Source organism: Pimelobacter simplex, from assembly GCF_900114845.1.
Taxonomy (GTDB): Bacteria; Actinomycetota; Actinomycetes; order Propionibacteriales; family Nocardioidaceae; genus Nocardioides; species Nocardioides simplex.
The window spans coordinates 394,495-507,936 of the sequence record NZ_FOUK01000001.1 but is presented as its reverse complement, the minus strand read 5'-3'; the positions used below and the strand labels follow the sequence as shown (position 1 = coordinate 507,936).

The following is a 113,442-nucleotide window of genomic DNA, read 5'->3' as shown; positions in this document are numbered from 1 at the left end:
GGCGAGCGTCGAGACCGACGGCTCGGTCCCGATCCTCGACGCCGCCGAGTCGGCCGGCGTCCTCATGCCGAGCGGGTGCCGGATGGGCATCTGCATGGGATGCGTGCTGCCCATGAAGTCCGGTGCCGTGCGCGACCTGCGCAACGGCGACCTCACCGTCGCGGTCCCGGGCGAGACCCACCCCGACGGCGTCAAGATCCAGACCTGCATCAGCGCCGCTGCCGGCGACTGCACCTTCGACCACTGAGCCCCAGGAGTTCACGATGACGACGATCACCAACAAGGCCCAGAACCCCACCGCCCACCTCTCCCCCGAGGACGTCGAGGCGCTCGGCGCCGAGCTCGACGCCATCCGCCAGAGCGTGCTCGAGGCGCGCGGCGAGAAGGACGCGGCCTACATCCGCCGGATGGTCGACCTCCAGCGCAAGCTCGAGCTCGGCTCGCGCGCCGTCCTCCTGGTCAGCGCCTTCCCGCCGGCCTGGGTGCTCGGCACCGCCGGCCTCTCGGTCGCCAAGATCCTCGAGAACATGGAGATCGGCCACAACGTCATGCACGGCCAGTGGGACTGGATGCGTGACCCGAAGATCCACTCGTCGACCTGGGAGTGGGACAACGCCTCGACCGCCGAGGGCTGGAAGCACTCGCACAACGAGGTGCACCACACCTACACGAACATCGTGGGCAAGGACAACGACCTCGGCTACGGCATCATGCGCGTCGACGAGGAGCAGCGCTGGTACCCGATGTACCTCGCCCAGCCGCTGTGGAACTTCATCAACGCCTGCTTCTTCGAGTACGGCATCGCCGCCTACGACCTCGAGCTCGGCAAGAACCTCGCCAAGCCCAAGGACAAGCGCCCCGAGTCGTTCAAGAAGGCCGCCAAGGCCACGCTGCGCAAGATCCGCAAGCAGGCCACCAAGGACTACGTCATCAACCCGGCGCTCGCCGCGCCGACCGGCTCCTTCCTGCCCGCGCTCGCCGCGAACTTCACCGCCAACGTGATCCGCAACCTGTGGTCGCACTCGGTCATCATGTGCGGCCACTTCCCCGAGGGCGTCGAGACCTTCGAGCTGAAGTCGATCCCCGAGAAGGAGACGCGCGGCGAGTGGTACCTGCGCCAGATGCTCGGCTCCGCCAACATCTCCGGCTCCAAGCTGATGCACATCATGACCGGCAACCTCTCGCACCAGATCGAGCACCACCTCTTCCCCGACCTGCCCAGCAGCCGGTACGCCGAGGTGGCCCCGCAGGTGCGCGCGATCTTCGAGAAGTACGGCCTCAACTACCACTCCGCCCCGCTCCCCCAGCAGGTCGGCAGCGCCTGGCACCGCGTGGTCCGGCTGTCCTTCCCCAACGGCTGGCTGGCCACCACCAACGCCAAGAACCTGCCCACGCAGCTCAAGATGCTCTACGCGCTCGCGACGGCCGACCGTCGTACGCGGCGGGTGATCCAGCTGCGGCTGGAGCGCGAGGCGCGCAAGATCGAGGCGGCCAAGGCCGCCTGAGTCACCCCCGGCGCCGCGGGAACACCTCCAGCGCCCGCCGGTACAACGCCACCGCCGCCAGCTGGGAGTCCACGCCCAGCTTGCGGCGCAGCGACTTCACCTGGCTGCGCACGGTGCCCTCGGCGACCCCCGAGGCGAGCGCGATGCGCTGCACCGAGACGCCGTCGTAGAGCTCGCCGAGGATCTCGTACTCGCGGTGGGTGAGCTGCTCCATGCGGCGCACGAGGGAGCGCTGCTCCTCGGCGACGTCGGCCCACTCGCGCAGGGCGCGCTCGCGGACGCGCGGAGGGGTCGGGGAGATCCCGGCGAGCATCTGGCGGATGGCGACGGCGAGGCCGGCGGTCGAGGTCGAGGTGGGGAGGACGCCGGTCGCGCCGGCGGCGAGGACGGTGCCCCAGCGGGGGCCCGGGGCGCTGTCGGTGAGGACGAGCCAGCGGATGGGCTCGCGGCCGAGGATGATCTCGACGTCGTGGAGGAGGTCGGGGGTCTCGAGGTCGCAGAGGATGACGCCGACCGACGCGCGGCTGCCGTGGAGGGTCTGGCGGAAGCTGCGCATGGCGCCGCGGCGCGGCCACTCGATGGGGACCGGGACGAGGCCGCGGGCGCGGAGGGCGGCGGCGATCGCCTGGCCGACCAGTCGCCGCTCCGCGACCAGGGCGACCCGGCGTGGCGGGTCGGCAGCCATGGCTCAGCCGCCCTGTCCCGCCGCCGCGCCCTGCCCCACGAACAGTGCGCCGGCCCAGTCGACGCCGTCGACCCCGGGTCCCCCGACGACGACGGCGCGGCCCACCGGGACCGCCGCCGCGGCCGTCTGCTGCCAGCCGATCCGGTGCAGCACCCCGTCGGGCGTGGCCCACGAGAGCGTCGTCCGGGTCGCGAACATGCCGCGGACGGAGGCGGGGTCGAAGCCCGGCACCCGTCCCGACGCGACCCGCCGCTCCGTCCCGACGATGCCGCTCTCCGGGTTGAAGTAGCGGTAGTAGAGCAGGGACGAGCCGGAGCGGGTGAAGTAGAGGCGGCCGCGGTCGTAGAACATCCCGGTCATCACGGCGAGGTCGTCGTGCCAGGACGCCAGCGGCACGATCGCGTCGGCGGTCGCCACCTCCGACGCCGGCCCGTACGTCGTCCCGTCGAACGAGCGCCGGGTGAAGGTGCCGTCGCGGCTGCCGGTGTAGAGCTGGCTGCCGAGCATGAAGGCGCCGCCGACGCTCGCCCAGTCCGGGCCGCCCGCGGGCGCGGTGGCGCCGCGGTAGAGCGGGCCGGGGCGCACCGGTGTCGCCAGGCTCGGGTACGACGTGCCGCCGGTGCCGAAGCGAGCGATCCGGTCCCGCTCCTGGCCACCGATCCGCTCGGTGTCCGAGGCGACCCACAGGCCCGCTGTGGTGACGAGGAAGTCGAAGACACCGACGCCCTTGGTGCGGCCGGGGTCCCACGAGAACGGCAGCCCGTTGCTGGGGCTGAGCGCGGCGAGTCCGTCGCGGCGGACGGCGCCCGGACCCGCGCTGTTGCTGCCGAAGGAGTTGTTGAACCAGCGCTGGTGCCCCCCGACGTACACGGCGGACGGCGTCGCCTCGAGCGCGGTGATCGTGTCACCGCCGGTGCGCGCCACCCACGACGGGACGGCGTTCGCGGCGGGCCGGTTCTCGAAGCGGGCGACGGTGTCGCAGGGACCCGAGGCGCCGGAGGGTCCGCCGCTCGCGGCCACCACGAAGTAGGAGCCGTCGGGCGCGAAGTCCACGTCGCGGATGTAGCTGTAGTAGTGCCAGCTGCAGTTGGGCGCGTAGAAGCGGGTGCGCAGCGGGGCCGGGCGGGCCTTGCGGCGGCCGAGGTCGACGACGAAGAGCTGCGGGTTGCGCACGTGCTGGAGGGAGCGGAAGTTCCCGATCGCGACGAGCCTGCGCTGGTTGGGGCTGATCTCGATCTTCACGACGGTGGTGGTCCCGAGGCCGGCCCGCTGCCGGCCGCGCACGGCGAGCCGGAAGTACTTGCGCGCCACGCCCGTGCGGGCCTTGAGCGTCGCGAGCGCCCGCTGGTTGCGGCCGCCGATGGAGGTGAACGAGCCGGCCACCCAGAGCCGGCCACCCTGGAGCCGCAGGTCACGCACCGAGTCGTCGATCCGGCCGGCGTTGAACCGCCGGACCACCCGCCCGTTCCCGACCACGAGCTGGGCCAGCCGGCGGCGGTGCTGGCCGCCGATGCTGGTGAAGTCCCCGCCGACGTAGACGGTCCCCGCCGGCCCGGCCCGGACGACGAGCACGGCGCGGTTGGGGTCCGGGTGGAAGGTCGCGCTGATCCGGCCGGTGACGGCGTCGAACGCGAGGAGCCCGTGCCGTCGCAGCGTCGTGGTCCCCCCGGCGTCGCGGGCCCGGGTGAACGTGCCCCCGACCACGACCGTGCGCCCCACCTGGACGACGGAGAGCACCTGGCCGTCCAGGATGGACGGCGTGCCCGCGGCCGGCACCGCGGTGACGAGGCGTCCGCCGGGCTCGATCCCGGCGTCGGCGGCGGGTACTGCCGTCAGCACCACACTCAGTGCGGAGCACCAGACGGCGACGAGGCGGATCAGCGTGGACACCCTGGCACGCTCCCTCCTGCTCCCGGCACCGACGCCGGATGCAGGCGACAGTAGGCCGGTGCTCCGGACCCCGGTCGCCGCGCGGCGATAGTCACCCAAAATTGGTGAGTCCCCAGAACCCCCGTGGCACCGACGCTTTCCTGCATGACGTCCTCCGCGGGACCGGCGGACCGTTCGGGCCGGATCGCGTGCCGATGCTTCGTCGTCGGCATCGCCGGCCTGCCCCTGTGGTGGGTGCTGGGCGTCGCCTCACTGGTCCCGCTCGCGATGGTGCTGCCGCTCGGGTGGGACCTGTGGCGGCGCCGGCGGGTCGTCGTACCGCCGGGCTTCGGGTGGTGGCTGCTCTTCCTCGGCTGGGTGCTGCTCGGCCTCGGCACGCTCGGGGCGACCGCGCCCGGTGCCGTGGCGGACGGCGGCGCCGGCCGGCTGATGGTCTTCGGCTACCGCTTCGGCTGGTACTTCGCGTGCACCGTCGTGCTGGTCTGGCTCGGCAACACCCCGGCCCGCCTGATCGCCGACCGCACCGTGCATCGCGTGGTCGCCTGGATCTTCGTGGTGGCGGTGGCGGGCGGCGTCGTCGGTCTCGTCGCCCCGGACCTCGAGGTGCGCACGCTGGCCGAGCAGCTGCTGCCCGGCGGGCTGCGCGGCAACGGCTTCGTCAACACGCTCGTCTCGGCGCAGGCCTCGGAGCTGCAGCAGGTGCTCGGCGGGCTGCCCCAGCCTCGGCCCAAGGCGCCCTTCCCCTTCACCAACACGTGGGGCAGTGCGATCTCGCTGAGCCTGGTGTTCCTGGTCGCGCTGCTGGTCGCCAGCCGCAGCAGGTGGCGGATGCTGGCGGCCCCGCTGCTCGCGGTGGCCGCCGTCCCGATCGTGCTCAGCCTCAACCGCGGGCTGTGGCTGGCCGTCGGCGCGAGCTGTGTGGGCCTCCTCGTCCTCCTCGCCGTACGACGCCACCACCTGGCGCTCGTCGCGCTGGTCGCCACCGTGGTGGTCGGCGGGGTCGCGGCGACGAGCACGCCGCTCGGCGCCACCGTCGGCGAGCGCCTGGACCACCCCCACAGCAACGACCGGCGCTCCCAGCTCCTCGTCGCGACCGTCGACTCGATGACGTCGGGATCGCCCGTCGTCGGGTTCGGCGGGACCCGCAACGTGCAGGGCTCGTTCGCCTCGATCGCCGGCGGCGCGACGCCGAAGTGCCCCGCATGCGGCGTGCCGCCGCTCGGGACCCAGGGCCAGCTCTGGCTGGTGCTCTTCTCGCAGGGTTGGGTGGGGACCCTGTTCTTCCTGGCGTTCTTCGTCGTCGCGCTGCGCCGGACCTGGCGATGTCGGACGGTCAACGAGGCGGTCGCGACGTTCGCGGTCGGCATCTTCCTGCTGCAGCTGTCGGTCTACGACACCCTCGGCCTGCCGATGATGCTGATGATGATCGCGGTCGCGCTGGCCTGGCGCGAGCAGCGCACGGGGCAGCCCCTGCGGGTGCCGAGCCGGCGCTCGCTGGTGCTCGTGGCGTGCCTCGCGCTGCTCGGGGGCGGCGTCGCGGCGGCGGCGCCGTCGGGGGGCGACCCGCGCTGGCGGAGCACCGTCACGGTGGCGCTCACACCGTCCCCGACCTACCTCGACGTAGGGGACGCCGCTCGCGAGGCCGACAACGGAGGTGTCGAGGTACGTCCGCCCGCCGCGGCCACCGTCGACACCGAGGCGGCGCTGCTGCGCTCCGAACGACCGCTGGTGCTGGCCGCGCACCGGGTGGGGATCGCTCCGTCGGCACTGCGCCGCGCGATCAGCGTGGCCGCGCCGCCGCTCTCGACCGTGCTCAACGTGACGCTCACGACGCCGCGGTCCGACGACCCGGTGGCGGCCGCACGCGCCGTCGCCGACGAGTACCTCGCCGAGCGGACCCGCTTCCTGGAGGGACGTCGCACCGACCTCGTGGCGCGGCTGCGCGAGGAGCTCGCCGCGACCGACCCGACCGACCCTGCCTGGGCGGCCTCGCGCACGTACCTGCGGGCCGCCGTCGACAACCTCACCACGCACCGCCCCGCGGCGGGCGCCGTCATCCGGGTCGGGCCGGCGACGCCGGTCGGCACCGGGCACGGCGTCCGCATCACCAGCGGCCTCGCCGTCGGCATCCTGGTCGGGCTGGCGTGGCTCCGGGTCCGGAGGCGGCAGTGGGAATGAGGCCGCGCGACATCTGGACCCGGCTGGTGATCGACCCGGTGACCGATCCCCTGGCCCGCGGCCTCGCGCGGCACCGCGCGGTGACGCCCAACCGGGTCACCGCGGTGGCCGGCGTCCTCGGGACCGCGGCCGCCGCCTGCCTCGCGACCGGACGGCTGCGGACCGGCGGCGCGCTCTTCCTGCTGCGCTTCCTCGCCGACTGCCTCGACGGCAAGATCGCCCGCCTGCAGGGCACGAGCTCAGCGCGCGGCGCGCTCTTCGACGTCGCCACGGACGTGCTCTGCGTCAGCGCGGCGTACGCCGCGCTCGCCGGCTGGGCGGTGGCCCACGACCGCGCCTCGCCCGCACTCGCGGTGGCGATGCTCGGCGCGCTCGCCTGCTACGGCTGGAGCCTGGCCCAGCGCAAGCACCTCGCCGACGCCGCCGGCCTGGGCGACGGCGGCTCCCGGCTCATCGACCGCACCGACCTCCCGCTGCTCGACCCGTGGCTGCGGCTGTGCCGGCGCCTCGACATGAGCCCGGTGCCGTGGGCGGTCGAGTGCGAGACCCTCGTGCTCGGGCTGCTGCCGCTCACCGGCGGACCGCGGTTCGTCGTGCTCGGGCTCGGTCTCGGGCTCGCGTTCTACGTCGTCGCCACTCTCGTCAACCTCCGCCGGATGTGGCGGATCACCGCCCTCCCGCCCCCGAAGGAGCCGCTCGTGCTGCCCGACGTCGACGTCGTCATCGCCACCCACGACCGGCCCGTGCTCGTGCGCGAGGCGATCGCCGCCGTGCGCGAGCAGGAGTACGCCGGCCGGGTCCGCACCGTCCTCGTGTTCGACCGCTCCGAGCCGGACCTCACGCTCGCCAGCGACGACCCGCTGCGCCCGGTGGACGTCGTCACGAACGTCCGCAGCCCGGGACTGGCCGGGGCCCGCAACACCGGCATCCTGGCCGGAATCGCCCCCCTGGTGGCGTTCTGCGACGACGACGACCTGTGGCTGCCCGGCAAGCTCGACCGCCAGGTCCGGGCACTGCAGAGCGGCGGCCCGCCGGCCTGCGTGACCGGCATCGAGATCGCCTACGACGGCACGACCACGCCGCGCGTCCCGGCGCCTGCCGACCTCGAGCTGCGCCACCTCGTGCGGCACCGGGTGATGGAGGCGCACCCCTCGACGGTCGTCGTGCGGCGCGACGCGCTGCTCACCCGGATCGGCCTGGTCGACGAGGAGATCCCCGGCAGCTACGGCGAGGACTTCGACTGGATGATCCGCGCCGCCGGCGCCGGGGGCTTCCACCTCGTCGCCGCCCCGCTGGTGCGCGTGCGCTGGGGTGGCTCGCAGTTCTCGCGGCAGTGGGCGACGATCGTCGACGCGATCGACTACGGCCTGGCCAAGCACGCCGTCTTCCACGACGACCGCCGCGCGCTGGCCCGCCTGCAGGGCCGCAAGGCGTTCGCGCTGGCCGCCCTGGGGCGCCGCGACGCGCTGCGCTGGGCCGGTCGCACCGCCCGCACCTGGCCGCGCGAGCCCCGTGCCTACCTCGCGGCCGCGGTCGCCCTCCACCTCGTCAGTGCCGATCGGCTCCTCGACCTTGCTCACCGCCGCGGCCACGGCATCTAGCGGGTTCGCACTCTCTCCCCCATTTGGGGGGCGAGATTGCCCCCACGTCCCGTTCCTTTGGAAGGGTCCCCTCCCGACCCAGGAACAGGGAGGTGACGTCGTGGAGTACGTCCGCACACGCAAGATTCGAAGGATCTCACTGATCGCGGCCCTCGCTGCGGTCGTGATCGGCGGTCTGGCGATGGTGCCGTCCGCCATGTCGAGCAAGACGTCGGGGCACTACCCCGCAGGGACCTTCGAGAGCCACCGCGACGGGTTCGCCGGTGTCGGCGCCAGCCGCGTCAAGCTCTCGGGGAAGGGTGCCGGACGGCACCAGTCGCGGGCCCTCGTGGTCCGCACCGTCCACCGCGGCCCGGCCGTGGCCCGCAGCAGCGTGCGCTTTGGGGGGGCGCACGCCGCCGGCACGCCGTACGTCGTCCGGGCCTGGGTGCGCGCCACGTCGCGGCGCCCCGTGGCCCTCCAGGTCCACGAGATCACCCGGACCGCCGGGAAGGTGCAGACCCGCGCCTCGCGGATCGTCGCCCAGCCCGGGACGTGGACCCCGATCAAGGTCCGGATCACCGCCAAGAAGCAGGCGTCGACGCTGACGCTGCGCTTCCGCGCACCCGCACTGCCGGTCGGCGAGCGGATCCTGGTGGACGACCTGCGGGTCGCCCCGGCCCCCTCGGCCAACCTCACCGAGTCGACGAGCAACGAGGCCGTCGCCGGCACGCTGACCAACGGCTGCGGCCGCACCGCGCGGGGCATCCCGACGTGTGCCGGCAGCACGTACGTCGGCGCGGCGCACGGCTCGAACACCGACCCGGCCACGCTGGAGAAGCAGGTCGGCGGCCAGCTGGGCGTGCGGCGCACCTACTACACGTCGAGCGGTGTCGCGAAGGCCGTGTCGACCGCGCAGGCCGACCTGGCTGCCGGACGGCTGCCGTGGATCAGCTTCAAGCTGCCGTACTCGTGGTCCGACATGGTCGCCGGCCGCGGTGACGCCTGGGCCAAGGACATCGCCCGCCGTCTGGCCGCGCTCAACGGCCCGGTGTGGGTGGCCTTCCACCACGAGCCCGAGGGCGACGGCGACATCCAGCTGTGGCGCAAGATGCAGGAGCGGCTCGCTCCGATCATCCGCAACAACGCGTCCAACGTGGCGTTCACGGTCGTGATGACCGGCTGGAACGAGTTCTTCGGGGACCCGAAGTACCGCCTGTCGGAGATCTGGCCGCGGGGCGTCAAGGTCGACGTCGCCGGCTTCGACATCTACCAGCAGTACGGCGTGGTGAAGAACGGCAAGACCACCACCAAGTGGACGAGCTTCCAGGACTACTACCAGCGGATCTCCACCTGGGCGCGCTCGGCCGGCGTCGCGTGGGGCCTGGCCGAGACCGGTGTCACCGACACCGCCGTGGCCGCCCGGCCGTCCGAGATCTCGGACACGGTCAACCTGATGGAGCAGTACGGCGGCATCGCCTACAGCTACTTCGACAGCGCGCTCAACAGCGTCGCTCCGTGGGTGCTGGGGACCGATGCGAAGCGCAAGGCGTTCGCCAAGGCCCTGGCGGACTCCCCGACGCTGCGCTGAGCCCGACGCCTCACCCGCAGAGGCGCTCCAGCGCGATCAGCGTCTGGAGCGCCCGCGGGGCGAGGTGCTCACCACCCGGTGCGTCGAGCAGCCGCAGGTACCGGGTGAGGATCGCCACCAGGTAGAGCAGGCTGTGCACGTGCGGCTCGCCACCGAGGCTGCGGTCCCGGTACGCCGCGAGCGCGAGCGCCCGGACCACCGCGTCGGGCGACGAGGGCGTGCCGAGGTTGAGCGCACTGACCATGTAGTGCAGGGCATCGAGGCCGGTGGGGACGCCGGTCTCGAAGCGCTCCCAGTCCCACAGCAGCACCTGCGAACCGGTGACCGCCATGTTCCACGGCGTCCAGTCGCCGTGCCAGGCACCGAAGGCGATCAGCCGGCGTCCGGTCACGGTCGCCACCTTCTCCATCGCCCGGCCCAGCCGGCCCCGCATCACGGGGTCCGCGAGCTCGCCGGCCACCTGCCACTGCCGGCGCCACCAGTCGGACGTCGCGAGCTCGCCGTCGGTCAGCCCGAACCGCGAGGCCAGCTCGGCCATCGCGTCGTCGGGCGGCGTCCAGGAGCGCCGGTGCCGGGCCCACGGCGACGGCGCGAGCGGGCCGGTCAGCAGCACCGGCCGGCCCTCCCACGACGTCCGGGCGACCAGCTCCGGCGGGATGATGTGCCGGTACTGGTGGGCAGTCACGGCGGCGAGCGCCCGGCCCTCCGCGGCCACGTCGGCGCAGGTGTTCTCGGTCCAGCCGACCTTGGCGAACGCCCGGCACGTGCCCGTGGCGTCGAACACCTGCAGCACCGGCTTCCGGTTGACCCGCGCGGTGCCGATGCTGAGGCTGAACGTCACCGGCGTGCCGAGCACCGCCGAGAGGTGGTCGGCGAGCCCCTCCTCCCCGCCGCGCACCTCGACCCGGTGCCGCAGCAGCGCCGGGACGGCGCGCACGGCGGCCCCCGCCGCCACGCGGCTGGTCGAGTCCCACCAGCTCGAGCCGGCGCTGACCCGGCGGAGCGAGGCCGCCGCGGCGGACGGCGGTTCGACGGGCACCAGCACTGTCGGGGTCGGTCCGCGGTGCACCACCGCGAAGCGGGCCCGGACCGGGCGACCGTCCGCGGGGGCGCCGGCGTCGACGGTCTCGGCCCCCGGCCAGAGGGCGGCGGCGACGGAGAGCAGGTCCTCGGACATCACGGCACCCACGTCACGCCGTCCGCACGCAGGCGAAGAGGTGGCGCCCGTAGTTGTCCTCGTACGGCGGCACCGCGTCCCGGTCCGGGCCGAGGTCGAGCACCTCGTCGAAGGTGGTGTTCTCGAGCAGGAACTCCCGGATGTAGGCGGCATCCCAGCCCCGCAGCGACTTGCGGAACCAGCGCTCGTGCTCCTGGCCGGTGTCGAGGAAGAGCACCTTGCGGGTCGCCCGGTCGAGCATCCGGACGAGCTCGACGGCGTCGCAGCTGCCACGGCCGAGCACGAAGTGGTGGAGCAGGCTGAAGCACGACACCACGTCCCAGCTCTCGTGGGAGCCGCCGAGCAGGGCGACGGCGTCGCCGGTCCGGATCCGGGCCGGGTCGAGGCCGTAGACGATCCGGCCGAGCGTCGCGCCGAGCGGGTCGCGCTCGATCCCCTCGGCCTCGAGCCCGAGGTCGGTCAGGTGCCGGACGAACCAGCCGTAGCAGCTGGCGACGTCGAGGTAGGTGCCGGCGAGCTGGTCCCGCCCGCGCAGGAAGGACTCCATCGCCTCCAGCCGGTCGACGCAGCAGCGCACGGTGGGCCACCGTGCGGCGAGCTCGGGTGACACGACGGGCTGGTAGAGCTCGCGGCCGCCGTCGAGCCACGACATCGCGCGGAGCAGGTCCTGCAGCGGCGTGGTGATCGCGCCGCGCCGCACCCGGACGGGCAGGGACGGCAGCCCTGCGGCAGCGGCGAGCGCGATCCGGTGGTGGCCGTCGAGGACCTGGAAGCAGTCCGAGTCCGCCACCGGTACGACGAGCACCGGCTGCCCGGGCGGCGAGTGCAGCGCGTCGGACGGCAGCGCCACCTGCTCACCCGCCGCGCGGGCCAGGAACGAGCGTGCCTGGGCGACGATCCCGGCGTCGTCGGTGGCCGCGAAGAAGCGGCCGGTCCGTCGTACGCACACCCGCGCCATCCGCCCGTACGACGACACGAGGATCTCCGCGTCGCCGATCACCCCCGAGCCGTCGCGCCCGGCCAGGTCGAGCAGGGCCGCGTGCGGACCGTCGACCACGCGCCGCGAGGGCCACAGCGGGTCGCCGAGCGCGGTGGCGAACGCGGCGGCCGTCATGCCGTTCTGGCCGCCGAGCAGCAGCAGGTCCAGGGGCACGTCGCGCAGCCCGGGATGCCAGCGGGTGAGCCGCGCCAGCCGGTGCCGCGCGGGTGCGGAGAGCAGGTCGGTCATGACAGGGATTCCTCTCGCCAGTGAGGCACCCGGCCCAGGTACGGGACCAGGGCGGCGTCGGGTGCGTCGAAGTGGTGGCGGAGCTCGGCCGCCAGGTCGGGGGGCAGCGGAGTTCCGGGGCGCTCGTTCCAGCGCCCGACCTCGGCCGGGCGGTGCACCGGCAGGCCGAGCCGGCGCTGCAGGTCGACGTACACCTCGACCGGGTCGGCGAACAGCGCGTCGGCATCGACGACGTGCACGCGGGCCCGGCCCAGGGCCGTGACGTAGCGGGCGATCTGGGCGGCGTAGTCGCCGCGTGCCAGGTAGGCGTGGTGCCGGTGCGCGAAGCTGGTCGCCTCCGGGTCCGCGGCGAGCATGTCGGCCTGCCCGGCGGTCCGCACCGCCTCGCGCGCGACGGCGTCCGCGAAGGGCAGCGTGTCGAAGCCGCGCGCCGTCTCGTGCCGGTGCGCGGAGTACGCGCGGGCGACCGGGTCGCGCACCATCACGACCACCTGGCAATCGGGCAGGTCGCGGGCGATCCGCTCGGCGGCGAGCGGGTGGAAGAGGTAGTAGCCGCTGCACTCGAACGTGATCCGGTCGCGCGCGCTCCGGCGGAGGGGGAAGTGCGCGCGGTACCAGCGCCGGCCGTGCCGGTAGCCGTCGTCGAAGTAGCCGGTGCCCTTGTCGACCGTGGGCCGGCACAGGGCCGGGTGCTCGCTGAGGAGGCGGAAGACCGTGGTGGTGCCGGCCCGCTGCGCGCCGACGACGAGGATGTCCGGCTCCTGGCGCAGGTCGGCGGTCAGCCAGCCCCAGGCGAGCAGACCCGCGCGCGCCGTGCGGCGCAGGGGCAGCGGGAGCCGGCGCCGCAGCCGGCTCGCGGCCGCGCGGATCATGCCGCCACCGCGAGACGCCGCCGGGACCGGAAGCCCGTCACGAAGACGTCGACGGCGAGCCGGCGGCGCAGCCGCCACACGACGGCGCCGTACCCCAGGCCGGCGACGGCGACCGCGGCCAGCCAGGTGGCCGGGGTCAGCCCGGTGAGGACACCGAGCAGCGCGACCGGGAGGCCGACGCACGCGACGGGGAGTGCGGCGGCGAGCGCCAGGTCGGCGACCGGCGGCCGCAGCCCGATGTCGGCACGCAGCTGCACGACCGCCAGCACGCAGCGCACCACGACCGCGACCACCCAGGCGATCGCCGCGCCGGCGATGCCGATCCGGGGCACGAGCAGCAGGCACAGGCCGACGTCGAGGGCGAGCGCAGCGAGCGTGTTGGCCAGGCTCAGCCCGCTGCGCCCGGTCATCAGCAGCAGCGTGTCCACCGGGCCGGACGCCACTGCCACGAGCATGCCGCCGGCCATCACGACCGCGACGACGACCGCCTCGCCGCGGGTGTATGACGAGCCGAACCACCCCAGGTAGGCGGCGGGTGCGGCGGCGACGGCGAGGTAGACCGGCCACGCGAGCAGCACGCTCCAGCACGTGCTGACGCCGAACACGCGGTCGACCAGGCCGGGGGCGTCGTCGTCCTCGGACGCGAGGATCATCGTGAAGCGCGGCTGCACCACCGACGAGACGGCCTGGTTGGCGAGCTGGCCGAAGACGACGAACCGGGTCGCGACCGTGTAGACCGCCGCGTCCGTGGGCGAGAGGAGCCAGGCCACGAGCACGATGTCGAGGCGCTGCACGCCGACCTGCGCGATGCGGGCGACGGCACGCGGGCCGGTGAACCGCCAGTACTCGCGGGGGCCGACGACCGCTGCACCGCGCTGCCCCTTGCCGACGAGGACGCGCAGCGAGCGGAGCGCGAGCAGCGCGCTGACGACGTACGCCGCGGCCCAGGCGGTGGCCAGGCCGGCGCCGGGCAGTCCGGCGACGAGCGCCACCGCGACGAAGAGGATCTGCACGGCAGGCCGCACGATCCGGTCGACGACGACGGTCGCGCGGAACAGCGCGTGCGCCCGGACGGCCGCCAGGCAGAGATCGGTGGCCGCGGCGAGCGGCAGCGCCCACACGAGCGCGCGGGTGTCGGGCCACCAGGTGCCGAGCGCCAGCGCGAGGGCGAAGGCGGTCAGCAGCACCGGCAGTGCCGCGGTCCGCACCAGCGCGCGGACGGCGTCCGGCCGGTCGTCGCGCAGCACGAACCGGGCCAGCCCGGTGTCGGTGCCCAGGCCGGCCGCCGCGAGCGCGACGAGGAAGACCGCGGTGGCCGCGAAGAACCGGCCCGCCGTGTCCGGCGCGACGCTGCGGGTGACGACGAGCACCAGCCCGAAGCCGGCGATCGTGCTGAGCACCGCACCGGCCAGGGTCGCCGCACTCCCCCGCGCGACCGCGCGCAGGTGCCGGCGCTCCCCGTCGAGCTCCTTCACGCGTCCACCCCCAGCAGGCCCACAACCTGCGTGCCGGTGCGGGATGCCGCGGCGACGACCTCGTCGATGTCGGAGCGCCGGCAGCGGCCGGTCCGGACCTCGACGAGGACGGCCGTGGAGGCTCCGAGCAGGGCCCGGCCGACGGCCGTGCCGAAGCCGGGCGCGCGGACCAGCACGAGGTCGGCGTGCTTGGCGAGCTCGGCCAGGCTGCGGGCCATCTCCGCCGAGGCCGCGAGGTCGCCGAAGCTCGCCGGGTCCGGCGCCGGAACGCCGTCCTTGACCAGCGGCCGCAACCGGCTGCGGAAGTGCCCGTCCTCCACGAGGACGTCGTCCACGACGGCCTCCTGCAGCACCAGGCTCGCCATCGCGGCGAGGTCGTCGGGGCGGGTCAGGTCGACGCCCACGACCTCGTAGCGGGCTCGGGCGAACGACTCGACCAGGGCCGCGAACGTCAGCGCCTTGTCGCGCACCGGCGGTGCGACGGTCACGACCGGAGGCCGGTCCGAGCCGGCAGCGAGCACCACGGATCGCGCGTGGGCGATCACGTCGCTGTCGGCCCGGACCGGGGCCCGGAGGACGCCGAGCGGCGTGGGCCCCGCATCTGCGAGGTCCTCCAGCCGCCGTACGACGTCGGGCGCGGTGCGCCCGGACCGGACCACCACCACGGACAGGGTCAGCAGCAGCGCCAGGCTTCCCCCCAGAAGGCCTGCGCGCAGCGGATCGGCCCACGGTCCGGGTGCCGTCACCTGTCCCGGGGTGACCACCTGGCCGGGGTCGAGGCCGACGGCCTGGACCGCGGCCAGCTGGGCGCGCAGCGAGCTGATCTGGACGATCAGCTCCTGGGCCTGCTGGTCGAGCGGCCCGCGCCGCGGGTCGCCGGACCCCAGCAGGTCGAGCTTCTTCACCGTCGCGTTGCGCTCGTTCTCGCGCAGCTTCACGAGCGCCTCGAGCCGCGACGTGCGGTCCGTGATCGCCGCGACGGTGCGGGACTTCCGGTAGTCGAGGTAGACCTTGGCGAAGGCCGAGGCCCGGGCCAGGGCGGTCGCGTCGTCGGGTCCGCGTGCGGTGATGTCGAGCAGCTGCGTGTTGGGCGGCACCTCGACCTGGATCGCGGCGAGCAGGTCGGCCGGCGTGCCCGACTCCTTCAACGTCGCGAGGACGGCGCGGGCGACCGCGTCCGACTGGAGCACCTGGGCCTCGGTCTCGAGGTTGACCAGGTCGTCGCCGCGCCCGCCCGGGCTGTACGCATTGCCCTCCGAGGGGGCGAGCATGATCACCGCGGTCGCGGTGTGCTGCTGGTCGCGGTGCCGCGCCCAGGTCGCGCCGGCCCCCGCGCCGAGCACGACAGCGAGGACCGCGGCGACCGCGGCGCCCATGATGAAACGCGGTGTGACCCTCCGGAGCTGGCCCATGACACCTCCCCAACCCGACGACCGGCTCGTCGGATCGCCTCATCATGAGCGCGTCTCAGGGCTCCGGGAGGGCCTGTGCCGGGATACCCCCAATTTGTGGGAGGGCTGGGGTGACCGGTCCCGGAAACCCAGCAGGGATGGGGGATTCCTGCCCAATATCGGTCATGCCGCCACCGGGAGCGGTTGACACGATCGCAGAGCCCTCGGGACCGGGGGCCGTGCGAGTGCGGGGACGGGTGATGCACATGTGTTCAGCCAGGATCAGTCGGCATCAACCGGTCCCCGGCCGACTGCGGCGTCATGTCGCGTGGCTGCTCGTCCCCATCACGGCAGTCATGATGCTCGTCCCCGCACTCGCGCCACTACCGTTCCTCACACCCGCCGCGCAGGCCGCGCCGGGCACGATCGGGTTCGTCGCCTCGGCCAGCACGAACGGCAACCGCACCGCGCACACGGTGCGGGTGCCGGCCGCCGCCCAGGCCGGCGACGTCCTCGTCCTCGCCCTCACCACCAACTCGACGACCAGCACGATCGCCGACCTGGCCGGCTGGCAGCTCCTCGCCACTCGCGACGGCAACGGGATCCGCAGCCGGCTGTGGAGCAGGACGGCGACCGCCGCCGACCCCAACGCCAACGTGACGGTCACGACGAGCGCGGCCGCCAAGTCGGTCGTCACGGTGAGCGCCTACCGCAGCACCGGACTCACCCCCACGGTGACCGCGGTCGCCGGCGGGACCGACACGTCCGGCATGAGCCACGTCGCACCGGCCGTGCCGGTCGCCGCGGCCGGCTCGTGGCTGATGGGCTACTGGTCGGAGAAGTCCTCGACCGACACGGTGTGGACGCTGCCCGCCGGCACGACGTCGCGCGGCACGGACGCCGCGACCGGCACCGGGAAGGTCAGCGCCTCCTGGGGTGACTCGGGCGCTCCGGTCGCGACCGGCACCGCCGCCGCCCGGACCGCGACCACGAGCACGACGGCGTCCCGGTCGGCGACGTTCTCCGTCGTGATCAGCCCCGGCGACCTCTCGGACGGCCCGCCCACCGCGGCGTTCACCGCGGGCTGCAACGGGCTCGTCTGCTCGTTCGACGCCTCCGGCTCGAGCGACCCCGACGGGGACACGCTCACCTACGCCTGGACGTTCGGCGACGGCGGCACCGCCACCGGACGCACGCCGAGCCACACCTATGCCTCCGCCGGACCGCGCACGGTGACCCTCACGGTCAGCGACGGCAGCCACCAGGACAGCACGAGCAAGCAGGTCAGCCCGGACGTCGCCGTCACCGCCGGCGAGATCACCTACGTCGCCGCGGCCAGCACCGCCGGCAACCGGCAGGGCCACTCGGTGACGGTCCCGGCGTCCGTCGAGCCGGGCGACCGGCTGGTGCTCTTCCTCGTCACCAACACGACGACGAGCACGATCACGGACACGATCGACGGCTGGACGCTGCTGCAGTCGCGCGACGGCAACGGGATCCGCGGCCGGGCCTGGACCCGGGCCGCGACCGCCGCCGACGCCGGGCGCACGGTGACCGTCACCGGCAGCGCCCTGGCCAAGTCGGTGATGACCGTCGCGGCCTACCGCAGCACCGGTCCGGCCGTGGTCGGGGCGTCCGCGCTGGGGGGTGCGGACGCCTCGGCCACCAGCCACACCACGCCCGCCGTCTCCGCGGCGAACGCCGGCTCGTGGCTGGTCAACGTGTGGAGCGAGAAGTCCTCCACGGACACGGTGTGGACGCTGCCCGCCGGGGAGCCGACCCGCACCCAGGCGGCGGCGACCGGCACCGGCAAGGTGAGCGGCATCGTCGGCGACTCGAACGGCGCCGTCCCGGTGGGCCCGGTCGCCGGGCGCACCGCCACCACCAGCACGTCGGTCTCGCGCTCGATGCTCCTGTCGGTCGTGCTCGACCCGGGCGTCGACGCGACCGGCACGAACGAGCCCCCGGTGGCCGAGTTCACCTCCGGCTGCGCGGGCCTGACCTGCGAGATGGACGCCGCCCACTCCTTCGACCCGGACAAGGACGCGCTGACCTACTCCTGGCAGTTCGGCGACGGCCAGACCGGGACCGGCATCAACCCGTCGCACACGTACGCGACGCCGGGCACCCGCACCGTGACGCTCACCGTGAACGACGGCCACGGTCACACCGCCCAGACCACGAGCAGCGCCACCGCGGTGCTGCCCGCCCCGCCGCCGGGACACACCGCGATCGTCCCCGACACCCCGCGCACGAACCAGCCCACCATCACCGATGGTGAGATCTGGGACATCGAGGTCGTCGGCAACCGGGTCTACGTGGCCGGCACCTTCACCTCGATCCGCCAGCCCAACAACGGCGCGATCGTCAACCAGGCCGGCCTGGCGGCATACAACTGGAGCACGGGGCAGGTCGACACCGGCTTCCGACCGACGTTCACCAACGGCGGCGTCGACGCCGTCGAGGCCTCGCCCGACGGCACGAAGCTCTACATCTCGGGCAACTTCGGGACGGTCAACGGCCAGTCCAAGAAGGCGATCGCCCGGCTCGATCCCACGACCGGTGCGCCGGTCGCCGGGTTCACCGCCAACGCGAACGGCAAGGTCAACGAGCTCGCGGTCACCAACTCCACCGTGTACGCCGGCGGGCGCTTCACCACCATCAACAACGTGCCGCGCGGCGCGCTCGCGGCGGTCGACGGCGTCACCGGCGCGGTCCGCAGCGACTTCGTCAACAACATCACCGGCGGCATCGGCACCAACGGCGAGCTCGCCGTGCAGCGGCTGAAGCTGTCCCACGACGAGGGTCGGCTGCTGGTCGTGCACACCGGCCGCCAGGTCAACGGCCAGAACCGGTACGGCGTCGCGATCATCAACACGCGCACCAACAAGCTGACCCCGTGGCGGACCACGCTGTGGGAGGACAACCTGCAGTTCGTCGGCGGCATCCAGCGGGCGTACGGCGGCGACATCTCCCCCGACGACTCGTACTTCGTCGTCACCAGCGGCTCCGGCGGCGACCGCCCGCCGATCAACGACACGGTCATCCGGTTCAACCTCAACGACGACGCCGACGCCAAGCCGGTGTGGATCACGCGGCAGTTCGACTCGACGTACTCGGTCGCCATCACGGAGGCGGGCATCTACGTCGGCGGCCACTTCCAGTGGTCCGAGTCGGCGACGGCGCCGGTGCCGTGGCCCGGGCTCGACGACGTCGGGTACGGCACCGGGCAGGGCCTGTCCGGCTACTCGCTGGGCGACGCCGTCGTGAAGCGCTTCCACCTCGCGGCCCTGGACCCGGCCGACGGGCACGCACTCGAGTGGTTCGTCACGTCCAACTCCTACGAGGGCGACAAGCACATCGAGGCGACCCCGCGCGGCCTGTTCGTGGGCGGTGACGGCAACACCAAGGGCGGCTACAACGTCGGCCGGATCGGGTTCTTCGACTTCGGCAACGTGCCCGCGCAGAACGGCACCCAGACCGTGATCACCGACCCGATCGAGGGCCGGATCAAGCCGGTCGACGAGCAGTTCGAGATCACCGGGACCGCGACGGCCGCGTCGGGCGTCCAGCGGGTCGAGGTCGAGATCATGGACCGCAACTCCAACCGCTACCTCAACGACGACCTCACCACGTGGGGCAGCACGACGAGCAACACGATCAACGCCACGCTCGACCCGGGCACCGGCAGCACCCGCACCTGGCGGCTGCCGCTCACGATGACGGCCAACCGCGAGCTTCTCGTCCGGGCGCGCGCGGTCGCGGGCAACGGCACCGCCGACAACACCAAGGCGACCAAGAAGTTCGAGACGTTCGGCACCGACGACCGGCCGCCGACGACCAGCATCACCGGGCCGCCGAGCCCGCTGCGCCAGCTGACGTTCACGATCACCGGCTCCGCGGCCGACGACATCGGCGTCAACGGCGTCAGCTTCACGCTGCGCGACAGCCGGGACCGCTACCTGCAGGACGACGGCACGGTGTCGGGCACGTACCACACGTTCCGGGTCACGCCTGACGTCGTCGGCGCGACCAGCACGACCTGGTCGTACGAGGTGACGGTCCCCTATGAGGACGAGTGGTGGGCGCAGGCCCGGTCGTCCGACACCGCCGGCCAGTCCTCGCTCGACACCGCCGACCGGCGCTGGATCGTGAGCGAGAACGGCCAGCCGCCGACGGTCTCGATCACCCAGCCGGCCGTCATGGTGCCGCCCACGGCCGCGCAGCCGGTGACGGTCACGCCGGGCAGCCCGATCACGTTCACCGGCTCGGCGAACGACGACCAGGCGCTCAACGAGGTGACCATCACCCTCCGCAACAACTCGACCGGTGAGCGGCTCGCGTCCGACGGGTCGTGGGGCACCAACGTGATCGCCGGCTCGTACCGGATCTCGCCGGTCAACCTCAACCAGGCCAGCTACAACTGGTCGTACACGACGCCGTTCAACCTCAGCCCCGGCACCTACACCTTCACGGTCAGTGCCGACGACCAGATCGGCCTCAGCACGTCGTCGGCCAACCAGGGCCGGCTGACGCTCAACGCCGCCATCCCCGGCGACGCTCCGCCGAACGCCACCATCACGCCGACCGGGACGATCACCGGCCAGCAGGTGCTGCTGCTCAACCTGGCCGGCGGGGCGACCGACGACAAGGGGGTCGCGCGCGTCGGGGTCGCCATCCGTGACGCCGACACCAGCCGGTACCTGCAGCCCAACGGCACCATGTCGGCGTCCTTCGCCACCCTCGACGCCACCCTCGCCAACCCGGGGGCGACGAGCACGGGATGGACGCTCAACGTGGCGCTGCCGACGCAGGGCGACTGGAACGTGACGGCCTACGCCTGGGACAGCGCCGGGCAGCAGGACCCGTCGACGGCCGGCGCCACCTCGCGCTACCCGATCTACCCGGGCGACCAGCCGCCGGTGATGAACGAGGCGCTGCTCAGCCCGACCGAGGGCACCGAGTTCCCCGACGGCAAGATCTTCGTCAGCGGACGTGCCGAGGACGACCAGGCGATGCAGGAGGTCGACGTCGCGATCGTCAACGCGGCCGGCCAGTACATGAGCTCGTCGGGCGCGTTCACCAGCACCACCGCGAGCTGGCGCACGGCCTTCCTCAACAGCCCCGGCACCCCCGGGTCGAACTTCTCCTACACGACACCGGTGATCCCGGCCGGCGCGTACACCGTGCGCGTCCGGGCGATCGACCAGCACAACTTCGTCAGCGTGATCTACGAGCGCCACGCGACCGTCCTCCACCCGCCGAACAACCCGCCCGTGGCGAGCTTCACCGTCTCCTGCACCAACAACGTGTGCGCCTTCGACGCCCGCGGCTCGACCGACGAGAACGCCACGACGCTGACCTACTCGTGGGCGTTCGGCAACGGCAGCGGCACCGGACCGGTCCCGACGCGGACCTACACCGCGGCCGGCACCTACACGGTCGTGCTCACCGCGAAGGACGAGTGGGGGGACACCGGCACGGCGACGCAGACCGTCACCATCACGACGCCGCCGGGCAACCGGGCGCCGGTCGCGGTCCTCAACCCGCCGGCCTGCGCGAACCTCGCGTGCAACTTCTCGGCGGTCGGCTCGTCCGATCCCGACACCGGCGACACCCTCGCCTACCGCTGGCAGTGGGGTGACGGATCGGCCGACTCGACGACGACCTCGCCGGCGCACACGTTCCCGGCTGCCGGGACCTACACGGTCACGCTGATCGTCACCGACGGGTGGGGCGCGGCGACCACCACGACCCGCGCGGTGACCGTGCCCTGAGGTGGAGCCGGACATCCAATTGTGGTGAAGACCCTCGACAAATCGGGACGAAAACCCAAATATTAGGGACGTTCCGGCGTTCCGGGTGCAGGGCCGCGAGGGCCGCGCATAATCGCTGTCATGACGAGTCCGATTCCGGGCCGTCAGTCCCGTCACCCGCGCAGGGTGGATTCTCGGGCGGTCACTCGACGGCGATTCTTTACCCAGTTCGGGGCAGGCGCGCCCCTACGAAGTGAGCACGTGCCCCCGGGCCAACGACTGTCCCGGCTGACCCGTCCGTCCCCCATCGGGTGGACGGCCCTGCTGGCCGCGCTCATGCTGCACCCGTACGCCGTGCTCCTCATGCAGAGCCCCGCGCTCGACCCCATGGCGGCGGCCGGCGAGGTCTGCATGGTGCTGGCCAACCTGGTGCTGCTCGGCAGCGCGCAGGTGCTGGCCTTCGACACCCGGGTCGAACCGAACCTGATGCGCTCCCGGCTCGCCGCGGCCGCCGCGGTGGTCGCGGTCCAGGACCTGCCGCTCATCGTGTGGGCCCTCGCCGACCCGACCCAGACCGGGCACACCTATCTTCTCTCGGTCGGCCAGCTCGTCACCCTGGTCGCCGTCCTCGGGCTCGTCGCGCACGGCGCCCGGGGCACCCGGCTGCCCCGGATGAACCCGATGGCGACCGGCCTGCTGCTCGGCCTTCTCGTGCTGTGCGTGCGCCTGGCGCTGATCGCGACCGGCCTCTCGCCGTACCTCGACCTGCACCGCCCCGTCGACGTCGTCATGATCGCCGCGACCGGTGGCCTGATCGTCCTCATGTGCGTGCAGCTCGTGCGCTCCCCGCTCCCGCACTGGGCGGCGCTGCGGGTCGGCACCGGCGTCGTGCTGCTGTTCGTGGCCCGGCTGTGGGCGAGCATCGAGCACGCGTCGTCGCCGCCGCCGATCGCGGTGGTCGCCGTCGTCGTGTGCAACGCCCTGATCCTCACCACCGTGATCAGCCTGCTGCTCGCGACCCTGACCAGCACCCGGGACCGCGAGTCGGCGCTCGCGCACCGAGCCGCCGTCGCCGAGGCGACGGTGCAGCACGACCGCGAGGTCGTGCACGAGGTCCGGGCCGCGACCGCGGGCATCGTCGCCGGCGTCCACCTCCTCGCCGGCGACCAGGTCCCGCCCGGGCCGCGCCGGGAGGCGCTGCAGCGGATGGTCGACGTCGAGGCCGAGCGACTGCGCCGGCGGGTCGCCGACGAGCCGGAGGAGAAGGTCGCCGACCTGTCCGTCGACGACCTGGTGGAGCCGCTCGTCATCGCCCAGGAGGCACTGGGCCACCGCGTCACCTGGCAGCCCACCGGGCTCCACGTCGTCGGCCGGCACGACGGGATCACCGAGGTCCTCAACGTGCTCCTCACCAACGCCCACCGGCATGCCCACGGCACCGCCACCGCGGTGTACTCGCGGGTCGTCGGCCGCGAGGTCGAGATCCGGGTGTCCGACCACGGCCCCGGCGTCGACCCCGCCCTGCGCTACCACCTCTTCCAGTGGGGCGCCCGCGGCACCTTCTCGACAGGCCAGGGCATCGGCCTGCAGCGCGCCCACCGACTGATGCTCGAGCTCGGTGGCTCCCTCCGGCTCGACTCTGGTCGACCCGAACGCGGGGCCACCTTCGTGGTCACGCTTCCCCACGCCGACGCCGCCGCTCCCGCGCGTCCGCTACGCCTCAGCTCCTCGGGCGAGCGAACGACAGGAATGGCTGGATGAACGGATCACCACACCGCCCGATGCGGATCACGATCATCGACGACCACGCGCTGTTCGCGGAGTCGGTCGCCTTCTCCCTCGAGGCCGAGGGCTACCTCGTACGGCGGATCGACCTCGCGGACCGCCACGCCACGCTCGCGACGGTCCTCGCCGCCGCCGCCCGCAACGCACCGCGCATGGTGCTGCTCGACCTCAGCCTCGGTCGCCTCGGCGACGGGCTGCGGCTCATCGCGCCGCTGAGTGCGACCGGGGCCGCCGTCATCGTCATCACCGGCAGCGTCGACCGCTCGCGGTGGGGCGAGGCCGTGCGCCACGGCGCCAAGGCGGTGCTCCTCAAGACGTGCCCGCTGAGCGAGGTCATGGCGACCGTGCGCCGGGTACGGGACGGGCTTCCCCTGATGACACCGGACGAACGGGCCGCGCTCATCGAGGTCGCGCTGCACGACCGCGACGAGCTGCGCGACCTCCGCGGCCGGCTCGAACGGCTGACCCGCCGTGAGTCCGAGGTGCTCGGCGCGCTCATGACCGGGGCCCAGGTGCGGGAGATCGCGCGGACCAGCGTGGTCTCCGAGGCGACCGTCCGCTCGCAGGTGAAGTCGATCCTCGCCAAGCTCGAGATGAGCTCGCAGATCGCCGCCGTGGGCGCGGCCTTCAAGGTCGGCTGGCACCCTCCGGAGCACTGAGCCCGGCGCGGAACGCCTGTCCCTATGCCACATTTGGGGCATGTCGCGATGGTCGCGCCTCCCTAGGGTCACTGCATGCGCCTGTTGCTGGTCTCCTCGTCCGGTGGGCACCTCGCCCAGCTGATGTGCCTGCGCAGCTGGTGGGAGAAGCACGACCGGCACTGGGTCACCTTCAACACCGAGGACGCGATCGCCAAGCTGGAGGGCGAGGACGTCACCTGGGCGCACCACCCGACGACGCGCAACCTGCCGAACCTGCTGCGCAACACCGTGCAGGCGCGCGCGGTGCTCCGGGCCTACGGACCGGACCTCGTCGTCACGACGGGCGCCGCGGTCGCCGTGCCGTACTTCTGGCTGGAGCACGCGCACCGCCAGCACGCGCGCACCGTCTACCTCGAGGTCTACGACCGGATCGAGACGCGCACGCTGACCGGCCGGCTGTGCCGCCCGGTCACCGACCTCTTCCTCGTGCAGTGGCCCGAGCAGCAGCACCTCTACCGCTCCTCCGTCCTGGTCGGTGAGCTGTGGTGAGCCCGCCGCTGGTCGCCGTCCTCGTCGGCACCGACCACCACCGCTTCGACCGTCTGGTCGCGTGGGCGGCGGATCTCCAGTACCGGGGCGTCTTCCGGCTCCACGTCCAGCACGGCGCGACGCCGCTCCCACCCGCCGTCCCGGGGTCGGCGATGCTCGGTCCGGGCGCGCTCGCCGACCTCCTCGACCGCGCCGACGCGGTCGTCACCCATGCCGGCCCCGGCACGATCATGGACGCCCGGGAGCACGGTCACACGCCGATCGTCGTCCCCCGCGACCCGGCGCTCGGCGAGCACGTCGACGACCACCAGCTGCGGTTCGCGCGGTTCCTCGCGCGCAGCGGCACCGTCGTGACGGCGTACGACGCGGCGGAGCTGCGCGCCCGCCTCGACCTCGCCGTCCTCCTCGGTCACCCGCTCCCCGTGCACCGCGCCCCCTCCCCCACGCTCGCCCGCTTCGAGGCGCTGGTCGAGGACCTCGTGCACCGATGACCGTCGTCGAGGCCCGCCTGCAGGCACGGACGACGACCGGGACCCGGACCGCCGTCCGGCGGATCGTCCGGCACCGCACCGGACGGCTGCTCCTCGCCGGGGACGCGGTCGCCGCGGTCCTCGTCGTCAGCCTCGGCACCGTCGTCGGCGGCGTGCACCGCGGGCCCGACGCCCTCCTCTTCGTTCCCCTCTGGCTGGCCGCCGTCGGCATGACCGGCGACTACCGCCTGCCCGGCTCGGTCGCGCTGCGGAGCCATCGCCTGCTGCTCGCCGCCCTCGTGCTCCCGACCGCGGCGCTGCTCACCGCCGAGGCGATCGACTACCGCCTCTCCGCTCTCACCGTCAGCGCCGTCTGCGCCGGCACCGCCGCCCTCGGCATGGCGGGACGACGGCTGCTGCCCGCCGGGCCGTCGTACCGGGTGGTCGTGGTGGGCGGCTCCGCCGCACTGCCGGACCTGGTGGACCGCCTGGTCCGCACCCACCCGCACCGGTTCGCCGTCGTCGGCGCCTGCGTCGCCGCCGGCCCACCCCCCGGCCTCGGCGACCTGCCCCTCGGCCAGGGGCTCTCGTCCTGCTCGGAGCTGGTCCTCACCGGCGACGCCAACGCCGTCCTCATCGCCCCGCATCCCGCGATCGACCCGGCCGCCGTCCGCCGCCTGCGGTGGCGGCTCGAGGACGCCGGCCTCGCCGTCTTCGTCTGGGCGGGCCTCGACATCTCGCCCGCCGGCCGCACCCGCCTCGACCTCGACGAGGACCTGCCCCTCCTCCACGTCGACGCCCCGCGCCGGCTGGGGCCCAGCCACGCGGTCAAGCGGGTCCTCGACCGGGTCCTCGCCCTGCTCGCCGTCCTCGTGCTCGCGCCGCTGCTGCTGGCCCTGGTGCTCGCCGTCCGGCTGGACTCGCCGGGGCCCGCGTTCTACCGGCAGACCCGCGTCGGCAAGGACGACGCCCGCTTCACCATGTGGAAGCTGCGCACCATGCACGCCGACGCGGACACCGTGGCCGCCCTCGCGGCCCTCGCCGTCGCCGACCAGGGCAGCGGCCCCCTCTTCAAGATCCAGCGCGACCCCCGCGTCACCCGCGTGGGCCGCTGGCTGCGCCGCACCTCCCTCGACGAGCTGCCCCAGCTCTTCAACGTGATCTTCGGCCAGATGTCGCTCGTCGGGCCCCGCCCTGCCCTCCCCTCCGAGGTCGAGCGCTACCACCCCGACGTCCGCCACCGGCTCGTCGTCCATCCGGGGATGACCGGTCTGTGGCAGGTCTCCGGCCGCTCGGACCTGTCGTGGGAGGACTCCGTCCGCCTCGACCAGGAGTACGTCGACGACTGGTCGCTCCTGCTCGACGCGCGGATCGTCGTACGAACGGTCGGGGCGGTGCTCCGCGGCCGCGGGGCCTACTAGGAGTCGTTGTTACTTGCGAGTAGTATCGCCTTCATGAGCCACGTGACCTGCACGACCTCCGACGGCATCGCCCACGTCCGCCTGGACCGCCCGGAGAAGCTCAACGCCCTCACCCTCGACATCCTCGACGACCTCGTCGCCACCGCCCACGACCTCCGCAGGGACAAGTCCCTGCGCGCCGTCGTCATCAGCGGCGAGGGCGACGCCTTCTGCGCCGGCCTCGACTTCGCCTCCGTCCTCCGCAACCCCGCCGGCGTCGCCAAGGCCTTCGTCCCCCGCCCCTGGCGCGGCACCAACACCTTCCAGGAGGCCCCCTGGGCCTTCCGCCGCATCCCGGTCCCCGTCATCGCCGCCGTCCACGGCCACTGCCTCGGCGGCGGCCTCCAGATCGCCCTCGCCGCCGACTTCCGGATCGCCACCCCCGACTCCCGCTGGTCCGTCCTCGAGGGCAAGTGGGGCCTCATCCCCGACATGTCCGGCATCCAGTCCCTCAAGGAGCTCGTCGGCATCGACCAGGCCAAGCTCCTCACCATGACCGCCGAGATCTTCGACGGCTCCCGCGCTGCCGACCTCGGCCTCGTCACGTCGCTCTCCCTCGACCCCGTCGCCTCGGCTCTCACGTTGGCCGACGAGCTGTCGGCGAAGTCGCCCGACGCGCTCGCTGCTGCCAAGCGGCTCTTCGACTCGACCTGGAACGCGTCTGCTCGTCGTACGTTCGCGCGGGAGCGGGTCGAGCAGGCGTTCCTGCTCGCGGCGCGCAACACGAAGGCGGCCCGGGAGGCGGCGTTCGGGAAGGCTTCCGCGTCGTACGGGCCTCGGGGGCGGTAGGGGGCCCCGACGGCGGAGATCCGTCGCTGACCGGGTCGCCTGCGAGGAGCGGGGTACCGCGGGCAGATGCAGCCGCTCAGCATCGGCCTCGTCGCCGACCCGGCCAAGCCCACGCAGATCGTGCGCGGGTTCGAGGAGCACCACTCGAAGGGTGACGACGACCGTCACGCCTGGAACGTCGAGGTGCTCAGCGAACCGTTCACCGTCGCCTGCGAGAGCACGGACACCGTGCTGTCCCGGCTGACGGACCGGGGCCGGGAGCACGATTGGGACCTGGTGGTCGGGCTCACCGAGCTCCCCCTTCGCGACGACGACGGCCGGTACCTGCTGATCGAGACCGACCAGCAGCAGAGGACGGCAGTGATGTCCCTGCCCGCGCTGGGCGGCCTGCGCCTGCACCGGCGCGGCCGGCACGCACTGGACGAGCTCCTCCGCAGCATGGCCGACCCGGCGGCGGACGACGACCACCGGGTGCCGCTCCCACGGCGCAGCGGGCGCTGGCGGCTGCTGCTCGGCATGGTGCTGGCCAACCGGCCGTGGCTGCTCGTGCCCGGGCTCAAGTCGGCACTCGTCGCCGCCCTCACGACGGGCGCCATCGCCACCATCAACTCCACCGTCTGGCTGTTGGCCGGCTCGCTCGACTGGTGGCGCCTGATCCTCGCGACGATCGTCTCGCTCGCACTCGTCGTCGGCTGGCTCGTCGTCGACGGCGAGCTCTGGGACCGTCCAGAGGACGACTCGGCGCGGGCCCGGGAGCGATCGCGTCTGTACAACACGTCGACGCTGATCACGCTGACCGCGGGCGCGTCCATCTGCTATCTCGCGCTCTACGTCCTGAACCTGGCGTGGGCGATGTTCGTGCTCGACCCCGCCGTGATGGGCGGCTACCTCCAGCAGTCACTGGGCTACCAGGACCTCTTCGTGCTGGCCTGGTTCGTCGCGTCCGCGGCCACCGTCGGCGGGGCGCTGGGCAGCGGCCTGGAGTCCGACGAGGCGATCCGGGCGGCGGCGTACTCGAAGCGCGAGGAGAAGCGCCGCGAGCGGCTGGCCGAGGATCGCTAGACGCCACCGCCCGTTCGTGCGGCTCCTCTACGCCGGGACCTTGTCGGCGAGGAGGTCGATCTTCTCGATCTGCGGCTCCGAGAAGAGCACACCGGTGTTGGGTCCGAGCGCTTGACCGACGCCACCGGCCAGGTGCGCGTCGCGCGCTTCGTCGTCAGGAAAGACGTCGTACACGCCGAAGGTCGAGGGGCCGAACCGGAGGGCGAACCAGGCGACGGTGCCCGGCTCCTCCATGACGATCGATCGCGCCTCCGTCAAGAAGTCGGCCAGCTCCTGCTCCTTGCCGGGCAACGCCTCGAGGCGAACCAGTAGTGCTTTGCTGAGCATGGGTCGTACTCCTTCGATGTCGAGGACGTACTGCTGCGGCCGGATGCCGCAGGTGGGCGGTACCCCCGCGCCTACCCCCTGATCCGCTTCGTCTCGTACGCCCACATCGCGACCTCGACCCGGTTCCGAGCGCCGATCTTGTTCATCAGCGCCGCGACATGCGTCTTCACCGTGCTCAGCGTGATGTGCAGCTCGTCCGCGATCTCGGCATTGGTCCGGCCCCGGGCGACGGTGAGGAGCACCTCCTCCTCGCGCTGGGTGAGCGGCTCGATCGGCTGGGCAGGGGGGACGGCGCGCTCGAGGCCGGCCAGCGTCGTGAGGAGGCGGCGGGTGATGTCGGGAGAGATGAGGGCGTCGCCGTTGGCGGCGGCGTGGATGGCCTGGACGAGGAGGTCGGGGCCGGCGCCCTTGAGGAGGAAGCCGCGGGCGCCGGCCTTGAGGGCGCCGTGGACGTACTCGTCGATGTCGAAGGTCGTGATGACGACGACGGCGAGGGGGTCCTCGACTCCGGGACCGGCGAGCTGGCGGGTGGCCTCGACGCCGTCGATGCCGGGCATCCGGATGTCGAAGAGGCAGACGTCGGGGCGCAGGGCGCGGGCGACGGCAACGGCCTCGTGACCGTCGCCGGCCTCGCCGACGACCTCGATGCCGGGCTGGGCGTTGAGAATCATCGTGAGGCCGGTGCGGACGAGGGGCTGGTCGTCGGCGACCACGACGCGGATGGTCATCGCGACACCTCGCGCGGGAGGGTGGCCTCGACGGTCCAGCCGCCGCCGATCGGGTCCGGGCCGGCCTGGCAGGCGCCGCCGAGCAGCTTGGCCCGTTCGGCCATCCCGAGCAGGCCGAAGCCCACGGTGGTGGCGGGGCGGGGGGCTTCTCCGTCGTCGTGCACACGCAACCGTACGACGTCGAGGTCGCCCGTGACCGCTACGGTGACGACCGTGGCGTTGCGGGAGTGCCGGATCGCGTTGGTGACCGACTCCTGGCAGATGCGGTACACCGCCACGTCCACCGGTTGCGGCAGGCCGGCGAGGTGGCCGGAGCGGTGCACCTGGACGACGGGACTCATCCGGGTCAGCTCGTCCAGGTCGTCGATGCCGCGCTGCGGCGCGTAGTCGGTCACCTCCCCGTCGCGGAGCACCCGGACCATCGTGCGCATCTCGTGGAGGGTCCACGACGCCTCCTCCTCGATGGCCGCCAGCACCTCGACCGCCGCGGCCGGGTCGACGGCGGCCACCGCGCGCCCGGCCTGCGCCTGGATGGCGATGGCCGAGACGTGGTGGGCAACGGTGTCGTGCAGCTCGCGGGCGAGCACACCGCGCTCGAGCATCCGGACCTGCTGCACCTGCCGCGAGCGCGCGACCGCGCGGTAGCGCATCGCGGCACCGAGGGCGAACGAGGCGACCAGCACGGTGGTGCCGCCGATCACGTCGCCGACGGGCGTCGCGGTGCTCGCGAGGGCGACGCTCGCCGGGACGGCGACGATCGCCGTCCCGATCAGCGCCTCGGGTCCGGAGGCCCAGCGGTACAAGGCGTACGGCAGCAGCAGGACGCACGCCATCGAGTGGAGCCCCACGTCGGGCAGGTCCTCGAAGATCATCGGGATGTTGAGCACCATCGAGCCGCCGAAGCCGACCGCGGTCGCCAGCAGCGGATGGGTACGCCTCCAGAGCAGGACCGGGATCACCAGGAGCGCGACCGCCGCGGCCCAGGGCCGCGCCGGCACGTCGGAGCGGAAGATCGCCTCGCCCGTGGCCGTGAGCAGGAGGGCGCCGACCAGCACCCAGTCCCACCACACCCGTGCGGGCGGGTCGGGGGCGCGGGGCTCGGCGAGGATCGAGCGGACGAAGGCGGCGAGCACCTCTGCAGCCTAGAGAGCCGCGGCGCTCGCCGTACGGGGCACAAGCACGATATGCACGCCGTACTTTCGGACGACGTGGCGCCCGCCGTGCTCACCCCGACAGGAAGCTGAACCGCACCTCCCGCACGGCGTTGTCCACGTTCAGGTCGACCAGGCAGACGCTCTGCCACGTCCCCAGCAGCAGCCGCCCACCCACCACCGGCACCGTCGCGTACGGCGGCACGAACGCCGGCATCACGTGCGAGCGGCCGTGCCCCGGACTGCCGTGGCGGTGGCGCCAGCGGTCGTCCGCCGGCAGCAGGTCGGCCAGCGCGGCGAGGAGGTCGTCGTCGCTGCCGGCGCCGGTCTCGAGGATGGCGAGGCCGGCGGTGGCGTGGGGGACGAAGACGTGGAGCAGGCCGTCCCCGCGCCCCGCGACGTACGACGAGCAGTCGTCCGTCAGGTCGAGGACGACCTCGCGGTCGCCGGTCCGGTAGGTCCTGGTCTCGGTGTCCACGACGCCCATCTTGCCGAGAAATCGGCGGAAGGAGCGCGATGAGTGTCGAATCCGGCGCCGGTCATACGTGGAGAAGGTGAGAGCACCACCGACCAGACGGGAGCAGGGCCATGTGGGAGACCACCAGCATCCACGAGCACCGCCAGCACCTCAGCCACGACCTGCCGTGCCCGGCCTGCGGCCACGCGGCGCACACCTTCCTCGCGTGCAGCGACACGTGCGACTGCGCGCCGACGGTCATGCCGGGCGCGCTGCCCCTCGCCGCCTGACCTCGCCGAACGCCGCCGCGAGCTGGTCGATCAGGTCGTCGACGGGCGCCATCTCGTAGCCGTCCCGGAAGCGCACGGGGCGGAAGCGGACGTCGTGGACGAAGCGCACGTTCTCGTCGGCCGAGCCGGAAGGCGCGCTCACGGGTACTCCAGGTCGACGGTCTCCTCGCTGATCTCCCACAGCCGCCGCGCCGCGCCCTCGTCGCGGGCGAGCTTGCTGCGCCCGACGATCCGCGGCGTCCCGGACATCTGCTGAAGCCCGCTCGGCCCGACGAAAGTGTTGCCCGGGAGGTCGGAGGTCGCGGCCATCAGGGACGGCCAGGCCCCGGCCGCGGCCGACTGCGAGACGGCCTTGACGCCGGCGTCGAGGATCGACGCGATGCCGCCGTGGGAGCGGCCGTACTGGCCGTTGGCGGCGAGGTGGGTGCCGGCGAAGCCGGGGTGGGCGGCGAGTGCGCGGACGGGCAGGCCGGCGGCCGTCAGCCGGCGGTCGAGCTCGGCGGTGAAGAGGAGGTTGGCGAGCTTGGACTGCCCGTAGACGCGCCACTTGCTGTAGCGGCCGCGCTGCTCGCGGGGATCGCCGAGGGGTGCCTTGCCGGCGAAGTGGTGGAACATCGACGACACGGTGACCACGCGCCCGTCGCCGCTCTGGACGAGCTGCGGGAGCAGCAGGCCGGTGAGCAGGAAGGGGCCGAAGTGGTTGGTCGCGAGCTGGAGCTCGAGCCCGTCCGCCGTCCGCGAGTACGACGTTCCCATCACCCCCGCGTTGTTGACGAGCACGTCGATCGCCCCCACCTGCGCGACCGCCGCCGCCGCGGTGCGCACCGAGCCGAGGCTGGCCAGGTCGAGGTGGAGGGCCTCGAGCGAGGCGTCGGGCACCTCGGCGCGGATGGCGCCGACCGTCTCCTCGACCTTCGCCGGGTTGCGTCCGGCGAGGATGACGCGCGCGCCGCGGCGGGCGAGCTCGAGGGCGGTGTGGTGGCCGAGGCCGCCGAGTGTCGGCCCGGTGACGACGATCGTCCGGCCGGTCTGGTCGGGCAGGTCGGCGACATTCCACTTGTCGGTCATCGGATCCCTCACGGAGTGGTGGCGAGCCGGGCGACAACGCGGCGCCCGAGCTCCTGGTCGCCCGAGACGGTGACGGCGCCCTCGGCGGCGGGACGGCGCCCGCCGGCGAGGACGATGAAGCTCTCGCGGTCCATGGACAGCGCGACGGTCGGCGCGGCCGGTACGTCGGGCAGCCGCTGCGCGCGGCCGTCGTCCCCCACGAGGACGGCGACGGGCTCGCTGCCGGCGACGTCGAGCACGGCCGTCGTCCCGGCGGGCGGGGCGATCCGCTTGCCGATCACGAAGCCGAAGCCTTCGGCGAGGTACTCGGCGGTGTGGCGCGCGGCGGGTGTGTCGAGGCCGCCGGGCCGGCCGATCGCGCGGCGGATGTCCTGCTCGTGCATCCAGACGTCGAGGGGCCGGTTGCGCAGGAGGGTCCGCTGGTTCCAGCCGATCATCCCGAAGATCCCGGGGGCGGGCGCCGAGGCGTCGTCGGGCATCGCGGCGAGCAGCTCGGCGTGCCGGGCGCTGGTGCGGGCGCGGAGCTCCTCGATGATCGCGGCGGGCGGGACGTCGCGCCGGGTGATCACGCCGATCTCGGTGAACTGGCCCATCGGGCCGGTGACGTGGGGCGCGTCGCCGACCTCGGCGGTCTCGTCGGGCCCGCCGCCGAGCAGCGACTCGAGGTGCGCGGTGTGCGAGACGACGGCCTTGACGTCCCAGCCGGCAAGGTCGGTCGGCCGGGCCCAGTCGTCGGGGGCGAGCTCGTCGAGCAGCGCCGTGAAGTCACCGATCGCGCTCCACCAGGTCTCGACGTAGCCGGCCAGCAGCTCGCGGTCGCTCATGCCGCCGATGCTAGCGAGCCGGAGGGGACGAGGTGCCGCAACACGGCAGCGTCAGCGCAGGTAGCGCTTCACGACGGGCACCCCGGAGCGGATCGTCAACCGGGCCGCGTACATCGCGCGCCGCGCCTTCTGCTCGCCGCCGTTCCAGCCCCAGAAGCCCGCACCCTTGGGGATCGTCGAGCTGCGCCGCACCCAGCCGTGGAAGTAGAGCGTCGCCCGCCCCTTCTGGACGACGACGTCGCCGCCGCCGGGCCCGCACAGCCCGCCGGTCGACGCGCGGTCCAGCAGCACCCCCTGCGGGGCGTCGGCCCACGCCGTCAGCGACCGCGAGCGGCGCCACGTCTGGTGGTAGCTGCAGCGGGCGAAGTCCCCCTCGGAGGCGAACAGGTAGTAGGAGCCGCCCGTCCGCACCAGCACCGGGTTCTCGACGACGCCCGTCGAGCGGATCAGCTCGACGCTCGGGCCGCGCGCCTTCCGCCCGTTGCCGCTCAGCGGCAGCAGCCGGATCGAGGACGGCTTCCCGTCGGTCTTGTAGAGCAGGTAGTGCCGACCGCCCTCGGTGTACGCCGACGGGTCGATCACCCCCCGGCTCGGCAGCCCCGGTACGGCGACCGGGTCGGCCGCCGCCGGCACCTTCGCCCGCGCCGGGCACACCAGCGGCGCGGTGCCGACGGGACGGAACACCTCGAGCGGCCCGCGTGCGACGGCGACGCCGATGCAGCGACCCTCGGGTCCCAGACCCCGCACCGGTACGGCGAAGTAGAGCACCCAGCGCTTCCCGACCCGGGTCAGGTCGGCGGCCCAGATGGCGCCCGCGCGCGCCCATGCGGGACGCTCGGCAAGGACCGGCTCGGTCCAGCGCCAGCCGCGGCCGGGCTCCTTGACCGCGCGGTCCACCTGCTCACCGGTCGCGACGACAACGAGCTTCTTGCCGACGGCGACGACGCTCGGGTCGCCGACGTTGCCGGCCAGGACCGGCTCCGGGTAGCGCTCCTCGGCCGGGGCGGGCGCCGGCGCGACGACCAGCCCGAGGGCGAGCAGCGCGGGCAGCGCGAGGACCAGGAGACGACGGAGCACCCGCGAACCCTAGGTCACAACGACGACGGCCGCCCCGGTTTCCCGGAGCGGCCGTCGTACGGGCTGATCAGCGAGCGATCAGAACGCGTCCTCGGAGAGGTCCATGACGTCGAGGCTGGCGCCCTGGGCGATCGTGAGCTCGGCCGAGATGCGCGGCAGGTTGAGCTGCGCGAACCACTGGGCGGCAGCGACCTTGCCCTCGTAGAAGGCCTGCTCGGAACCGGCGTCACCGGCCAGCTTGTCGAGGGCGACCTCGGCGCCGCGGAGCAGCAGCCAGGCGCAGACGACGTCACCGAGCGCCATCAGCAGGCGCGTGGTGTTGAGGCCGACCTTGTAGATGTTCTTGATCTCGTCCTGGGCGGACATGAGGTCGTTGATCATCAGGCCCACCATCGCCTCGGCGTCGGCGAGAGCGGTCGCGAGGAGCTCGCGCTCGTTCTTGAGCCGGCCGTTGCCCGCACCGGACTCGGCGAACGCCTTGATCTCGGCCGCGAGGTGGCCGAGCGCCTTGCCCTGGTCCTTGACGATCTTGCGGAAGAAGAAGTCCTGGCCCTGGATCGCCGTGGTGCCCTCGTAGAGGGTGTCGATCTTGGCGTCGCGGACGTACTGCTCGATCGGGTACTCCTGCAGGAAGCCCGAGCCACCGAAGGTCTGCAGCGACTCGGTGCCGAGCAGGACCCACGAGCGCTCCGAGCCGTAGCCCTTGACGATCGGGAGCAGCAGGTCGTTGACGGCCTCGGCGATCTCGTCGCGCTCGCCGGCGGCCTTGGCGCGGAACACCGTGTCCTGCCAGGTCGCGGTGTAGAGGACGAGCGAGCGCATGGCCTCCGCGAACGACTTCTGCGTCATCAGCGAGCGGCGGACGTCGGGGTGGTGGGTGATCGTGACCCGCGGCGCCGTCTTGTCGGACGACTGCGTGAGGTCGGCGCCCTGGACGCGCTCCTTGGCGTACTCGAGCGCGTTGAGGTAGCCGGTCGAGAGGGTCGCGATGGCCTTGGTGCCGACCATCATGCGGGCGTTCTCGATGACGTCGAACATCTGGCGGATGCCGTCGTGGACCTCGCCGAGCAGCCAGCCGCGGGCGGGCTCGCCGCCACCGACCTGCGCGTCGCCGAAGGTGAGCTCGCAGGTGTTGGACACCTTGAGGCCCATCTTGTGCTCGACGTTGGTGACGTAGACGCCGTTGCGCTCGCCGGTCAGCTCGCCGGTCTCGACGTCGAAGTGGTACTTCGGGACGAGGAAGAGCGAGAGGCCCTTCGTGCCGGGGCCACCGACGCCCTCGACGCCCTTCGGGCGCGCGAGGACGAGGTGCATGATGTTCTCCTGCAGGTCCGACTCGGCGCTGGTGATGAAGCGCTTGACGCCGGAGATGTTCCAGGTGCCGTCGTCGTTGGGCGTGGCGAACGTCTTGCCGGCGCCCACGTCGGAGCCCGCGTCGGGCTCGGTGAGGACCATCGTGGCGCCCCACTGCTTCTCGAGCATGAGCTGGGCGATCTTGATGTCGCGCTCGACGCCGTTGGCGTTCTTGAAGACGACCGAGCCCATCGACGGGCCGGTGCAGTACATCCAGATCGGCGCCTGCGCACCGAGGACCATCTCGCCGGTCGCCCAGACGAGGGACGGCGGCGCGGTGGTGCCGCCGATCTCCTCGGGCAGGCCGAGGGCCCAGAAGCCGGACTCCATCCAGGTGTCGTACGACTTCTTGAAGGACGCCGGGACGGGCGCGGTGTTGGTCGCGGGGTCGAACACCGGCGGGTTGCGGTCGGAGTCGACGAAGGAGGCCGCCAGGTCCTCGCGGGCCACGCGCTCCACCTCGGAGAGGATCTCGCGCGCGGTGTCGGCGTCCATCTCCTCGAAGACGCCGGTGCCGAGGTACTCCTGCACGTTGAAGAGCTCGAAGAGGTTGAACTCGATGTCACGCAGGTTGCTCTTGTAGTGGCTCACTGTCCCACCATTTCTAGGGGTTCGCAGAGTTGTTGTCGTGGCTGCTACTCGCCAGTAACTTCATGATACGGGGGGTGCTTGCTGCGGGCAAGCAACGGGGTGGTCGGGCTCCTCACACCGGCGCCCCTCCCCGGGCGGGTCGGGCGGCGAGTCGGCGAATTCACCCAAAAAGGGCCATTCGGCCCCTGCCCGAAAAAGATCGGATGGGGCGGTGAACCTCCCGCGAACGTTCGGATCCCTGCTCGCCGCCGGCGCCCTCGCCGTCGGCATCCTCGCCGGACCGGGTGCCCTGACCCCGGCCCACGCCGCCGACACCGGCAACGCCGCTCCCCAGTCCGGCCGGATCGTCAGCGACGATCCCGTGTCGTTCACCCCGCACGTGATGGACGGGGCGGTGCACTCGATGACCCAGGTCGGGAACCTGGTCGTCGTCGGCGGCACGTTCACCCGGGTGCGCAACGCGGGCAGCACGGTCGACATCCCCCGCCAGAACGTCTTCGCGTTCCGCGCGGACACCGGCCAGGTCAGCACGACGTTCGCGCCGAACCCCAACGGCCTCGTCTACACGCTGCAGCCGGCCGCCGACGGGACGTCGGTCTACATCGGCGGTGCCTTCGACCACGCCACCTCGGGAGGGACATCGGTCGCGGTCAGCCGGCTCTACAAGGCCAGCACGCTCACCGGCGACCGGGTCGCCCAGTTCAACCCCGGCACGCTCAACGGCCAGGTGCGCGACGTGTCGGTGGTCGGCAACCGGCTGTGGATCGCCGGGAAGTTCACGCACGTCCAGGGTCAGCCCAGCCTCGGCCTGGCCTCGGTCAACGCGACGACCGGCGCCCGGGATCCCTACTACGCCAGCGTGATCGCCGGCGTCCACCGGGCGGGCTCGCTGACCAACGTCCAGAAGATCGCCACGAACCCCGCCGGCACGCGCCTCGTCGCGATCGGCAACTTCGACACCGTCGACGGCGTGAAGCGCCACCAGATGGCGGTTCTCGACATCGGCAGCGGCACCCGGGCGACGCTGGCGAGCTACTACACCAGCCTGTACGAGTCGGCCTGCAGCTCGTCGTTCGAGACCTACATGACCGATGTCGAGTTCTCCCCCGACGGCTCCTTCTTCGTCATCTCCACCACGGGTGCCTACGGCGGCTACGCCGGCAGCATGGCCGCCACGAGCGGCTGCGACGTGGTCGCCCGCTTCGAGACCGGCGCCGGCGGCACCGCGGTGCGGCCGACCTGGACGGCGTACACCGGCGGCGACACGACGTGGACCGTCGAGGTCACCGACGACGTCGTCTACACCGGCGGGCACATGCGCTGGCAGAACAACCCGACCCGCGGCGACGCGGCCGGGGACGGCGCGGTGTCGCGGCCCGGCATCGCGGCGCTCGACGTGCGCAACGGCATGCCCTACGCGTGGAACCCGACGCGCACCCTCGGCGCCGGCGTCCGCGCTCTCGTCGCCACCGACCAGGGACTCTTCGTCGGCTCCGACACCGACGTGATCGCCGGCGAGACGCACCGCAAGGTCGCCCTCCTCCCGCTCTCGGGCGGGGCCGCGCTGGCCGACGAGCCCGAGGGGACGCTGCCCGGCGACGTCTTCCGCGTCGCCAGCGGGCAGTCCCAGCTCGTGCGCAGTGGGTTCGACGGCACCACCGCGAGCGCACCGGTCAACGCCCCCAACGGCACCGGCTGGGGCACCGCCGTCGGCGCGTTCATGGTCAACGGCGTGCTCTACACGGCGTACTCCGACCGGACCCTGACCCGGCGGACCTTCGACGGCACGACGTACGGGCCCGCGACGACCGTCGACACCGCCGACCAGCTCGTCTACGAGGCGGCCTGGCACACAGTCGACATCCCGACGATCACGAGCCTGTTCTTCCGGAAGGGCTGGATCTACTTCACGAAGTCCGGCTCGTCGCTGCTCTACCGCCGCGCGTTCGAGCCCGAGTCGGGCGTCGTGGGGCAGCAGCAGTTCAGCGTGCCGTCGGTGACGGGCGTGAGCTACAGCAGCATGCGCGGCGCCTTCGTCGCCGACGGGCGGCTGTACTTCGCCAGCAGCAACGGCTCGCTCAGCCGTGCCGACTGGGGCGAGCACGGCGCCGTGGCCGGGACCGCGACCACGCTGGCGCCGTCCGGGTCGGGCTGGGCGTCGCGGGCGATGTTCCTCTACCAGGGGACGCCGATCCCACCGCCGGTCAACGACCCGCCCACCGCCGCGTTCACCGTCTCGTGCACCGGCCTCGACTGCTCGTACGACGCGAGCGGCTCCACCGACGACGGCACGATCACCTCCTACGCCTGGACCTTCGGCGACGGCCAGAGCACCACCACCGCCGGGCCCACCGTCACGCACACCTACGCCGCCGGTGGCGCGGTCACCGTGGGCCTCACCGTCACCGACAACGGCGGCAAGACCGGCGCGACCACCCGCACTGCCCAGCCCACCGCCGCCGCGAGCCCGATCGCCCTCGTCGGCGCGACCTCCACCCAGGGCAACCGGGTCAACCACCAGGCCGTCGTCCCGGGTGGGGTGCAGGCGGGCGACCTGCTGCTCGCCTACTTCACCGCGAACACCGTCGCGCCGTCGTACACGGGGCCGGCGGGGTGGACGCTCGTCCAGTCCGCCGCGGCCGGGACCAAGGCGACCGGCATGCTGTGGCGTCGTACGGCGACCGCGGCCGACGCCGGCAGCACCGTCGCCGTCACCTCCAGCGGCTACGCCAAGAGCGTCCTCACCGTCGTCGCCTACCGCGGCGTCGCACCCACCGTGACCAGCGCGATCGCCGTCCAGACGAGCTCGGGGACGGTCCACGCCACGCCGACCCTGTCGGCCCCCGACGGCGCGCACTGGCTCGTCAGCTATTGGGCGGACAAGAGCAGCGGGACGACGTCGTGGACGCTGCCGCCCGACACCACCCAGCGCTCGGCCGCCTCGGGATCGGGCTCCGGCTACATCTCCGGCGTCCTGGCCGACAGCGCCGGTCCCGTGCCTGCCGGACCGGCCGGCGGCCTCAGCGCGACCGCCGACGCCAGCGGGACCGCGGCGATCACGTTCAGCGTCCTGCTCGGCGCCCCCTGAGCGACGTCCCGCCCACCCCGGCGAACCCGAAAAACGCCCTAGGTCGAGTGACTCGATCGAACAATCTGAGACACTGGCCCCATGCGCGTCTCCGCCAAGTCCGACTATGCACTCCGGGCGCTCATCGCCATGGCAGGCCGGTCCGACGGCCGGGCGGTGAGCGCAGAGGAGCTCGGTCGTCTCCAGGACATCCCCCACGGCTTCCTCCAGGCCATCCTCGCCGACCTCCGCCGCGCGGGCATCGTGATGTCCCAGCGCGGCCAGTCAGGCGGCTGGCGGATGGCCCGCGAGGCCGACGGCGTCTCGGTGGCCGACGTCATCCGCGCGGTCGACGGGCCCCTCGTCTCCGTCTATGGGCTGCGCCCCGAGGCGGTCAACTACAACGACGACGCCGAGGTGCTCCAGCACGTCTGGATCGCCGCGCGCCGGGCACTGCGCGAGGTCTTCGAGGACGTCTCGATCCAGCAGCTCGCCGACGGCCAGCTGCCAGACGCGGTCACCTCCCGGACCGCCGACGACGACGCCTGGGCCCCGCACTAGCTGGTTTGGCGCGAGCGCGTCTTCGACGCTTCGAAGAGGCAGCAAGCTGCCCGAAAAGCGTCTCTCGACGCGCTGCCGCGCTCGCGGTCGAGGTCTACTCGGTGCGAGGTTCGCTGGCGGCCGGACCTGGTGGCGCGCTGCCGCGCTGCGCGCCCGGGACCGGGTCTCGTTTCGGCGCTGACCCCTCATTCCTGACCCACCCGCACCGATCGGGCGGGCATGCGCCGTCTCCTGCTCGCCCTGGCCGTCGGGATCGCGGTGGTCGCCCCGGCCGCGCTGGCCCTCTCCCCCGCCACTCCCCAGCCGGCCCGCTGCGGCAGCGGTGACGCGCTGAGCTGGTCGCTGCCGGGGGCGTGCCAGCACGTCGACGAGCCGCCGGCGGGGGTCGACCCGACCGAGCCGGTCAGCACGGCCGAGCTGCGGGCGCGCGACGGCGGCTCCGCAGGGGCGTACGACGCGGCGGAGGCGCTCGGCGTACCGGCGCCGGTGCAGGCGGCCGCCGCGAGCCCCGCGGTGACGTGCGAGGGCGACGGGTCCGGCGGGTACCGCACCCAGGCGATGTACGTCGTCGAGGCCGGCCGCAGCAACCGGTACGCCGCCCTGCTGCCGAGCTTCCGGCTGTGGGCCGCGGGCGTGGACGACGTCGTCAACCGGTCGGCGGCGCTGACCGGCGGCGTCCGGAAGGTGCGGTTCGTGACCGAGCCGGACGGCGGGGCGTGTGTCGCGAAGGTGCTCAACGTGACCGTGCCGGCCGGGTCGATGTCGTCCTTCAACGCGACGATCTCGGCGGTCCAGGCGCTCGGGTACGCCGACCCGAGCCGCAAGTACCTCATGTGGACCGACGCGACGGTGCTGTGCGGGGTGGCGTCGATGTACCCGGACGCGACCGACGGGCAGGGCAACCCGAACAACGGCCGCTACGCGCAGTACGCGCGGATCGACTCCGGTTGCTGGGGCTTCGGCGACGGCGCGGCGCAGCACTCGGTCGAGGCGCACGAGCTGCTGCACACGCTCGGGGGCGTGATGAGCACGGCGCCGCACGGCACGCGCGCGGGTCACTGCTGGGACGAGTCCGACACCATGTGCTACGCCGACGGCGGCGGGTTCGCGATGAAGCAGGTGTGCCCGGCCGAGCGCGAGTACCTCCTCGACTGCAACAACGACGACTACTTCTCGACCTACCCCGACCCGGGCAGCTGGCTCGACACCCACTGGAACGCCGCGGACTCGCGGTTCCTGATCGGCGGGGGCGACGGCTCGGGCGGCGGCGCACCGGGGACGCCGACGGTCCTCGGTGCGACGATCGCGGTCAACAACCCGGCCGTGCCGGGCCTCGCGACGCAGGCGACGATCGCGCCGTCCCTGCCGGCGGGCCGGACGGTCGCGTCCGTGCAGTGGAAGTCCGCGCGCGCCGACTGCGTGTTCGGCAGCCCGGCCGAGCTGCAGACGAGCGTCACCTGCGCCGCGACGGCGTCCGCGCCGACGACCGTCACCGCGACGCTCACGGACTCGACCGGTGCGAGCAGGACCGTGACGAGCCCCCTCACCTTCGCCACCGGGACGACGCGGCCGGTCACGGTCGCCTTCCCCGCGGGGACGGCGACCGCCGTCTGCACCGGCGCCGCCTTCCCGCTGACCGCGCGGGTCGTCGACACCGCGAGCGGGCAGCCGGTCAAGGGCCTCGCCGTCGCGCTGACCAAGCAGACCGCCACGATGACGGCGCCCGCCGCCGCCGGCTCGCCGCTGACGACGGTAGAGGGCACCGCCGTGCTGAGCCAGACGGCGACCGTCGCGACGACGTACCGCGCGCGGACGACGGCCGGGACCGTCTACGCCGCCGGCGGTCCCGCCACGCTCGTCGCCACCCCGGCCCGCTGCGCGACGTCGCTCACCGCGGAGCTCGACCGCAGCGCCGCCTACTACGGCGACCCGGTCAGCGTCAGCGGCCGGCTCACCGCGGCGGTCCCGTCGGGCGTCACGCTCGCTGTCCGGCTGACCACGGCCGCCGGCCGGGTGCTGCCCCTCGGCACCACCAAGACCGGTGCGGACGGGCGGTTCGGCCTCGTCGTGAAGCCCACCGAGTCGGGGGTGGTGTCGGTCGTGCTGACGGTCTCGACGGCCTACGCGGCCGCGACGGCCACCGCCGGCTCGCTCGTCGTCAGCTCGCCGGCGACGCTGATCACCGGAGCGGTCGACCGGACCGAGGTCGGCTTCGGCCAGAACGTCACCGTCACCGGGACCCTCCGCCGCGACGCGGGCGGCACCGTCACCGCTCTCGCCGCCAAGCCCGTCGCCGTGTACGTCGCCCCGGCCGGCGGCGGCGCGGCCGTGCGCGTGGGCGCGGCGACGACGACCCCGGACGGCCGGTTCACCGCCGTCGTGCCACTCAAGGTGAGCGGTGTCCTCAGCGTCACGTACGCCGGTGCGGCCGGCCAGCCGGCGGCGTCGTCCGCGATCGGCCCGGTCACCGCCGGCACCTGGACGACGGCCGTCACCGCGGCCACGTCCGCGAGCACCGTCGCGGCGGGCGGCTCGGTGACGCTGAGCGGCACGGCGACCCGGACCTACGGCAGCACCACGCTGCCCGCCCCGGGACTGCGGCTCAAGGTGACGTTCCGGGCGACCGGGTCGGCGACGAGCACCGTCGTGGCGACGCCGACGACGGCAGCGAACGGGACGTTCACGCTCCGGGTGCTGCCGAAGGCGGCCGGCACCTGGACCGTGTCGGTGCCGGCGGTCGCCGGCTACACCGCCGCGGAGGCCGCGGCGCTGACGATCGGCGTCGGCTGACCCCGGGTCAGGCGACCTGGCCGAGCTTGCGCTTGAGCTTGCGCCGCTTGCGGTCGAGCTCCTCGAGGCGCACCTCGAGCGAGGCGTTGCGGCGGGCGAGGCGCTCGACCTCGCGCAGGGCGTCCGGGAGGGACTGGAAGGCCGCGGCCGCGTGCCGGACCTCGTCGAGGCGCAGGGACGCCGTACCGAAGCCGACGAGGGCGCCGAACGCCTTCCAGACCTCGCCCGGCTCGAGGCCGTCGGTCTCGAGGACGTGCATCCGCTCGGGCTTGCGGCAGGCGGCGCTCCACCGGGCGACGGTCGCGGCCTCGTCGTCCAGGCCCGTCGTGACGACGACGTGGACCCGGTGGGCGGCGAGCGCATCGACCAGCAGCGCGACCTGCTCGGGCGTCGCCGTCGCGAGCAGCGGCTGGCTGAAGACGAGGTCGGCGCGCGCCCGCTCGGCGCGGCGGACCAGCCGGCTCCACTGCCCCTCGACGTCGGTGCGCTTGAGACCCCAGTCCTTGTGGGAGCGGGTCATCTCGACGGCCGCCCGGAAGCTCTCGGCGGTCGTCTGGGCCACCGAGGCGACCCCCAGCTCGACGAGCGCCGCGTGGTGGTGGGCCAGCGCGGACTCGATCACGTCGCCGGCGCCGGGCATCCCGACGTGGATCCAGGCCTGGTGCTTCTTCGCCATGGCGCCACCGTGCCAGCCCCCGATGAGCGGCCCGTGAACCGGCGGTGACCGGCAGCGGTCGAGCCGAAGGGGTAGAACACGTTCTAGAACCGCCCTACGATGGCCCCCATGATCACCTCCGACGCCATCGTCTGGAACGCCCCGAACGACCCGCACCCGGCCCGGGCCGCGTCGCAGCGCTCGTACTCCGCGGTGGCCAAGGGCGACCTCGCCGAGTGGCTCACGGTCTACGCCGAGGACGCCGTCCTCGAGGACCCCGTCGGCCCCTCGATGTTCGACCCCGAGGGCGCCGGCCACCACGGCCACGCCGGCATCTCGGCCTTCTGGGAGAAGGCGATCGCGCCGATCGGCACGTTCGAGTTCACCATCACCGACTCGTTCGCCAACCCCGGCAGCAACACCTGCGCCAACATCGGGCGGATCAAGACGTCGTTCCCCGACGGCTCGCACACGACGACCGACCTGATCATGGTCTACGTCGTCGACGACGACGGCCGGGTGAAGTCGATGAAGGCCTTCTGGGAGCCGGAGCGGACGATGGCGAGCTTCACCAGCGCCTGACCCTCCTCCGCCGCGTCTAGATCGCCGTCGCCTCGGCGATCCAGCTGACCAGCGGCCGCAGGCGGCGCCAGTCCTCCCGGACCCGGTCGAGCAGCTCGGCCGTGTGCACGAACGGCTCGAAGCCGTACGAGCGCATGCCCAGCACCGTCTTCATCTTGAGCAGCTCGATCCGCGGGTGCTCCTTGTCGTACCCGCGCGGCACCGTCTTGAGCCGCTCCCCCGCGATCTCGAAGCCACCCCGCTCCAGGTCGCGCAGGATCCGCTGCAGCACCTTGCCCGTCTTCTCGTCAGCCATCGCCTCGCGCATCGCCGCCAGGCGCGGCCCCCCGGCCTCGTAGATCCCGCCGCCGACCCGCACCCCGGGCGCCGAGACCTCGACGTACCAGCCGGACGCCTGGCCGACGGCCACGAACGCCCCCTGGTGCGTCTTGTACGGCGTCTTGTCCTTCGCGAAGCGCACGTCGCGGTAGGGCCGGAACACCTTGGCGTCGCCGAACTCCTGCGCCAGCGCGTCGGTCAGCGCGACCATCGGCGCCTTGACGGACTTGTCGTAGACGGCCTTGTAGGCCTCCCAGAACGACTTGGTGTTGTCGACCTCGAGGTCGTCGTAGAAGTCGAGCGCGGCGACGGGGAAGCCTTCGAAGGTCACCGGGGCAGCCTAGTTGCGCGGGCCACCGGACCGGACGCCTAGAGTCGGAGCATGCCCGCTTGGAGCCCGATCCGGACGATTCCCGTGGGCGGGATCGTCGCCGTCGGGTTCCTCGACGAGGAGCGGGTCGCGGTCGGGAGCCACGCGGGTCTCGGCGTCTTCGACGCCGCGGGCGGCGCACGCCTGGACCGCGTCCCCGATATCCCGGGCGAGTACCCCTGGCACCGCGATTCACCCCCGTCGATCGTTTACGACGACCACCGCGGGCAGCAGGTCGTTCCCGCCGCAGGGCTGTGGGGCGGCCGGCTCGCGGCCGCCACCGCCGACGGCTGGACCGCGGACCTCACTCCCACAGGCGGGCGACTGCAAGGTCCCGACGGGACGGTGCTCGTCGTCGACGACGCCGAGGAGCCCCGGGCGCACGGCTTCTCGCCGGGCGGGCGGGTCTTCGTGCACGCGACGTCGTCGGCGCTGCACGTCGCGGTGCGGGTCGCTCAGGCCGGCTGAGCGGCGCCCGGCGCCACCGGAGCCCCCACCACCGGCACGTCCGGCTCCGGGATCGGCACGTTCCACCGCAGCGCGTGGTGCAGTGCGACCACCATCCGCGACTCGTCGAGCGGGTGCTCCGGGTCGTGCCAGACGACGGTCTCGTGCCCGTCCTCGAGGTGGGCCCGCCCCGGGATGGCGACCGTCCGGTGCAACCGGTACGTCGTCCCGTCGGCGCCGGTGAAGCGGAAGGTGACGACCGTCGAGATGGTGCCGTCGCCGTCCTCCCAGTCCCACGGGTCGAGCCCGTCGTCGAGGACGACGGCGCGGCACGGCACCCCCGAGGCCATCAGCTCGAGGTCGCGGGCGTAGGCGCGGCGCCGGTGCGCGGGGAGGAACAGGCCGAGTGCGAGGAACGCGGTCCCGGTGCCGGCGAGGACGCCGACCGCGGTCAGGTAGGGACCGTCGAGGTCGTGCCGGGCCACCGCGACGATGCCGCCGAGGCCGGCCGACAGCGTGAGCGTCGCGTAGCCCTGCCAGGCGTTGAGCTGCAGGGGGAACGGGTCGACCCAGAAGAGCCAGGCCAGGCCGCCGACCACGACGAGGATGCCGCCCACGACCAGGGAGGTCGCCGGGGCGGGGGCCTCGGCAGAGGCGAGCGCGCCGTACCCGGCGAGGAGGCCGCCGGCCAGCTGGAGGAGCAGCGCGATGGCGGGCTTGGCCGGCTGCCGGGGCAGCGGGTCGACCGCGTAGGGGCCGAGGTGTGGCAGGGGGGACGCCATGGCCCATTAGACCCTGGCGCCGGGCGGGTGCGCCAGGCATGCTCGGCCGATGGCAAAGAAGCGATGGCGCGACCTCAGCCCACGGACGCGGCGGATCATCCTGGTGGCCTCAGCCGTCGATGGCGCACTCAAGGCGGTGGCACTCGCCGACCTCAAGCGCCGCGACGCCGACGAGGTCAACGGCTCGAAGCGCGCCTGGGCCACCGCGCTGACGCTGCTGAACTCGGCCGGCGTCCTGCCGGTGGTCTACTTCGTGCGCGGCCGGAGGCGACCGGCGGCCTGAGGGCATCGGGGCCCCGGACCTTGGAGCGGACGACGAGGTTCGAACTCGCGACATTCAGCTTGGGAAGCTGACGCTCTACCAACTGAGCTACGTCCGCAGTGCCCCGGCGCGGCCAGGGCGAGATGGATGCTACCCGATGGGGCTGAGCACCGGTCGCTTCGGCTCCACCCCGTCGCCCGACGAGCGCCCGGTGACCCGGCGGGTGACCCACGGTGCGAGGTGCGTCCGGGCCCAGGCGAGGTCGGCGGCGCGCTGCTCGCGCGGGCTCAAGACGGGGACGACGGACAGCGGGAGCGGCTCCAGCGCGTGCGGGACGCCGAGCGCGTCGAGCGCGGCGATCGCGATCATCTGGTGACCGTGGGCGTTGAGGTGGAGGCGGTCGTCGTCCATCACCTCGGCGACCTTCCAGTCGCGCATCCGCCACATGTCGACCACGGTCGCGCCGTGCTTCTCGGCGATCTCGCGGACCCACTCGTTGAAGATCGCGGTCCGGCCGCGGATCACCTTGATCACGCTGTTGAGGCCCGGGTCGGCGATCGTGAACATGACGACGTGCGCGCCGGCGGCGCTCATCCGCCCCACCGCCTCGTCGTACGACGCCGCGAGGGCGTCGATGTCGACCTTCGGCCGGAGCACGTCGTTGCCGCCGCCGTGGATGGTGACGAGGTCGGGTCCGAGCGCGAGGCCGGCGTCGACCTGCTCGGCGATGATCGCGGGCAGCTTGCGGCCGCGGATCGCGAGGTTGGCGTAGCCGAAGTCCTGGCCCTCGGCGGCGGCCCGGGCGGCGAGGCCCTCGGCGAACCGGTCGGCCCAGCCGCGGACGCCGTTGGGGCGCGTCGGGTCGGCGTCCCCGACCCCCTCGGTGAAGGAGTCGCCGAGGGCGACGTACTTGGTGAAGGTGCGCGTGCTCACGCCTCCCATTCTGCGCTCGTGACCGGGACCACGTCGCACGCGGGTAAGGTGCGGCCCGTGCTGCTCAGCGACCGCGACATCACCGCCGAGATCGACGCCGGACGGATCGCCCTCGAACCCTACGAACCGTCCATGCTGCAGCCGTCGTCGATCGACGTCCGCCTCGACCGGTTCTTCCGGGTGTTCGACAACCACAAGTACCCCTCGATCGACCCGGCGGCCGACCAGTCCGACCTGACCCGCGTGGTGGAGCCGGAGGGCGACGAGCCGTTCATCCTGCACCCCGGCGAGTTCGTGCTCGGCTCGACGTACGAGGTCGTCACGCTGCCCGACGACATCGCCGCGCGCGTCGAGGGCAAGTCGTCGCTGGGCCGGCTCGGGCTGCTCACGCACGCGACGGCGGGCTTCGTCGACCCCGGCTTCTCGGGGCACGTCACGCTTGAGCTCGCCAACGTGGCGACGCTGCCGATCAAGCTCTACCCGGGCATGAAGATCGGGCAGTTCTGCTTCTTCCGGCTCACCTCGCCGAGCGAGCACCCCTACGGCTCGGAGAAGTACGGCTCGCGCTACCAGGGCCAGCGCGGCCCGACGCCGTCGCGCTCGTTCCAGAACTTCCACCGCACCTCGATCTGAGACCGAGCGAGGTTAGGCTAACCTGACCTCATGACTGTCGAGCAGAACGAGTACGTCGCCACGCTCCCCATGATCCTCAGCGAGGTCGAGGTGGTGCGGGTCGAGCGGGTCTCGCCGTCGTTCGTGCGGGTCGAGCTCGGCGGTGAGGCACTGGCCGAGGTCGGGCCCGACGGACCGGTCCTCGACCAGCGGTTCAAGATCATCTTCCCCACCCCGGCGGGCACGCTGCCGTCGTTCGCGAACGCCGACGAGTCGTGGTGGACCTCGTGGATCGAGATCCCCGAGGCCGAGCGCGGCTCGATGCGCACTTACACGATCCGCGACGTCGTCGGCACCGGTGCGCAGACCCGGGTCGTGGTCGACATCGTCGTCCACGACACCGACGGGCACGACGACGGCGACCCCATGGAGGGTGCCGGCAACCGCTGGGCGCTGCAGGCCGCGCCGGGCCAGCGCCTGGTCGTGCTGGCGCCGCGCCGGGGCCACGAGTTCGGCGGCATCGAGTGGGAGCCCGGGACGGCGAGCCGGCTGCTCCTCGCCGGCGACGAGACCGCCGCCCCGGCGATCCGTGGTGTGCTGCGCGACCTGCCCGCCGACGCGAGCGGTGCGGCCTTCATCGAGGTGCCGGTCGACGGCGACGTGCTCGACGACGTCACCGCGCCGGCCGGCGTCCAGGTCACCTGGCTGCCGCGCAACGGCAGCGCGCGCGGCGAGCGGCTGCACGCCGCCGTCCTCGCGCACCTGACCGGAGCGACGCCCACCGAGCAGGTCGCCGTCACCGACGACGAGATCGACCCGGACCTGTGGGAGACGCCCGTCTACTCCTCGTCGGGCGAGCAGGTCGCCGAGGCGACCGCCGTCCCGACCGACGACACCCCCTACGCCGGCCTCTACGCCTGGATCGCCGGCGAGTCCAAGATCGTGACCGGCCTGCGTCGCAAGCTGGTCAACGATCTCGGGCTCGACCGCCGCCAGGTCGCGTTCATGGGCTACTGGCGCGAGGGCGTCTCGATGCGCTCCTGACCCTGCCCCCCGGTCGTACCGGACAAAATGGTCGTGAATTCGTCGAATTCACGACCATTTTGTCCGGTACGACGGGAACGATCAGACGGCGGCGGCCTCGCGCTCGCCCACGATGGTGAGCGCGATGTCGACGATCATGTCCTCCTGGCCGCCGACGAGCCGGCGCCGGCCGCACTCCATGAGGATCTCGCGGACGTCGACGCCGTACTGCTCGGCGGCGCGCTCGGCGTGCCGCAGGAACGACGAGTACACGCCGGCGTAGCCGAGGGTGAGCGTCTCGCGGTCGACCCGGACCGGGCGGTCCTGGAGCGGCCGCACGATGTCGTCGGCGGCGTCCTGCAGCTGGAAGACGTCGCAGCGGTGCTCGAAGCCCATCAGGTCGGCGACCGCGACGAACGCCTCGATCGGGCAGTTGCCCGCCCCGGCACCGTGGCCGGCGAGCGAGGCGTCGACCCGGTAGACGCCGTTCTGGACGGCGACCACGGAGTTGGCCACCGACAGCGAGAGGTTCTCGTGGGCGTGGATGCCGATCTCGGTCTCCGCCTTCAGCACGCCGCGGTAGGCCTGCACGCGGGCGGCGACGTCGTCCATGGTGAGCCGGCCGCCGGAGTCGGTGACGTAGACGCAGTGGGCGCCGTACGACTCCATCAGCTTGGCCTGCTGGGCGAGCTGCTCGGGCGGCGCCATGTGCGAGAGCATCAGGAAGCCGGAGACGTCCATGCCGAGCTCGCGCGCGGCGTCGATGTGCTGCGCCGAGACGTCGGCCTCGGTGCAGTGGGTCGCGATGCGCACCGAGCGCACGCCCAGGTCGTAGGCGTGCTTCAGGTCGTGGACGGTGCCGACGCCGGGCAGCAGCAGCGTGGTGAGCCGGGCGTTCTTCAGCACCGACGCGGCAGCCTCGATCCACGCCCAGTCGCTGTGCGAGCCGGGGCCGTAGTTGACCGAGCCGCCGGCCAGGCCGTCGCCGTGCGCGACCTCGATGGCGTCGACGCCGGCCTCGTCGAGGGCGACGACGATCCGCTTCACGTCGGCGGGGTCGATCCGGTGCCGGATCGCGTGCATGCCGTCGCGCAGGGTGACGTCCTGGACGAAGATCTGGGGGTTCTGGTCGCTCATGCCTGTGCCGCCTTCGCTGCCGCGATCCGCTCGGCGACCTGGAGGCCGGCCGAGGTCATGATGTCGAGGTTGCCGGCGTACGCCGGGAGGTAGTGGCCCGCGCCGGTGACCTGGAGGAACACCGACACCTGGTGGGTCGGGCGGTCCGCGCCGTCGGCGAGCAGCGTCTCGACGGGCTGGTCGCCGGGGATCTCGGTGATCTGCACCCTCTGCACGAGCTGGTAGCCCGGCACGTAGGCCGCGACGTCGGCCACCATCTTCTCCACGCTCTGCCGGATCTCGTCGTGCACGCCCGGGTCGGGCGCGCTGACGAGGGCGAAGACGGTGTCGCGCATCATCAGCGGCGGCTCGGCCGGGTTGAGGATGATGACGGCCTTGCCCCGCTGCGCGCCGCCGACGCGGGCGATCGCGCCCGAGGTGGTCTCGGTGAACTCGTCGATGTTGGCGCGCGTGCCGGGGCCCGCGGACTTCGACGAGATCGAGGCGACGATCTCGGCGTACGCGACCGGGACGACGCGCGAGATGGCCGCCACGATCGGGATCGTGGCCTGGCCCCCGCAGGTGACCATGTTGACGTTGGGGGCGTCGAGGTGCTCGTCGATGTTGACCGCCGGGACGACGAACGGCCCGATCGCCGCCGGCGTCAGGTCGATGAGCCGCTTGCCGAGCGGGCGCAGCAGGGCGTCGTTGTGGACGTGCGCCTTGGCCGAGGTGGCGTCGAAGACGATGTCGATGTCGGCGAACTCCGGCATCGCGATGAGGCCCTCGACGCCCTCGTGCGTGGTCGGGACGCCGAGGTCACGGGCCCGGGCGAGCCCGTCAGAGGCCGGGTCGATGCCGACCAGCGCGCCCATCTCGACGTGCTGCGCGGTCTGCAGCACCTTGATCATCAGGTCGGTGCCGATGTTGCCCGACCCGATGATCGCCACCTTGGTCTTGCGACTGCTGGTCATGACTGCTCCTTCGTGCTGAACGTGATGGCGAGCGACCCGAGGCCGTCGATGGTGACCTCGACGGCGGCGCCGGGAGCGGCCGGGCGCATCGGGCCGAGCGCGCCGGAGAGGATGACCTGGCCCGCGCGCAGCGGGTCGCCGAGGTCGCGGGCCTGCCGGGCCAGCCACTGGACGGCGACGAGCGGATCGCCGAGCGAGGCGGCGCCGGTGCCGACGGAGTCGTCCTGGCCGGTGACGGTCATCGTCATCGCGGCGTCCTTGGGCACGAACCCGTCGGCGAGCGTGCGGCGCTCGGTGCCGAGCACGTAGGAGCCTGCCGAGGCGTTGTCGGCGACCGTGTCGGCGAAGCTGATGTCCCAGCCCGCGATCCGGCTGTCGCAGATCTCGATAGCTGCGACCGCGTAGTCGATCGCGGCGGCGACCTGGTCGAGCTCGAGCTCGCCCTCGGCGAGGTCCGCGCCCAGCACGAACGCGATCTCGCCCTCGACCTTGGGCTGCAGCAGGCTGCTGATGTCGACCGGCGCCGCCGCCTCGTGGACCATGTCGTCGAAGAGGACGCCGAGGTCGGGGGTGTCGACCCCCAGCTGCTGCTGGACGGCCTGCGAGGTGGCGCCGATCTTGCGGCCGACGACGCGGGCGCCGGCGGCGAGGCGGTGGGCGTTGAGCTGCTGCTGGACGGCGTAGGCGAGCTCGATGTCGCGCTCGCCGATGAGGTCCCGGATCGGCGAGCACGGCTGGTTCGTCGTCAGCGCGGTGTGCAGCCGCTCGGCCGCGGCGCTCACCGCGGCGTCGAGATCGAGGGTCGATTCGGTCATGGCGCCACTCTCCCGGGCGCGCGGCCGGCAAACCATGCCCGCGTTCCACTCACCGGTACGCTGTCGGCGTGAGTGGCGCGGAGGACGCCGAGCTCGACACGGTGCTCGGCAAGGCGGTCGCGATCCTGCGCGCCTTCGGCGCCGACGACCGGCTGCTCCCGCTCGCCGAGCTGGTCCGTCGCACCGGCCTGCCGAAGGGGACCGTGCACCGCGTCGCCGGCGACCTCGTCCACCACCGGCTGCTCGACAAGACCGAGCACGGCTACCGTCTGGCCGGCGGCCTCTTCGAGCTCGGCATGCGTGCGGCCACCGAGCGGACCCTGCTCGAGGTGGCGATGCCGTTCCTGCAGGACCTCTACGAGCGCACCCACGAGACCGTCCACCTGGGCCTGCGCGAGGGCACCGAGGTCGTCTACGTCGCCAAGATCGGCGGGCACCGCCAGGCCCGCAGCCCCTCGCGCACCGGCGGGCGGATGCCGATGCACTGCACCGCCATCGGCAAGGCGCTGCTCGCGCACGCCGAGCCCGACGTCCGGGCGGCGGCGCTCAGCGGCCCGCTCCCCCGTCGTACGCCGCACACGGTGGTGGCGCCGGGCCTGCTCGAGCAGCAGCTCGACCGGGTCCGCGCGACCGGGCTGGCCTACGAGCGCGAGGAGTCCACCGTCGGCCTGCTCTGCGTCGCGGCACCCGTGCTCGACGTCGGCACCGGCGCGGTGCTGGCCGCACTCAGCGTCACCGGACCGGTCGGCCGGTTCCGCCCCGAGGTGCACGAGAACGCCGTCCGGGCCACGGCGGCGGCGATCGCGGGCATGCTCACCCGCCGCCCGGGGGCGGTCAGCGCACCGCCATCGTGAGGCTCGACGGCGTCCCCGGACCGGTGTGGATCGTGACCGGCACCAGGTGCCCGACCAGGTCGGGCACGGTCGAGAGCAGGTGCGGGACGTCGAACGCCTGCACCGAGATCCGCAGCCGGTGCCCGGGGGCGATCACCGCGCCGGTCGGGAAGATCTCGACGTCGACCGGTGCCACCTGGCCGCGCGGGAGCCGCGCCTTCGCCGCCCGCGTGAACGGGTGGTACGGCTGCAACAGCCTGCCGTCGAGGTAGCGCGAGCGGGACTTGTCGAGCGCGCGGTGCGCGATGGTCTGCCAGCCGCCGCTGATCCGGGACACGGTGCCGTCGGGGGCGACGTCCTCGACGGCGACCGACAGCATGCCGTCGCCGCTCGGCGTCGACACGAACAGCCGCGCGTCGAGCGGGCCCTGGAAGCGGACCGCCTTGGCCATCGGCGCGGTGTCGAAGGTGACGCCGCCGAGGTCGTTGAGCCTGTTGTCCTTGAAGCACGGCAGGTCCTTGAGCAGCAGGCCGGGGATGCCCGCGGTCCACTGGCTGGCCGAGCGGGTGCACAGGCCCGTCACCGGCACCGGCGGGACGACGGCCGTGCCGGCGGCCGGCGTCCCGGTGGTGAGCGTGCCGGCCTTGCCGCCGATGCTCGCCGAGCCGGAGAGCTGGAAGGAGCGCGCCCGCAGGTCGGTGTCGATCCACTTCGCCTTGCGCACCCACGCGCCGGAGCCCTGCTCGTAGTAGGTCAGCGGGGAGATCTGGCCGAGCTTGCCGTCGCGGCCCTTGAGGTACTGGTCGAACCAGCGCAGCTGGAGCTCGTTGAGCGGGCCGTAGCCGGCCTTGGCGACCTCGGCGCCGGACGAGCCCTGCAGGTGGTCCCACGGGCCGAAGATCAGCTTGGTCGGGACACCTCGCTGCTGCAGCCGCTCGAAGACCAGCGGCGTGCCGCGCTGAAAGAGGTCGAACTCGCCGCCCACCAGGAAGGTCGGCACGGTGACCTTGTCGAGCACCTCGATCGGCGAGCGCTCGCGGTAGAACGGGCCGTCGTACGCCGGGTCGCCGCCGAGCAGCGCCTGGGTGGCGAGCGGCAGCGTGAACGTGAGCCCGCCCATCAGGTGGTCGAGCGCCATCTTCAGGCCCGCCTTCGGCTCCTGCAGGCCGTACGCCGGCGGGATCACGCCCGTCGCCGTGACCAGGCCCAGCCAGAGCGGGATGAACCCGACGTCGATCTGACCGCCGGACGCGACGACGTCGCGGTAGACGTCGGCGGCCGGCACCTGCGGGAAGATCGCCTTGAGCCCCTTGGGCTGGCGGGCGGCGGCGAACAGCTGCGAGATGCCCATGTACGACGCGCCGGTCATGCCGACCTTGCCGTTGCTCCACGACTGGCGGGCGGCCCACTCGACGATCGCGCCGGCGTCCTTGCCCTCGCGGGCGCTGAACGCGCCCCACTGCCCCTGCGCGGAGCCGGTGCCCCGGGCGTCGACGGTCAGCTGGGCGTAGCCGCGCTTGACCAGGTACGCCGGCTCGGCCCCCGAGAGCACCGCCCCGCCGCCCGCGGACAGCACCGTCTTGTTGTAGGCCGTGATCGTGACCAGCACCGGCAGCGGGGTGGTGACCGGCTTGCCGTCGGCGCCGGCCGGGCGGAGCAGGTCGCCGCGCAGCACCACGCCGTCGTCCATGGTGATGGGGATGTCGCGGGTGGTGACCGTCGCGGAGTAGTCGGCGGCGCGCGGGGTCCAGGGGGCGGCCGCCGCGGTGCGGGCGGACGGGGTGCCGGTGCCGGTGCTCGGGGCGCCGGCGGCAGCCGCGGCGGGCCGTGCGGCCGGGCGGCGGTGGGTCCGGGCAGGGGCCGCGGCCCGACCTGGGTGGGCAGCGGCCGCGGTCGCCGTGGTCGCCGTGGTCTCCGTGCCCGCGCTCGGGGCCGCGGTCGGAGCGGCCTCGGCGGCGGGCAGGACCAGCGCGGCGGTCAGGGCCGCGGCGGCCAGTGCGGCGGTGGAGCGGCGGTGCCGCGGGGTCAGGTCGATCATGGTGAGCCCTCCCTGGGGTACTCACCGGTAACGAGCGGGACGTGGCGTCGGTCACGGCCCGCTGCTGACCGTCGTACCGGACAATTTGGTCGTCATTCAGGCCGTTTCACGACCATTTCGTCCGGTACGACGGCGGGGTCAGGGTTGGTCGGGCATGTTCGTCCAGCCCTTGCCGTCGTGGCGGCGGTACCAGCCCGACGCGGCGAGGGTGCCGCCGTCCACGGGGATCGTGTGCCCGGTGACGAAGCGGGCCGCGTCGCTGGTCAGGAAGTCGACGACGCCGGCGTGGTCGTCGGCCTCGGCGAAGCGGCCGAGCGGCAGCCACTGGGGGACGAGGTCCTCCGAGCGTCCGCGCAGCATCGCGGCGCGCGAGGTCTGGGCGGTGTCGGTGAGATCCGGCGCGATCGCGTTGACCCGGACGCCGCGCGGGCCGAGCTCGACCGCCATGCTCTTGGTGAAGGCCGAGACCCCCGCCTTGAAGGCCGAGTACGGCGCGCTCGCGGGGATCCCGCGGTAGGCCTCGACGGTCGACAGGTTGACGATCGACGAGCCGGCGACCAGGTGCGGCAGGACGGCGTACGTCATCGTGAAGACGTGGCGCAGGTTGAGCTCGTAGAGCCGCTGCCACTGCTCGGGCGTGCTGTGCGCGAAGTCCCGCGAGGCGGGCCGGAAGTCGCCCACGTTGTTGACGACGACGTCGATCGCGCCGCGGATCGCGACGGCCGCCGCGACCACCTCGGCCACGACCTCGTCCGCGGTCACGTCCCCCACGACGACGGTGCAGGTGCCGCCGTCCGCGCGGACGGCGGCGGCGGTCGCCGCGGCGGCGTCCCCGTCGATGTCGTTGAGCACCACGTGGTCGCCCCGGGCCGCGAGGGCGCGGCTGATCGCGCCCCCGATCCCGCTCGCGCCGCCGGTGACGATGCTGGTCCGGTTCATGTCTCTCTCCTCTGCTGCTGGTCTGGCAGGATCGCGCCGTGCCACCCGCGACCCCCGAGCCCGCCGCGCGGCCGCTGCGCGTCCGCGAGGACCCGGCGGTTCGGCGGCAGGCGATCCTCGAGGCCGCCGCGCGGCTGTTCGCGACCCACGGCTTCGCCGACACGACGGTGCGCGACATCGGCGACGAGGTGGCGATCAAGTCGGGCAGCCTCTACCACTACTTCGCGTCCAAGGACGCGATCCTCGAGGCGGTGCTGCGCGAGTTCCTCGCCGACCTGGGGACGGCGACGGCGGCGATCGTGTCCGCCGGCACCAGCCCGCGCCGGCAGGTCACCGACCTGGTCCGGCACGCGTTCACCCTGATGGGCGAGCGGCCGTACTGGGTGCTGACCTACCAGAACGAGTTCCTCCGCCTGGCCGGCCAGCCGGGCTTCGAGTTCGTCGCCGGCGAGAGCGCGCGGATCGAGGCGGCCTGGGTGGCCGCGCTCACCGCGAGCGCGGAGGCCGGCGACTTCGCTGTCGACGTCCCGGTGGCGGTGCGCTACCGCCTGGTCCGGGACGCGACCTGGACGGCGGTGCGCTGGTACCGCCCCGGCGAGGAGCTCGACGCGGCGGCCCTCGCCGAGCGGTACGTCGCCGTCTTCTACGGCAACCACGCCGCGGGCTAGCTGCGGGCGGGCAGCGCGTCGACGGCGGCGACCATCGCGCGCAGCGTCGCGGGGACGTCGCCGCGCGGGTAGCCCAGCCGCGCGACGACGTCGGCGTCCGGCTCGTAGGACAGCGTGGTGCCCTTGCCGGCGACCAGGAAGTCGTCGGGCAGGAAGACGTGGTCGTCGTCGCAGACCGCCACGCGCCGCTCGGCACCGGCCCCGGCGGCGTCGAAGAGCGCCTGGAAGTAGTCCTGGAACGAGAGGTTCACGTCGCCGATGAGGTACGCGCGGCCGGCCTCGCCGTCGGCGAGCGCGCCCGCGACGGCCGCGGCGACGGCGTGGACCGACATGTAGTTGGTGCCGCCGCGGGGCGCGCAGTCGGGCACCTGGCCGGCCATCTCGCCGCGGGCCCAGCGGACCATCTTGGCGAACCCGCGCAGCGCCCGGCCCGGCGCGACGCCGACGACATTGGGCGGGTTGACCGCGCACACGGCGAAGTCCTCGGTCGCCAGGTCGAGCACCGCGCGCTCGGCGACCGCACGGGCGCGGACGTAGGCGTTGGTCTCGGCCAGCTCCGGCAGCACCTGGTGGTAGTAGCTGCCGACCAGCACCGCCCGCCGGACGCCGGCGGCCCGGGCCTCGGCGAAGAACGCCGGCAGGCTCGCGGTCTGCACGTCCTGCCAGGTCTCCTCCGACGCGTGCGGGCCGACGTGGCGGATGTCCTGGGCCGCGGAGAACACGAGCGCGTCGACGTCCGCGAGCCGCTCGGCCCAGCCGGGCTGGGTGTAGTCGCCCTCGACGAACGGGTACGCCGCGGCGGGCGCGCCCTCCTCGGGACGGTTCCGCCCGGCCACCACGACGTCGTGCCCGCGGCGGGCGAGCTCGTCGGCCACGACCGACCCGATCAGTCCGGTTCCACCGACCACCAGGACCCGCATGTCATCCTCCGTTACCTACCGAGCGCTTGTTAGATAACGGTCAGCATGGTGGGGTCCGGCGGTTGCTGTCAACCGGCCCGTCCGCCCTCAGGCGGGGACGAGCGCGATGTCGCCGGAGACCGTGGTGGCGCGCAGCTCGACGTGGTCCGCACCGGGCTCGGGCTGGCCGACCGCGGGCAGCGACGAGGCGACCCGGCCGGTGACGGTGCTGAGGTCGGTCCACACCGGCGTCCCCGCGGGGACGCCGACCCGGACCCGGGTCGAGGCGCCCTTGACGGTGATCCGCCCGCGGCGCGCCGTCCGGACGACGACGTCGCCGGACCCGGTCTTGGCGCTGACGTCGGCCGCGCTGTCGCCCAGCTCGAGGTCGCCGGAGCCGGTCTTGACGACGACCGTGCCCAGCGCCTGGCCCAGGCAGACGTCGCCCGAGCCGGTCGAGACCGAGGCGGTGCTGACGACCCGGCCGAGGTCGACCGCGCCGGAGCCGGTGCGGACCCGGACGTCGCCGTCGACCTCGGCGACGGTGACGTCGCCGGAGCCGGTGTCGACGACCACCGTGGTCGCCTGGTCGAGGGAGACCGTCCCGGAGGAGGTCTTGACCCGGGCGGTCATCAGCCGGCCGGCGACCTCGATGTCGGCGCTGCTGCTGCGCGCGACGAGATCGCTGGCCACGGGGACGGCGACCTCGATGAGCAGGTCGTCCCCGCTGCCGAACAGGCCGCCGCGCGGCTTGGGCGCGACGACGTCGATCCGGCGCTCGTCCCGGGTGACCCGGACCTCGGCCGCGCGGGCGCCGGTGAGCGTCACCTCGGTGGTCGCCTGCTCGGCGGCGCGGACCACGATGCGGCCGCGGCCGTTCTCGACGTGGAGGCGGACGGGGCCGGGGGTCTCGAAGACCTGGCGGAGGGGTTCGTACGTGCTGGTCATGGCGTGCTCCTGGGTGCGGTGAAGGGGGGAGGTCAGAGCCAGCCGGTCATCCGGCGGTTGCCCGGCTGCCCCCCGAAGGGGAAGTCGCCGCCGAACGGCAGGCTGGTGAGGTCGACGTCGACGTGGACGGCGCGCTCGCTGGTCGCCCCGCGGACGAGGCCGACGAGCCAGGTGTTGAGGGACTGCCCGGCCTGGGTGGCGAGCTCGTCCGCGCGGGCCTTGAGCGACTCCGGCAGCCGGAGGCTGACCCGGGCCAGCCCCTCGTCCTCGTCGGGCAGGGCCGGCGGCGCCGGCGCGGCCGGCGGCTGCGGCGGCAGCCCCGGGTCGTCGCCGGCGTCGACCACGAAGGCGAGGTCGCGCCCGTCGAGTCGGACGTCGACCCCGCCGCGGGGCATCGTCGCGGTGATCTCGGAGGCGGCCTGGGAGATCGCCTCCATCACCGCGAGCCGGACGGCCGGGTCGAGCGCGTAGCCGAGCCGCTCGGCGACCTCGCGCGCCTCGGGTCCGGCGCTGTCGGCGGCGGCGAGGAGGTCGCGACGGAGGCTGTCGACGTAGGGCGTGATGTCCATGTGCACCACGATGACATCATCATGACGTCATTTCAAGGCGTCGATGACGTCAATCTAGGAGAGGTTGACGCCATAGATCTCGCCGCGGGCGTCGATCCACAGCTCGACCCGCCAGCCTTCGCACCGCGCGCCCCGCGGGGACAGGCCGACCAGATCGGCGCTCGCGGCGGCGTACCGGGACGGCAGCGCGCTGCGCGCCGGGCAGCCCGCCCGGCCTGACGTCACGGCGACGTCGCCGGTGAAGCGCAGGATCGTGGCGACCGGGTCGATCCCGCAATCGGGGAAGCCCAGGCCCGAGCAGCCCGCCCACGACCCGCGGTCGTCCGGGTGGTCGTTCCACCGGAGGGCACCGAAGTGGTCCTGGCCGCCGAGCATGTTCCGGACCCGCACGGCGAAGGCCGGCGCCTCCCCGCTCCCCCGGGCCCAGGCGACGAACCGGTCGGCGGTCGTCGCCCGGACCGGGTCCGGCGCGACCTGGCGCTCCGGCGGCAGGTCCAGGACGCTCATCTCGACCGCGGCGATCCGTCCCTCGTCGTCCAGGCGCCACCAGACCGCCTCCAGCGGGCACGGTGCGGTGCCGAGGGCGCGGTCGACGGTGACGAACGAGCCGCGCCCCGCGGTCCCGCACGCGGTCGCGCCGGAGCCGGCCCGGACGGCGGGCGGCCGCGCCCCGGGGCCGAGGTCCACCGGCGTCCGGGTGCCGAGCTCGCGCAGGAGCGCCGGTGCGGCGTGGCAGGTGCCGTCGCCGGCGCAGAGCGTCCAGGCCCGCGCCTCCGGGTCGCGCAGGTCGGCACCGTCGGCCTCGACCGCCGGACCGCCGGTCACCGAGAGCTCGACCCGGGGCGCGAGGCGCGGCACGTCCGCCCACCCGCGGGCGAACCGCAGCAGCCCCAGCGCGCGGGCGCTGTCGGGCTCGCCGACGCAGTCGACCGAGCTGCGCGGCACGCTCACCTGGAGCCGGACCTCGGCGCCGGCCGCCACCGGCTGCCCCGCCCCGGGCGTGGTCCGGGTGACCAGGCCGTCCGGCCAGCAGGCCCGCGGTCGCTCGCTCACCGTGACGCGCAGACCACGGCCGAGCCCTTCCAGCGCGGCGGCGGCCGCCTCCCGGTCGGCACCCAGCAGCGCGGGCATCCGGCTGTCGTCGTAGCGGTGCTCCTGCTCGACGGGCCGCCCGTCCGGACCGGCCGGGCCCGGCCGGTCGCCTCCGGTCCGGCCGGCGAGGACGACCACACCCACGATGAGGGCCACCGCGGCAGCGGCCGCCACCAGCAGCAGGCCGGTGCCGCGCCGGTGCTCGCGCGGAGGGACGCGGTCGGCGACCTCGATGGTCGCGGCGGCGCGGGCCAGCAGCGTCCGGGCCCGCTCCTCGCTCAAGTCATCGGACATCGGGTGCCTCCACGAGCGGCGCGAGCGCCGCGAGGGCGCGGGAGGTGCGGGACTTCACGGTGCCCGGCGCGACCCCCAGCGCCACCGCCGTGTCCCGCTCGGACAGGTCCGCCCAGAACCTCAGCACCAGCACCTCGCGGTGCTCCGGCGAGAGCGCGGCCAGCGCCCGGCGCACGGCGATCCCCTCGGCCCACCGGGGATCGGCGGCCGGGCCGTCGGGGAGCTCGGCCGTCGGCAGCTCACCGTTCCAGCGGCGCTGGCGGGCGTCGTACAGCGTGGTGACGAGGACCCGGTGGACGTAGGCGTCGGGCCGGTCCGCCGCCGTCACCCGCCGCCAGGAGCGGTAGCAGCGCAGGAGGGCGCTCTGGACGACGTCCTCCGCGTCGGCCGGCGGGCACCCCAGCAGCACGGCGGTCCGCACGAGCCGCGGGCGGCGCTCCGCGACGTACGCAGTGAAGTCCATGCCGGGCTCCTCCTCGGTCACTCAGTGTGACCGGCGAGGAGGTCCGGTCGGTTCCGAACGGCCGGATCGCTCAGAGGCCGAGGATCTCCGTGGACCGCTCGCGCATCTCGATCTTGCGGATCTTGCCGGTCACGGTCATCGGGAACTCGTCGACGAGCATGACGTAGCGCGGGATCTTGTAGTGCGCGAGCTTGCCCGTCGCGAACGCCTTGACCGCCTCGGCGTCGAGCGGCGTCGCGCCCGGCCGGATCCGGATCCAGGCGCAGAGCTCCTCGCCGTACTTCGCGTCGGGGACGCCGACCACCTGGACGTCCTCGACGTCGGGGTGGGTGTAGAGGAACTCCTCGATCTCGCGCGGGTAGATGTTCTCGCCGCCGCGGATGACCATGTCCTTGATCCGGCCCACGATGTTCGCGTAGCCGTCCTCGCGCATCACCGCGAGGTCACCGGTGTGCATCCAGCCGTCGGCGTCGATCGCCTCCGCCGTCTTCTCCGCGTCGTTCCAGTAGCCGAGCATCACGCTGTAGCCCTTGGTGCAGAACTCGCCCGGCTCCCCGCGCGGGACCGTCTCGCCCGTCACCGGGTCGACGATCTTGATCTCGACGTGGGGGGCGGCGCGCCCGATGGTCGCCGTGCGGCGGTCGAGGTCGTCGTCCGCCCGGGTCTGGCAGCTGACCGGACTGGTCTCGGTCATGCCGTACGCGATGGAGACCTCCGCCATGTGCATCTCGCTGATGCACCTCTTCATCACCTCGACCGGGCAGATCGAGCCGGCCATGATCCCGGTGCGCAGGGTGCTGAGGTCGTACGTCGCGAAGTCGGCGTGGTTCTGCATCGCGATGAACATCGTCGGGACGCCGTACACGCCGGTGCACTTCTCGTCCTGCACCGTGCGCAGCGTGATCGCCGGGTCGAAGCCCGGCGCCGGGATCACCATGGTCGCGCCGTGCGTGACGCAGCCGAGGTTCGCCATCACCATGCCGAAGCAGTGGTAGAAGGGGACCGGGATGCAGAGCCGGTCCTGCTCGCTGAAGTTGATCAGCTCGGTGACGAAGAAGCCGTTGTTGAGGATGTTGCGGTGGCTGAGCGTGGCGCCCTTCGGGAAGCCCGTCGTCCCGCTCGTGTACTGGATGTTGATCGCGTCGTCAGGGCTCAGCTCGCGCTGGCGCTCGGTGAGGGCGTCGGCAGGGAGGCCCGCCCCCGCGTCGATCAGGGCCTGCCAGTCGTCCGTGTCGACGTACAGCGTGCGCTCGAGGCCGGGGACCTCCCCCTTGCCCGTGACCTCCTCGACCATCCCCCGGTAGTCGCTGGTCTTGAAGCTCGTCGCCGCCAGCAGCAGGCGCAGCCCGGACTGGTTGACGGCGTACGCGAACTCGTGGGTGCGGTACGACGGGTTGACGTTGACGAGCACCGCCCCCGCCTTCGCCGCCCCGAACTGGACGATCGTCCACTCGGCACAGTTGGGCGCCCACATCCCGACCCGGTCACCCTTGCCGATGCCCAGCCCGATCAGCCCCCGGGCCACCTCGTCGACCGCATGGTCGAACTCGCGCCACGTCCAGCGACGTCCGCTCGCCACCTCGACCAGCGCCTCCCGGTCGGGCCACCGGGCGACCGTCCGCTCGAGATTGGCTCCGATGGTCTCCTCGAGAAGAGGAGTGGTGGTCTCACCCGCGGCGTACGACAGCTCGGTCATGAGTCCATCGTCGCGCGCGGGTGAGCGCGGTCACACCCCTCTAATGAGGGTAGGCGGTGCTCAGGTGGTGCTCAGAGGTCGAAGAGGGACCCGGCCTCGTTGATGTCGGCGTCCGTGCGGGGCTGGTGGGCCGCGCCGGAGGACGGGGACGGGGGCGCGGGCTTGGGTGCCTCGGGCTCGGGCTCGGGGTCGGGCTCGGGCTCGGTCGCCGGCTCGGGCTCGGCGGCCGCGGGGGCTGCCGGCGTCGCCGCGGGGGCCGGGGCGGCGGGAGCGGCGATGTCGAACAGCGATCCCATGGCGTTGAGGTCGACGTCGGTCGCGGGCTCCGGCTCGGGTGCCGCCTCGGGGGTCGGCGCCGGCGCCGGCTCGGGCTCGGGCTCGGCAGCCGCGGGGGCTGCCGGTGTCGCCTCCGGGGCCGGGGCCGGGGCGGCAGGAGCGGCGATGTCGAACAGCGATCCCGCGGCGTTGAGGTCGACGTCGGTCACGGGTTCGGGCTCGGAGGCGGCCGCGGGGGCCGACTCCGGCTCCGGCTCAGCGGCCGCCGGCGCTGCAGGCGCGGGCTCGGCGGCGGGCGCGGGCTCGGGCTCGGCGGCGGGCGCGGGCTCGGGGGTCGCGATGTCGAACAGCGAGCCGCCGGAGCCCAGGTCCGCGGACGGGGCCGGGGCCGGGGTGGCCTCCGCCTTGGCCTTGGCCTCGGGTTCGGGTTCGGCGAGGTCGAACAGCGATCCGCCGGAGCCGAGGTCGGCCTTCTCGGCCGGCTTCTCGGCAGGCTTCTCCGCCGGCTTGGCCTCGGCGGCAGGAGCCGGGGCGGGGCTGTCGAAGAGCGATCCGCTGTCGTCGAACAGCGAGCCACCCGACTTCGCGGCAGGCTCAGCCGGCTCAGCCGGAGCAGGAGCAGCCGGCTCAGGAGCAGCCGGAGCAGGCGTGTCGAACATCGAGCCCGGGTCGTCGAACATCGACGACCCACCAGACGCCTTGGCCGCGGGACCGACGTCCTCGGTCTCGACGACGGTGTCCTCGGTGATGGTGACGTCGCCCGCCTCGGGCTCGGCCTTGGTCTCGACCGACCCCGAACCAGCAGCAGCCGGAGCGGCCGCCTTGGGCGCGAGCGGCGTCCCCTGACCCGGGAGCAGCTTGGTGGCCTGCTCGCCCTTCACCGAGGCGAGGAGCATCTGCGCGACGTCGAGGACCTCGACCTCCTCGCGCGCCTCGCCGTCGGCCTGCATCTTGGTCAGGCCGTCGGAGAGCATGACGCGGCAGAACGGGCAGCCGACGGCGACCTGGTCGGCGCCGGTGCCGACGGCCTCGGCGGTGCGGTTGAGGTTGATCCGCTCGCCGATGGTCTCCTCCATCCACATGCGGGCGCCGCCGGCGCCGCAGCAGAAGGACCGCTCGGAGTTGCGCTCCATCTCGGCGAGCTCGGCGCCGGGGAGGATCTGGAGGAGGTCGCGGGGCGGGGTGTAGACCTGGTTGTGGCGACCCAGGAAGCAGGGGTCGTGGTAGGTGATCTTGCGGTCGTGCGCGCCGGCACCGGAGGCCACCGGGGTCAGCTTGCCCTCGCGCACGAGGCGGTTGAGCAGCTGGGTGTGGTGGATGACCTCGAGCTCGATGCCGAGGTCGCGGTACTCGTTCTTGAGCGTGTTCATGCAGTGCGGGCAGGTGGAGACGACCTTCTTGGCCTTGGCCTCGGTCAGGGTCTCGATGTTCTGCTGGGCCAGGCCCTGGAACACGAACTCGTTGCCCGCGCGGCGGGCGGAGTCACCGGTGCACGTCTCGCCGTTGCCGAGGACGCCGAACGAGACGCCCGCGAGGTCGAGGAGCTCCGCGACGGCGCGGGTGGTCTTCTTCGCGCGGTCCTCGTAGGCGCCGGCGCAGCCGACCCAGAAGAGCCAGTCGACGGACTCGAGGTCCTCGATCTGGTCACCGACGACCTTGACCTCGAAGGGCAGGTCCTTGGCCCAGTCGAGGCGGGCCGTGGGCGACATGTTCCACGGGTTGCCCTTGTTCTCGAGGCCCTTGAAGAGGCCGTTGAGCTCGGAGGGGAAGTTCGACTCGACGAGCACCTGGTAGCGGCGCATGTCGACGAAGTGGTCGACGTGCTCGATGTCGACCGGGCACTGCTGGACGCACGCACCGCAGTTGGTGCAGGCCCACAGGGCGTCCTCGTCGACGACGAAGTCGCCGCCCTCGGGCATGTAGAACCAGTCGTCGACGCCGTCGGCCTGGTCGTGCTCGGTCTTGCCGACGAGGGCGCGCTGCTCGGCGCCACCGGCGACGGCGTACGCCTCCTCGCGCATCGCCATCATCATCAGCTTGGGCGAGAGCGGCTTCTCGGTGTTCCAGGCGGGGCACTGCGACTGGCAGCGACCGCACTCGGTGCAGGTCGTGAAGTCGAGGATGTCCTTCCAGGAGAAGTCCCAGATGGAGCCGGCGCCGAGCATCGCGTCCTCGTCGAGGTCGTCGACGTCGTCGAGGGTGATCGGCTTGCCGCCGGAGGTGAGGGGCTTGACCGCGCCGAGGGCCGTGCGGCCGGTCTCCTCGCGCTTGAACCAGATGTTGAACCAGGCGGTGAACCGGTGCCAGGCCACGCCCATGGTCAGGTTGGTCGAGATCACCATCAGCCAGACCATGGCGGAGACGATCTTGACCATCGCGATGAAGAAGATGATGTTCTCGAGCGTGCCGACGGAGTCGTGGCCGGTCGGGAAGAGGTTCGCGAAGAACTGCGAGACGGGGAAGTGGAAGCCGTCGGCGTGCTCGGCGGCCTCGCCGCCGTGGGCCTTGGCGAGGTTGTACTCGGCGCCGCGGATGAAGAGGATCGCGGAGCTCTCGAGGAGCACCATCGCCTCGACGAAGTAGGCCTGCCACATGGTCGAGCCGAAGAACCGGCTGCGCCGGCCCAGCTGCGAGGGCTTGTGGGTGAGCCGGTAGGCGATCAGCGGGATGATCGCGATCGTGCCGAGCAGGCCGAGCAGCTCGGCGACCCACTCGTAGACCCACCACTTGCCGATCACCGGGATGGTGAACTCGGGGTCGAAGAGCTGGATGTACGCCGCGGCGACCGCCGTCGAGAGCGCGATGAACGCCGCGAAGGCGAACCAGTGCAGGATGCCGATCCACGTCCACTGGAGCATCCGGGTGTGGCCGAAGGTCTCCTTCAGCATCGTCAGCGTGCGGCCCACGGGGTTGCCGGTGCGCCCGGGCGCCGGCTGACCCCGCTTGATCACCCCGAGCATCGCCCTCACGGCGCGCACCGTCAGAGCGACGGCGACGACCGTGACGGCCAGGGAGACGACGATCGCAAGGGTCTGCATGGTGTCCAACAGCTCCTCATCCGCAGGGAGTCAGGGGCGCGCACACAGGTGTGCGCCGGACGAGCCTAGTGCCGACGGCCGGGGCAGGTCGCGATAGGCAACCCTTACCAGCGCCGCCCGCCACGGGCCCGCTCGAGCGAATCCTACCGACAGGTAACTTCACCTGCGCCGTGATCCCCGCCTCACCGGAACCGGACGGCCTTGACCTTCCCGGCCGCACCGAAGCGGACGACGACCTTGACCTTCGCCTTCTGCTTCGACTTCGCGCAGAAGACGAACTTCGTGCCGAGCCGCTCGTACGGCTGACCGACGCGGGCCATCACATCACGGGTGCTCATCCGCGTGCGCACCATCCGCTTCGCGAGACGCAGCGCCTTCGCCTTCGACATCCGCAGCCCGGGGTTGCGGCACGAGTCGGCACGGACGCCGTACGTGCGCTCCCACATCTGCAGGTAGGCCTCGGCACCACGGGCCATGTCGTCGACGATCTTGGCGCCGTCACCGCGGCGCTGGGCGTCGGCGACCTTGCGCAGGTCCTCGACCCAGTCCGGGTAGAGGCCGTACTGCGCGACGCCGTCGGCGTTGATGTCCCAGGTGCGCTGGCCGGCGCGCTGCTTGTCGATCCGGACGCCGCCCAGGCCGGTGAAGGGGTACTTCACGGGATTGGGGACGTCGGTCCCGCGCGGGTTGCCCTGGGCGCCGAGCCCGTTGATGTCGGCGCCGAATCCGAAGCCGAAGTAGTAGCGCGAGTCGGCCCAGCCGAGGTGCCGGCGCCACTTGGCGACGAAGCCCGTCGAGTCCCCCGCGTACGGCGTGATGAAGCCGCCCGCCCGGTAGATCCGCGGGTAGGTGTCCGGGGTGGACCACGAGTGGCTGGAGATCACGCCCGGGTAGCGCATGCCCTCGATGACGTCCATGGACGCCGAGCGCGCCTTGACCGAGAGGTGATCCGGGTCGAAGACCATCTTCCGCTTCGCCAGCCCCTTGATGGTGTGCACGCCCAGGTCGGTCAGGCCGCGCTTGTTGCAGTGCGCGGGCTGGGGGTAGAGCGGCAGCGCCGGCAGGATGCCGAGCACCTTGCCGAGGGCACCGAAGAGCGCGTCCTGCTGGCCGGCGGTGATGTCGGGCAGCGTGATCTGCGCGTTGTCGGCCGACTCGCCGTCGGCGGGCTCGCAGTGCTCCATCGCCCAGAACGAGCCGGTCTCGAGGAAGTTGGCGGCGTTGACCAGCGGCCCGATCGCTCCGGCATCGCCGGCGACGCCGGCCAGGGCGTTGTCGAACTTGTTGACCAGCTCCATCTGGCGCACGCCGAGCCGGTGCATCGCGTCGAGGTTGGCGTCGATCTCGGCCGAGGTGCAGGCGGGCTGGTCGCGCCCGAGCACCTTCTTGTAGGTGCAGCCGAACGGGATCGACGTCTCGATGCCCATGACGACGGCCATCTTGCCGCCGTTGATCACGCGCCGGGCCTCGAAGGGGTCCTTGACGATCCGGTAGAAGCCCTTGCCGGGGCCGCCGAACTGGGCGTCGATGTAGTTCTGCATCTTCACCATGTCGGCGGCCTGCAGCCGGATGGAGTCCATGTCGTTGCAGGAGTTCCGCTTGAGCGGGTAGAGCTGGCAGAGCTTGTTGTTCTCGACGAGCAGGTTGACGAAGAGCCGCTGCCCGCCGCGCCAGGCCCGCTCGAGCCAGCGGTAGTACGTGCCCTCGTGGGTCAGCGACTCGGGCGCCGGCCAGTCCTTGAAGGTCGGCCAGCCGACCGGGTCGTGCGAGGCCTTGCCCGAGAGCACCGACTCGAGCAGTGCGCCCTTGCCGCCGGTGACCTTGTGGTCGGGGCAGTCGTCGAGGGCGTACGGCGCGCCGTACTCGTGCCACGGGCGGCCGCAGTGCACCTTGCCGCCGAGGAACTCGAAGGCCATGCCGTGGGTGTGCGCGTCGACGAACCCGCGCACCTCCTGGTACGACGTCACGCCGGCGAACGGGTCGCCCGTGACGTCGATCCCCGCCTCCGGGTACGCCGGGCACCCGCGCGCCGCGCGCAGCCCGAACGGCGTCCCGGAGCTGCCCGAGCCGAGCACGCCGCGCGCCTTGGCGACCAGCGCCTTGGCGCCGATCGCGAGCACGAAGCCCCGCGCGGACCTGGTGACGGTCCAGTCGGCCTGGGCGCTCGGCTTGGCTGCGACGCTCACCGCGCCGGTGCGCTGCAGGGTGAGCTCGCCCTGCGGCGTGTGCAGGAGGTAGCCGCCCAGCCGGGTGGCCTTGAAGTAGTAGGGGCCGAAGCTGCCGACGGGCGAGCTGAGCGTGTAGCAGCCGCCGGCCATGGCGTAGCGGTCAGCCGGGACGACGGTGCGCGCGGGGTACGCGCGGACGTGGGTCAGCTTCGGGTCGGGGAGCGCGCGCTGCGCGGCGACGTACTTCTCGGCGGAGCGGCGCTCGCCGGCGGTGGTCGGGTCGACCGCCTCGTCGCCCACCGCGAGCCCGCGCGACACGTCGTTCTTGGTGGCCGGGTCGTTGTGGTCGTGCGGCGCGAGGAGCGCGTCGTCGTGCGGGATGCCGCGGTCGGACTTCGCCTGCTCGCTCGCGGCGGCGAGGCTGAGCCCGCCGTCACCGGTGCCGCTCGTCGGGACCGCGAGGGCGACCCCCACGACCGCCAGCGCGACCAGCGCGGCCAGCCCGACCCGGCGGCTCCCGCTCCCCTGCTCCTGCGTCACGTCCTCAGCCACAGCCTTACCTCCCTGTCTCCGGGCGCACCGGAGTGACCCCGATCACTGCTCCAACGACGCCGCCGCGCGGAGGTGACGGGAAATGTGAATGACTGTCAGATTCGCTCTCCCGGCATGATGACGGGCATGACCTCCTCCCGCCCGCTCGGCGCGCTCGGCGCCGCCCTGGCGCTGTGCCTGACCCTCGCCGCCTGCGGGGACGACGCGGTGGCCGGCAAGGCCGGCGCGACCGGCGTCCCCACTCCGACGGGCGAGCCGACCCGGATCACCGACCGCGGCGACCTGTCCGTCGCGCGCAGCGAGACCCGCGAGGACTCGGTCTACCCGGAGCCCGGCGACCCCGTCGTCGACGCCCTTCACTACGCCCTCGACCTCACCTGGGACCCCGAGCAGGACCGGCTCACCGCGGAGCAGAGGCTCACCTTCCGCGCCACCGCCGACGCCCCGCGGATCCCGCTCGCCCTCAGCGACGCGCTCGAGGTCAGCGCGCTCACCGTCGACGGCGAGAAGGCGGAGTTCACCGGCGACGGCGACCGGCTCACCATCGACCACCCGGTCACGGCCGACCAGCAGTACGTCGTCGAGCTCGCCTACGCCGGCACGCCGCGCCCGGCCGAGGCACCCAGCACCCGCTCGGACTTCCGCCAGGGCCTGGGCTGGAACATCACCGACGACCACGAGACCTGGACGATGCAGGAGCCCTTCGGCGCCTTCACCTGGTACGCCGTCAACGACCAGCCCGCCGACAAGGCGCTCTACGACTTCACCCTCACCGTGCCCGAGCCGTGGTCCGGCGTGGCCAACGGCGTGCTCACCGACACGACCACGCGCAACGGCATGGTGACCGACGTCTGGCACCTGGCCGAGCCGGCGTCGTCGTACCTGGTGACGGTGGCGTTCGGGCACTACCAGCGCACCGACCTGAAGTCGGCGAGCGGCGTGCCCATCCAGATCTGGGCGCCGGCCGACGGCGAGCCGCTGCCCGGCGGCACCGGCACCGCGCCCGACGCGATCGACTGGCTCGAGAAGATCCTCGGGCCCTACCCGTTCGAGAGCTTCGGCATCGTCGTCGTCGACAACGAGAGCGGCATGGAGACCCAGACGATGGTCACCCTCGGCAACACCGAGTACAGCCTGTCGCCGGCGGTCGTCGTCCACGAGGCGGCGCACCACTGGTACGGCGACACGGTCAGCCCCGCGGACTGGTCCGACGTGTGGATGAACGAGGGCATGGCGATGTACCTCCAGGGCATGTGGGAGGCCGAGCAGCAGAGCATCCCGGTCGCGCAGAAGATGGACGAGTGGGCCGGCTTCGAGGACGACCTGCGCGCGAGCGCCGGTCCGCCGGGCGCCTACGACCCGCAGCAGTTCGGCGACGGCAACATCTACTACGGCCCGGCCCTGATGTGGCAGGAGCTGCGCGAGAAGATCGGCGACGACGAGTTCTTCGCGCTGCTGGAGGACTGGCCGGCCAGCCGCGAGAACCGCTCGACCGACCGCGCCGACTACCTGGGCTGGATCGAGAAGCAGACCGGCGAGGACCTCGGCGCGTTCTTCGACGCCTGGCTGCTCGGCAAGCAGTCGCCGCCACGCGGCTGAGCGCGCCGACCCTTCCCAGGAACTGAAACGCGTTCTACTCTCCGGGGATGCGCCTTCGCTCCCTGGCGGCCGCGGCCGCTGCCGGCGTCCTCGCCCTGACCCTCGGCACGGCCGGCTCGACGTCGGCCGCGGCCGGCGACGACCCGGCCCTGCCGGGGCTGCCGGCCCTGCCGACGATCCCCGGGCTGCCGATCCCCCCGCTGCCCACCGACCTGCTGGTCCCCCGCTTCACCGGCGCGGCCGTCACGCCGCAGCCGCTCGACGCGCCACCCGTGCCGCAGAACCCGTTCCTGGCCCCCAACGGGCGCAGCAGCATGCACAACGACGCCTACAGCACCGACGCGTACGCCGTCTCGGGGCCGACCGGGCGCGGGCTGATGATGCGCACGGCGTCCTACGGCATCCGCGAGTGCGCGACCGTCGCGTTCGACTCGCGGGACCGGATCGTCGGCCTGTGCGGCGGGCTCGAGGGCTTCACGCTCATGGTGATCGACCCGGTCACGCTGCGCGCGATCTCCCAGCTGCAGCTCTCGAAGCGCGACCTCGCCTCCGGCGCGAACCCGCTGACCGACATCTGCGGCGGCACCTACTTCTTCCTCGACGGCGACGACCGGGCCTTCGCCACCACCACCGACGCGGCGATCGCCGAGGTGAGCGTGACCGCCGCCGGCGGGCTGGTGAAGGGACGGCGGTGGCCGCTGGCGTCGTACCTGCCGGAGGACGACTGCCTCGTCGCGACCGGCGTCGACTGGTCCGGACGGCTGTGGTGGTTCAGCCAGCAGGGCACCGTCGGCACGCTCGACCGGGCCACCGGCGCGGTCCGCACGCTGCGGCTGCCCGCGGGCGAGGGCATCTACAACTCGGTGTCGACCGACGAGACCGGCGGCGTCTACTTCGTCTCGACCCACCAGACCTATCGCCTCGACGCAGCCGCCGACGGCACGCCTGGGATCACCTGGGCGATCCCCTACGACCGCGGCACCCGCAAGAAGCCCGGCATGCTGTCGCAGGGCTCGGGCACCTCGCCCACGCTCATCGGCGAGAAGTGGATCGTCGTCGCCGACAACGCCGAGCCGCGCAGCCACGTGATCGTCTACGACCGGCGCACCGGCGTCCCCGCCGGGCAGCGCGAGCACTGCTCGATCCCGGTCCTCGCCGATGGCGCCAGCACCACCGAGAACAGCCTCGTCGCCGCGGGGAACTCGGTGATCATCGAGAACAACTACGGCTACGCCGGCGTGCAGTCGACGCTGCTCGGGCGGTCGACGACGCCCGGCGTCTCGCGGGTGATGATCGAGGACGACGGCTGCCACGTCGCCTGGACCAACCCCACCGTCGCCCCCACCTCGGTACCGAAGGCCTCGCTCGGCAACGGCCTGGTCTACGTCTACTCGAAGCCGCCGGGCAACCTCCTCGACGCGTGGTACGTCACCGCCATCGACATCCGCACCGGCCAGACCCGCTGGAGCCGCCTCACCGGCACCGGGATCCAGTGGAACAACCACTACGCGGCGATCTACCTCGGCCCCGACGGGTCGCTCTACGTCGCCACGATCGTGGGGCTGATCCGGCTCGCGGACTCCTGAGCCGGGGACTCAGAGCGCGTCGGGCAGCGTGGTGACGCCGTCGTCGGCGAGGAAGTGGCCGGCGCCGGGCACCACCCGGACCGGCACGCCCAGCAGCCGGGCGAGCCGGTCGGTGTGCGCCGCGGGGACGTAGGCGTCCGCATCGGAGCGGAGCACCGTGATCGCGCCGGTCCGGGCCGCGACCCGGTCGAGGTCCGGCACCGCGCCGGCGACGTACGGGTCCAGGCCCGGCAGCGCCGGCAGCGGGTCCACGAACCCGGCGACGAGGACGAGCCGGCCGAGCCGCCAGTCGCCGGGCAGCGCGGCGAGGTGCCGCAGCACGGTGAGGCAGCCCAGGCTGTGGCCGACGACGAGATCGCCGGCCGCCGGCGTGCCGACGGCCGCGGCGGTGGCGGCGAGCCAGCGCTCCCGGTCGGGCGCCTCCGGCTCCGGCAGGGCGGGGACGGCGCTCGCGAGACCGGCCCCGGCGTGCCGCTGCGCGAGCCAGCCGAACCAGTGATCGGCCGGCGTGGCGCCGTACCCGTGGATGATCGTGGCGCGCGGCGGGGTTGCACTCGTCGTCATGGCGAGGACCGTAGGGGTTCACGCCGGCGTGAAGGTCAAGCGGAGGAACCGGATGCTGATCGGCGAGCTCGCCCGCCGCACGGGGACGACCACCCGGGCGCTGCGGCACTACGAGGACACGGGCCTCCTGGTCCCCGAGCGCACGACGGCCGGCTACCGCACCTACGCGCCGGCCGACGTCGCGCGCGTCGCCCAGATCCGGGCGCTGCTCGACGCCGGGATCGGCACCGCGACCATCCGCCGCTTCCTCGGCTGCGCGCGCGACGGCCACCACGGCACCTACCTCGAGCTGTGCCCGGACCTGCGCGCCGAGCTGGACGCGATCGCCGCGCGCATGGACGCCGAGCAGGCCGCCCTGTCGGCCCGCGGCGCGCGGCTGGCCGGACTGGTCACCTGCCCGCGGTGACCCTCGCGGGCCGGTGACCGGACACCGCCCGCTGGGGCGGCGTGTGGATGTCGAAGGGCAGCAGCTCCTGGCCGAGCATCGAGTGCGGCTCCTGCCCCGGGACGACGAGCCCGAGCCGCTCCAGGAACGGGAACCGCGCGTCGTCGGCGACGAAGTGGCGGACGGTCATCGGCGGGTGCCAGATGCTGTAGGTCCCGACGCCGCCGCCCCGGCGCCGGCGGTACCAGCCCTGGGTCGGGTGCGTGAGCAGCGCGTGCCAGGCGTCATCGGTGGCGAACCCGTCGAGCCCGGCCGGGACGACGGGCGCCTCCGTCGCGCGGCAGACCGCGTCGTCGGTGCGCAGCCGCCAGGTCGCGCGGGCGTCGTCCCAGGCGGCGGTGAGGGCGATCCGCTCGCGGTGCCACGGCATCCCCCAGAGGTGGCGCGGCAGGGCGACGGTGGCGTGGTCGAACGCCGTCCCGAGGAACCAGGCACCGAGGACGCCGGCGCGGCGCACGTAGGCCCGGTAGTTGACCTGGCCGCAGGTGATCGCCACCCGCGGCAGCCCGCGGAAGTGGAACGCCTCGTCGCGGAAGGCCACGGCGGAGACCAGCGCCGCCGGCCCCTCGGCCAGCGGGAGCACCTCCGGCTCCCAGCCCGGCGGCAGGTGCCGGGCGAGGCGCTCCGGCGCGACCCGGAACGTGGTGATCATGAAGTCGGCCAGGTCCGAGGCCGCGTGGAACCACCGGACCGGCGGCCGCTCCGTGCCGCGGACGCCGTCGACCACGCTCAGAACAGCAGGGCCGTCGCCGGATCGCCGACCAGGCCGGCGACGTCCGCCAGGAACTGCGAGCCGGTCGCACCGTCGATGTGGCGGTGGTCGAAGGACAGCGACAGCGTCATCACCTGGCGCGGGACCACCTGGTCGCCCACGACCCACGGCTGCGGCTTGATCGCGCCGAGGCAGAGGATCGCGGACTCCCCGGGATTGATGATCGGCGTCCCGCCGTCGACCCCGAAGACGCCCACGTTGGTGATCGTGAACGAGCCGCCGGACAGGTCGGCCGGCTGGGTGCGGCCCTCGCGGGCGGTCGCGGTCAGCGTCTCGAGCGCCTGGGCGAGCTCGAGGAGCGAGAGCGCGTGGGCGTCCTTGACGTTGGGGACGACGAGCCCGCGCGGGGTCGCCGCGGCGATGCCGAGGTTGACGTAGTGCTTGACCACGACCTCCTGGGCGGCCTCGTCCCACGTCGAGTTCAGCAGCGGCGTGCGCCGCAGCGCGAGCAGGCACGCCCGGGCGATGACGAGCAGCGGGCTCACCTTGACCCCGGCGAACTCGCGGCGCTCCTTGAGCCGGGCGACGAGCTCGACCGTGGCGGTCGCGTCGATGGTCACCCACTCGGTGACGTGCGGCGCGGTGAACGCCGAGGAGACCATGGCGGCGGCCATGTTCTTGCGGACGCCCTTGATCGGCTCGCGGGTCTCGCGGCCGGCCGGGTCGGCGGCGACGGGGGTCGCGGCGGCGGTGGCGGTGGCGGTGGCAGTGGGGGTGGCGGTCGCGGCGAGGACGTCCTCCTTGCTGACCGTCCCCTTGGGACCGGTCGGCACGAGCGCGGTGAGGTCGACGCCGAGGTCGCGGGCGAGGCGCCGGACCAGGGGCTTGGCGAGCGCCCGGACCGGACGGGTGACCGTCGCCTCGGCGACCGGCGCGGCCGCGGGCGCGGGCGCGGGGGCGGGCTCGCCCTTGCGGGTGCGCCGCTTGAGCGCGCGCTGCTTGGGTCCGTAGCCGACCAGCGTCGCATTGCCCTCGGGGGGCACGTTGGTGTCGATGATGACGGGCCCGCCGGTGCTGACCGCGGGCGCGACCGGCGTCTCTGCGGGCGGCGCGGCGGGCGTCTCGGTGGGCGGCTCGGGTGCGGCGCCGGGCACACCGATCCGGATGATCGGCGTCCCGACCTCGACGGTGTCGCCCTCGGCGACCAGGAGCGCGAGCACCTCGCCGGCATAGGGCGAGGGCAGCTCGACGATCGACTTGGCGGTCTCGATCTCGACGACGATGTCGTTGATGGCGATCACGTCGCCGGTCTTGACCCGCCAGGCCACGATCTCGGCCTCGGTCAGACCCTCGCCGACGTCCGGGAGCTTGAATTCGTTCGCCATGGGGCGGGCCTCCTCAGAACCCGAAGGTGCGGTCGACGGCATCGAGCACCCGGTCGAGGTCGGGGAGGAAGGCCTCCTCGATCCGCGCCGGGGGGTAGGGCGTGTCGTAGCCGGTGACCCGCAGCACGGGCGCCTCGAGCGAGTGGAAGCACTCCTCGGTGACCCGGGCGGCGATCTCGGCGCCGAGGCCGAGCGTCTGGTGGGCCTCGTGGACGACGACGAGCCGGCCGGTGCGGCGCACGGACTCGTGGACGGGCAGCAGGTCGAGCGGGGAGAGGGTCCGCAGGTCGATCACCTCGAGCGAGCGGCCCTCCTCGGCGGCGACGGTCGCGGCGTCGAGGCAGGTCGACACGGTGGGCCCGTAGCCGACCAGCGTGGCGTCGGCACCGGGCCGGACGACGCGCGACTGCCACAGGGGGGCGGGTGGGGCCGACTCGTCGACCTCGCCCTTCGCCGAGTGGTAGAGCCGCTTGGGCTCGAGGAAGATCACCGGGTCGTCGGCGTGCACGGCCTGCTGGATCATCGCGTAGGCGTCGGCCGGGTTGGAGCAGGCGACGACCTTGAGCCCCGGCGTGTGCGCGAACTGCGCCTCGGGCGACTCACTGTGGTGCTCGACCGCGCCGATGCCGCCGCCGAAGGGGATCCGGATGACCATCGGGATCCGGATCCGGCCCTGGCTGCGGAAGTGCAGCTTGGCGACCTGGCAGACGATCTGGTCGTAGGCGGGGTAGACGAAGCCGTCGAACTGGATCTCGACCACCGGCCGGTAGCCGCGCATCGCCAGGCCCACGGCGGTGCCCACGATGCCGGACTCGGCGAGCGGGGTGTCGATGACGCGGTCGTCGCCGAAGTCCTTCTGGAGGCCGTCGGTGATCCGGAAGACGCCGCCGAGCGTGCCGACGTCCTCGCCCATGACGACGACCTTGTCGTCGTCCTCCATCGCGCGGCGCAGCCCGGCGTTGAGCGCCTTGGCCAGGGTCATCGTGGTCATGACGTCACCTCCGCGAACGAGGCGGCGTGCTCGTCGTAGGCCGCCTGCTGGGCAGCCAGCTCGGCCGTCTGCTCGGCGTGGACGAGAGCGAACATGTCGCGCAGGTCGGGGTCGGGCAGCGCGTGGCACTCGCGCCGCATCCGCTCGCCGAGCGCGTCGGCCTCGGCGGCGACCGCCGTCATGAACTCGTCGTCGGCCAGGCCGTTGCGGCGCAGGTAGGCCTCGAGCCGGGCGATCGGGTCCTTGAGCTTCCAGTGCTCGACGTCGTCGCTGAGCCGGTAGCGGGTGGGGTCGTCGGTGGTGGTGTGCGCGCCCATCCGGTAGGTGTAGGCCTCGATCAGGATCGGGCCCTGGCCCTCGCGGGCCCGCTGCAGCGCGGCCTGCATGACGGCGTACGTCGCGAGGACGTCGTTGCCGTCGACCCGGATGCCGGGGAAGCCGAAGCCCTGCGAGCGGCGGTAGAGCGGGATCCGGGACTGCCGCTCGAACGGCTCCGAGATCGCCCACTGGTTGTTCTGGCAGAAGAAGACCACCGGAGCGTTGTAGGAGGCAGCGAAAACGAAGGCCTCGTTGACGTCGCCCTGCGACGAGGCGCCGTCGCCGAAGTGGGCGACCACCGCCGTGTCGCGCGTGGGATCGCCGGTGCCGACGAGGCCGTCGCGCTGGACGCCCATCGCGTAGCCCGTCGCGTGGAGCGTCTGTGCGCCGATCACGATCGTGTAGAGACCGAAGTTGTGCTCGCTGGGGTCCCAGCTGCCCTGGTCGACCCCGCGGAAGAGGGCGAGGAGCTTGACCGGGTCGACCCCGCGGCACCACGCGACCGCGTGCTCGCGGTAGGTCGGGAAGACGTAGTCCTGGGGCGCGAGCGCCCGTCCGGCCCCGATCTGCGCGGCCTCCTGGCCGAGCAGCTGGGCCCACAGGCCGAGCTCGCCGTGGCGCTGCAGCGCGGTCGCCTCGATGTCGAGACGGCGGACCAGCGTCATGTCGCGGAAGAACCCGCGCAGCTGGTCGGGGGTGAAGTCGAGGTCGAAGCCCGGGTGGTGGACCCGCTCCCCCTCGGGCGTCAACAGCTGGACGAGCTCGGGATCGGCCTGCTGCTCGGGGGCCGGTCCGAAGACGGGGTCGGTCATCACCACTCCTTGCGTCCGTCCCGGCGGGGTCGCCGCCGCGGAACGGGTAGGGGTCGTTCCGTGGTCCGGCTCGGTCACAGGGGTGGCGTGACGTGTGATCCGGACCACACGCTCATCGCCACGATACTCGTCCCCATGTCCGACTCGTGAGGACGGCCCGGGAGGGTGCTCCCGGGCCGTCGATCGATCACTTCTTCTCTACGTAGCTGTACCCGCTGACGAGCCACTCGCCGGACGAGCCGTCGAGCGCCCAGGTGGACACGAGCGTCTTGCCGGTGTTCGGCGCGTAGACGTCGCCCTTGACCTCGGCGATGTCGCCGACGGTGGTCGGCTCCTCGAAGGTGTATTCCGCGTTGGACATCTTCAGGTTGCCGGCGACCGCCTTGCAGCCGGCCTGGTCGGTGAACTCCGACGCGAAGTAGTCGGGGGTCGTCAGCCCCTCGACGGCTAGACAGTTGCCCTCGAGGAGCGAGTCGAGGAATGCCTGGGCGGTGATCTTGGGGTCCTCCGAGGGAGCGTCGCCGAGGCCACCGGTGGACGCGGTGTCGGTCGGCTCGTCGGTCGGCTCGTCGGTGGACTCGGTCGAGTCGGTGGACTCGGTCGTGGCGTCGTCGCTCGGCGACTGCGAGGTCTTCTCGTCGCTCGCCTTCTTGTCGCCGTCGTCGTCCTTGAAGACGGTGAAGGCGAGCACCGCCGCCACTCCCAGCACCAGGACCACGACCCCGGCGATGATGCCGATGATCAGGCCCTTCTTGCCGCCACCGCCGCCGCTGCCGGTCGGCGGGGCGGAGAAACCACCGGGGTAGCCGGGGCCACCGGGACCGCCGGGGTAGCCGCCGGGCTGGCCCGGGTAGCCGCCGGGAGCGGGCGGCTGGCCGTAGGGCTGCTGGGGCTGGCCGTAGGGCTGCTGCGGCTGCTGCGGCTGCTGCGGCGGCTGGGGCTGGCCGTAGGGCTGCTGCGGCGGCTGGGGAGGAACAGGCGCACCGCCGGACGTGGGTGCGATCTGCGTCGGGGGGAGCTCGCCGGGCTGTCCGGGCGGCGGGAACTGATCACTCACTCACGTGAGCCTAGGGAGTGAAGTGCCCGTCTGCACCAGGAATCGCCGAAGCGGGAGCCTGCTCCGCACGCGTGCGGCGGGGCCAGAGCGAGAGCGCGACGAGCACCAGTCCGACGGGCGCCGCGACCAGGAAGGCCCGCGCGTACGGCGTCAAGGAGCCCACGACCGCGTCCAGCATCACGCCGGTGAGCTCGCGGCGGTCGGCCTCGACCTGGTCGAGCGCGGCCGTGGTCGCCGGGTCGACCGCGAGGAGCAGGACGACGGCCGCGACCGCCACCCCGAGCAGGGCGAAGCCGGCGGTGCGCACCCGTCCGCGCCAGCCGTGCGCGACGAGCACGCCGAGCAGCACCAGCGCCGCCCAGGCGAGCGGGACGATCCGGTTGAAGCGGTCCGCCGCCCGGTACGCCGGACCGCCCTCGGCGACCTTGGCCTTCGTCGTGACCGGGACGTCGAGGGGGATGGTCGGCAGCAGCCCGACCGGGATCCCGCGGTCCTCGAGCTGGAGCAGCACCTGGGCCACGAGCGGGCTGGCGTCGACGGTGATGTCGCCGTCGGTCGGTGCGTCCGGGTCGTCCAGGACGGCGAGCACCTGCTGGTGCAGGTCGCCGTTCGCCTTGCGCCAGAACGTCGGGAAGTCGGGGCTCCGGACCACCTTCAGCGCCGCGGTCCGGGCCCATCCGCGGACGGCGCTCGGGAGCCCCACCGGGATGTGCCTCTCGAGCGCCTTGACCGCCGCGTCGGCGGCGGCGTCGGCGAGGACCTGCTGCACGACCGGGTCGTCGGAGAGGTCGCCGACCGTGTCGACGTACGCCTCGCGGTCGTCGACGCGCTCGCTGACCCAGGTGGCGCCGATCGCGAAGGGGGCGAGCAGGGTGGCGAGCAGGATCGCGACGACCGCGGTGAACGACCTCATCGGAGTGCCTGCCTCAGTCCCCTGTGTAGAAGGGGTCGGCGACCTTCCAGTCGCCGTCCTCCTTGACGATCTTCAGCCGAACGGTCGTGCGCTGGCGGTCGACGCCGTCGAGCACCTCGGCGGCGAAGTCGTCGTCGCCGGAGTAGTCGGTGGTCTGCTCCACCTCGACGATCGCCTCGTCGTCGCCGCGCTCGTCGACGTCGGTGACCTCGAGGTCGTAGTCGAAGCCGGCGCGGATGTCGTCGACGGAGACGCCGTAGTCGTCCTCGTAGCGGTCGGACTCCTCGTCCTCCCGGTCGCGCTGCTCGTCGGCGTACTGGCCGCAGTCGTCGCCGGCACCGGCGTCGACGAGCAGGGCGTCGCGGCGCTCCTCGACCAGCAGCTCGCAGACCGCCTCGTGGTCACCCTCGAAGGTGGCGCCGAGGTAGTCGGTCGCGACGCTCTCCGGGTCGTTCCCGCCGAGCACCCGGGCCGCGACGAGGACGACGAGCAGCAGGGCCAGGAGGCCGCCGCCGGCCGCGCCGAGCACGAGCAGGGTCCTGCTGCGGTTGGGATCCGGTCGGGCGATGACCGCCGGCGCCGGTGCCGGGACCGGGGGCGGTGGGGGTGGCGGGGGCTGGTCGTGCTGGGTGTGCTGGGTGTGCTCGGTCCACTCGGCGCCGTCCCACCAGCGCTGCCCACCCAGACCGTCGGGGTACCACCCGGCCGGGATCGACGGCTGGTTCGGGTCGGGCATGCGGATCGACTCCTCGCGATGACGGGCGGCCACCCGTCAGGCGGACAGGCACGAGCTGGCCCGCATCATGCCACGCGGAGGAGCCCTCAGCTGCCGGCGGTGATCAGCGCCACGGCCACCACGAAGCCGATGAGCACGAGGGCGGTGAGCAGGCCCATCGTGAAGCCGATGGTCCGCTTCGCGCTCGGTGGCGGGGGCGGCAGGCCGGGGCCGGCGGGGACGCCCGGGACGCCGTACCCGGCAGGCCCGGCGGGGGGCTGGGGCGGGTACGGCTGCCCTCCTCCCCCGAGGTAGGCCGGCGGCGGGGCCGGCTGCTGCGGGTAGCCCTGCGGGACGCCGGGCTGCGGCGGGACACCGTACGGCGGGGGCTGCGTCATGGGCTCAGCCTAGGAGCGGGACCCGGTCCGCTCCACCGGTTGTGCGAAATCGGCTCAGCCGGCCCGGTCGATCAGCCAGCGACCGTCCTCCTGGACGAGCGAGACGACGGAGTCCTGGCTCTTGCCGTAGGCGTTGATCTTCACCGGCACCTTCGCCGTGCCGCGCGCCTGGTCGACGGTGGGCTGGCCGACGTCGTAGGTGACCTCGTCGCCCAGCTGCGTGGGGATCGTGTCGTTGGCGCAGCGGCCGTTGGCCTTGACGTACGCCTCGGTCACGAGCTCCTCGGCGGTCGCGCAGTCGCCGGCGAACGCGGAGTCGAGGAACGCCTCGACCACCGCGGCCGGCTCGTTCGGGACGGCGGACGCGGTGCTGGTCCCGCTCGGCGTCCCGGTGCCGGTGGCGCCGGGGGTGCCGGTGGCGCTGGGGGTGCCGGACGAGGCCGGCGGGCTGGGCACGATCGTGCCGCTGCTCGTCGAGCGGCCCGCGTGGTACGACGCGACCCGCCAGGCGCCGTCGACCTGCTCGAGCGTGAAGAGGTACTCCGTGGAGCCCTGGCTGCTCGTGAAGTCGACCGGGACCGTGGCCGTCGACCCGTCGATGCTCGCCGTGCCCACGTCGGAGTCGACGTCGTCGCCGGCGAGGAGCTGGAACTCGTCGCTCTCGCAGGGCCGCGCCGAGCGGGCGGTCTCGGTGAGGAGCTTCTCGACCGCGGCGCAGTCGCCCTCCTCGGCGGCGTCGAGGACGTCGTCGACGACGTCCTCGGGCGAGCGGGCGCTGCTGGTCGGGCCGTCGCTGCTGCCGGTGTCGTCGTCGCCGTCGTCGTCGCCACCGGTGAGGACGAGCACGAGGGCGACCACCACGCCGACGAGCGCGAGGACGCCGACGACGCCCAGGGCGATCCACAGCCCCTTGCCCTTGCCGGCGCCGGTGCCGGGCGGTCCCGGGGGTGGCGGCGGGAACGGCGGGGGGCCGACCGGCGGGGGGCCGACCGGCGGCGGGCCCAGCGGCGGGGGCGGCGGTCCGGGCGGTCCGGGCGGGGGCGGCGGGGCGCCGTACGGCTGGTTCGGGTCGCTCACCGCGGGCTCACCTGCTCGAGGAAGTCGCTGAACCACGACTCCAGCTCGGACGGGTTGGTCGGGAAGTCGCTCGGGAGGAGGTCGGTCGGGAACTCGCTCGGCAGCTTGGTCGGGAACGGGATGCTCGGCAGGTCGGACGGCAGCCCGCTCGGCAGGTCGGTCGGGAAGTCCGACGGGTCGATCGTCGGGAGGTCGAGCCCGCTGGTCGGCGCATCGGACGGGGTGTCGCCGTCGGTCGTGCCGGACGTCTCCTCGCTGACCTTCTCGTCCTTGCCCCCGTCGTCCTTGCCGAGGAGCACGATCCCCCCGACGACCACGATCGCGAGGAGCAGCACGACGCCGAGCACGGCGATCGCGATCCGCAGGCCCTTGCCGCCACCGACCTCGAGGGAGGACGGCGTTCCCGGCGTTCCCGGCGGCGGAGGCGGCAGCGTGGGCAGCACCGCGGTCGGCTCCGGCGGGACGGCGACCGTCTCGCCCCCCTGGGCATCCCCCTGGGCAGCCCCCTGCTGGTCACCGCGGACGTGGTCGGTCCAGGCGTTGCCGTCGTACCAACGCTGGTTGCCGTCGGCGTCGGGGTACCAGCCGGGCTGGCTGGGCGTCGGTCCGGGCACCCGGGCCTCCTGCGGGGGTCGGTCGGAGGGGACGACGACACCGTATCCCGCAGCGCCCCCGGCACAATGGACGCCATGACCGCACCGTCGTCCTCGCCTCGGGGCCGCTTCGCGACACTCAGCGTCGAGCACGCCTCGACGGTCTCGCGGGTGGCGGCCGAGCTGCGCCGCGCGGTGTTCGAGGGCGAGCTCGAGAGCGGGACGCCGCTGCGCGAGATCGCACTGGCCGAGTCGCTGGGCGTCTCGCGGCCCACGGTGCGCGAGGCGCTGTCGGTCCTCGTCGCCGAGGGCCTGGCCACCCGCGAGCCGCACCGCGGGGTCGCCGTCGCGACGCCACGGGCCGAGTCGGTGCGCGACGTGTGCCGGGCGCGGTGGGTGCTCGAAGGTGCCGGCGTCCAGGCCTGGGCCGGCGCGGACGACGTCCGGCGGCAACGGGTCCGGGACACCCTCGAGGCCTACACCAGCGCGGTCCGCGGCGGGCGGGCGTCGTACGAGGAGCTGAACGAGCGGCACCTGTCCTTCCACGTCTCGCTCGTCGAGCTGACCGGGAGCCCGCGCCTGGTGCAGATGGCCGAGGCGCTGATGGACGAGCTCAAGCTCGCCCTCGCCCAGGTCGACCGGATCCGCCGCAACGCCCACGACGAGGCCGAGTCCCACGAGGGTCTCGTCACGCTGCTCGAGGCCGGCCGTATCGACGGCCCCGGCGGCGCGTCCGAGTTCCTGCGCCAGCACATCGCCGACGCCGAGGTCGAGGTCATCGACGCGCTGGGGCTGGAGTAGCCGCAGCCCCGTCTCTGCAAGGATGACCCCATGCTGGCCTTCCTCTCCCGCTGGGCGATCACGGCTGCCGCGCTCGCCGTCGCCGCACAGCTCCTCGACGGCATCTGGTTCGAGGGCGCCGACGCCGGTCGCGCCGAGCTCGAGGACAAGATCCTCCCGCTGCTGCTGGTCGCGCTCATCTCGTGCGTGGTCACGGCGTGGGTGAAGCCGGTCCTCACCTTCCTGTCGATCCCCTTCATCCTGGTGACGCTGGGGCTCTTCCTCGTCATCCTCAACGCGCTGCTGCTGCGGTTCACCGCGTGGCTGGCGGGCCTGGTCGACATCGGCTTCCACGTCAGCGGCTTCTGGGCGGCGTTCTGGGGCTCGATCATCATCAGCATCACGACGTGGTTCCTCGACGCCCTGGTCGGCGTCGACGACTGACGCCGCGGTGAGCGTCGTCCCCCCGCCGCCCCGGACGCCGGGGCGCTACCGCATCGCGCTGGTCTGCCTCGGCAACATCTGCCGCTCCCCCATGGCCGACGTCGTCCTGTCGGCCCGGGTCGCCGACGCCGGGCTGGACGACGTCGTCGAGGTGGTCAGCGCCGGCACCGGCGGCTGGCACGCCGGCGAGCCGATGGACCGCCGCGCCGCCGCCCTCCTCACCGCCGAGGGGTACGACGCCAGCCGGCACCGCGCCCAGCAGGTCCGGGCGTCCTGGCTCGACACGTACGACCTCGTGCTCGCCATGGACGACGCCAACCTCGCCGACCTGCAGGCCCTCGGGCCGGCCGATCCCGCCCGGGTCCGCCTCTTCCGCGACTTCGACCCCGAGGGCACCGGCGAGGTCCCCGACCCGTACTACGGCGGCGACGCCGGCTTCCGCGACGTCCTCACGCTGGTCGAGCGCACCGCGGACGCGCTGACCGGTGACCTGCTTCACGTGGTGCTACCGACGGGTCACCCGTAGGTTTACTAGGACGTCCAACTAAATCAGCACCGGTGCGCACGGAGCGCGCCGCAGAGGGGAGACCACATGACGGGCATCGAGCGGGTCGGCGTGGTGGGCGGCGGCCTGATGGGTTCGGGCATCGCCGAGGTCAACGCCCGCGCCGGCAAGGACGTGATCGTCGTCGAGTCCTCCCCTGCCGCGGTCGACAACGCCCGCCAGCGCCTCACGAGCTCGCTGGAGCGCGCCGAGAGCCGCGGCAAGATCGAGTCGGCGGCCGCCGTCCTCGACCGGATCCGCGTGGTCGACGACCTCACCGCCCTCGCCGACCGCGACATCGTGATCGAGGCCATCGTCGAGGACGAGGCAGCCAAGACCGACCTCTTCCGCCGTCTCGACGAGATCGTCACCAGCCCGGACGCCATCCTCGCGTCGAACACCTCCTCGATCCCGATCATGAAGCTCGCGGTCGCCACCCAGCGCCCCAGCCACGTGCTCGGCGTCCACTTCTTCAACCCGGTCCCGGTGCTCAAGCTCGTCGAGCTCGTCCCCTCGCTCATGACCGACGCCGCGACCACCGAGCGCGCCCGCGCGTTCGTCCAGGACGACCTCGGCAAGAACGCCATCGACTGCCAGGACCGCGCCGGCTTCGTCGTCAACGCCCTGCTGATCCCCTTCATCCTCTCGGCGATCCGGATGCTCGAGTCGGGCTTCGCCACCGCCGAGGACATCGACCAGGGCCTCGTCCTCGGCGCCGCCCACCCCCAGGGCCCCCTGGCCCTCGCCGACCTGATCGGCCTCGACACCACCAAGGCCGTCGCCGAGTCGCTCTACGAGGAGTTCAAGGAGCCGCTCTACGCCGCCCCGCCCCTCCTCGCCCGGATGGTCGAGGCCGGCCTGCTCGGCCGCAAGACCGGACGCGGCTTCTACACGTACGGCTGACCCCGGACTCACCGCCGGCCCGCTTGGTGGTGGGGTAACACGCTGTCCACGTTGCTGGACGCCGCTTGTCGTCGCGACACGCCGGTAGATCGGGCCCCGGAGCGACGTCAACCGCCGGGAAGCACAGCGGACAGCGTGTTACCCGACCACTGAAACCGCGACCGCGACCGACCGCGACCCGACCCCCAGAGCGCACCCGAGGTGGCGGCCGCGTAGCGGCGGCGCGGACGAAGTCCGCGCCGGCACCCCGCGCCGCAAAGCCGGCCGTCAGGGCCCCGCAGTCAAGGACGCCGAAGGCGCCGCGAAGCGGACCGAGCGCAGCGAGGGTCCTTGACGGCGGGAGACGGCCGGCTAAGCGCGGCCGCCACCGCAACCCCGCTCACCGACCAGCACACCCGCGACCGGCACAAACCTGCACCCTCAGGCGCCCAACCCTGCTACTTCGCCCGCCCAACCCTGCTACTTCGGCGGGCCAACCCACCCACCTCGGCGGCGGGAGGATCAGCCGCGCAGCCCGGGGAAGTCGTCGTCGCGGAACTCGCCTGCCGACCGCTGGCCCGAGGCCTCGGCGTCGACCTCGCGGTGGCGCAGCTCGACCCGGCGGATCTTGCCCGAGATGGTCTTGGGGAGCTCGAAGAACTCCAGGCGCCGCACCCGCAGGTACGGCGCGAGGTGCTCGCGGGCGTACTTCAGGATCGACTCGGCCGTCTCGGCCGACGGCGTGTGCCCCGGCACCAGTGCGATGTAGGCCTTGGGGACGGCGAGGCGCACCGGGTCGGGCGCGGGGACGACGGCGGCCTCCGCGACGGCCGGGTGCTCGATGAGGACCGACTCGAGCTCGAAGGGGCTGATCTTGTAGTCGGAGGCCTTGAAGACGTCGTCGGTGCGGCCGACGTAGGTGATGCAGCCGTCGGCGTCCCGGGAGGCGACGTCGCCGGTGTGGTAGAAACCGCCGGCCATGGCCTCGGCGTTCTTGGCGGGGTCGCCCTGGTAGCCGGTCATCAGCGGGAGGGGGTGGGCGGCGAGGTCGAGGCAGAGCTCGCCCTCCCCCACCCCGGGGACCACCTCGCCGGTCAGCGGGTCGACGAGGACGACGGGCATGCCGGGCAGCGGGTGGCCCATGGCGCCGGGGACCACCGGCTGGCCGGGGGTGTTGGCGATGCAGGCGGTCATCTCGGTCTGGCCGAAGCCGTCGCGGATGGTCAGGCCCCAGTGCTTCTCGACCTGGCTGATCACCTCGGGGTTGAGCGGCTCGCCGGCGGCGATCGCCTCGCGCAGGACGCCGGGGCCGCCGGAGAGGTCGGCGTTGATGAGCATCCGCCACACGGTCGGCGGCGCGCAGAACGTCGTGACGCCCTCGGCGCGGATCTGGCCGAGCAGCGCGGCCGCGTCGAAGCGCGCGTAGTTGTAGACGAAGACGGTCGCCTCGGCGAGCCACGGCGCGAAGAAGTTCGACCACGCGTGCTTCGCCCAGCCGGGGCTGGAGATGTTGAGGTGGACGTCGCCGGCCTGCAGCCCGAGCCAGTACATCGTCGAGAGGTGACCGACCGGGTACGAGACGTGCGTGTGCTCCACGAGCTTGGGCCGCGACGTCGTCCCGGACGTGAAGTAGAGGAGCAGCCGGTCGTCGCTGGCGTTGCCCGGGTGCGGCACCGGCACCGCCGCAGACTCGTACGCCGTCGCGTAGGGCAGCCACCCGGAGGCGTCCGAGGAGCCCACGACCACCCGGACCGGCGCCCCCGGCACCTCGTCGAACTTGGGCACGTCGGCCGCATTGCAGATGACGGCGCGGGCCGCGCCGCGCTCGAGCCGGTCGACCAGCTCGGCGGTGCCGACGGCGGTCGTGGTCGGCATGATCACCGCGCCGAGCCGGATGAGCGCGAGCATCGACTCCCACAGCTCGACCTGGTTGCCGAGCATCACGACGACGGCGTCACCGCGGCCGACCCCCTGCGCCGCGAGGTACGCCGCGACCTGCTCGGACCGGGTCACCATCTCGCCGAAGGTGTACGACGAGCGGGCGCCGTCCTCCTCCACGATCACCAGGGCCGGCTGGTCGTTGTCGCGGGCGTAGCCGTCGAACCAGTCGTGCACGAAGTTGAACGACGGCCCGACGTCGGGCCACCGGAAGGAGGCGACTGCCGCGGCGCGGTCGGTGCGATGCGTGCGCAGCAGGTCGCGCGCAGTACCCAGGGCGGTGCTCATGGTCTCCACTCTCGTTCCCACCGCCGCGGTGCGGAAGCCCCGAAAGGAGGCACCGCACCGCGACGACGTGGTTCTCGGGTCGGGTCAGCCGGCGACCGGGACGCGGGCGTCGCGCAGCATCCCCGTGGCCGGGTGGCAGTTGATGTACTCGAAGGTCTGGTCGCGGCCGTCGGAGACCGAGACCTCGTGGTAGAGCCGGAGCTTCTCCAGCCCCGTCACCACGCGGAAGAAGGTCACGAAGATCCGCAGGTGGGTGGGGTGCGACTCCGCCCACCGCTCGAGCAGGTCGAGCGAGCGCCAGTGCCCGAGGTTGTAGCTCTCGTCGAGCTCGTTGCCGTCGAGGTCGATGCTGCGGACGAAGCGGTTGCTGTAGCAGCCGTGGTCCTGGCCGTTGTCGCGGAGGAAGTCCATGCCGTCCTGGAGGGTCGGCAGGATCTCGTCGACGTAGAGGTCGCGCTCGTCGGGGCCGGCGGCGCGCCAGTCCTGCCCGGAGCGGATCAGGCAGATGTTGTCGTGCCCCCGGACGACGACCCGCCCACCCTGCGCGGGATCGCCCTCGACCACGGTCAGCTCGCCGGAGGCCTCCATCCAGTCGGTCTGGGAGATCGGCATCCGGTCGCGGGCCGAGCCCCAGTAGCCGTGCTCCTCGATCTCCCCGCTGGCCTGCGGCATCAGCGTGCCGACCCCGGGGAAGTCCTCGGTGAACGCGTAGAGGGTCTCGAGCTGCTCGACGCGCGGGGCGACGATCTCGCGGAAGTAGCCCAGCCCCTCGGTGAGCCGCTCGTCCGACGCCCACCAGCCGGCGACCTCGTCGGAGCGCAGCCACCGGCAGTACGCCGCGGGGTCGGCCCAGTAGGCGAGCACCATCAGGTTGTGGTGCCCCTGGTTGTCGACGTGGTGGGTCAGGTCGTGGTGCGCGGGGCCGTCGGCGAGCTCGAAGGTCCCGACGATGTGGCGCAGCGCGGCGAGGGCCTGCGGCCGGCGGTCCTCGTCGGCGTACTGGACGCCGAACGAGGCCATGACCACCTGCTGCAGGTCCTTCGGGCCGCGCCCGACGAACATCGGGAACGGCGGCGCGTAGTCGTCGGCGACCCGCCGCGACAGGGTGCGCGGGCACTTCAGGTGGGTGTCGATCGCTGATTCCATGGGTTCCTCAATTCGGGTCGTGACGATGGTGGGGATGTCGGTCAGGCGGTGGTGCGGCGCAGCCCGGCCGCGGTGCGCACCTCGCCGAGCTCGGCAGGTGGCTCGGCGAGGCCCGGTCCGCCGCGGCGGACCCAGTCGGCCACGGCGCGGGCCCGGTCGACGGTGTTGACCTCGGTGACCCAGGCCGGCCGGGCGCCCGAGGCGCGCGCCGCCGTCGCGGGGTTCACGACGACGACATTGGCCAGGTCGCAGGCCCACAGGCAGTCGACGACGCGCAGCTCGGCACCCGGCCCGAGGTCGTTGCCGAGGACGGCCGCGACGGCGTCGTGGTCGACGTCGGGGAGCTTCGCCCGGGTGCCGCAGCAGCAGCCGCGGCACATCCGGACCCGGGGGCCGCGCTCGTCGCCCACGGCCTCAGGCCCGGACCAGGTGCTCGGCCCGGGAGACCGGCGCGGACCGCGGCTGACCGAGCCAGGCGCAGGTGGCGCCGAGCGCCAGCCACATCAGCCCGAGCTGGGCGAGCGAGGCGATCCGGAACTCCCAGACCAGGTCGGCCGGGACGTTCGCGGGGATCGGGTCCGCGGCGTGGGGAAGGACGGCGACCAGGACCGCCGTCCCGACCACGCCCACGGCGACGGCCGCGACGGCGCGGGTGCCCGGCCGGAGCGCGCCGGAGCGGGCGACGCCGAGCACCAGCGCGGCCAGGCCCACGGCGCAGACGATGGTGCCGAGGTAGGTGACGGTGCGCAGGTCGACCGTCGCCGGGTCACCGACCGCGGGCGGGTTGGCCGGGACGACGAGCGCCGGCGCCAGGGTGAACGTCAGGAAGCCCAGTCCGGCGAGGGTCATCGTGGTGCCGGCCGTCGTCCGCCCGGGCAGCCGCGAGCCGAGGAAGCGGTGCACCAGCGCGAACGCGATGCCGACGAGGACACCGACGACCAGCACCGTCACCAGACCGAGGACGACCTGCTCCGACCGGGAGACCAGGGCCTCCGCGCCATGGTCGTGGACCGGGCCGGCGGTGTGCTCGTGCGCGCTGCCCGCCTCCTCGATGGCGATCGCCGCCCGGATCGACGGCTCGACGAGCCAGCTCAGGGCGGCGGCGCCGAGCCCGCCGGCCACGGCGCCCGCGAGGGCACCGTGACCGACGGTCCGGCCGAGCGGCGGGGCGGACGCGGTGCTCACGGTCCGCCCCGCTCAGTGGCAGGGCACGCCGAGGGCGTGCCGTGCGTCGTGGGTCGCCTCGTGCAGGTAGGACGCCGCGTCCGCGGACAGCAGCAGCCCGTTCTCCTGCAGGAGGAAGAGCACCCCCAGCAGCATGACGGCGGCGAGGGCGAGGCCGAGCGCGGCGGACGCGACGCGCCCCGGGACGAGGGTGGTGGTGCTGTGTGCCATGAGGATCTCCGTTCAGAGGTGGGCGGCGCGGGCCGGGTCGACGGCGATCGGCTCGGTGTGCGCCTCGTGGTGGTTGCGGTTCGCCGGGAGGGCGAGGACGTCGCGGGTCTGGCGGGCCAGCTCCTCGGCGCCGAGCAGGCCGAGACCCCCGAGCACCGACTCGAGGGCGGCGACCCAGTGCTCGTAGTACGACCAGCCGCGGTCGCTGGCCGCGGTGCTCGCCTCCCAGCCGTCGATCGACGCGACGAGCGCCTGCTGGAAGTCCGTCCAGTCGAAGCCGAGCTCGCGGTGCGCGGACACGGCCATCGCGAAGGCGCGGATCTCCCAGGGGTGCTCGAAGGAGAGCTGCTCCGGGTCGGCGGCGGGCAGGCCGCAGACCAGTGCCTCGACGCGGCTGCGGTCGGCCGCCACGTCCGCCGGGTCGGCGTAGGGCGCCGGCAGCATCAGGCCACCGCCCCGACCGGGCCGACGCCGATCATGGCGTCCCGGGTGACCAGCTCGAGGAGCTGCTCCTCGGTCCAGCCGTCGGTGCCGGCGGGACGCTGCGGGAGCACCCAGTAGCGCATCTCGCTGCTGGTGTCCCACACCCGCACCTCGACCTCGTCGGGGACGGTGAAGCCGAACGCCTCGCGCAGCACCTTGCGGGGCTCGCGGGTGATCGCGGCCCGGTACTGCGGGTCTTTGTACCAGTTCGGCGGCAGGCCGAGCACCGGCCAGGGGTAGCAGGAGCACAGCGTGCAGACGATGACGTTGTGCACGCTGTCGGTGTTCTCCAGCACCACCATGTCCTCGCCCTGCAGGCCGCCGATGCCCAGCTCCTTGCAGGCGTCGGTGGCGTCGGCGACGAGCCGGGCCTTGAACTCCGGGTCGGTCCAGGCCTTCACCACGACCTGGGCGCCGAGGCGCGGCCCGACCTCGTTCTCGTAGAGCTCGACCATCCGGTCGATCGCCTGGGTGGTCATGACGCCCTGCTCGATGAGCATCGACTCGAGCGCCTTGACGCGCGCGGCGATCTCCGCCTGGGTACGGGTGGTGGCGCTCATGCGCGGGCTCCTTCGGTGGTGACGGTGACGGTGACGGGCTCGAGGTAGGGGTCCCAGACGTCGAAGTTGACGACCTGGTTGGGCTCGGCGTACTCGGCGCCCCAGAGCTCCTCGGCGCGGAACCGGACGGTGTAGACGTGCTCCGGGTTCTCGCCGAGCCCGTTGCCCGCGCTGTCGGCGTAGATCATCGGACCGTGGTGCAGCACGACCTCGCCGATCGCGCCGCGCACGTAGCGGGCGCGGCGGGTGTGCCCCTTGGGGGACGAGCGGATCACCCGGACGACGTCGCCGACCTGGAAGCGCGCGACCTTGTCCGACTCCCGCTTGGCCGGGGCTCCGGCCGGCACGACGGCCTCGACGAAGGCGAGCAGCTCCGGGTCGTCGTCGTGCTCCGGCAGCGGCGCGTCGGGGTGGGCGAGGTAGTGCTCGGTGCGCCGGTCGAGCTCGGCGATGTCGAGCTTGCCCAGCTGCTCGCCGAAGTGCTCGACGGTGTGGACCCAGTGCTCGTAGTAGGGCGACTTCAGGTAGACGGCAGGATCGATCAGCTCGATCCCGTGCCGGAACTGGTCCACGCCGAAGAAGCCGGCGCGGAAGCACATGGCGAACATCGGGAAGACGGTGCGCTCCCAGTCGGCCCGGAAGACCGGTTCCTCCTCGGGGACGACCACGGGGCCGATCCCGTCGGTGCCGGCCAGGTCGAAGACTCCGTTCATGCGGTGAGCTCCTTGTCGTGGGTGGTGGTGGGGCGAGGCGGGGTGAGGGTGCCGAGCGTCTGCTCGAAGGCGTGGGCCGCGCGGAGGACGCCGGCGTCGTCGTGCCTCCGGCCGACGACCATGAGGCCGACCGGGAGACCGTCGGAGAGACCGGCGGGGATGCTGCAGGCCGGGTGCCCGGTGACGTCGAACGGCGCGGTGTTGGCGACCATCTCCAGGGCCCGGGTGACGACCTCCTCGGCCGACGCGTCGGCCGCCGGGATGGGGCTGGCCACGATCGGGAGCGTCGGCATGACGAGCACGTCGTACGTCGCCAGCGGGGTGTCGTAGGCCGCGGCGAGACGGTGCTCCAGGTTGCGCGCCTTGCCGTACGCCGCGCCGTACCCCTGGCGCAGCGACCAGGTCCCGCCGAGCGCGACGAGCTTGACGGTCTCGGAGAACGCCGCGGGGTCGCGCCGCCACCGCTCGCCGTAGAAAGCCATCTGGTCGGGGTCGTAGCGACCCTTCCAGTTGAGGCCGTACGCGTTGCCCTGCAGCATCTGCCAGGTCGCGCCCTCGACCGAGATCACGTCCCAGAGCGCGGCGCCGTGCCGGTGCCAGGGGATCGCGACCTCCTCGGCGACGTGGCCGGCGGCCGTGAGCCGCTCGATCGCGTCCCGGACGACCGCGTCGACGCCCGGGTCGGAGTTGGCCAGGCCGAAGCCCTCGGTCACCACACCGATCCGCAGGCCGCGGTCGAGGTGGTCGAGGCCGGCGACGTAGTCCTCGCCGGCCAGACCCGCGGGCTGGCGCGGGTCGGCGCCGTCGGCACCTGCCAGCACGGTCAGCATCGCCGCGGCGTCGGCCACGGTCGGTGCGATCGGTCCGAGGTGGTCGATGGACTGCTCGATCGGGAAGGCGCCGGTGTACGGCACCAGGCCGAAGGTCGGCTTGTGCCCCACGACACCGCAGAAGGCAGCCGGGATCCGGATCGAGCCGCCCTGGTCGCCGCCGAGCGCGAGGTCCACCTCCCCGGCGGCCACGAGCGCCGCGCTGCCGCTGGACGAGCCGCCGGTGGTGCGGCCGAGGTCCCACGGGTTGCGGACCGGCCCGGACTTCGCCGTGTGGGAGGCGCCCGAGAAGCACAGGTCCTCGCAGACCGCCTTGCCCGCGATCGTCGCGCCCGCGTCGAGCAGGCGGGTGACCACGGTGGCGTCCGTCGACGGCACGAAGCCCCGCACCGTCTCCGAGCCGTTCATCATCGGGACGCCGGCCACGGCGATGTTGTCCTTGACCGCCACCCGCCGCCCGGCGAGCGGGCCGCCACCGCCCGAGGACAGGTCGGTGGTGACGTACCACGCGCCGAGGGGGTTGCCGTCCGGCTCCGCCCAGTCCCGGGTGGGCGCCACGGGCGCCACGTCGTCGTACAGCTCCTCGACGACCGCCCACGAGCCCAGCAGCCCGGTGGCCGCGGCGTGGTAGAAGTCCAGGTCCCCGTCGGCGATGCCGAGCCGCAGCTCGCCCGCCAGGTCCCTGATCGCCGTTCGGGACGGCAGCTCCATGGCAGTTCTCCTCTTCGTCGTTCCTGGCGGCTGAGCGAACGCCCGTCGGCAGTGCCGGGTCAATGGCCGGAGGGGTCGGAGGAGCCCGATGGGTACGGAGAGTCAAGGCCCGGCGAGCGACGTCCAACGCCGGACGCCGGTACCCACGGATGAGGGTTGACCGGTCCGGCGGCGAGGCGCAGGGTTGGCCCATGCCTGGGTGGTTCGAGATCAACTCCGCGGATCGGCCGGCACCTCAGCGCCCGGAGTACTGGCGCAATGCCGTGTGCGACCAGTTCGTGCCGCTGGCCGTCGAGCCGGGGGGCGGGCTGCTGCACGGCCGGGTCGCCGGCGGCGACGTCGCCGAGCTGCGCCTGCGCCGGATCCGGGCCACCCAGCACGGGTTCGAGCGCCGGGCGCGCGACATCGGCGTGGCCGACCCCGAGGTTCTGCACCTGCTGCTGCTCGACCACGGCGAGACGCTGGTCGAGCAGGACGACCGCACGGCCACGATGGCGCCGGGCGACCTGCTGCTCTACGACAGCTCCCGGCCGTTCCGGTTCCGCACGGCGGGCGAGTTCCAGTTCACGATCTGCCTGATGCCCAAGCGGCTGCTGCCGGTCCCGGAGCGGGTCCAGCGCACCTGGACGGCCCGCGCGCTCGCCACCCGGCACGGCGTCGCCGCCGCGGTCGCGCCGCTGCTCGCCTCGCTCGCCCGGCACGGTTCCACCGCCGACGCCGCCCAGCAGCTGGCGCTCCAGCAGGCCATGGTGAGCATGTACGTCGCGCTGCTCTCCGAGACGGGCATCGCCGGCCGGCCGCCCGACGTCAACCTCTCGCTCGCGAAGTCCCACATCGCGCGCCACCTCGGCGACCCGCGTCTCTGCCCGGCCGACGTCGCGGCGGCGTGCAGCATCTCGCTGAGCTATCTCCACCGGCTCTTCGCCAACGACGGCACCACCGTCGCCGGCTACGTGCGCGAGCAGCGCCTCCAGGCCGCGCACCGCGACCTCCTCGAGGCGGCGGTGCAGCAGCCGGTGGCGCAGATCGCCGAACGGTGGGGGATCACCGATCCGGCTCACTTCAGCCGGATGTTCAAGAAGCGCTTCGGCAGCTCGCCGGCCGAGCTGCGCCGCCGGTGGCACGTGGAGTCCCCGGGGCAGGCGTCCGGCGACGCCCGCCCCAGGGAGGCCGGGTTCAGCTCAGCAGCGCGTTGACCGACTTCTGCTCGGTGTAGGCGTCGATCGCCGAGGCGCCGAGCTCGCGGCCCCAGCCGGACTGCTTGTAGCCGCCGAAGGGCATCGCGGTGTCGAACGCGTTGTGGCAGTTGATCCAGACCGTGCCCGCCTTGATCTGGCGCGCGGTGCGGTGCGCCTTGCTCACGTCACGCGTCCACACCGACGCCGCCAGCCCGTACGGCGTGTCGTTGGCCGCCGCGGCCACGCCGCGCTCGGCGTTGAACGGGGTCGCGACGACGACGGGGCCGAAGATCTCCTCGCGGTAGACGCTGAACGACGAGTCGACGTCGACGAGCACGGTCGGCTCGACGTAGTAGCCGGCGTCGCCGTGGCGCCGGCCGCCGGTCAGCGCGCGGGCGCCGTCGCGCAGGCCCTGGTCGACGTAGCCGAGGACGCGGTCGAGCTGGGTCTGCGAGACCAGCGGGCCGACCTCGGTGGTGGGGTCGAGGCCGGGGCCGACCTTGCTGGCGGCCGCGACCTCGGCGACGCCCTGGGTGAACTCGTCGAAGATCCGGTCCTCCACGAGGAGGCGGGTGCCGCTCGTGCAGGTCTGGCCCTGGTTGAACAGGAAGCCGGACGCGGTGCCGGGGATCGCGAGGTCGAGGTCGGCGTCGGCGAACACCACCTGGGGGCTCTTGCCGCCGAGCTCGAGCGAGACCTTCTTCAGGTTGCCCTTGGCGGCGTCCACGATGAGCTTGCCGACCTCGGTCGAGCCGGTGAACGCGATCTTGTCGACGTCGTCGTGCGCGGCGAGCGCGGCGCCGGCCTCGCCGTACCCGGTCACGACGTTGAAGACGCCGTCCGGGAGCCCGCACTCGGCCATGATCTCGGCGAGCCGGAGCGCGGTGAGCGGGGTGTCCTCGGCGGGCTTGAGGACGACGGTGTTGCCGCACGTGAGCGCGACCGGCACCTTGAAGGCGGCCATGAGCAGGGGGAAGTTCCACGGCACGATCGCGCCGCAGACGCCGACCGGCTCGCGCAGCGTGTAGGCGTGCCACTGCGCGCCGGGTGCCCACGGGACCGACACCGGCAGCGTCCGGCCCTCGATCTTGGTGGCCCAGCCCGCGTAGTACTGGAAGAGCTCGGCGACCCAGGTGATGTCGACGGCCTGGGCGACGCCGGCGGACTTGCCGTTGTCGAGCGACTCGAGCTGGGCGAGCTCCTCGGCGTGGTCGTAGACCGCCTCGCCGATCTTGAAGAGCAGGCGCTGGCGCTGGGCCGGCGTCCACAGCGCCCACTCGCCCTCGAACGCCTTGCGGGCGGCCCGGACGGCGCGGTCGACGTCCTCGGCCTCGCCGTGGGCGACCTGGGTGAGCACCTGGCCGGTGGCCGGGTCGCGGGTCTCGAAGGTGCGCCCGGAGGCGGCGTCCACCCAGGAGCCGCCGATGAACAGGCCCTTGGGGCGGGCGAGCCACTCGCGCACCTCGGGGAGCACGGCGTGGTCGGTGGGGACGAGCAGGTCGGTCATGGTTCCTCCGTTGCGAAGACGTGCGGTCGGGCCGAGCGTCGCGGCCCCGGCGGTCCGGGGGTGTTCAGGTTCTGGACATTCACCGACGGTCAGGGCGCGAGCAGGTGGTCGAGCACCGCCGGCAGCTCGGCGAGCCGGTCGAGCGAGGCCATCCGGGCGCCGGCCTCGCGGGCGAAGCGGCGTGCCTCGTCGTGGTCCGAGGCGGGCGCGACGACGAGCAGCTCGTCGAGACCGCGCGCGGCCGGCAGCGGGTCGACGTCGTCGGTGACCCGGCAGTCGGAGAGCAGGACGGTGATCCGGCGCCGGGCCCGCGCCCGGGCGAGCTGCTCGCGCGCGGCCCGCAGGGCGGCGTCGAGCGAGGTCATGCCGTGCCCCCGCAGGCCCAGCACCCGCTCGACCGTACGACGGGCCGGGCTCGGCGTCCCGAGCGCGACCACCGGCTCGGCCCGGCGGTCGAAGGCGACGACGGCGAGCTCGCCACCGGACTCCGCCGCCCGCAGGGCGCACGCCGCCGCGGCCATCGCGGCCGTGGCCAGCCGCTGCCCGTCCATCGAGCCGGACCGGTCGACGAGCAGGCACAGCGCGGTCGCCGGCCGCTCCCAGACCGACGCCGTGAGCTCGTCCAGGGACGGTGGGCGCCCCTCGCCGCGCGCGACCGCGACCGCCTCGAGCGAGGCGTCGAGGTCGAGGTCGCCCCCGCGGTCGGCCCGGACCGGGCGCAGCCGGCCGGCCCCGATCCGTCCGTGCGGACCGCTGCGCGCGCGTTCGAGGACGAGCCGCGGCACGAGCGCCTGCACCCGGGCCCGCAGCGCGGGATCGGTGGCCCGGCTCATCAGCGCGAGCAGTGGCAGCACGTCGTCCGGGTCCTCGGCGACGGCCGCCTCGACCGCCTCGACGTCGAGCTCGCCGACCTCCGGCGAGAGCTCCTCGAAGCGCGGGTTGCGGGCCAGCTCGGACCGGCCGTGGGTCCGGTCCGGCCGGCCGCGCCGGGACGCGGGCGGAGGTGTCGGTGGGGTGCCGCCCGCCCCCGCAGGGGGCGGGCTCAGGCTTCCCCCGGGCGGGGCTCCTCCCCCGGGTCGCCCGCCTCGTCGGAGGGAGCCGGACCGAAGTGCTCGGCGTAGAGCTCGGCGATGATCTCCTCGGGCGTCCGGGTCGAGGACTCGTCGACCCGGACCCGGCCGCTCAGGGCCACGAGGGCGGCGTCGAGGCCTGCCTGCCAGTCGCCCTCCGCGACGCCGCGGGCCCGGGCCAGCTGGTGCCCGATGCCCGCCAGGTCGATCGTGCCGCGCACCGACGAGCCGACCCGCAGCTCGGGGTGCTCCCGGGTCGCCCGGACCAGCGCGACCGCGCGGTCGCGCCAGTCGTCGGACGGCACCGGCGCCCGCTGCGCGAGGATCTGCGCCTCGGCCTCGGCCGACTGGTAGCCCATCGCGATCCGGCAGGTCCGGTCGTACACGGCCGACGAGACCCGCGCGGTGCCGACGGCGTCGTACGGGTTCATCGCGGCGACGACGGCGAATCCCGGCGCCGCGCGCACCGTACCGAGCCGGGGGACGACGATCTCCCGCTCGGACATCACGGTGAGCAGGGTGTTGAGCGTCTCCTCCGGCACCCGGTTGAGCTCCTCGACGTACAGCAGCCCGCCCTCGCGCATCGCGGTGAGCAGCGGGCCGTCGACGAAGACGTCCGGCTGGTAGCCCCGGCTGAGCACCAGTGCGGGGTCGAAGTGGCCGACCAGCCGGGCCGGGGTCAGCTCCGCATTGCCCTCGACGAGGGCGAACGAGCGGTCCCGGCCGGCGGCGACCCGGCGCAGCAGGGTGGTCTTCCCGGTGCCGGGAGGCCCCTCGAGGACGACGTGGGCACCACTGGCCAACGCCGCCTCGAGGAGCTCGGTCTCCCGCGCCCGGTCGACGACCGCGAGCGCCGCGAGCACAGCGGTCATCAGTGCTCGTGGACGACGACGCCCCGGACGTTCTTGCCGTTGAGGAGGTCGTCGTAGCCCTCGTTGACCTCGTCGAGCGTGTACGTGCGGGTGATGATCTCGTCGAGCTTGAGGTCGCCGGACTGGTAGAGGCCGAGGATCCGCGGGATGTCGACGGTCGGGTTGCAGTCGCCGAAGAGGCTGCCGCGCAGCTCCTTGCGGTAGAGCGTGAGCACCGAGCCGGGCAGCTGGATGTTGGTCTCCTCCAGCTTGTTCAGGCCGGTCAGCACGACCTTGCCGCCCTTGCCGACGGCGTTGAAGCCGTCGGAGACGATCTCCGAGGTCATCAGGCCGGGGGTGAGGATCGCCGAGTCGGCCATCTGGCCGCGGGTCAGGTTGGTGATGGTCTCCATCGCGAGCTCGGCGGACTCGAAGGCGTGGGTGGCGCCGAGCTCCATCGCCTTCTCGCGCTTGTTGGCGAGCGGGTCGATCGCGATGACGTTCTTCGCGCCGGCCAGCGCCGCGCCCTGGACGGCGTTGATGCCGATGCCGCCGATGCCCATGATGACGACGGTCTCGCCGGCCTTGACCTCCGCGGTGTTGACCGCGGCGCCCCAGCCGGTGGGCACGCCGCAGCCGACCAGCACGGCCTTCTCGAGCGGCAGGTCGTCGTCCACCTTCACGCAGGAGTTCTGGTGGATGACGCCGTACTGGCTGAACGTGCCGAGCATGCACATCGCGCCGTACTCGCCCTGGGGCCCGGTGATCGGGAAGCGCTCGCCGGGCAGGTAGCCGTCGAGGATCGTGGCCCCCATGTCGCAGATCGACTGCTGCCCGTTCGCGCAGTAGCGACAGGTGCCGCAGTTGGGGATGAACGAGCAGACGACGTGGTCGCCCACCTTGACCCGGGTGACGCCGGGGCCGACCTCCTCGATGATGCCGGCGCCCTCGTGGCCCAGGACCATCGGCAGCCGGGCCTCCAGGTCGCCGTGGGCGATGTGCACGTCGGAGTGGCACAGCCCGGCATGGGTGTAGCGGATGAGGACCTCGCCCTCCCGCGGCTTGTCGAGGGTCAGCTCCTCGATCACGATCGGCTTGCCGGTCTCGTAGACGACTGCGGCCTTGGTCTTCATCGGGTTCTCCTGGGCGGTGTGCGGGGCTCGGACGTGATGCCCGACACGTTCGCAAGACCGGCCGCGGCCGAGTGTTCAGAAACTGGACAACCGGCTGCCAACCCTCCTCCGCATACTGTGACGGCGGCCACAAGGTGTGTGCCGCTGCGGGCGAGCCCGACGACCCCGGGGAGGGACGCGTGACGACGGAGACCGATGCCCTCCGCGACCCGATCGCGAAGTCCTGGCGACGTGCCGAGATGGCCGGGCTGAGCCCGAGCTCGGCCCTCGACCACCTGACCTATGCCGACGTCGACCACTCCGGTCCGCTCCAGGCCGCGGCCTCCCCCGTCCTCGACGAGCTCAACGAGCAGCTCGAGGGCACGATGTTCTGCACGCTGCTCGTCGACCGCGACGGCCGGGTGGCCCAGCGCTGGTGCGGCGACAACGGCTCGCGCCGGGCGTTCGACAACCTCGGGGTCGACGTCGGCGCCTCGCTGCTCGAGGAGGCCGTCGGCACCAACGCGCTCGGCACCGTGCTCGAGACGCGCACGAGCATCACCGTCAACGGCCACGAGCACTTCGCCGTCCCGCTGCGGCGGTTCAGCTGCTACGGGCACCCGATCTTCCACCCGACCACGCGCCGGATCGAGGGCGTCCTCGACATCTCCGCGCTGATGGAGGACGCCAGCCCGCTGCTGCCGCCGCTGGTCGCCCGGGCCGTCGCCGACATCGAGCAGCGGCTGCTCGACGGCAGCCGGGTCTCCGACAAGCAGCTCCTCGCGGCGTTCCAGGCTGCGGGCGCCCGGCGCCGCGCCGTCCTCGCGATCGGTCACGACCTGCTGATGTCGAACCAGGCGGCCGCCGACCTGCTCGGCTCCACCGACGTCGCGCTGCTGCGGATGCTCGCCTCGGACGTGCGCGACGAGGCGGCGATCGACCTGACCCTGGAGTCGGGGCTCGCCGTCCGGGTCGAGGCGACCCGGGTCGGCGGGACGCGCGGCGGCGCGCTGCTCCACGTCGAGCCGCACCGCGAGCCCCGGCCGCGGCGGCCCGTCGCGGAGGTCCCGCTGGCGCACGCACCGGTCCTCGTCTCCGGCCCTCCCGGGTCGGGCCGCTCCACGACCGCGCGCCGCCTCGCCGACACCCAGCCGGTCACGGTGCTGAGCGCGGCGTCCGCCCTGCTCAACGGCTCCGAGACCTGGGCCCGCGACTTCGGCGCGCTGCTGCGGGCCGGCCAGGGCACCGTGTGCGTCGACGGCGTCGACCTGCTCCCCGACGACCTGGTCGACCTCGTCGCCTCGCACGTCGCCGAGCAGCGCGCGCCGCGGGTGGTCCTCGTCTGCGGACCGCTCGAGGGGCTCACCGGCCGGGTCGCCGCGCTCGCCGGCGGGTGCACCGAGCGCCGGCTGCTCACGCCGCTGGCCAGCCGGCCGCACGAGATCCCCGAGCTGGTCCGCGCGATGCTCGCCGACCTCGGCGCCGACGCCTCGCTCCACTTCACGCCGGGCGCGCTCAGCGCACTGTCGTCCCAGCCGTGGCCGGGCAACCTGCGCGAGCTGCGCGCCGTCGTCGAGCACGTCGTACGACGGCAGCGGACGGGCGCCGTCATCGTCGACGAGCTCCCCGAGGCCTACCGCACCCAGGAGCCCAGCCGGCACCTCGCGCCGATCGACCGCGCCGAGCGCACGGTCATCGTCGAGGCGCTGCGCGAGCACGACGGCAACAAGGTCCGCGCCGCCCAGGCGCTGGGGATCTCGCGGACCACGCTCTACGCGAAGATGCGGGCGCTGCGGATCACCGTCTACTGAGCCCTACTGATCGGCGGGCGCCGGGTCCGGGAAGTCGCCCGAGGCCTGGCGCACCTGGCGCAGCAGCCCGTAGGCGTCCGCCTGCTGCGCGTCGTCGAGACCGGTGATGGCGAAGTCGATCGCGGTCACCGCCTTGGTCGCCTTGCGCACCGTGGCCCGGCCCTCGGGCGTGAGCCGGGCGAGCGTGCGACGGCGGTCGTCCTCGTCGGGGACCCGCTCGACGAAGCCCTGCGCCTCGAGCCGGTCGATCGCGCTCGTCACCGAGGTCGGGTGCACCATCAGCCGCTCGCCGATCTTGCTCAGCGGCAGCGAGCCGCTCTTGCTGAACAGCAGCAGGACGAGGACCTCGTAGCGCGAGAACGTCAGCCCGAACGGCTTGAGCGCGGCGTCGAGCGCGGCGATCATCAGCTGCTGCACCCGCATCACCGACGTCGCGAGCCGCATCGCGGTCGCGTCGCCGAAGTGCCGCTCCCACAGGTCGCCGGCGCGGTCGATCGGGTCGAAGGGGAGCCGCGGGTCGGACATGGGGCCGACCTTAGGGCATCCACCCCCTGTTGCGCGGGTCACACCGTCCTGGCCTCGGCGCGGGCTTCCCCCATTTACTAGGACGTCCTACTATTGGAAGTCCGAGGACTTTGGAGGGACGACACCCACATGGCCGACAGCACGCTGCACACGCCGACGAACCCGGTCCGCCTGGTGACCGCGTCGAGCCTCTTCGACGGGCACGACGCATCGATCAACATCATGCGGCGGATCTTCCAGAGCCAGGGCTGCGAGGTCATCCACCTCGGGCACAACCGCTCGGTCGCCGAGGTGGTCGACGCCGCCATCGAGGAGGACGCGCAGGGCATCGCCGTGTCGTCGTACCAGGGCGGGCACGTGGAGTACTTCGAGTACCTCGTCCAGCTCCTGCGCGAGCGCGGCGCCGGCCACGTCCAGGTCGTCGGCGGCGGGGGCGGCGTCATCGTCCCCGACGAGATCGCGCGGCTGCGCGAGTCGGGCGTGACCATCTTCTCGCCCGAGGACGGCCAGCGGATGGGCCTGCCCGGCATGGTCAACTCCGTCGTCCAGGCCTGCGACACCGACCTGTGGGAGATCGCCCCGGTCACCACGTCCCAGGTGCTCAGCGGCGAGCGGGCCGCGGTCGCCCGCGCGCTCACCGGCGCCGAGACCGGTGAGCTCGACGCCGCCTTCCTCGACGAGCTGCGCGGCGTGGCCGCCGGGCGCGTCGTCCCCGTCCTCGGCATCACCGGCACCGGCGGCTCCGGCAAGTCGAGCCTGACCGACGAGCTGGTCCGCCGCCTGCGCACCGACCAGGAGGACAAGGTCCGGGTCGCCGTCGTCGCGGTCGACCCCACCCGGCGCAAGGGCGGCGGCGCGCTGCTCGGCGACCGGATCCGGATGAACAGCCTCGACCTCGGCACGACCACCGGCACCCAGTGGGACCGCGACCGGGTCTACTTCCGCAGCCTCGCCACCCGCGGCGCGCACGAGGTGCCCGAGCACCTCGACGACGTGCTCACCGTGCTCAAGGCGTCCGGCTTCGACCTGGTCATCATCGAGACCCCCGGCATCGGCCAGGGCGACGCCGCGATCGTCCCCTTCTGCGACGTCTCGCTCTACGTCATGACGCCGGAGTTCGGCGCCGCCTCGCAGCTCGAGAAGATCGACATGCTCGACTTCGCCGACGCGGTCGCGATCAACAAGTTCGAGCGCCGCGGCGCGGCCGACGCGCTGCGCGACGTGGGCCGCCAGCTGGTCCGCAACCGCGAGGCCTTCGGTCAGCAGCCCACCGACATGCCCGTCTTCGGCACGTCCGCCGCCACCTTCGACGACGACGGCGTGACCGCGCTCTACCAGCACCTGCGCGGCCTGCTCGCCGAGCAGGGCCTGGCCGTCGCCGAGGGCCGGCTGGCCCCCGTCGCGACCAAGACGTCGACCCGGATCCAGCAGGTGCTGCCCCCCGAGCGGGTGCGCTACCTGGCCGAGATCGCCGGCACCGTCCGCGACTACCACGCCGAGACCGACGTCCTGGTCGGCAAGGCGCGCCGGGCGCAGCGGTTCGCCGAGGTCGCCGCCGAGGTGGAGGCGGCCGAGGTCGCCGAGCTCGCCGCCCAGGCCGAGCGCGACCTCCCGCGCGAGCTCGTCGAGCAGGTCGCCACCTGGCCCGCCACCGTCGAGACCTACCGCGACGACACCGCGAGCAACGGGCGGGTCTCCCTGTCCGGCAACCACATCCCGCGCGTCGCCGTCCCCCAGTACGACGACCACGGCGAGCTGGTCCGCTACTGGCGCCGCGAGAACCTGCCGGGCAGGTTCCCCTTCACCGCGGGCGTCTTCCCGTTCAAGCGCGCCGACGAGGACCCGGCGCGCATGTTCGCCGGCGAGGGCGACCCGTTCCGCACCAACAAGCGGTTCAAGCTGCTCTCCGAGGGCCAGCCCGCGACGCGCCTGTCCACCGCCTTCGACTCGGTGACCCTCTACGGCCGCGACCCCGACGAGCGTCCCGACATCTACGGCAAGGTCGGCACCTCCGGCGTCTCGGTCGCCACGCTCGACGACATGAAGGCGCTCTACGACGGCTTCGACCTGCTCTCCCCCACGACCTCGGTGTCGATGACGATCAACGGCCCGGCCCCGACCGTGCTGGCGTTCTTCCTCAACACCGTGATCGACCAGGCCCGCGAGCGCGGCATCGAGCCCGCCGAGGCGCTCAAGACGGTGCGCGGCACGGTCCAGGCCGACATCCTCAAGGAGGACCAGGGCCAGAACACCTGCCTGTTCTCCACGGAGTTCTCGCTGCGCTGCATGGCCGACATCCAGGAGTGGTTCATCCAGCAGCAGGTCCGCAACTTCTACTCGGTGTCGATCTCGGGCTACCACATCGCCGAGGCCGGGGCGAACCCCATCAGCCAGCTCGCGTTCACCCTCGCCAACGGCTTCACCTACGTCGAGTCGTACCTCGCGCGCGGCATGGACATCGACGACTTCGCCCCCAACCTGTCGTTCTTCTTCTCCAACGGCATGGACCCCGAGTACTCGGTGATCGGCCGCGTCGCGCGCCGGATCTGGGCGGTCGCGATGAAGGAGCGCTACGGCGCCAACGAGCGCTCGCAGAAGCTGAAGTACCACGTGCAGACGTCGGGCCGCTCCCTGCACGCGCAGGAGATGGACTTCAACGACATCCGCACCACGCTCCAGGCGCTCATCGCGATCTACGACAACGCCAACTCGCTCCACACCAACGCCTACGACGAGGCGGTCACCACCCCGACCGACGAGTCGGTGCGCCGGGCGCTCGCCATCCAGCTCATCATCAACCGCGAGTGGGGCCTGGCGATGAACGAGAACCCGACCCAGGGCTCGTACGTCATCGACCAGCTCACCGACCTCGTCGAGGAGGCCGTGCTCGCCGAGTTCGACCGGATCTCCGAGCGCGGCGGCGTCCTCGGCGCGATGGAGACCGGCTACCAGCGCGGCCGGATCCAGGACGAGTCGATGCTCTACGAGCACCAGAAGCACGACGGCACCCTGCCCATCATCGGCGTCAACACCTTCCGCAAGCCCGGCGGCGACGACACCCCCGTCGTCCTCGAGCTGGCCCGGGCCACCGACGACGAGAAGCAGTCCCAGCTGACCCGGGTGCGCGACTACCAGTCCGCGCACAGCAGCGACGCGAAGGAGGCCCTGGCCCGGCTCAAGGAGGCGGCGGTCAGCGGCGAGAACGTGTTCGCCGTCCTCATGGACGCCGCCCGGGTGTGCACCCTCGGCCAGGTCACCGAGGCCTTCTTCGAGGTCGGCGGGCAGTACCGCCGCAACGTCTGACCCCCGCCCCCGGCCCCGGCCCCGGGGTAACACGCTGTCCACCGCACTGGTCGGCGGTTGTCGTCGCACAACCCCCGCTGTAACGGCGTGGAAGCACCGACAACCGGCGCGAAGCACGGTGGACAGCGTGTTACCCCACATCAGCCGGCCGACCCGCCAACGCCCCGCCAACGCCCCGCCGACAGCCCGCCGACAGCCCGCCGGAATTCTTTTCCAGCCCGTGTCGAAAGCACGGACGCCCGTTCGACGTAGGTTCGACAGCAAGCACGAAACCTACGAACGAAGGACTGATCCGCATGACGCGCTACATGGGTCTGGTGAAGATGGCCGAGGGCATCACCGAGCCCCCGCCGCAGTCGCTGATGGACGCGATGGACGAGTTCGTCGCCAAGTCCGCCGCCAACGGGAGCTTCCTCGACGGCGGCGGGCTCTTCGGCACCGAGGACGCGATCAACTTCGTCGTCCGCAAGGGTGAGATGACCCGCGTCGACGGGCCGTACGCCGAGGCCAAGGAGGTCGTCGGCGGCTGGGCGCTCCTGCAGTTCGAGAGCGAGGAGGAGGCCGTGGAGAACATGCGCGAGATGGCGCAGCTCCACGTCGACCACTGGCCCTCGCAGGAGCTCGTGATCACCCTGCGGCAGGTCGCCGAGGGTCCCCCGCCCAGCGAGTGAGTCCCCGCCGCTCCCCCCTTCCCCTCGCGGAGCGGGCGGCGGGGGGAGCGGCGACCCTAGGCTGGCCCCATGCCCGAGGCCAGCCCGTCCGACGCCGTCGTCGAGGTATGGCGCCGGGAGGCGCCGCTGCTCATCGCGGCGCTGACCCGGCTGACCAGGGACGTCGCGCTGGCCGAGGACCTCGCCCAGGACGCCTTCGTAACCGCGCTCGAGCAGTGGCCGGCCACGGGCGTCCCGGCCAACCCGGCAGCGTGGCTGATGACGACGGCCAAGCGGCGGGCGATCGACGCCTTCCGGCGCGCCGACACGCTGCGGCGCAAGACCGCCGAGCTCGAGCGCACCGCCGGAGAGGCGGATCCGATGCCCGACCTGGACGCGCACGTCGACTACATCGAGGACGACGTCCTCCGGCTGATCTTCCTGTGCTGCCACCCGGCGCTCACCCCCGAGTCCCGCGCGGCGCTCACGCTGCGGATGGTCGGCGGCCTGACCACCACCGAGATCGCCCGCGGCTTCCTCGTCCCCGACGCGACGATGGGCCAGCGGATCTCCCGCGCCAAGCGCACCCTGACCGAGGCGGGCGCCGAGCTCGAGCTCCCGACGGGCGCCGACCGCACCGCCCGGCTGGACGACGTGATGGCGGTCGTCTACCTCGTCTTCAACGAGGGGTACGCCGCGACCGCGGGCGACGACTGGACCCGCCCCGACCTCGCAGCCGAGGCGATCCGGCTGGCCCGGATGCTGGCCGAGCTGACCCCCGACGAGCCCGAGGTGCACGGCCTGCAGGCGCTGCTCGAGCTGCAGGGCTCCCGGCTGACCGCGCGCACCGACACCGCCGGCCGCCCGGTGCTGCTCGACGACCAGGACCGCGCCCGCTGGGACCAGCTCCTGATCCGGCGCGGGCTCGCCGCGCTCGGCCGGGCCGAGGCGATCGCCGCGCGCGGCGTCCCGGTCGGCCGCTACTACCTCCAGGCCGCGATCGCCGCCGAGCACGCCCGGGCGACGACGCCGGCGGCCACCGACTGGCCCCGCATCGCCCGCCTGTACGACGTCCTGGCCGACGCCGCGCCCGGTCCGGTCGTCGAGGTCAACCGAGCGGTGGCCCACGGTCGCGCGGCGGGGCCCGACGCCGGGCTCGCCGTGCTGGCGGCGCTGCCGCCGGGCGCGCTGGCCGACTCCCCGCTCGTGCCGAGCGTCCGCGGCGACCTGCTCGACCGGGCCGGGCGCGGGGACGAGGCGGCCGAGGAGTTCGCCGAGGCGGCGCGTCGTACCCGCAACGCGGGTGAGCGGGCGCTGCTGGAGCAGCGCGCGGCTAGCGCGCGCGGAGAGTGACCGACGGCGCGACGCCGTAGCGCTCGCGGTAGGAGGCGGCGAACCGGCCCAGGTGGCCGAAGCCCCACTGGTTGGCGGCCTCGGCCACGCTCCTCGCGCGACCGGCGAGCAGGTCGGCGTGGACCCGCTCGAGCCGGATGAGCAGGAGCTGCTGGCTGGGCGTGCGGCCGAGGTAGCGCTGGAAGCCCTGCTGGAGCCGGCGGATGCCGACCCCGGCCTCGCGGGCGAGCTCGGCGGCGCTCCAGTCGCGCGCGGGGTCGGCCTCCATCGCCTCGACCACGCGGGAGACGATCCGCGGGCGGACGGTGCCGCAGCCCGGCTCCTCGGGGAAGCAGGCGGCGACGAAGGAGGCGGTGAGCGTGCCCGCCAGGCGTCGTCCGACGCGCTCGTCGCGGGCGAGCGTGGGGTTGCGGAGCACCTCGGTGCCGATCGAGGCGAGCAGCCCGATCCAGGCCCGGCCGGAGTCGGTGCGCAGGTCGACCTGGGCCGGCAGCCGGTCGGTCGGCAGGCCCACGAGCGCGGTCACCTCGTCGACGAGGTAGCCGCGCTCGATCCGCATGCCGACGATCGAGCAGTCGGCCGACCAGCGGGTCATCCGGGTCTGCTCGTCGGGCGGGCAGACGGTGGCCTGGCCGTCGAGGGAGAGCACGTGGTGCCCGCCCACCTGGGCCTCGAGGACGCCGCTGCGCGGCACGTTGATCGCCCAGGCGCCGGGGTGGTCGGACTCGACGGCGACCTCGGAGCCCCAGCCGATCCGGGCCAGCCGGACCGGGCCGAGGTCGACGGCGCGCAGGTCGGCCGGACCGGCCGGCCCGCGCTTCACGACGAGGTCGTGGGGGAAGTACGCCCGCGCGACGGCGTCGGAGAAGTCGCCCAGCTGCTCGGACGACGCGGTCAAGGTGCCCGTCATGTCGCACCTCACCCCCTCAGTGACGCCCCTCACACTACCGACCCCGGATCATCCGCAAAACGCACTCGGTGCAACCCGGTGCGCATTCCGGACAGCGCCTTCGCGCAGCGGATCGCCGCGGCCGTCGTCCCGGCCTAGCGTCCCGGTCCACTCGACTCGTCCGACCACCGTCCCCGAGGAGCACCCCATGGACCCGCGCACCCTGCGGTCGACCTTCGGCCGATTCGCCACCGGCGTCACCGTGGTCACCTGCCGCACGCCGGACGGCGCCCACCACGGCGCGACCGTCACCGCGTTCACGCCGATCTCGCTCGACCCGCCGCTGGTCCAGGTCGCGCTGACCCGCACCTCCCGGGCGGCGGCCTTCCTGGACGGCGCCGCGTTCGCCGTCAACGTGCTCGCCGACGACCAGGTCGACGTCGCGATGCACTTCGCCGGCCGGCCCAGCCCGGACCCGCTCCCCTGGGCCGCCGGCTCCACCGCACCCACGCTGCGCGGCACGGCGGCGACCGTCGTCTGCCGCCCCTGGCGCACCGACGACGGGGGCGACCACCTCCTGTTCCTCGGCGAGATCGTCGAGGTGCACAGCACCGGACGGCGTCCGCTGCTGTTCAGCGACAGCTCGTTCCACCACCTCGGCGACCGCTCGTCCGACGTCGTCTGGCTCGGGTGCCAGGACGACCCCCACACCGGATGGTTCGGCGCACCCGTGCCGGCCGACACCCACTACTGAGGAGAACCCGATGACCGACACCCTCGCCCCCGAGACGGCCGCCGGCGACGGTCCGCCGACCGTGAACCCGGCCGCGAACGCCCCGGCCAACCAGCAGACGAACTTCGCCTCCCGGCCGATGACCGGGGACGAGTACATCGAGAGCCTCCGCGACGGCCGGGAGATCTACCTCCACGGCGAGCGGGTCAAGGACGTCACCACGCACGAGGCCTTCCGCAACCCGGTCCGGATGACCGCCCGGCTGTACGACGCCCTCCACACCGGCCCCCACGTCGACGAGCTCACGGTGCCCACCGACACCGGCAACGGCGGCGTCACCATGCCGTTCTTCAAGACCCCCACCTCGTCGGCGGACCTCCTCAAGGAGCGCGACGCGATCGCCCGCTGGGCGAAGATGACCTGGGGCTGGATGGGCCGCAGCCCCGACTACAAGGCGAGCTTCCTCGGCACGCTCCACGCCAACAAGGAGCTCTACGCGCCGTTCCAGGACAACGCGGAGCGCTGGTACCGCGAGTCCCAGGAGAAGGTCCTCTACTGGAACCACGCGATCATCAACCCGCCGGTCGACCGGAACCTGCCGCCCGACGAGGTCGGCGACGTCTACATGAAGGTCGAGAAGGAGACCGACGCCGGGCTCGTCGTCTCCGGCGCCAAGGTCGTCGCGACCGGCTCGGCGATCACCAACTACAACTTCATCGCCCACTACGGCCTGCCGATCCGCAAGAAGCAGTTCGCGCTCATCTGCACCGTGCCCATGGACGCGCCGGGCGTGAAGCTGATCTGCCGCACGTCGTACACCCAGCAGGCGGCGCAGAACGGCACGCCGTTCGACTACCCCCTGTCGAGCCGGATGGACGAGAACGACACCATCTTCGTCTTCGACAAGGTGCTCGTGCCCTGGGAGAACGTCTTCATGTACGGCGACGTCGACCGGATCAACGCGTTCTTCCCGCAGTCCGGCTTCCTGCCCCGCTTCACCTTCCAGGGCTGCACCCGCCTCGCGGTCAAGCTCGACTTCATCGCCGGCCTGCTCATGAAGGCGCTCGACACCACCGGCTCCGGCGACTTCCGCGGCGTGCAGACCCGCGTCGGCGAGGTCATCGGCTGGCGCAACCTCTTCTGGTCGCTCACCGAGTCGATGGCCCGCGACCCCGAGCCGTGGGTCGGCGACGCCGTCATCCCGAAGCTCGAGTACGGCCTGACCTACCGGATGTTCATGATCCACGGCTACCCGCGGGTCAAGGAGATCATCGAGCAGGACGTCGCCTCCGGCCTCATCTACCTGCCCTCGGGCGCCGCCGACTTCAAGTCGCCGGACGTGCGCCCGTACCTCGACAAGTACGTCCGCGGCTCGAACGGCATCACCGCCGTCGACCGGGTCAAGGTGATGAAGGCGCTGTGGGACTCGATCGGCTCCGAGTTCGGCGGCCGGCACGAGCTGTACGAGCGCAACTACTCGGGCAACCACGAGAACGTGAAGGCCGAGCTCCTCTTCGCCGCCCAGAACCGCGGGCACGTGGCCGCGATGAAGGGGTTCGCGGACGAGTTCCTCGCCGAGTACGACCTCGACGGCTGGACGGTGCCCGACCTGTTCTGAGCGTCTCCCCACTCCCCGGTGCCCGGTCGCTGCGTGCGGCCGGGCACCGGCGCGTCAGCGCCGTGCGGACGCCGGCGGCTCGCCGTAGCGGCGCCGGTAGGCGGCGGCGAAGCGGCTCGCGCTCGAGAACCCCCAGCGCGCCGCGACGTCGCTGACCCTCAGCGCGGGGTCCGCCAGCAGGTCGGCTCGCGCGCGCTGCAGCCGGACGTCGAGCAGGTACTGCGTGGGGGTGCACCCGAGCCACTGCCGGAAGGCCTCCTGCAGGCGGCGCACGCTGGTGCCGCCGAGCACCGCCATCTCGGCCGCCGTCCAGGCCCGGGCCGGGTCGTCGTGGATCTGCTCGACGACCTGCCGGAGCCGGCGCGGCTGCGCCGGCCCGGTGCCGGCCTCGGGTGCGCACGCCTCGAGCAGCCCGGCCGCGAGGGCACCGGCGAGCTGACGACGCACGAGCTCGCTGTGGTCGAAGAGTCCGGGCACGTGCAGGTTGCTCGCCAGGCTCGCGACGAGGTGGCGCCAGGCGCGACCGTGACCGCTCTCGAGGTGCAGCTGCTCGGGCAGCAGGCCGCGCACGGAGACCCGGTCGGTGCCGAGCAGCCGCTCCGCCTCGACCTCGAGCCAGGCGCTGTCGAACTTCACCCCCAGCACCGTGCAGGTCGCGTCCCAGTGACTGATCAGCGAGGGCGTGTCGGGCCGGAAGACCGTGCCCTGGCCGGTCACCGACGTGACCCGGCCGTGCCGGCCGACGCTCTCGAGGTGCCCGGTCACGGGCATGTTGATCTCGTAGGCGCCGGGGTAGTCGCACTGGATCGCGACGTCGGCACCCCAGCCCACGTGGCCGATCAACACCGGACCGAGGTCGAGCGTGCGCAGCGTCAGCCGCGGCTCGTGCACCCCGCCCACGAGCCGCAGCTCGTGGGGGAAGTAGGCGTCCGCGACGACCCGCGAGGCATCTCCCCAGTCGCGCGGCGCCGCGCGGCGGCCGGGCATGGCCGAAATCTACCTGAGACGCACGTCACAAAGTAGCCGCGCGATCGGTGCCGCGAGCGCGCGATCGGTGTCGCCGCCGCTCCCTGGCCGACCTACGTTCCCGGTCATCTCGAACCCTCCGTTCCCAGCCCGAGGAGCACCGATGACCACTGTCCAGCAGCCCACCACCGGCCCCGACCTGTCCTGGCTCGACGCCGTGACGATGACCCAGCTCGAGCGCAACCCGTACCCGGTCTACGAGCGGCTGCGCCGCGAGGCGCCGCTGGCCTGGGTGCCGGTGCTGGGCTCGTACGTCGCCTCGACCGCCGAGGTGTGCCGGGAGATCGCGACCAGCCCCGACTTCGAGGCGATCATCACGCCGGCCGGCGGGCGGACCTTCGGCCACCCCGCGATCATCGGCGTCAACGGCGACATCCACGCCGACCTGCGCGGCATGGTCGAGCCTCAGCTGCAGCCGGTCGAGGTCGACCGGTGGGTCGACGACCTGGTCCGGCCGATCGCCCGCCGCTACCTCGACCGCTTCGAGGGCCGCGGGCACGCCGAGCTGGTCGCGGAGTACTGCGAGCCGGTCAGCGTCCGCTCGCTCGGCGACCTGCTGGGCCTCGCCGACGTCCCCTCCGACACGCTGCGCCGGTGGTTCCACCAGCTCAGCGCCTCGTTCACCAATGCCGCGGTCGACGCCGACGGTGAGTTCACCAACCCTGAGGGCTTCCGGCCGGGCGACGAGGCGAAGGCCGAGATCCGCGCGACCGTCGACCCGCTCATCGACCGCTGGATCGCCGAGCCGGCCGACACCGCCATCTCGCACTGGCTGCACGACGGCATGCCGCCCGGGCGCACCCGCGAGCGCGAGTACGTCTACCCGACCATCTACGTCTACCTCCTCGGGGCGATGCAGGAGCCGGGCCACGGGACGGCGTCCACGCTGGTCGGGCTGTTCAGCCGGCCCGAGCAGCTCGAGGAGGTCGTCGACGACCCGACCCTGCTCCCCCGTGCGATCGCGGAGGGCATGCGCTGGACCTCGCCGATCTGGTCGGCGACCGCCCGGATCAGCACCCGCGACGTCACCGTCGCCGGCGTCGACCTGCCTGCCGGGACGCCCGTCATCCAGTCGTACGGCTCGGCCAACCACGACACCGGCCACTGGGACGCCCCGACCGAGTACGACCTGCACCGCCCGCCGTTGCCGCACCTCGCGTTCGGCGCGGGCAGCCACGCGTGCGCGGGGATCTACTACGCCAACCAGGTCATGCGGATCGCGCTCGAGGAGCTGCTCGAGACCATCCCCAACCTCGAGCGCGCCTCCGGCGACGGCGTCGAGTTCTGGGGCTGGGGCTTCCGCGGGCCGACCAGCCTGCCGTGCACCTGGGAGGTCTGAGGCCATGGGCGCCACCATCACCGTCGGCGACCGCAGCGTCGCGTGCGACGGCGACCAGTCGCTGCTGGAGGCCTTCCTCCGGGCGGGCGTGTGGATGCCGAGCTCGTGCAACCAGGGCACGTGCGGCACGTGCAAGCTGCGGGTGCTCGACGGCGAGGTCGACCACCGCGCGTCGCCGCTCGACACGCTGACCGAGGAGGAGCGCGCGGCAGGCCTGGTGCTGGCCTGCCAGGCCCGCCCGCGCGGGGACACCCGGGTCGCGCTGCCCGGCGCCGGCGGTCCGGACCGTGCCACCCACCCGCTGCGCGACCTGGCGGCGACGGTGGTCGCCCTCGAGGACGTCGCCCGGGACACCCGGCGGATCCTGCTCGGGCTCGACGAGCCGCTGGCCTTCGACGCCGGTCAGTACGTCGAGCTCGTCGTCCCCGGGAGCGGCGAGCGGCGGCAGTACTCGCTGGCCAACACCGCCGAGGAGGACAAGGTCCTCGAGCTCCACGTCCGGCGGGTGCCGGGCGGGGTGGCCAGCGACCGCTGGCTGCTCGGCGATGTCGCCGTCGGCGACCGGGTGCACGCGCTCGGCCCGCTCGGCGACTTCCGCCTGCCCGAGCCGGCGGACGACGACGGCGAGCCCCTGGTGCTCATCGGCGGCGGCACCGGGCTCGCCCCGCTCGCCGGGCTCGTCCGGACCGCGCTCGCCCGGCACCCCGGGCGCGAGGTGCTGCTCTACCACGGCGTCCGCACCGCGGCCGACCTCTACGACGAGGCGCGGTTCGCCGAGCTCGCCGCCCGGCACCCCGGCTTCCGGTTCGTGCCGGTGCTCTCCGACGAGGCCGGGCCGACGCCGTACCGCACCGGGTTCCCGACCGACGCCTTCCTCGACGACGTCCCGAGCGCCCGGGGCTGGTCGGGCTGGCTGTGCGGTCCGCCCGCGCTGGTCGAGGCCGGCGTCCGGGCGTTCAAGCGCCGTCGGATGGCCCCGCGGCTGATCCACCGCGAGAAGTTCACCCCTGCCGACACCCTGGCCGGCACCACCGAAGGAGCCTGAGATGCCCACGCTGACCGTCCTCTACGGGCCCCCGGTCGACCCCGCGGCCTTCCGCCGCCACTACGAGGAGGTGCACCTGCCGCTGGCCCGGGAGCTTCCTGGAGCGAGCGACCTGTCGGTCACCCTCGACGTCGACACCCTGGCCGGCGAGCACCCGGTGTTCGCCGTCTTCCGAGCGCGCTTCGCCACGCGCTCGGCGCTGGACGCGGCGCTCGCGTCACCCGCGGGACAGGCGGCTCAGGCCGACGTCCCGGCGTTCGCCAGCGGCGGGGTGACCATCGTGGTCGAGGGCGACTGACCGCCCGCCGGCGCGGGCGAGAGCACCCAGTTCGCCGCACCCGCCAGGACGACGACCGCGGCGGCCACGATCGGCATCACCAGCGCCGCGTCCGTGCCGAACCGGTCCGCCAGGTTGCCGGTGACGGCCGAGGCGGCGGACTGGCCGACGATCACGGCCGAGCCGAGGATCGTCATCACGGTGGCCGAGCGACCGGCCGGGCTGCGGTGGGCGCCGAGGCTGTACTGGGTGACCATGGTCGGGCCGATGCCGCAGCCGATCACGAGCAGGACCAGGCACATCTGCAGCACCGACGAGGCCAGCGGCAGCAGCAGGGCCCCGGCCAGCATGGTCGCGCCGAAGACGAGCCAGCGGGCGCGCAGGCTGAAGGCCTTCGGGAACAGGGCGACGCTCAGCGCCAGCGTGGCGGAGCCGATGCCCATCACGCCGTACACGAGGCCGGCGGACGCGGCGCTGCCGTGGTCGCCCATGAACGAGGTCAGCGAGGTGAGCATCGCGCCGAAGAAGAGGCCGACGCCGAAGATGCCCGCGACCACGGCGAGGAGCGCCGGGCGGGTCAGCTCGCGGGCCGGGGCCGCCGGGAGCGCCTGCTCGCCGTGGCGCTCCGCGACGGCGGCCGACGGGTGCAGCGCGAAGGCCGAGACGAAGACCAGCGTGAGCACGGCCGCGCCGGCGACGGGCGCCCACGGGTCGAGCGTCGTCCCGAGCAGGCCGACGACGAAGGGGCCGATGATGAAGACGATCTCGTCGGCGGCGGACTCGTACGCCATGGTCGCGTCGAACGTGCGCGAGCGGCGGCCGGGCGCGATCTTCGAGCCGATGATCTGGACCAGGCGGCTGCGCGACATCGGCGCGATCTGCGGCGCGCTCGCACCCACGAGGAAGGCCACCGCGAGAACTGCGGCGCCCGGCAGCGGGCTGTAGACGACCCACGCCATCAGCGCGAGCGCCGTCGCGGAGGCGACACCGCTCGCGAGCAGCACGCGGCGCTGGCCGAACCTGTCGGCGGCCGCGCCGAGCAGCGGTCCGACGCAGGCGGCGCCGAGGCCGACGACGGCGGAGTTGAGGCCGCCGAAGGCGAGCGAGTCGCGGCCGGCGACCACGAGGGTGAGCACCCCGACGACCATCATCGCGTAGGGCAGCCGCGCGACGAGCGCGATCGGGAAGTACGACGCTCCGGTCGCGCGGACCAGGGAGGGCGCGTGAGCTGGCATGACCTCGACTCCAAGGGGTGGAACTGGTGCCGCCTTGGACCGCCGGTCTTGCTCCGGCGCGAGGTAGATGCACCCACGGATGGGAACTACTCCCCCGAGGGTACGCCTGCGTGTCGCCCGCCAGCCAATCCCCAGACGGACTCGCTAGGGTCCGGGTATGAGCACGCAGCCGACGTACGACCAGCTCGCCTCGCTGCCCGCCTTCGCGGTGCAGCCGGTTCCCAGCGCCTTCGAGGACAGCAACGGCTTCCTCAACGTCCGGCACTACCTCGGCATCGGCAGCGAGGGCCTCGACGAGTCGCTCTACGACC

General features: G+C 73.1%; 103 protein-coding genes and 1 tRNA gene (2 of these 104 cut by a window edge). 42 read left to right on the top strand and 62 right to left on the bottom strand.

Annotation, left to right across the window (positions count from 1 at the left end; translation table 11 throughout):
• Nucleotides 1-247, top strand: the end of a protein-coding gene (locus BM223_RS02375; RefSeq protein ID WP_038681943.1) for a ferredoxin reductase. The gene continues 911 nt to the left of window position 1, outside the view; 247 of the gene's 1,158 nt are visible here — the last part of the coding sequence; its start codon lies off the left edge, out of view; its stop codon occupies nt 245-247.
• A gap of 16 nt (nt 248-263) precedes the next feature.
• The gene (locus tag BM223_RS02370; protein ID WP_038681944.1) at nt 264-1,505 is read left to right on the top strand and encodes a fatty acid desaturase family protein; all 1,242 of its coding nucleotides are present in this window, start codon (nt 264-266) and stop codon (nt 1,503-1,505) included.
• 1 nt (nt 1,506) lies between these two features.
• On the opposite strand, the gene BM223_RS02365 is transcribed toward BM223_RS02370, so the two are convergent.
• Together BM223_RS02365 and BM223_RS02360 are read right to left on the bottom strand one after the other, a co-directional pair.
• A complete protein-coding gene (locus tag BM223_RS02365) occupies nt 1,507-2,190 on the bottom strand; it encodes a LuxR C-terminal-related transcriptional regulator (protein WP_052139046.1) in 684 nt (227 codons plus the stop codon).
• A 3-nt stretch (nt 2,191-2,193) separates the two neighbouring features.
• Entirely contained in the window at nt 2,194-4,080 is a 1,887-nt protein-coding gene (locus tag BM223_RS02360) for a hypothetical protein (protein WP_052139047.1), read from the bottom strand.
• A gap of 144 nt (nt 4,081-4,224) precedes the next feature.
• On the opposite strand from BM223_RS02360, the gene BM223_RS28190 reads away from it, so the two are divergent.
• From BM223_RS28190 to BM223_RS02340, 3 genes are all read left to right on the top strand, one after another.
• On the top strand, nt 4,225-6,258 hold the full coding sequence (locus tag BM223_RS28190) for a hypothetical protein (RefSeq protein WP_052139048.1): 2,034 nt from the start codon (nt 4,225-4,227) through the stop codon (nt 6,256-6,258).
• The gene (locus tag BM223_RS28185) at nt 6,255-7,859 is read left to right on the top strand and encodes a glycosyltransferase (protein ID WP_141267399.1); all 1,605 of its coding nucleotides are present in this window, start codon (nt 6,255-6,257) and stop codon (nt 7,857-7,859) included. The genes BM223_RS28190 and BM223_RS28185 overlap by 4 nt, the downstream gene beginning before the upstream one ends.
• A gap of 163 nt (nt 7,860-8,022) precedes the next feature.
• Complete coding sequence (locus BM223_RS02340) at nt 8,023-9,429, top strand: cellulase family glycosylhydrolase (RefSeq protein WP_038681946.1); 1,407 nt, start codon at nt 8,023-8,025, stop codon at nt 9,427-9,429.
• Between the two features lie 10 nt (nt 9,430-9,439).
• Here BM223_RS02340 and BM223_RS02335 read toward each other — a convergent pair whose 3' ends face one another.
• From BM223_RS02335 to BM223_RS02315, 5 genes are read right to left on the bottom strand one after another with little or no spacing between them, the layout of a single operon-like run.
• Entirely contained in the window at nt 9,440-10,606 is a 1,167-nt protein-coding gene (locus BM223_RS02335; RefSeq protein ID WP_141267400.1) for a hypothetical protein, read from the bottom strand.
• A 13-nt stretch (nt 10,607-10,619) separates the two neighbouring features.
• Nucleotides 10,620-11,834 carry a class I SAM-dependent methyltransferase gene (locus BM223_RS02330; protein ID WP_052139049.1) on the bottom strand — a complete coding sequence of 405 codons (1,215 nt, stop codon included), beginning with the start codon at nt 11,832-11,834 and terminating at the stop codon, nt 10,620-10,622.
• Nucleotides 11,831-12,706, bottom strand: a complete 876-nt coding sequence (locus tag BM223_RS02325) for a sulfotransferase family protein (protein WP_038681950.1) — start codon at nt 12,704-12,706, stop codon at nt 11,831-11,833. Before BM223_RS02325 ends, BM223_RS02330 begins: the two co-directional genes overlap by 4 nt.
• A complete protein-coding gene (locus BM223_RS02320; RefSeq protein WP_052139050.1) occupies nt 12,703-14,181 on the bottom strand; it encodes a lipopolysaccharide biosynthesis protein in 1,479 nt (492 codons plus the stop codon). The genes BM223_RS02325 and BM223_RS02320 overlap by 4 nt, the downstream gene beginning before the upstream one ends.
• The gene (locus BM223_RS02315) at nt 14,178-15,557 is read right to left on the bottom strand and encodes a GumC domain-containing protein (RefSeq protein WP_038681952.1); all 1,380 of its coding nucleotides are present in this window, start codon (nt 15,555-15,557) and stop codon (nt 14,178-14,180) included. The genes BM223_RS02320 and BM223_RS02315 overlap by 4 nt, the downstream gene beginning before the upstream one ends.
• A 371-nt stretch (nt 15,558-15,928) precedes the next feature.
• Between BM223_RS02315 and BM223_RS29625 the strand changes: the two genes are divergently transcribed.
• From BM223_RS29625 to BM223_RS02275, 8 genes are all read left to right on the top strand, one after another.
• A complete protein-coding gene (locus BM223_RS29625) occupies nt 15,929-21,349 on the top strand; it encodes a PKD domain-containing protein (protein WP_052139051.1) in 5,421 nt (1,806 codons plus the stop codon).
• A gap of 240 nt (nt 21,350-21,589) precedes the next feature.
• On the top strand, nt 21,590-23,089 hold the full coding sequence (locus BM223_RS02305) for a sensor histidine kinase (RefSeq protein WP_158510233.1): 1,500 nt from the start codon (nt 21,590-21,592) through the stop codon (nt 23,087-23,089).
• A complete protein-coding gene (locus BM223_RS02300) occupies nt 23,086-23,772 on the top strand; it encodes a response regulator (RefSeq protein ID WP_038681956.1) in 687 nt (228 codons plus the stop codon). Before BM223_RS02305 ends, BM223_RS02300 begins: the two co-directional genes overlap by 4 nt.
• A 75-nt stretch (nt 23,773-23,847) precedes the next feature.
• Entirely contained in the window at nt 23,848-24,303 is a 456-nt protein-coding gene (locus tag BM223_RS02295) for a glycosyltransferase family protein (RefSeq protein ID WP_038681958.1), read from the top strand.
• Nucleotides 24,300-24,794 carry a glycosyltransferase gene (locus BM223_RS02290; RefSeq protein WP_075018445.1) on the top strand — a complete coding sequence of 165 codons (495 nt, stop codon included), beginning with the start codon at nt 24,300-24,302 and terminating at the stop codon, nt 24,792-24,794. The genes BM223_RS02295 and BM223_RS02290 overlap by 4 nt, the downstream gene beginning before the upstream one ends.
• Entirely contained in the window at nt 24,791-26,194 is a 1,404-nt protein-coding gene (locus tag BM223_RS02285) for an exopolysaccharide biosynthesis polyprenyl glycosylphosphotransferase (RefSeq protein WP_052139054.1), read from the top strand. Before BM223_RS02290 ends, BM223_RS02285 begins: the two co-directional genes overlap by 4 nt.
• A gap of 33 nt (nt 26,195-26,227) precedes the next feature.
• The gene (locus BM223_RS02280; protein WP_038681961.1) at nt 26,228-27,022 is read left to right on the top strand and encodes a crotonase/enoyl-CoA hydratase family protein; all 795 of its coding nucleotides are present in this window, start codon (nt 26,228-26,230) and stop codon (nt 27,020-27,022) included.
• A 66-nt stretch (nt 27,023-27,088) separates the two neighbouring features.
• On the top strand, nt 27,089-28,084 hold the full coding sequence (locus BM223_RS02275) for a hypothetical protein (protein ID WP_038681963.1): 996 nt from the start codon (nt 27,089-27,091) through the stop codon (nt 28,082-28,084).
• A 27-nt stretch (nt 28,085-28,111) separates the two neighbouring features.
• Here BM223_RS02275 and BM223_RS02270 read toward each other — a convergent pair whose 3' ends face one another.
• The 4 genes from BM223_RS02270 to BM223_RS02255 all read right to left on the bottom strand — a co-directional run bounded on the left by BM223_RS02270 (nt 28,112) and on the right by BM223_RS02255 (nt 30,768).
• Nucleotides 28,112-28,411 (bottom strand): putative quinol monooxygenase, encoded by a 300-nt coding sequence (locus tag BM223_RS02270; RefSeq protein ID WP_038681965.1) that lies wholly within the window; start codon nt 28,409-28,411, stop codon nt 28,112-28,114.
• A gap of 71 nt (nt 28,412-28,482) precedes the next feature.
• Nucleotides 28,483-29,139, bottom strand: a complete 657-nt coding sequence (locus tag BM223_RS02265) for a response regulator (protein WP_038681967.1) — start codon at nt 29,137-29,139, stop codon at nt 28,483-28,485.
• A complete protein-coding gene (locus BM223_RS02260) occupies nt 29,136-30,272 on the bottom strand; it encodes a sensor histidine kinase (RefSeq protein WP_038681969.1) in 1,137 nt (378 codons plus the stop codon). The genes BM223_RS02265 and BM223_RS02260 overlap by 4 nt, the downstream gene beginning before the upstream one ends.
• Nucleotides 30,273-30,363: 91 nt before the next feature.
• Complete coding sequence (locus tag BM223_RS02255) at nt 30,364-30,768, bottom strand: YjbQ family protein (RefSeq protein WP_218030671.1); 405 nt, start codon at nt 30,766-30,768, stop codon at nt 30,364-30,366.
• A 110-nt stretch (nt 30,769-30,878) separates the two neighbouring features.
• Here BM223_RS02255 and BM223_RS28785 point away from each other — a divergent pair, with 110 nt between their 5' ends.
• Entirely contained in the window at nt 30,879-31,037 is a 159-nt protein-coding gene (locus tag BM223_RS28785; RefSeq protein ID WP_170222531.1) for a hypothetical protein, read from the top strand.
• Here BM223_RS28785 and BM223_RS28180 read toward each other — a convergent pair.
• From BM223_RS28180 to BM223_RS02235, 5 genes are all read right to left on the bottom strand, one after another.
• Nucleotides 31,006-31,179: a DivIVA domain-containing protein gene (locus BM223_RS28180; protein WP_141267404.1), complete on the bottom strand. Its 174-nt coding sequence runs from the start codon at nt 31,177-31,179 to the stop codon at nt 31,006-31,008. The two genes, BM223_RS28785 and BM223_RS28180, sit on opposite strands and share 32 nt — an antisense overlap.
• A complete protein-coding gene (locus BM223_RS02250) occupies nt 31,176-32,105 on the bottom strand; it encodes an oxidoreductase (RefSeq protein ID WP_038681973.1) in 930 nt (309 codons plus the stop codon). Before BM223_RS02250 ends, BM223_RS28180 begins: the two co-directional genes overlap by 4 nt.
• Nucleotides 32,106-32,113: 8 nt before the next feature.
• Nucleotides 32,114-32,929 (bottom strand): maleylpyruvate isomerase family mycothiol-dependent enzyme, encoded by an 816-nt coding sequence (locus BM223_RS02245; RefSeq protein ID WP_038681976.1) that lies wholly within the window; start codon nt 32,927-32,929, stop codon nt 32,114-32,116.
• 51 nt (nt 32,930-32,980) lie between these two features.
• The gene (locus BM223_RS02240) at nt 32,981-34,006 is read right to left on the bottom strand and encodes a family 43 glycosylhydrolase (RefSeq protein WP_038681977.1); all 1,026 of its coding nucleotides are present in this window, start codon (nt 34,004-34,006) and stop codon (nt 32,981-32,983) included.
• A 78-nt stretch (nt 34,007-34,084) separates the two neighbouring features.
• On the bottom strand, nt 34,085-35,950 hold the full coding sequence (locus tag BM223_RS02235) for an acyl-CoA dehydrogenase (protein ID WP_038681979.1): 1,866 nt from the start codon (nt 35,948-35,950) through the stop codon (nt 34,085-34,087).
• 211 nt (nt 35,951-36,161) lie between these two features.
• Between BM223_RS02235 and BM223_RS02230 the strand changes: the two genes are divergently transcribed.
• From BM223_RS02230 to BM223_RS02220, 3 genes are all read left to right on the top strand, one after another.
• Nucleotides 36,162-39,038 (top strand): PKD domain-containing protein, encoded by a 2,877-nt coding sequence (locus BM223_RS02230; RefSeq protein ID WP_038681981.1) that lies wholly within the window; start codon nt 36,162-36,164, stop codon nt 39,036-39,038.
• A gap of 81 nt (nt 39,039-39,119) precedes the next feature.
• Entirely contained in the window at nt 39,120-39,578 is a 459-nt protein-coding gene (locus BM223_RS02225; protein ID WP_038681983.1) for an RrF2 family transcriptional regulator, read from the top strand.
• Nucleotides 39,579-39,797: 219 nt separating this feature from the next.
• On the top strand, nt 39,798-42,368 hold the full coding sequence (locus BM223_RS02220; RefSeq protein ID WP_052139055.1) for a hypothetical protein: 2,571 nt from the start codon (nt 39,798-39,800) through the stop codon (nt 42,366-42,368).
• A gap of 7 nt (nt 42,369-42,375) precedes the next feature.
• Here the strand turns inward: BM223_RS02220 and BM223_RS02215 are convergent, their stop codons facing one another.
• Nucleotides 42,376-43,044, bottom strand: a complete 669-nt coding sequence (locus BM223_RS02215) for a hypothetical protein (protein ID WP_038681985.1) — start codon at nt 43,042-43,044, stop codon at nt 42,376-42,378.
• Between the two features lie 108 nt (nt 43,045-43,152).
• Here BM223_RS02215 and BM223_RS02210 point away from each other — a divergent pair, with 108 nt between their 5' ends.
• Nucleotides 43,153-43,605: a nuclear transport factor 2 family protein gene (locus BM223_RS02210; RefSeq protein WP_038681987.1), complete on the top strand. Its 453-nt coding sequence runs from the start codon at nt 43,153-43,155 to the stop codon at nt 43,603-43,605.
• A gap of 16 nt (nt 43,606-43,621) precedes the next feature.
• On the opposite strand, the gene BM223_RS02205 is transcribed toward BM223_RS02210, so the two are convergent.
• Nucleotides 43,622-44,254 (bottom strand): DUF2461 domain-containing protein, encoded by a 633-nt coding sequence (locus tag BM223_RS02205; RefSeq protein ID WP_038681988.1) that lies wholly within the window; start codon nt 44,252-44,254, stop codon nt 43,622-43,624.
• A 51-nt stretch (nt 44,255-44,305) separates the two neighbouring features.
• Between BM223_RS02205 and BM223_RS02200 the strand changes: the two genes are divergently transcribed.
• Nucleotides 44,306-44,761, top strand: coding sequence for a hypothetical protein (locus BM223_RS02200; RefSeq protein ID WP_141267406.1), 456 nt, complete (start codon nt 44,306-44,308; stop codon nt 44,759-44,761).
• Here the strand turns inward: BM223_RS02200 and BM223_RS02195 are convergent.
• A complete protein-coding gene (locus BM223_RS02195) occupies nt 44,749-45,522 on the bottom strand; it encodes a DUF3592 domain-containing protein (RefSeq protein WP_038681991.1) in 774 nt (257 codons plus the stop codon). The genes BM223_RS02200 and BM223_RS02195 overlap by 13 nt on opposite strands.
• Before the next feature lie 49 nt (nt 45,523-45,571).
• Here BM223_RS02195 and BM223_RS02190 point away from each other — a divergent pair, with 49 nt between their 5' ends.
• A complete protein-coding gene (locus tag BM223_RS02190) occupies nt 45,572-45,805 on the top strand; it encodes a DUF5652 family protein (RefSeq protein ID WP_038681993.1) in 234 nt (77 codons plus the stop codon).
• A 21-nt stretch (nt 45,806-45,826) separates the two neighbouring features.
• On the opposite strand, the gene BM223_RS02185 is transcribed toward BM223_RS02190, so the two are convergent.
• Nucleotides 45,827-45,902, bottom strand: a tRNA-Gly gene (locus BM223_RS02185).
• Between the two features lie 32 nt (nt 45,903-45,934).
• The gene (locus tag BM223_RS02180; RefSeq protein ID WP_235319063.1) at nt 45,935-46,717 is read right to left on the bottom strand and encodes an SGNH/GDSL hydrolase family protein; all 783 of its coding nucleotides are present in this window, start codon (nt 46,715-46,717) and stop codon (nt 45,935-45,937) included.
• 18 nt (nt 46,718-46,735) lie between these two features.
• Here BM223_RS02180 and dcd point away from each other — a divergent pair, with 18 nt between their 5' ends.
• Nucleotides 46,736-47,350, top strand: coding sequence for a dCTP deaminase (dcd, locus tag BM223_RS02175; RefSeq protein ID WP_082003810.1), 615 nt, complete (start codon nt 46,736-46,738; stop codon nt 47,348-47,350).
• Nucleotides 47,351-47,380: 30 nt separating this feature from the next.
• Nucleotides 47,381-48,373: a siderophore-interacting protein gene (locus BM223_RS02170; protein ID WP_038681999.1), complete on the top strand. Its 993-nt coding sequence runs from the start codon at nt 47,381-47,383 to the stop codon at nt 48,371-48,373.
• An 81-nt stretch (nt 48,374-48,454) separates the two neighbouring features.
• Here the strand turns inward: BM223_RS02170 and dmpG are convergent, their stop codons facing one another.
• The 3 genes from dmpG to BM223_RS02155 are packed head-to-tail and all read right to left on the bottom strand — an operon-like array spanning nt 48,455 to nt 51,257.
• Entirely contained in the window at nt 48,455-49,489 is a 1,035-nt protein-coding gene (gene dmpG, locus BM223_RS02165; RefSeq protein ID WP_038682001.1) for a 4-hydroxy-2-oxovalerate aldolase, read from the bottom strand.
• Complete coding sequence (locus BM223_RS02160; RefSeq protein ID WP_038682004.1) at nt 49,486-50,442, bottom strand: acetaldehyde dehydrogenase (acetylating); 957 nt, start codon at nt 50,440-50,442, stop codon at nt 49,486-49,488. The genes dmpG and BM223_RS02160 overlap by 4 nt, the downstream gene beginning before the upstream one ends.
• Entirely contained in the window at nt 50,439-51,257 is an 819-nt protein-coding gene (locus BM223_RS02155; RefSeq protein WP_038682005.1) for a 2-keto-4-pentenoate hydratase, read from the bottom strand. The genes BM223_RS02160 and BM223_RS02155 overlap by 4 nt, the downstream gene beginning before the upstream one ends.
• Before the next feature lie 68 nt (nt 51,258-51,325).
• On the opposite strand from BM223_RS02155, the gene BM223_RS02150 reads away from it, so the two are divergent.
• Complete coding sequence (locus BM223_RS02150; protein ID WP_038682007.1) at nt 51,326-52,111, top strand: IclR family transcriptional regulator; 786 nt, start codon at nt 51,326-51,328, stop codon at nt 52,109-52,111.
• Here the strand turns inward: BM223_RS02150 and BM223_RS02145 are convergent.
• On the bottom strand, nt 52,092-54,128 hold the full coding sequence (locus BM223_RS02145) for a CocE/NonD family hydrolase (protein WP_052139057.1): 2,037 nt from the start codon (nt 54,126-54,128) through the stop codon (nt 52,092-52,094). The two genes, BM223_RS02150 and BM223_RS02145, sit on opposite strands and share 20 nt — an antisense overlap.
• 138 nt (nt 54,129-54,266) lie before the next feature.
• Nucleotides 54,267-55,067, bottom strand: coding sequence for an SDR family NAD(P)-dependent oxidoreductase (locus BM223_RS02140; RefSeq protein WP_038682010.1), 801 nt, complete (start codon nt 55,065-55,067; stop codon nt 54,267-54,269).
• 38 nt (nt 55,068-55,105) lie between these two features.
• On the opposite strand from BM223_RS02140, the gene BM223_RS02135 reads away from it, so the two are divergent.
• On the top strand, nt 55,106-55,735 hold the full coding sequence (locus tag BM223_RS02135; protein WP_052139058.1) for a TetR/AcrR family transcriptional regulator: 630 nt from the start codon (nt 55,106-55,108) through the stop codon (nt 55,733-55,735).
• On the opposite strand, the gene BM223_RS02130 is transcribed toward BM223_RS02135, so the two are convergent.
• The 8 genes from BM223_RS02130 to BM223_RS02095 all read right to left on the bottom strand — a co-directional run bounded on the left by BM223_RS02130 (nt 55,732) and on the right by BM223_RS02095 (nt 67,730).
• On the bottom strand, nt 55,732-56,655 hold the full coding sequence (locus tag BM223_RS02130) for an NAD-dependent epimerase/dehydratase family protein (protein ID WP_038682012.1): 924 nt from the start codon (nt 56,653-56,655) through the stop codon (nt 55,732-55,734). The two genes, BM223_RS02135 and BM223_RS02130, sit on opposite strands and share 4 nt — an antisense overlap.
• A gap of 87 nt (nt 56,656-56,742) precedes the next feature.
• A complete protein-coding gene (locus BM223_RS02125) occupies nt 56,743-57,582 on the bottom strand; it encodes a DUF4097 family beta strand repeat-containing protein (RefSeq protein WP_038682014.1) in 840 nt (279 codons plus the stop codon).
• Nucleotides 57,583-57,614: 32 nt separating this feature from the next.
• Entirely contained in the window at nt 57,615-58,151 is a 537-nt protein-coding gene (locus BM223_RS02120) for a toxin-antitoxin system HicB family antitoxin (protein WP_038685376.1), read from the bottom strand.
• A 54-nt stretch (nt 58,152-58,205) separates the two neighbouring features.
• Complete coding sequence (locus BM223_RS02115) at nt 58,206-59,537, bottom strand: PASTA domain-containing protein (protein WP_082003812.1); 1,332 nt, start codon at nt 59,535-59,537, stop codon at nt 58,206-58,208.
• The gene (locus BM223_RS02110; RefSeq protein WP_038682019.1) at nt 59,527-60,000 is read right to left on the bottom strand and encodes a SigE family RNA polymerase sigma factor; all 474 of its coding nucleotides are present in this window, start codon (nt 59,998-60,000) and stop codon (nt 59,527-59,529) included. Before BM223_RS02110 ends, BM223_RS02115 begins: the two co-directional genes overlap by 11 nt.
• 70 nt (nt 60,001-60,070) lie before the next feature.
• Nucleotides 60,071-61,696, bottom strand: a complete 1,626-nt coding sequence (locus tag BM223_RS02105; RefSeq protein WP_038682021.1) for an AMP-binding protein — start codon at nt 61,694-61,696, stop codon at nt 60,071-60,073.
• A gap of 71 nt (nt 61,697-61,767) precedes the next feature.
• The gene (locus BM223_RS02100) at nt 61,768-65,010 is read right to left on the bottom strand and encodes a (Fe-S)-binding protein (protein WP_038682023.1); all 3,243 of its coding nucleotides are present in this window, start codon (nt 65,008-65,010) and stop codon (nt 61,768-61,770) included.
• A gap of 182 nt (nt 65,011-65,192) precedes the next feature.
• Entirely contained in the window at nt 65,193-67,730 is a 2,538-nt protein-coding gene (locus BM223_RS02095) for an amidohydrolase family protein (RefSeq protein WP_052139060.1), read from the bottom strand.
• A 126-nt stretch (nt 67,731-67,856) separates the two neighbouring features.
• On the opposite strand from BM223_RS02095, the gene BM223_RS02090 reads away from it, so the two are divergent.
• Nucleotides 67,857-69,329 (top strand): M1 family metallopeptidase, encoded by a 1,473-nt coding sequence (locus BM223_RS02090; protein WP_141267408.1) that lies wholly within the window; start codon nt 67,857-67,859, stop codon nt 69,327-69,329.
• Nucleotides 69,330-69,376: 47 nt separating this feature from the next.
• Nucleotides 69,377-70,915, top strand: a complete 1,539-nt coding sequence (locus BM223_RS02085) for a hypothetical protein (RefSeq protein ID WP_038682025.1) — start codon at nt 69,377-69,379, stop codon at nt 70,913-70,915.
• Nucleotides 70,916-70,924: 9 nt separating this feature from the next.
• Here the strand turns inward: BM223_RS02085 and BM223_RS02080 are convergent, their stop codons facing one another.
• Nucleotides 70,925-71,479, bottom strand: a complete 555-nt coding sequence (locus BM223_RS02080) for an RBBP9/YdeN family alpha/beta hydrolase (protein WP_038682027.1) — start codon at nt 71,477-71,479, stop codon at nt 70,925-70,927.
• A gap of 28 nt (nt 71,480-71,507) precedes the next feature.
• Here BM223_RS02080 and BM223_RS02075 point away from each other — a divergent pair, with 28 nt between their 5' ends.
• Nucleotides 71,508-71,885, top strand: coding sequence for a MerR family transcriptional regulator (locus tag BM223_RS02075; protein ID WP_235319064.1), 378 nt, complete (start codon nt 71,508-71,510; stop codon nt 71,883-71,885).
• Here the strand turns inward: BM223_RS02075 and BM223_RS02070 are convergent.
• The 10 genes from BM223_RS02070 to BM223_RS02025 all read right to left on the bottom strand — a co-directional run bounded on the left by BM223_RS02070 (nt 71,869) and on the right by BM223_RS02025 (nt 80,916).
• Nucleotides 71,869-72,651, bottom strand: a complete 783-nt coding sequence (locus BM223_RS02070; protein WP_038682029.1) for a DUF2071 domain-containing protein — start codon at nt 72,649-72,651, stop codon at nt 71,869-71,871. The genes BM223_RS02075 and BM223_RS02070 overlap by 17 nt on opposite strands.
• Nucleotides 72,652-72,653: 2 nt before the next feature.
• Nucleotides 72,654-74,021, bottom strand: coding sequence for a dihydrolipoamide acetyltransferase family protein (locus tag BM223_RS02065; protein WP_038682031.1), 1,368 nt, complete (start codon nt 74,019-74,021; stop codon nt 72,654-72,656).
• Nucleotides 74,022-74,034: 13 nt separating this feature from the next.
• The gene (locus BM223_RS02060) at nt 74,035-75,012 is read right to left on the bottom strand and encodes an alpha-ketoacid dehydrogenase subunit beta (RefSeq protein WP_038682033.1); all 978 of its coding nucleotides are present in this window, start codon (nt 75,010-75,012) and stop codon (nt 74,035-74,037) included.
• Nucleotides 75,009-76,142 carry a pyruvate dehydrogenase (acetyl-transferring) E1 component subunit alpha gene (gene pdhA / locus BM223_RS02055; protein ID WP_052139062.1) on the bottom strand — a complete coding sequence of 378 codons (1,134 nt, stop codon included), beginning with the start codon at nt 76,140-76,142 and terminating at the stop codon, nt 75,009-75,011. Before pdhA ends, BM223_RS02060 begins: the two co-directional genes overlap by 4 nt.
• 187 nt (nt 76,143-76,329) lie before the next feature.
• Nucleotides 76,330-77,199 (bottom strand): hypothetical protein, encoded by an 870-nt coding sequence (locus tag BM223_RS28175; RefSeq protein ID WP_038682035.1) that lies wholly within the window; start codon nt 77,197-77,199, stop codon nt 76,330-76,332.
• A 10-nt stretch (nt 77,200-77,209) separates the two neighbouring features.
• A complete protein-coding gene (locus BM223_RS02045) occupies nt 77,210-78,112 on the bottom strand; it encodes a hypothetical protein (protein ID WP_038682038.1) in 903 nt (300 codons plus the stop codon).
• Between the two features lie 13 nt (nt 78,113-78,125).
• Nucleotides 78,126-78,848, bottom strand: coding sequence for a DUF2510 domain-containing protein (locus BM223_RS29440; protein ID WP_052139063.1), 723 nt, complete (start codon nt 78,846-78,848; stop codon nt 78,126-78,128).
• 86 nt (nt 78,849-78,934) lie between these two features.
• Entirely contained in the window at nt 78,935-79,225 is a 291-nt protein-coding gene (locus tag BM223_RS28775; RefSeq protein ID WP_052139064.1) for a hypothetical protein, read from the bottom strand.
• Nucleotides 79,226-79,279: 54 nt separating this feature from the next.
• On the bottom strand, nt 79,280-80,302 hold the full coding sequence (locus tag BM223_RS02030) for a nuclear transport factor 2 family protein (RefSeq protein WP_075018443.1): 1,023 nt from the start codon (nt 80,300-80,302) through the stop codon (nt 79,280-79,282).
• Nucleotides 80,299-80,916 carry a DUF2510 domain-containing protein gene (locus BM223_RS02025; RefSeq protein WP_052139065.1) on the bottom strand — a complete coding sequence of 206 codons (618 nt, stop codon included), beginning with the start codon at nt 80,914-80,916 and terminating at the stop codon, nt 80,299-80,301. Before BM223_RS02025 ends, BM223_RS02030 begins: the two co-directional genes overlap by 4 nt.
• Nucleotides 80,917-80,991: 75 nt before the next feature.
• On the opposite strand from BM223_RS02025, the gene BM223_RS02020 reads away from it, so the two are divergent.
• The 4 genes from BM223_RS02020 (at nt 80,992) to BM223_RS02005 (ending at nt 83,566) form a co-directional block, all read left to right on the top strand.
• Nucleotides 80,992-81,696 carry a GntR family transcriptional regulator gene (locus tag BM223_RS02020; RefSeq protein ID WP_075018505.1) on the top strand — a complete coding sequence of 235 codons (705 nt, stop codon included), beginning with the start codon at nt 80,992-80,994 and terminating at the stop codon, nt 81,694-81,696.
• A 30-nt stretch (nt 81,697-81,726) separates the two neighbouring features.
• A complete protein-coding gene (locus BM223_RS02015; protein ID WP_038682040.1) occupies nt 81,727-82,119 on the top strand; it encodes a phage holin family protein in 393 nt (130 codons plus the stop codon).
• Between the two features lie 7 nt (nt 82,120-82,126).
• Nucleotides 82,127-82,645: a low molecular weight protein-tyrosine-phosphatase gene (locus BM223_RS02010; RefSeq protein WP_038682042.1), complete on the top strand. Its 519-nt coding sequence runs from the start codon at nt 82,127-82,129 to the stop codon at nt 82,643-82,645.
• Between the two features lie 75 nt (nt 82,646-82,720).
• Complete coding sequence (locus BM223_RS02005; RefSeq protein ID WP_269465049.1) at nt 82,721-83,566, top strand: 3-hydroxybutyryl-CoA dehydrogenase; 846 nt, start codon at nt 82,721-82,723, stop codon at nt 83,564-83,566.
• Between the two features lie 501 nt (nt 83,567-84,067).
• Here the strand turns inward: BM223_RS02005 and BM223_RS02000 are convergent.
• The 9 genes from BM223_RS02000 to BM223_RS01960 all read right to left on the bottom strand — a co-directional run bounded on the left by BM223_RS02000 (nt 84,068) and on the right by BM223_RS01960 (nt 91,609).
• On the bottom strand, nt 84,068-85,771 hold the full coding sequence (locus BM223_RS02000) for an AMP-binding protein (RefSeq protein WP_038682046.1): 1,704 nt from the start codon (nt 85,769-85,771) through the stop codon (nt 84,068-84,070).
• 84 nt (nt 85,772-85,855) lie between these two features.
• The gene (oxdA, locus tag BM223_RS01995) at nt 85,856-86,917 is read right to left on the bottom strand and encodes an aliphatic aldoxime dehydratase (protein WP_038682049.1); all 1,062 of its coding nucleotides are present in this window, start codon (nt 86,915-86,917) and stop codon (nt 85,856-85,858) included.
• Nucleotides 86,918-86,958: 41 nt separating this feature from the next.
• A complete protein-coding gene (locus BM223_RS01990) occupies nt 86,959-87,327 on the bottom strand; it encodes a hypothetical protein (protein WP_075018442.1) in 369 nt (122 codons plus the stop codon).
• 4 nt (nt 87,328-87,331) lie between these two features.
• Nucleotides 87,332-88,102: a CbtA family protein gene (locus BM223_RS01985; RefSeq protein WP_038682050.1), complete on the bottom strand. Its 771-nt coding sequence runs from the start codon at nt 88,100-88,102 to the stop codon at nt 87,332-87,334.
• 12 nt (nt 88,103-88,114) lie between these two features.
• Nucleotides 88,115-88,312, bottom strand: a complete 198-nt coding sequence (locus tag BM223_RS01980) for a CbtB domain-containing protein (RefSeq protein WP_038682052.1) — start codon at nt 88,310-88,312, stop codon at nt 88,115-88,117.
• 12 nt (nt 88,313-88,324) lie between these two features.
• Nucleotides 88,325-88,756, bottom strand: a complete 432-nt coding sequence (locus BM223_RS01975) for a nitrile hydratase accessory protein (RefSeq protein WP_038682054.1) — start codon at nt 88,754-88,756, stop codon at nt 88,325-88,327.
• The gene (gene nthA / locus BM223_RS01970; RefSeq protein ID WP_038682055.1) at nt 88,756-89,355 is read right to left on the bottom strand and encodes a nitrile hydratase subunit alpha; all 600 of its coding nucleotides are present in this window, start codon (nt 89,353-89,355) and stop codon (nt 88,756-88,758) included. The genes BM223_RS01975 and nthA overlap by 1 nt, the downstream gene beginning before the upstream one ends.
• Complete coding sequence (gene nthB, locus BM223_RS01965; RefSeq protein WP_038682057.1) at nt 89,352-90,068, bottom strand: nitrile hydratase subunit beta; 717 nt, start codon at nt 90,066-90,068, stop codon at nt 89,352-89,354. The genes nthA and nthB overlap by 4 nt, the downstream gene beginning before the upstream one ends.
• Nucleotides 90,065-91,609 carry an amidase gene (locus BM223_RS01960; RefSeq protein ID WP_052139067.1) on the bottom strand — a complete coding sequence of 515 codons (1,545 nt, stop codon included), beginning with the start codon at nt 91,607-91,609 and terminating at the stop codon, nt 90,065-90,067. The genes nthB and BM223_RS01960 overlap by 4 nt, the downstream gene beginning before the upstream one ends.
• Before the next feature lie 191 nt (nt 91,610-91,800).
• Here BM223_RS01960 and BM223_RS01955 point away from each other — a divergent pair, with 191 nt between their 5' ends.
• Complete coding sequence (locus BM223_RS01955) at nt 91,801-92,805, top strand: helix-turn-helix domain-containing protein (protein WP_158510234.1); 1,005 nt, start codon at nt 91,801-91,803, stop codon at nt 92,803-92,805.
• Here the strand turns inward: BM223_RS01955 and BM223_RS01950 are convergent.
• The 4 genes from BM223_RS01950 to BM223_RS01935 form a co-directional block, all read right to left on the bottom strand.
• Nucleotides 92,786-94,294: an aldehyde dehydrogenase family protein gene (locus tag BM223_RS01950; RefSeq protein WP_038682059.1), complete on the bottom strand. Its 1,509-nt coding sequence runs from the start codon at nt 94,292-94,294 to the stop codon at nt 92,786-92,788. The two genes, BM223_RS01955 and BM223_RS01950, sit on opposite strands and share 20 nt — an antisense overlap.
• An 89-nt stretch (nt 94,295-94,383) precedes the next feature.
• Complete coding sequence (locus BM223_RS01945; protein ID WP_200887022.1) at nt 94,384-95,148, bottom strand: VWA domain-containing protein; 765 nt, start codon at nt 95,146-95,148, stop codon at nt 94,384-94,386.
• A 188-nt stretch (nt 95,149-95,336) separates the two neighbouring features.
• Nucleotides 95,337-96,236: an AAA family ATPase gene (locus tag BM223_RS01940; RefSeq protein ID WP_038682061.1), complete on the bottom strand. Its 900-nt coding sequence runs from the start codon at nt 96,234-96,236 to the stop codon at nt 95,337-95,339.
• The gene (locus tag BM223_RS01935; protein WP_038682063.1) at nt 96,236-97,348 is read right to left on the bottom strand and encodes an NDMA-dependent alcohol dehydrogenase; all 1,113 of its coding nucleotides are present in this window, start codon (nt 97,346-97,348) and stop codon (nt 96,236-96,238) included. The genes BM223_RS01940 and BM223_RS01935 overlap by 1 nt, the downstream gene beginning before the upstream one ends.
• 179 nt (nt 97,349-97,527) lie before the next feature.
• Between BM223_RS01935 and BM223_RS01930 the strand changes: the two genes are divergently transcribed.
• Nucleotides 97,528-99,138 carry a sigma-54-dependent Fis family transcriptional regulator gene (locus BM223_RS01930; protein WP_218157166.1) on the top strand — a complete coding sequence of 537 codons (1,611 nt, stop codon included), beginning with the start codon at nt 97,528-97,530 and terminating at the stop codon, nt 99,136-99,138.
• A gap of 3 nt (nt 99,139-99,141) precedes the next feature.
• On the opposite strand, the gene BM223_RS01925 is transcribed toward BM223_RS01930, so the two are convergent.
• Nucleotides 99,142-99,663 (bottom strand): MarR family winged helix-turn-helix transcriptional regulator, encoded by a 522-nt coding sequence (locus tag BM223_RS01925; protein WP_038682067.1) that lies wholly within the window; start codon nt 99,661-99,663, stop codon nt 99,142-99,144.
• A gap of 129 nt (nt 99,664-99,792) precedes the next feature.
• Between BM223_RS01925 and icmF the strand changes: the two genes are divergently transcribed.
• The 3 genes from icmF to BM223_RS01910 all read left to right on the top strand — a co-directional run bounded on the left by icmF (nt 99,793) and on the right by BM223_RS01910 (nt 104,969).
• Nucleotides 99,793-102,966 (top strand): fused isobutyryl-CoA mutase/GTPase IcmF, encoded by a 3,174-nt coding sequence (icmF, locus tag BM223_RS01920; protein WP_038682068.1) that lies wholly within the window; start codon nt 99,793-99,795, stop codon nt 102,964-102,966.
• A 296-nt stretch (nt 102,967-103,262) separates the two neighbouring features.
• Nucleotides 103,263-103,637: a YciI family protein gene (locus tag BM223_RS01915; RefSeq protein WP_038682070.1), complete on the top strand. Its 375-nt coding sequence runs from the start codon at nt 103,263-103,265 to the stop codon at nt 103,635-103,637.
• 69 nt (nt 103,638-103,706) lie between these two features.
• Entirely contained in the window at nt 103,707-104,969 is a 1,263-nt protein-coding gene (locus tag BM223_RS01910) for an RNA polymerase sigma factor (protein ID WP_038682072.1), read from the top strand.
• Here the strand turns inward: BM223_RS01910 and BM223_RS01905 are convergent.
• Entirely contained in the window at nt 104,950-105,879 is a 930-nt protein-coding gene (locus tag BM223_RS01905; RefSeq protein ID WP_052139069.1) for an AraC family transcriptional regulator, read from the bottom strand. The genes BM223_RS01910 and BM223_RS01905 overlap by 20 nt on opposite strands.
• A gap of 187 nt (nt 105,880-106,066) precedes the next feature.
• On the opposite strand from BM223_RS01905, the gene BM223_RS01900 reads away from it, so the two are divergent.
• Entirely contained in the window at nt 106,067-106,612 is a 546-nt protein-coding gene (locus BM223_RS01900) for a flavin reductase family protein (protein ID WP_038682074.1), read from the top strand.
• A 10-nt stretch (nt 106,613-106,622) separates the two neighbouring features.
• Nucleotides 106,623-108,209 (top strand): 4-hydroxyphenylacetate 3-hydroxylase family protein, encoded by a 1,587-nt coding sequence (locus BM223_RS01895; protein ID WP_038682076.1) that lies wholly within the window; start codon nt 106,623-106,625, stop codon nt 108,207-108,209.
• A 54-nt stretch (nt 108,210-108,263) separates the two neighbouring features.
• Here BM223_RS01895 and BM223_RS01890 read toward each other — a convergent pair whose 3' ends face one another.
• Nucleotides 108,264-109,196: an AraC family transcriptional regulator gene (locus BM223_RS01890; RefSeq protein WP_038682078.1), complete on the bottom strand. Its 933-nt coding sequence runs from the start codon at nt 109,194-109,196 to the stop codon at nt 108,264-108,266.
• Nucleotides 109,197-109,338: 142 nt separating this feature from the next.
• Between BM223_RS01890 and BM223_RS01885 the strand changes: the two genes are divergently transcribed.
• From BM223_RS01885 to BM223_RS01875, 3 genes are read left to right on the top strand one after another with little or no spacing between them, the layout of a single operon-like run.
• Entirely contained in the window at nt 109,339-110,574 is a 1,236-nt protein-coding gene (locus tag BM223_RS01885; RefSeq protein ID WP_038682080.1) for a cytochrome P450, read from the top strand.
• Nucleotides 110,575-110,578: 4 nt separating this feature from the next.
• Nucleotides 110,579-111,619 carry a 2Fe-2S iron-sulfur cluster-binding protein gene (locus BM223_RS01880; RefSeq protein ID WP_038682083.1) on the top strand — a complete coding sequence of 347 codons (1,041 nt, stop codon included), beginning with the start codon at nt 110,579-110,581 and terminating at the stop codon, nt 111,617-111,619.
• A 1-nt stretch (nt 111,620) separates the two neighbouring features.
• Nucleotides 111,621-111,917: an EthD family reductase gene (locus tag BM223_RS01875; protein ID WP_038682085.1), complete on the top strand. Its 297-nt coding sequence runs from the start codon at nt 111,621-111,623 to the stop codon at nt 111,915-111,917.
• On the opposite strand, the gene BM223_RS01870 is transcribed toward BM223_RS01875, so the two are convergent.
• A complete protein-coding gene (locus BM223_RS01870; protein ID WP_038682087.1) occupies nt 111,857-113,131 on the bottom strand; it encodes an MFS transporter in 1,275 nt (424 codons plus the stop codon). The two genes, BM223_RS01875 and BM223_RS01870, sit on opposite strands and share 61 nt — an antisense overlap.
• A 157-nt stretch (nt 113,132-113,288) precedes the next feature.
• Between BM223_RS01870 and BM223_RS01865 the strand changes: the two genes are divergently transcribed.
• Nucleotides 113,289-113,442, top strand: the start of a protein-coding gene (locus tag BM223_RS01865) for a thioesterase family protein (RefSeq protein WP_038682089.1). It continues 344 nt past the right edge of the window; the window shows 154 of its 498 coding nt (coding positions 1-154); its start codon is at nt 113,289-113,291; the stop codon falls past the right edge of the window.

What these genes read in the sequence shown, in the direction of transcription:
- BM223_RS02220 (WP_052139055.1), top strand. Translation starts at nt 39,798, where the DNA reads ATGCGCCGTCTCCTGCTCGCCCTGGCCGTCGGGATCGCGGTGGTCGCC.
- BM223_RS02015 (WP_038682040.1), top strand. Translation starts at nt 81,727, where the DNA reads ATGCTGGCCTTCCTCTCCCGCTGGGCGATCACGGCTGCCGCGCTCGCC.
- BM223_RS02195 (WP_038681991.1), bottom strand. Translation starts at nt 45,522, where the DNA reads ATGGCGTCCCCCCTGCCACACCTCGGCCCCTACGCGGTCGACCCGCTG.
- BM223_RS29440 (WP_052139063.1), bottom strand. Translation starts at nt 78,848, where the DNA reads ATGCCCGACCCGAACCAGCCGTCGATCCCGGCCGGGTGGTACCCCGAC.
- BM223_RS01950 (WP_038682059.1), bottom strand. Translation starts at nt 94,294, where the DNA reads ATGACCGACCTGCTCGTCCCCACCGACCACGCCGTGCTCCCCGAGGTG.
- BM223_RS28775 (WP_052139064.1), bottom strand. Translation starts at nt 79,225, where the DNA reads ATGACGCAGCCCCCGCCGTACGGTGTCCCGCCGCAGCCCGGCGTCCCG.
- BM223_RS02125 (WP_038682014.1), bottom strand. Translation starts at nt 57,582, where the DNA reads ATGACCAGCACGTACGAACCCCTCCGCCAGGTCTTCGAGACCCCCGGC.
- BM223_RS02265 (WP_038681967.1), bottom strand. Translation starts at nt 29,139, where the DNA reads ATGACCATCCGCGTCGTGGTCGCCGACGACCAGCCCCTCGTCCGCACC.
- BM223_RS02140 (WP_038682010.1), bottom strand. Translation starts at nt 55,067, where the DNA reads ATGAACCGGACCAGCATCGTCACCGGCGGCGCGAGCGGGATCGGGGGC.
- BM223_RS01940 (WP_038682061.1), bottom strand. Translation starts at nt 96,236, where the DNA reads ATGACCGCTGTGCTCGCGGCGCTCGCGGTCGTCGACCGGGCGCGGGAG.
- BM223_RS02330 (WP_052139049.1), bottom strand. Translation starts at nt 11,834, where the DNA reads ATGACCGACCTGCTCTCCGCACCCGCGCGGCACCGGCTGGCGCGGCTC.
- dmpG (WP_038682001.1), bottom strand. Translation starts at nt 49,489, where the DNA reads ATGAGCGACCAGAACCCCCAGATCTTCGTCCAGGACGTCACCCTGCGC.
- BM223_RS01870 (WP_038682087.1), bottom strand. Translation starts at nt 113,131, where the DNA reads ATGCCAGCTCACGCGCCCTCCCTGGTCCGCGCGACCGGAGCGTCGTAC.
- BM223_RS01880 (WP_038682083.1), top strand. Translation starts at nt 110,579, where the DNA reads ATGGGCGCCACCATCACCGTCGGCGACCGCAGCGTCGCGTGCGACGGC.
- BM223_RS01975 (WP_038682054.1), bottom strand. Translation starts at nt 88,756, where the DNA reads ATGCTGCCGGCGCCCTACGCCGACCCGGCGGACGTGGCGGCCGACCGC.
- BM223_RS02200 (WP_141267406.1), top strand. Translation starts at nt 44,306, where the DNA reads ATGCCCGCTTGGAGCCCGATCCGGACGATTCCCGTGGGCGGGATCGTC.
- BM223_RS28185 (WP_141267399.1), top strand. Translation starts at nt 6,255, where the DNA reads ATGAGGCCGCGCGACATCTGGACCCGGCTGGTGATCGACCCGGTGACC.
- BM223_RS02080 (WP_038682027.1), bottom strand. Translation starts at nt 71,479, where the DNA reads ATGACGACGAGTGCAACCCCGCCGCGCGCCACGATCATCCACGGGTAC.
- BM223_RS02335 (WP_141267400.1), bottom strand. Translation starts at nt 10,606, where the DNA reads ATGTCCGAGGACCTGCTCTCCGTCGCCGCCGCCCTCTGGCCGGGGGCC.
- BM223_RS02315 (WP_038681952.1), bottom strand. Translation starts at nt 15,557, where the DNA reads ATGGGCGCCGCGGTCGCCGCGGTCCTCGCTGTCGTGCTCGGCGCGGGG.
- BM223_RS02365 (WP_052139046.1), bottom strand. Translation starts at nt 2,190, where the DNA reads ATGGCTGCCGACCCGCCACGCCGGGTCGCCCTGGTCGCGGAGCGGCGA.
- BM223_RS02085 (WP_038682025.1), top strand. Translation starts at nt 69,377, where the DNA reads ATGCGCCTTCGCTCCCTGGCGGCCGCGGCCGCTGCCGGCGTCCTCGCC.
- BM223_RS02280 (WP_038681961.1), top strand. Translation starts at nt 26,228, where the DNA reads ATGAGCCACGTGACCTGCACGACCTCCGACGGCATCGCCCACGTCCGC.
- BM223_RS01875 (WP_038682085.1), top strand. Translation starts at nt 111,621, where the DNA reads ATGCCCACGCTGACCGTCCTCTACGGGCCCCCGGTCGACCCCGCGGCC.
- BM223_RS01960 (WP_052139067.1), bottom strand. Translation starts at nt 91,609, where the DNA reads ATGGAGCTGCCGTCCCGAACGGCGATCAGGGACCTGGCGGGCGAGCTG.
- BM223_RS02155 (WP_038682005.1), bottom strand. Translation starts at nt 51,257, where the DNA reads ATGACCGAATCGACCCTCGATCTCGACGCCGCGGTGAGCGCCGCGGCC.
- BM223_RS01890 (WP_038682078.1), bottom strand. Translation starts at nt 109,196, where the DNA reads ATGCCCGGCCGCCGCGCGGCGCCGCGCGACTGGGGAGATGCCTCGCGG.
- BM223_RS02145 (WP_052139057.1), bottom strand. Translation starts at nt 54,128, where the DNA reads ATGATCGACCTGACCCCGCGGCACCGCCGCTCCACCGCCGCACTGGCC.
- BM223_RS02045 (WP_038682038.1), bottom strand. Translation starts at nt 78,112, where the DNA reads ATGAGGTCGTTCACCGCGGTCGTCGCGATCCTGCTCGCCACCCTGCTC.
- BM223_RS01925 (WP_038682067.1), bottom strand. Translation starts at nt 99,663, where the DNA reads ATGTCCGACCCGCGGCTCCCCTTCGACCCGATCGACCGCGCCGGCGAC.
- BM223_RS02090 (WP_141267408.1), top strand. Translation starts at nt 67,857, where the DNA reads ATGACCTCCTCCCGCCCGCTCGGCGCGCTCGGCGCCGCCCTGGCGCTG.
- nthB (WP_038682057.1), bottom strand. Translation starts at nt 90,068, where the DNA reads ATGAACGGAGTCTTCGACCTGGCCGGCACCGACGGGATCGGCCCCGTG.
- BM223_RS02300 (WP_038681956.1), top strand. Translation starts at nt 23,086, where the DNA reads ATGAACGGATCACCACACCGCCCGATGCGGATCACGATCATCGACGAC.
- BM223_RS02275 (WP_038681963.1), top strand. Translation starts at nt 27,089, where the DNA reads ATGCAGCCGCTCAGCATCGGCCTCGTCGCCGACCCGGCCAAGCCCACG.
- BM223_RS02060 (WP_038682033.1), bottom strand. Translation starts at nt 75,012, where the DNA reads ATGACCACGATGACCCTGGCCAAGGCGCTCAACGCCGGGCTGCGCCGC.
- BM223_RS02020 (WP_075018505.1), top strand. Translation starts at nt 80,992, where the DNA reads ATGACCGCACCGTCGTCCTCGCCTCGGGGCCGCTTCGCGACACTCAGC.
- nthA (WP_038682055.1), bottom strand. Translation starts at nt 89,355, where the DNA reads ATGAGCGCCACCACCCGTACCCAGGCGGAGATCGCCGCGCGCGTCAAG.
- BM223_RS02295 (WP_038681958.1), top strand. Translation starts at nt 23,848, where the DNA reads ATGCGCCTGTTGCTGGTCTCCTCGTCCGGTGGGCACCTCGCCCAGCTG.
- BM223_RS02170 (WP_038681999.1), top strand. Translation starts at nt 47,381, where the DNA reads ATGACTGTCGAGCAGAACGAGTACGTCGCCACGCTCCCCATGATCCTC.
- BM223_RS02370 (WP_038681944.1), top strand. Translation starts at nt 264, where the DNA reads ATGACGACGATCACCAACAAGGCCCAGAACCCCACCGCCCACCTCTCC.
- BM223_RS01885 (WP_038682080.1), top strand. Translation starts at nt 109,339, where the DNA reads ATGACCACTGTCCAGCAGCCCACCACCGGCCCCGACCTGTCCTGGCTC.
- icmF (WP_038682068.1), top strand. Translation starts at nt 99,793, where the DNA reads ATGGCCGACAGCACGCTGCACACGCCGACGAACCCGGTCCGCCTGGTG.
- BM223_RS02325 (WP_038681950.1), bottom strand. Translation starts at nt 12,706, where the DNA reads ATGATCCGCGCGGCCGCGAGCCGGCTGCGGCGCCGGCTCCCGCTGCCC.
- BM223_RS01900 (WP_038682074.1), top strand. Translation starts at nt 106,067, where the DNA reads ATGGACCCGCGCACCCTGCGGTCGACCTTCGGCCGATTCGCCACCGGC.
- BM223_RS02245 (WP_038681976.1), bottom strand. Translation starts at nt 32,929, where the DNA reads ATGAGCGACCGCGAGCTGCTGGCCGGCTACGTCGAGACCTGGTGGAGC.
- BM223_RS02160 (WP_038682004.1), bottom strand. Translation starts at nt 50,442, where the DNA reads ATGACCAGCAGTCGCAAGACCAAGGTGGCGATCATCGGGTCGGGCAAC.
- BM223_RS02215 (WP_038681985.1), bottom strand. Translation starts at nt 43,044, where the DNA reads ATGGCGAAGAAGCACCAGGCCTGGATCCACGTCGGGATGCCCGGCGCC.
- BM223_RS01905 (WP_052139069.1), bottom strand. Translation starts at nt 105,879, where the DNA reads ATGACGGGCACCTTGACCGCGTCGTCCGAGCAGCTGGGCGACTTCTCC.
- BM223_RS02110 (WP_038682019.1), bottom strand. Translation starts at nt 60,000, where the DNA reads ATGGACTTCACTGCGTACGTCGCGGAGCGCCGCCCGCGGCTCGTGCGG.
- BM223_RS01955 (WP_158510234.1), top strand. Translation starts at nt 91,801, where the DNA reads ATGCCTGGGTGGTTCGAGATCAACTCCGCGGATCGGCCGGCACCTCAG.
- BM223_RS01980 (WP_038682052.1), bottom strand. Translation starts at nt 88,312, where the DNA reads ATGGCACACAGCACCACCACCCTCGTCCCGGGGCGCGTCGCGTCCGCC.
- BM223_RS28190 (WP_052139048.1), top strand. Translation starts at nt 4,225, where the DNA reads ATGACGTCCTCCGCGGGACCGGCGGACCGTTCGGGCCGGATCGCGTGC.
- BM223_RS01895 (WP_038682076.1), top strand. Translation starts at nt 106,623, where the DNA reads ATGACCGACACCCTCGCCCCCGAGACGGCCGCCGGCGACGGTCCGCCG.
- BM223_RS02000 (WP_038682046.1), bottom strand. Translation starts at nt 85,771, where the DNA reads ATGAGCACCGCCCTGGGTACTGCGCGCGACCTGCTGCGCACGCATCGC.
- BM223_RS02065 (WP_038682031.1), bottom strand. Translation starts at nt 74,021, where the DNA reads ATGGCGAACGAATTCAAGCTCCCGGACGTCGGCGAGGGTCTGACCGAG.
- BM223_RS01915 (WP_038682070.1), top strand. Translation starts at nt 103,263, where the DNA reads ATGACGCGCTACATGGGTCTGGTGAAGATGGCCGAGGGCATCACCGAG.
- BM223_RS02270 (WP_038681965.1), bottom strand. Translation starts at nt 28,411, where the DNA reads ATGCTCAGCAAAGCACTACTGGTTCGCCTCGAGGCGTTGCCCGGCAAG.
- BM223_RS02105 (WP_038682021.1), bottom strand. Translation starts at nt 61,696, where the DNA reads ATGACCGAGCTGTCGTACGCCGCGGGTGAGACCACCACTCCTCTTCTC.
- BM223_RS02115 (WP_082003812.1), bottom strand. Translation starts at nt 59,537, where the DNA reads ATGTCCGATGACTTGAGCGAGGAGCGGGCCCGGACGCTGCTGGCCCGC.
- BM223_RS02190 (WP_038681993.1), top strand. Translation starts at nt 45,572, where the DNA reads ATGGCAAAGAAGCGATGGCGCGACCTCAGCCCACGGACGCGGCGGATC.
- BM223_RS28785 (WP_170222531.1), top strand. Translation starts at nt 30,879, where the DNA reads ATGTGGGAGACCACCAGCATCCACGAGCACCGCCAGCACCTCAGCCAC.
- BM223_RS02250 (WP_038681973.1), bottom strand. Translation starts at nt 32,105, where the DNA reads ATGACCGACAAGTGGAATGTCGCCGACCTGCCCGACCAGACCGGCCGG.
- BM223_RS01910 (WP_038682072.1), top strand. Translation starts at nt 103,707, where the DNA reads ATGCCCGAGGCCAGCCCGTCCGACGCCGTCGTCGAGGTATGGCGCCGG.
- BM223_RS02100 (WP_038682023.1), bottom strand. Translation starts at nt 65,010, where the DNA reads ATGCAGACCCTTGCGATCGTCGTCTCCCTGGCCGTCACGGTCGTCGCC.
- oxdA (WP_038682049.1), bottom strand. Translation starts at nt 86,917, where the DNA reads ATGGAATCAGCGATCGACACCCACCTGAAGTGCCCGCGCACCCTGTCG.
- pdhA (WP_052139062.1), bottom strand. Translation starts at nt 76,142, where the DNA reads ATGACCGACCCCGTCTTCGGACCGGCCCCCGAGCAGCAGGCCGATCCC.
- BM223_RS29625 (WP_052139051.1), top strand. Translation starts at nt 15,929, where the DNA reads ATGATGCTCGTCCCCGCACTCGCGCCACTACCGTTCCTCACACCCGCC.
- BM223_RS02285 (WP_052139054.1), top strand. Translation starts at nt 24,791, where the DNA reads ATGACCGTCGTCGAGGCCCGCCTGCAGGCACGGACGACGACCGGGACC.
- BM223_RS02225 (WP_038681983.1), top strand. Translation starts at nt 39,120, where the DNA reads ATGCGCGTCTCCGCCAAGTCCGACTATGCACTCCGGGCGCTCATCGCC.
- BM223_RS01935 (WP_038682063.1), bottom strand. Translation starts at nt 97,348, where the DNA reads ATGAAGACCAAGGCCGCAGTCGTCTACGAGACCGGCAAGCCGATCGTG.
- BM223_RS02210 (WP_038681987.1), top strand. Translation starts at nt 43,153, where the DNA reads ATGATCACCTCCGACGCCATCGTCTGGAACGCCCCGAACGACCCGCAC.
- BM223_RS02130 (WP_038682012.1), bottom strand. Translation starts at nt 56,655, where the DNA reads ATGCGGGTCCTGGTGGTCGGTGGAACCGGACTGATCGGGTCGGTCGTG.
- BM223_RS02120 (WP_038685376.1), bottom strand. Translation starts at nt 58,151, where the DNA reads ATGGACATCACGCCCTACGTCGACAGCCTCCGTCGCGACCTCCTCGCC.